Origin of the sequence: Micromonospora sp. NPDC047465, from assembly GCF_040643125.1 — a bacterium.
GTDB lineage: Bacteria > Actinomycetota > Actinomycetes > Mycobacteriales > Micromonosporaceae > Micromonospora.
Window position 1 is genome coordinate 1 of sequence record NZ_JBEYTP010000007.1, and the last position, 115,343, is coordinate 115,343.

A 115,343-nucleotide genomic window follows, 5' to 3' on the forward strand; every position below is an offset into this window, starting at 1 on the left:
TCAGCGCCGCTCCGTGGTCGAGGGCGGCCTGCGGCCTGTCCACGGCGCCCTGGGCCCAGTGCACGCTCATCTCGAACCCGGCGGGCAGCCAGGGCCCGCTCGTAGACGGTGGAGACCGACTCGGTGGCCAGCTGCTCCGTCGGCTCGACGGACCAGATCAGCACGTCCCCGTCAGCGGCCAGGGTGAGCTGGGCCTCACACTCGGTGGTCGGGAGGACCTCGTCGTTGAGTCCGGTGAACGACGGCAGGATCGTCGTGAGGGTAGAGGCGAAGGTGCGGGCGCCGTCCAGCGGCAGCGCCTTGTGCTCGGCGTAGGAGATGCTGCCCTTCAGCGGCTCACCCTTGCCGGTCTCCAGCAGGATGGTGCCGGCGCTGCAGGTGCGCAGCACCTCGGCCACCTTGTCGATCGCCGCGTCGGCGCCGCCGGGGATCTGGAACACGGCGGTCATGAAGTACCGCTGGAGGCTGTCCGGCGCGGCCTCCACCGATCGCTCGCCCGACTGCATGTAGCCCTCGACCCCGCTGAGGTCGCCAAGGGCATCGGTCATGTTCAGGCAGCCCTTGGGCTCGGACGTGAGACCAGGACCGGACTCGAACTGACCGGTCGCCACTGCCTCCTTGATGGTGATGGTGGGCTGGATGGACGCCGACTTCGCGTCCAGACCGTCGGCGGGAAGGAGCTGCCGGAGCTCCGACGATTCGAAGTGCATCGGGGCCGCCGCGGTGTCGCCGGACTCGGCGCTGGCCGCCCCGTTCCCCGCCAGGAACAGCGTGGTGAGGGCCGCCATCGCCACTGCGGCGAGTGCGACGACGGTACGCTTCTTGCGCATGTTTTCTCCATTTTTTCGGGTAACGTTGACCGGTGACCGCCTGAACAGCGGAATTCACCCGAGGCGTTCGGCCGCCCTCCCGATTCTCTCGCCTCTCCACCAGTATGTGGTTCGTCCGGACCGTTTTCCCCTCCCGTATTGCTCACCGGTTAGGGCGTGTGGAGTTCGCGATTCGTGTCGGATTAGTTATTGATTCAGGAGCGTAATCAAGGCGAGCACAAGGGGTGGCATTCCCTCGCGGCGAACCGGTCTCGGGGCCGTCACCACGTCGGTGGCGTGCCTGTCGCAGGGGGGCGTGACCGGAGAAGCTCGTGGAGCGCCTCGGCGAACTCGTACGGGTGGGTGACGTGCCCGAGGTGGCCGCCGGGAAGGTCGACCATCCCGACCTCCAGCAGCCGCGCCAGCTCCTTGTTGGGGCGGTAGGCGTACTGCTCCCGGGAGGTGGTGCCGCCGGCCAGCACCAGCTTGTCGCGGTGTCGGCGCAGCGCCCCCAGGTCGGGCTGGAAGGCTGGGAAGCTGCGGGTCTCGTGCTCGAACCAGAACACCTCGTTGCGGCGGAGCCTGGTGAGCAGTTCCTCGAGTTGCTGCGGCGGAAGCCGGGCGTCCTCGGGTGGCCGGGTCTCACCTTCCAGGCCGACGTGGTCCCGGAAAACCGCCTTGGCGGCGGCGACGCCGGACTCCCGGTAGGTGACGTACAGGCTCTCGTAGAAACTCAACCAGCGCGCGGCATCCGGCAGAACCGACGCCAGGGGTGGTTCGTGGGCGACCAGGGTGCGCAGGCGGTTCGGACGCGTCTGCAGCAGGGCCAGTGCCACGATGCCGCCTGAGCAGGTACCAAACACGTCGGCGGGCTCGTCGGACACGTGGTCGAGCAGCGCAACCGCATCCTGCGCGTCGACGAGAACCCGTCGATCATCCGCCACCGCGTCGAAGACCGGGCTGCGGGAGAAGCCGCGCCGGTCGTAGGTGATGACCGTGCGGTGGGCGGCGAGGGAGTCGGCCAGTGGCCCGAACGGGGTGGCGTCCCCGTTCCCGGTGGGAATGCACAGCAGCGGTGGCCCGTCGCCACGGAGCTCGAAATAGAGGGTGGCGCCGGGAACGTCGATGGTGCCCCGTCGTGGTGGGCGCATGTGAACCTCCTGGGAGGAGTGCTGGGACGCCGACGCGGCTCGCGGCCCTGGCCTGGCGACGCCGGGCGGTCGCCTGCCTCCCCAGGCCGACCGGAGCGTGCCGAAGCGTCGACACCTGGTCGGCCCGGCCGCTGCTCGGCAGTGGCTGCGGGCTCGGCGGAGCGGGCCCGCCGACGGCGTCGGGTCCGGCCGTCGGCCGCCAGTCGACGGTAGGTCCGGCGGTGCGGCTGGACATCTTCGTGAATGCGTGGAGGCCGCGGCGCGCCAGCGTCCGCTGCCCACCGCAGCCGACGGGCTCAGGATCGGGACACCGCCGATGCAACAACGTCCACGTGCCGCGCACATCGACAGCGTTTTCGTAGTTTCCGGTCGAATGACATCATGCTTCACGCCAGCCCTCGGAAGCGGCGTGGAACGGCTCCGAGGCGCCTAAAAAAGCTGTTCCGGGTCACGCCGAACGTGACCCGGAACAGCGTTTGTGCGGCTTGCGATTACTTGAACGAAATTGCGGCGCCGGCGCCCTCGCCGAGGTCGTTGAACATGCCGATGCCGCACGGCACGGCCTTGCAGTCAACGGTGCCCCACGGAATGTTCTCCGGGCCCAGCGTGCCCTGGTAGACCTGCCGGACCGTCAGCTTGGCGCTCAGGTTGCCCGAGCTGGACGAGCTGACGTGAATGGTCTCGGCGCCGTTGCACGGAAGGGTTTCGCCGATGATCGCGCACTGACCGATGTGGTACACGGTGCTCGGCCGGAGGCCGGTGGCGGCAATGGTCACCGCCGTCCCGTCGACCAGGTTGCTCGACGGCGTGATGGTGACCTTGGCGGTGGCGGCGGAGACGCCGTCCTTCGGGGCGCTGACCGCTGGCGCCGAGGCGGCAACGGTGAGACCGAGGGCCGCCACGGCGCTGAGGCCGAGGGCGGACAGGGCGGTACGGTTCCAGTTCCTGACGGTCACGCGAAACTCCAATTCGTGGATGTCGGGCACACTTCTGGCAGGACCGGTCGTTTTGCACCCGAGGGAACGGGTAGGTGATGCGACGCGACGGGACGAACAGTGCACCCGTGTCTTGGCGTATTGACGACCGCCGAGCCGCATCATGAGCGCTCTAACAGTTATGACGACGGGCCGGCCGGCGATTGATCGGTCTGTGGCCAGAAATTTGTGCGGCCGTCTCGCTGCCGCGCCCGGGGGCGGCGGGACCAGGGTGCGACCGGCGGGCCCAGGGCAGGCCGCGCGAGGCTCCGGCGCTACGCAGCCCGCGTCAGGAGCAGCCGCAGCGCCTTCTTGTCCGGTTTTCCGAGCGGGGTGTGCGGCAGGTCGTCCAGGACGACGAGACGCTCCGGCACCTTGAACGTCGCGAGCCCCCGCTCCGTCAGCGCCGCGGCCACCCGGTCCAGGGTCAGCTCGCGTCCCGGATGCAGGCGGACGACGAGGCAGACCCGTTCCCCGACGACGGCGTCGGGCACCGACACGGCCGCAGCCTCGGCGACATCCGGGATGTCCTGCGCCAGCGTCTCGATCTCGGCGGCGGAGATCTTCTCACCTGCCCGGTTGATCACGTCCTTCACCCGGCCACAGACCACAAGGTTTCCTCGCGGGGTGATGCGCACGAGGTCACCGGTGCGGTACCAGCCGTCGGGCGTGTAGGAGACGGCGTTCTGCTCGGGCGCGCGGTAGTAGCCGCGCGGGGTGTACGGGCCTCGGACGAGGAGCTCCCCAACCGCACCGGGCGGCACGGGCCGGCCCGTCATGGGGTGGACCACGAGCAACTCGTCGAACGGGCTGAGCGGGCGCCCCTGCGTCGTGTTCGCGACGGAGCGGGGCGCGTCGACCGGGGTGTAGCAGACCAGACCCTCCGCCATCCCGTAGACCTGTTGCAGCTCGCAGCCGAGGGCCGGGCCGATGGCGCCGGCGACCTCCGGCGAGAGCATCGACCCGCCGACGTGGATGTGCCGCAGGCTGGACAGGTCACGACCGCTGCCGTCCACGGCCTCCATCCATCTGATCGCCACCGCCGGCACCACCGACGTCGCGGTGACCCCTTCCGCCTCGATGGCGGCGAACGCCTGCTCGGGGCGGGGCGACGGCAGCATGACGACCCGCCCGCCGCGGTGCAGGGTCCCCAGCACTCCGGGGTTCGCCAACGGGAAGTTGTGCCCGACCGGCAGCACCGCCAGGTACACCGTCTGGCGGCTGAACCGGCAGACATCGGCGCAGCGCCGGATGTTGTACTCGTAGTCGTCGTGCGTGCGGGCGATGACCTTCGGTACTGCGGTGGTGCCACCGGAGAGCAGGAAGAGCGCCACGTCGGCCGCGGACGGGGCCAGGCCGTCCAGCCGCCGGCGCCGCGCCTCGACGTCACCGCCGCAGCGCATGAGGGACCGTACGTCGACGCTGTGCGGTCGGACGTCGGCGCCGACCACGAGGACGGCCGCGCCGTCCGGCAGGCCGGCTGCCACCTGGTGTGCCAGGGCCTGGTGGTCGTAGCCGCGCCAGGTGTCCGGTACGACCAGCGCCCGAGCCTCGACGTGTCCGGCGATCGCGGTGAGCTCGTGCGCTCGGTGCTGCGGGAGCATCATCACGGGCACCACCCCCGCTCGGAAGCAGGCGAGGGTGACGACGACGAACTCCCAGCAGTTCGGCAGCTGCACCAGGACGCTGTCGCCGCGGCGGAGCCCGTGCTCGATCAGTTGCTCGGCCAGGCCGTCGCTCAGCACAGCGAGTTCCCGGTACGTCAGCCGCCGGTCGCCGTCGACCACGGCCACGTGGTCGCCCCACGCGTCCGCCCAGTCCCACAGATACGCCCCGAGTGGGCGGCCCCGCCAGCAGTCGGCCGTCCGGTACGCGTAGGCGAGATCCTCGGGCCAGGGTACGGTGCCCTCGTCGATCACGGCTTGACTCCTTCCGTAGGGGCGGCCGTCGGCCCCAGCCGGGCGGCCAGGTACGTGGCGATGGCGTCCACGGTGGGTTGGTCCCAGAGCAGGGTCGCGGGCAGCGCGAGCCGGAACTCCCGTTCCAGCGCGTACCGGATCCGTGTGGTCATCACCGAGTCCAGGCCCATCTCGGACAGGGGGCGGTGAGGGTCGACGTCGAGGACGGGCAGCCGGGTCTCGTCGGCGACCTGTTCGCTGATCCGCAGGGACAGGTGCGCGTGCAGCGCGGCGTCGTCCAGGCCGGTCCACGATGGAGCCGTCGTGTCGGCCGCCTCTCCGGCGGGGGAGACGGTCGTCAGCTCGTCGAGCAGGGGTGGGCGCCGCCCGGCCGGGGAGCCCGGCAGAACGCGCAACACGGCCGCCTCGCCGAGGCCGTACCGCTCCACGAGGTCCCAGGAGGCGAACGCCTCGGCCGCACTGATGTCCGCGGTGCCCCGGGCGGCCAGTTCGGCGTCGATCACCTCCGAGGAGGTGGACATGCCGAGCCCACGCCAGGACGTCCAGGCGATGCTTCGCGTTCCGCTGTCGCCCGCTGCGCGTCGGTGTCGCGCGAGACCGTCGAGGAAGGCGTTGCCCGCGGCGTAGCTGCCCTGCCCGGGCAGGCCGAGGAGTTGGCCCGCCGAGGAGAAGAGCACGAAGAAGTCCACGCTGCCGGGCGGGAAGATGTCATGCAGGGCCAGCGCCCCCGCGACCTTCGGCCGTAGCACGTGACGCAGTGACGCCTCGTCGAGTGCGCCGACCGTGCGGTTGTCGATCACCCCTGCGGCGTGCACGACGCCGCGGACGGGAGGCAGCCCGAGCGCGGCCGGCCGCAGCAGTCGCGCGGCGGCGTCCCGGTCGGCGATGTCGACCGGCACCACGGCGACCGTGACACCGGAACGCTCGAGCGCCCGGATGGCCTCGACCGCTGCCCGCTGCCCGGGGTCGGTCAGGTCGTCCCACGCGTCACGCCGGGGCAGGCCACGGCGACCGGCCAGCACGATGCGGCGCGCGCCACGCGTCGCCAGCCAGGACGCCACCTGCAGGCCCAGGGTCCCCAGCCCGCCGGTGACCAGGTACGTGCCGTCCGGCCGGCAGATCGCCGGTGAGGCGTCGGCGGCGCCCTCACCGGTACGCAGGCGTGGCACCGAGACGATCCCGTCCCGGATGACGATGACGTCTTCGCCGTGGCTGTCCCCGATGATCTCCACGAGCGTCGACAGATCGCCCGGCGACGCGCCGACGTCGACGACACCGCCCCAGAGCTCCGGATGCTCACCACCGACGATCCTGCCCAGACCCCAGAGAGCCGCGTGGCCGAGAGCCCCGCTGTCCGTGCAGCCGACCACGCCCTGGGTCACGCACCAGAGGCGTGCGGGCCACGCCGCCCCGGCTCCCGCCAGCCGCTGTGCGGTCCGGGTGAGCAGCCAGGTGTTCTCGTCGACCGACCCGGCCACGTCGTCGGGGCGCGTGCGGGCGGGCACGACGAGGACCGCCGTGCCGTCGGTCAGGTCCGTACCGGCGAGGTGGTCCGGGTCGGAGACGTGCCTCCACGCGATGCCCGTGCCCTCCAGGCGGGCGGCCAGTCCGTCGCTCAGCGATGTGCCCGGGCCGACCAGGACCACCGCCCCCGGGCGGTGCCCGACCAGCCGGGGTGCGGACCGCCAGATGGTCTGGTGCACCAGACCCGTCGGGGTGCCGCCCTGGTGCACGTCGAGGTCGAGTACCCCGTACCGCAGGCCGGTCAGCCGGCCGACCGTCTCGCCGTACGAGTTGACGATCTCCACCTCGACGACGTCGTCGGCTGCTGTGCGCACGACGATCCGCGCCTGGGCGACCGCCGCCGGCGAGAGCGTGACCCGGTGGATGTGCGCGGGCATCCGGAGGGTGGCCGGCCCGGGAAAGACCACCGACGCGATCGACAGCGCAGCGTCGAGCATCGGCGCCCACCCGCGCGGTGTCCCTTCACCGTTCTCGACATCGACGTCCGCGACCATGCCGTCCATGGTTCGGCCGATGCGACGGACGACCCAACGGAAACCCATGGCGGCGACACCGAGCGAGGCCAGCCGGTCGACGACGAAGTCGTCCGGCAACGCCTCGACCACCGTGGTGGGGTGGCTGTCACCGGCGGGTAGGTCCAGGTGTGTGTCGATGGTGGCCACGGTGTGCGTAACCCAGCCCTCGTCCTCGTCGTCGGCGCCGTCAGCGAGGATCCGCGAGCTGAGTCGGAGCGTCTCGCCCTGACGGACCACCTGGACCTCCCGCGGCCGGGTCACGCTGACCGGTACCCGCAGGGCGAGGTCTGCCAGGTCGACCCAGCCCCGATCCGTTGCGGCGGCGAAGAAGGTGTTGAGCAGCACCGCGGCGGGGACGATCTCCACGTCCCGCACCGGATGGTCCCCCGGGTACGGACGGGAGCCGTGGTCGAGGCGGGTGGACCAGAACACGGTCCTCTCGGCCCCACGCACCACCGTGCGCCCACCGAGCAGCGTGTGGCTGCGCGGGTCGTGCCGCCTCGTCACCCCCGGCGTCGGTGCCGGCTCCGGTGCCCAGTGCCGCCTACGCTGCCACGCCTGCGTCGGCAGGTCGGCGAGGTCACCGACGGACCACAGGGCTGACCAGTCAACGGCCGCGCCGTGGCAGTACAACTCGCCCAGGCCCGTCAGCAGGGCCTCATGTGCCGGCCGGCCCCGGCGCAGCGAGTACGCCACCCGGCCGTCGTCGATCCCGAGGCTGTCCAGGGCTTCGCTGATCGAGTGTGCGACGACGGGGTGCGCGGAGATCTCCAGGAAGAGCCGGTGACCGTCCTCGGCAGCGGCGGCGACGGCCTGCGCGAAGCGCACCGAGCCGCGCAGGTTCGCCGCCCAGTAGGCGCCGTCCCGCGCGGCGGTCGAGCGGGGGTCGGAGAGGGCCGTCGTGTAGGTCGGGACCAGTGGCGCCGCAGGTGGAAGGTCGGCGGCGGCGGCCTCCAGCGGGTTCAGGAGCGGATCCATGTGCGGACTGTGGAACGCCACGTCCGACTGGATCGGCCGGACCGTCACCCCGTCTGCGAGCCACCGCTGCGCGACGTCGGCGATGCCCGCGACGTCACCGGAGAGCACCGACCATTCGGGGGACGCGGCGATCGCGACGACCACGTCGTCCCGTTCGCCCAGCCGGCGTACCGCCTCGTCGAATCCGACGTTCACCATGACCATGGCGCCGGCCCCGGCGACCTCCCGCAGGAGCAGCGAGCGGCGGCAGACCAGGCGGGCGCCCTGCTCCAGGGTGAGCATGCCGGCGGTGACCGCGGCGGCGATCTCCCCCACGGAATGACCTATGACGGCGGCGGGACGCAGTCCCATCGCCCGCCACGTCGCCGCCAGCGCGACCTGGACGGCGAAGATCATTGGCTGGATCACGTCCACCGGTTGCGGACGGTCGTCGAGGAGAACGGACCGTGGCGAGAGACCCAGCTCCGCCCTGAACACCGGGTCGAGTTGGTCGAGCACGTCGGCGAACGGGGCGTCGTCGATCAGGTCCCGGGCCATGCCGGTCCACTGTGAGCCGTGTCCCGAGAACACCCAGACGACGCCCCGGTCACCGCCGGCCGGTGCCGCGCCGGTCACGCAGCCCCGACCGGTGGCCGCGTACTCCCGCAGTGCCTCGACCAGGCCGGTCCGGTCGGTGGCGACCACGGCGGCGCGATGGGTGAGATGGCTGCGTCCGAGCGCGAGGGTGTGGCCGACGTCCGTGGCGGTCAGGGCCGGGTCATCCGTGAGTCGCCTGGCGAGCCGGTCGGCGTTCTGCCGGAGGGCGGCAGGGCTGGCCCCCGACAACGGATGGAGGAGGGGACGGGGTGACTCGCCGTCGCCGTCGCCGTCGCCGTCGCCGTCGCCCTCGCCGTTGGCGTTGCGGCGGACCGGCGTATCGGCTCCGTCGATGATGAGGTGGGCGATGGTGCCGCCGTAGCCGTACCCGGAGACCGCTGCGCGCCGGGGCGTGTCCGCCTGCGGCCACGGCGTCGGCTCCGTCACCACCCGGAGCCCCGAGGTCTCCCAGGCGACGGCGGGGTTGGGGCGGTGGAGGTGAAGACTCGGTGGCAGCTCGCCGTGCCGGAGGGCGAGTACCGTCTTGATGACGCCGGCGACGCCGGCACCCGCCTCCAGGTGACCGATGTTCGGCTTGACCGAGCCGATCAGCAGCGGTCGGTCCGGCGGCCTGCCGGCCCCGAACACCGACGCCAGCGCACCCGCCTCCAGGGGGTCGCCCACCGGTGTCCCTGTGCCGTGCGCCTCGACGTACTGGACCGTCCGCGGATCTATGCCGGCGTCCCGGCAGGCGCGACGCATCAACTGCTCCTGTGCGTGCCCGTTCGGCGCCATGATGCCGTTGGTCCGGCCGTCCTGCTGGACCGCGCTGCCCCGGACGACGGCCAGGATCCGGTCGTTGTCCCGGCGGGCGTCGGCGAGCCGCTTGAGCACCACGACGCCACCGCCCTCGCCACGGCCGTAGCCGTCCGCGTCCGCGTCGAAGGACTTGCAGCGCCCGTCCGGGGCGGTGGCGCCGGCGGCGTCGAGGACCAGGGTCAGGCCGGGCGCCGCCATCACCAGCACCCCGCCGGCCAGGGCGACGTCGCATTCCCCTGCCCGCAGGGCCTGTGCCGCCAGGTGGATGGCGACCAGGGACGAGGAGCACGCGGTGTCCACGGTCATGCTGGGACCGTGCAGGTCCAGCGCGTACGACACCCGGTTGGCGACGGCGCAGTAGGCCCCTCCGATCCCGGTCCACGCCTCGATGCGGGGGAGGTCCTCCAGCAGCCGCCGCCCGTAGTCGTCCGTGCCGACGCCCATGAACACGCCGGCGTCGGTGCCGGCGAGTCCCTTCGGCGGGATGCCCGCGTGCTCCAGGGCCTCCCACGCCAGTTCCAGCACGATGCGTTGCTGCGGATCCATCAGCGCCGCTTCCCGCGGTGTGATCTCGAAGAAGTCGGCGTCGAAGCCGGAGACGTCGGCCAGGAAGGATCCCCGCGTGGTCGCCGTCGCCACCGCCGCGGCGTGCTCCGGGCCCTGGCTGGCGTACCAGCTCCAGCGGTCGTCGGGCAGTTCCCCGACGGTGTCCCTGCCGTCACGCAACAACGCCCAGAACTCGTCGGGCGAACTGACGTCTCCGGCGAACCTGCAGGCCATGCCGACGATGGCGATGGGTTCGGTTGAGGTCATGAAGAGGTCTCCTTGACGCGTCGCGAGCGCACGGTTGTCGGAGTCGGTGTGGAGCCGGCGGCGAGCCCTACCGACGGCCCACGACGAGGGCATGGCTGAACCCCATGTCCTCGTACCGCTCGACGTGCGAGAAGCCCGCATCGAGGGCCGCTTGCTCCATGTCGGCGGCGGAATAGGCCATGCCTTCGCCGGAGGCCAGGGTGAGGAAGTACGGGGAAACCAGCCCGGCGCTCATCGAGCCGGTGCCCGCGTCGTCGGAGACGAAGTTGTAGATGAGGCAGATGCCGCCCTCCGGCAGCGCCGCCCGGCACTTGCGCAGCAGTTCGGTGTTACGTTCCCGGGACCAGATCTCGAAGATGTGGAACACGAACACCGCGTCGGCGCCGTCGGGCAGCGGGTCGGCGAGGATGTCACCGGCGTGGAAACGTACCCGTCGCCGCAGATCCGGATCCTCGATCCGGTCCGCGGCCAGGCGGGTGACGCTCTCCTGGTCGAAGACGGTGACCGTGAGGTGCCGGTAGCGTCGGGCGAGTTCGATCGCGTTCGTCCCGTCGCCACCACCCACGTCGACCGCGTGCCGCACGGTGCTGAAGTCGTAGCGCTCCAACAGTTGCGCGAACGCCTTGCGCGACGCGTCGCCCATGTTGGCGTAGAACACCTGCTGCAGCTCGGGGTGCGCGGTGAGCCGCTCGTAGAGGGTGGTCCCCGGGCCCGGCAGATGACGGAGCCCCACGTTGGTGCCGCGACGTACCGATTCCGCCAGGTCGGGCAGGGCTTGGTTGATCACCTTCGCCTGGACGTCGACGAGCGCTCCCAGGAAGCGGGGGCTCGACCGCAGCAGCTTCCCGCGCGTCATGGCGGTGTTGACGTACGCGTCACCGCGCTTCTCGACCAGCCGCAGCGCACAGAGTCCCAGCAGCATGACGCGGGCAGGCTGCGCCTGGATACCGATCGTCGCGGCCAGGCGTGCCGCGTCCATTCCTCCGTTGCTCTCCAGGTGCTCGAAGATCTCGAGTTCCAGGCTGGTGCGCACCAACTCGAACGCGGTCGTGCCGTGGATCAGCAGTCGGAGGTAGTCGGCTTCCGTCAACGCCACGTGCCGATCGGTGCCCATGGTGCTCCTTCCTGCCCTGCGCAGGGGTTCGGGGGGACGATCCGATCGTGGTGGCGGCGTGTCGCCTCCGGCACCTCCCTGGGTGCCGCGTCGTCGGTGCGCCGCCCGCGGCGATCAGACGCGGACCGGATCCGGGGAACGCGGACGCCTCCGCCGCACCGGGGAAGATGCCGCCCCGTGCGATCGGCTGCGACGATCCGAACCGGGCCGGACCGTGCCGCGGCGGAAGGTGGCGCGGTCCGGGCCGTACTTCTGCTCGGAATCGTCGGCGCGACCGCGTACGGCGACGAGGAAGCGGTGAGGGCGGACATGGGTGGCGTGACGCGGCTGGCGATCATCGGAGCCGGTCCCGCCGGTCTCCTCCTGGCACGGCTGATCGGCCGCACGCTGCCCGGGGTGACCGTCGACGTCTACGAGCGCAACCGGCGTGCGGACGTGGCCGGCTTCGGCGTCGCGTTGTCCGACCGGACCATGCGGGAGCTCGCGACCTGGGATCCCGAGGTCGCCGAGCGCCTCGGGTGCGTCGTGCGGCCGCTGTCCGGCATCGAGCTGCGGCTGCCCGGCGAACGCCTCCGCTACGACGGCTTCCCGATCGCCACGGTCGCCCGCGACACGATGCTGGCGCTTCTGTCGGAGGCGGCACGACGGGTCGGCGCCCGGCTCCACTACGGGCATGACGCCCGCGCCGACCAGTTCGACGCGGACGTGACCGTCCTCGCCAACGGTGCCCGCTCGGCGCAGCGGACGGCCCGTGCCGCGGACTTCGGCACCACTGTGCGCACCGGCGCAGCCCGCTACATCTGGTTGGGCTCGGCCGCCGACATCGGCGACGCCGCCACGATGTTCTTCGTGCCCACCGAGCACGGACCGATGGCCGCGCACGCCTATTCGTGCGGGGACGGGTTGAGCACCGTCGTGGTGGAGCTCGACGAGGTGACCTGGCGTCGGGCGGGTCTTGACGTCCGGTGTCGTCCCGACGGCGTACCGGGCGAAATCAGCGGCGACGGGCTGGCACTGCTCGACGACGTCTTCGCCGACCACCTCGGCGCCCCGCTGGTCAGCAACAGGAGCCGGTGGTCGCGTTTCGACGTCGTGACGAACCAGCGGTGGTCCGACGGCAACCTGGTGCTGGTCGGCGACGCCGCCCACACCGCGCATTTCAGCGTCGCGTCCGGCACCACGATGGCGCTCGCGGATGCGGCTGCGCTTGCCGCCGCGCTGCGCGAGCAGGACACCGTCGCCGACGCGTTCGCCGCGTACGAGCGGGCGCGACGGGGGCGGGTGACCCGCGTGCAGCGCCTGGCGGGACCGAGCATGCGGTGGTGGGAGACCTACGGGCGGCGCCTGCACCTGCCGCCGGCGCAGTTCGGCATGCACTTCATCACGCGGAGCACGGCGATCAGTTATCTCGGCCTGCGCCGTCGCTGTCCCGCCCGCGTCGACGAGGCGGAGGCGGCGTACCGCCGTGCCGCCGGCGTCGACCCGGACGGCCCTGCTCGCAACGCCGTCGCCGAACCGCTGACACGCGGTGCGCTGCGTCTGCCGAACCGGCTCGTCAGTCTCGGTGGACCGGCGTCCGGCGGCACCACCGGTCCGACACCCGGCGCGGGGGAGGGGATCGACCCGCGTCCGCGGCCGGTTGCGCAGCTGCACCCGCTTTCGCCCGGATCAGCTCCGGCGGCCGACGGCTGGACGGTGGGCACCGAGGGGCGGCTGCTGGTCCGGGGCGTGCACGCGCTGAGGATCGTGGCACTGGCACCGCCGGACCCGACGGCGTCCGCGCCGGTCGACGGCGACGGACTGGTCGCCGTCGCCGCGCTCCGCGGGCGCGGCGTCGACGGTGTCCTGCTGTTGCCGGACTTCAGCGTCCCCGGCTGGTGGGACCGGACCGTCGAGTTCGGCGGCCGGATCCGGGCGGAGGCCGGCATGGTGGTCGTCGGCTGCGTGCCGATGGACTGGTCGTTCGACCTGTGCCGTGATCCGTCCGTCGACGCGTGGCCGACGCGGATCCACCTGGCGCTGGTGTCGGCCCGTCTGGACCTCGTGGTGCCGTGGCCGTGCTCGGCGACGCGGATGGCTCCGGGCAGCGAGGCGGCGTGACACCAGCTCGTGTTCCTCTGGAACACGTCCGGATCGGCTGTGGGCGAACGGCGGTTCGGACGACGCGGCCGGCCGCCACGCGCCGGTGGGCACGTGACGGCCGGCTGCTGACCTCGTCGGGGCGGACCCCGGCACGGGCCGGACGATCAGGCGACGCAGTTGGCCAGTTCCGGCGACGGCGGGGTGGCCGCCACGCCGGTGAAGAGGTTGACGCAGGAGATGAGGAACTGCGGGTTCTCTTCGGGGATGAAGTGCCCCGAGTTGGGGGCGACGACCTCGCGTACGTCGTCGGCGACCTGCCGGAACGAGGCCGCGACCCCGGGCCCGAACGTCGCCGCCGAGCCCATCGCCAGGACCGGCATGGCCAGCCGCCGCGCCGCGTTGGCCCGGTTGTTCTCCGCGTCCCCGGCGTACGCGCGGTAGTAGTTGAAGCCCGCCGTCCGGTCGGCCGGGTCCCGGTAGTACTGGTAGTAGACCTCCCTGTCGATGGCGTCGCGGTTGACGCTGAAGTCGAAGATCATGCCCAGGTAGGTCGACACGTCCTCGTTGTCGAGGATCCGCTCGGGGATCGGCGAGGGCGCCGCGTTGAACAGGAAGTGGAAGCTGAGGGTGTAGGCGTCCTCCAGGCCGAATCCGGACAGCGTCGAGTCGAGCACCGCGAGTCGCGTGACCTCGGTCGGGAACTCACGGGCGTACGGGTACGCGACCAGCACGCCGACGTCGTGCGCGAGGATCGAGACCTGACGGTGTCCGAGGGCGTGCACCGCCTGACGGATGCGCTGCGCGGTGGTCACCTTGTCGTATCCGCCGGCGAAGGAGCTGGAATCGCCGAGGCCCGGCAGGTCGAACGCGATGACCGTGTGGTTCCGGGCGAGGGCCGGCATGACGTCGTGCCACGCCCACCAGGTCTGCGGCCAGCCGTGCAGGAGCACCAGCGCGGGTCCGGATCCACCCTTGACGTAGTGCAGCTGACCGCCGTCGACCGGCACCATGCCGTGCTGGAAGGACGCGCTGAAACTCGCCTTGCCGATGGTCGGCTCAGCGTAGGTGCCTGCGGCGGAGGAGGACGACGCGCCGACGACGAGCACCGTCGCCGCGACCGCGAGGGACGCGATGCTCCTCCGCCACAGCGATCTCGTCCGGGCGGGTGAGCCAGCGTCGTGCTGCTTTCGCCCACGGCGAAGTGCGGACAATGTCATTGTGCCCCTTTCGGTGTTTGCCGAGCGTCGGGCGCGCCCGAGCCACGACGAGACGCGCTTTTCGGCGCAGAACCGCAGGCTAACGATATGCATAGATGTAGGTCTTAGCCTGACAAGATCCGTCGTTGGCGACGATCTTATGTTTGGCGAAGATAGTCGTCAATTGTCCGTGTGGACCGCCGCCTTTGGCTCACCGGGTCCATGTCGCGATCGCACGGACGAAAAAGCGCCCCGACCGATGACTGGCGGCCGGCGGGCACGTCGGTGGCGCGGCCGCTCCGCGCGTCCGTCGGCGACGGGCCGGCAGGCGACGGGGGATCGGTCCACTCAGGCGGCCGCCCCCGGTGTGGCCGGACCCGCCATCCGCAACACGGTGTCGCGCCTCGGCTGCGTCGGACGTGGCGGAGCCGGGGGTGGTGTCGACACCACCTCCACGACGTACACGACGTCGTTGGTGCCGATGCCGCCAGCTCCGAACCGCTCCAGCCACGAGTCCGCCGTCGCGGGATCGGTCACCTCGGCAAGTGTCTGGACGTGGCCGGTCTCGATGTCGTACAGCCTGATGGCCAGCATCGCGTGCTCCCTTCTCGCGGCGACGGGGCGTGCCCTGGACCGGGCGACGCGGGGCGGGCCGGCCCGGACCCGAGCCCGGCTAGCCGGCGGACCCTGCCTGCCGGATCACCACGTCGGTGAAGGTCCGCAGATCCGGGTCGTCGAAGAGGACGGCGGCGTCGACCTCGATGCCGAGCTCCTCCTCGATCCGGCCGACGATGCGCACAGCGGAGATCGACTGCCCCTGTAGTTCGAGAAAGGTGGCGCCCGGGGACGCCTCGCGGGCGTTGAGGACGTCACGCCAGATGGCGCTGATGCGCCACTCCAGCTCAGCGGGGTCCCGGGGGTTCGGAGCAGTTCCGGGGACGTCGTTCATTCGTCACCTCTTCCAGGTTGCGCGCTCGGCTCTGCGGTCATCCTGGGCGGTGTCGACAGTGGCGCGCATCTCTGCGAATGCGCATTCCGGGAGATCGGCTCCCGACGTACGGCCGGCCGTTCGCCGGTCCCACTTCCACGGCGCATTTCATGAGATGCCGGCCCCGCGGCACCCGCCGAGACTTGCTGCGTGACAACCGACGCTCCAACCACCCCGTCGCGCCTGGCCGCGGCCGCCGCCGACGTGCAGGACGGCATCTGGTACGTCACGCGGCTGCACGCGGACGCCCCCGCCTCGACGGTCCGCCGCGCGTACTGGGTCACCGGCGACATCGACGTCGAGGCCCTGTGCTCGGCCTGGCGGGCGGTGCTCGACCGGCACGAGGCGCTGCGGACGACGGTGGCGACGGTGGACGGCAGGCCCGTCCGGCGTGTCAACCCGGTGCACCGGGAGGCCGTCGAGGTGCGGGACGTGCGCGACGGGGCACCGGCTGTGCTGCCGGGCGACCTCGGTGCCGGGCCGTCCGCCCGGATGACCGTCCTCCGAGTCACCCCGCGGCACCACCGCATCGTGCTCGCCGCCCACCAGGCGGTAGCGGACGACGTGTCGATGTCGCTGGTCGCCGGAGAACTGTCGACCGGGTACGCCGACGCCGTCCGCGCTCCCCGCCCGGCGTCCGCACCGACCCGGCACCACCGCGAGCACCCCCCGCACCGGACGGAAGCAACCATCTGCCGCGAGGCTGCCGACCGGTGGCTCGCCGAGCTGGACCCACCTCCGCCGGCCGCGTCCCTTCCGGTGTACCGGCCCGCCAGCGGAACACCGACGGTGGCCGACGAGGTGACCTTCGACTGGGAACGGGACCTTTACACCTCGGTCCGGGCCCTGGCCCGGGCCGAGGGCACCGCGCCCCTGACGATCGTGTTGGCCGCGCTCCAGGTTGCCCTTGGGCGGTACGGCGGCGACGACACGCTGACGGTGGCGATGCCCGTCTGCCTACGCGGGCCGGGCGAGGAGGGCACGGTCGGTCCGCTGTCGACCCTCGTTCCCGTCGTCGGCAGGCTGACCGCCACCACCACGTTCAGGGAGCACCTGCGCCGTACGGCGCGGCGGCGGCGAAGCGCTGAGACGCACGGACGGCTGCCCTTCCCGCGCCTGGTCCGTGGCGTCAATCCGCCCCGCCCCGTCGACGGGATCCCGCTCTGCGACGCGGTGCTCGCCGAGGGCCGGCACCAGGGCACGTCGCTGCGGCTGGCCGGCGCCGCCGTCCACGAGCTGAGGACCCCCGCCCACACGCTCCTCGCCGATCTGATGCTCACCGTCTCGCCGACTGGTCCGTCCCTCGCCGGAACGCTCGCCTACCGCGCCGACCGGATGGGGCGCTCGACCGCGGAGGGGTTGCTCGCGCACCTGCGCACCCTGCTCACGGCGGCCGTCCGCAACCCCGACGTGGCCATCGCCGATCTCCCGCTGGAGACGTCCCGGCAACTCGCGACGGCGGTACGCGACCTGGATGCCACGGCCGATCCGCCGACACCGGCGCGGCCGGTGCCGGATCTGATCCGCGAATGCGCCGAGCGGTTCCCGGAGGCGGTCGCCGTGCGGTGCGAGGAGGAGAGCCTGACCTACGCCGAACTCGTCACCCGGGCGACGGGCCTGGCGGCCTGGCTGCGGGCCCGGGTCCCGGTCACGGACCGCGCCGTCGCCGTCCGGCTGAACATGGGACCGGCGTTGGTGACGGCCTCCCTGGCCGTGTTGCAGGCCGGCGGGCACGTGGTGTGGATGAGCCCGGACGACACCGGGGAACGGGCCGCGATGGTCCTGACCGACCTGAGGCCGGCCCTCGTGCTGCTCGGCGGCGACCCGGCCGACGACCCGCTGGCCGACTGGTACCGGGCTGAGCGGGGCGGACAGGTCCTCGCGCTGCCGACGGAACCGACCGCGCGGGCGGTGGCGACGCCGTGCGACATCGACCTGGCATCGGCGGCGTACGCCGCGTTCACCTCAGGCTCGACCGGACGACCGAAGGGTGTCGTCCAGACCCACGCGGCGCTCGCGCAGTTCGCCACCTGGCTCGCGCACATCGGCGGACTCGGACCCGGCTCGCGGGTGGCGCAATGGGCCGCCGTCGAGCACGACCCGAGCCTCTGCGAGGTGTTCGCGGCTCTGATCTCAGGTGCGACGCTGGTGCCCGTACCGGGCCGTGTCCGGGCCCACCCCGAGCGGTTCGTGCGCTGGCTCGACCGGGAGGGCGGCACGCTGTTGCAGACCGTGCCGAGCTTCGCCCGCGAGCTGGCGGTCGCGATGGAGCGGGACGGCGCCGTGCCGAATCGCCTGACCCACCTGATCCTGATGGGGGAGGCGCTCGCGGCCAGCCTGGCGAACCAGCTGCGCCGGCTGCTCCCGCACACCCGGCTGTGGAACGTCTACGGGCCGACTGAGACGGTGGCGGCCAGCGCGTACCGGATCGATGCCCTGGTCCACGGCGAGCGGGTGCCGATCGGCCGGCCGATTCCCGGCCGGCAGGTGCTCGTCGTCGACGAGCGGGACCGTCCCTGCCCCACGGGGGTGACCGGGGAGATCGTCGTCCGTAGTCCGTACGCCGTGCCGGGCTACCTGCCCGGCGCGGACGGGCAGGGGCGAGGCGACGGCGCCTTCCGGCCCCTGCGCGGCGCCGATGCGGCCGCCTCCCCGACGGCGGGTTGCTATCGGACCGGCGATCTCGGACGACGCCGCTTCGACGGCACGCTGGAACATGTCGGCCGGCTGGACCACCAGGTCAAGCTAGCCGGACACCGGCTCGAACTCGCGGCGGTGGAGGCCGTCCTCGCCGAACATCCGCTCGTGGCCGACTGCGCCGTGGCCGCCGTGGCCGACCCGGACGGACTGGTGAGCCGGCTGGTCGTCTTCGTGGTGGCCCGTCACCGCGGCGACTGGCAGACGCTGGTGACGTCGCTGCGGACGCACCTGCGTCGTCGGTACGGTCCCGTGATCCACCGCGCCTCCTTCGTCGCCCTCGACGGGGTGCCACGCAACATCGGCGGCAAGGTCGACCGGACCCGGCTCCCGGACCCTGTGCTGGCCGCCGCGTCCGCCGCCGGGCGGGATCCGACCGCGACCGAGCAGGAGATCGGGCGGCTCTGGGCGGAACTGCTGCCGGCCGGGCCGGCGGACGTGCACCACAGCTTCTTCGCCGCGGGCGGCCACTCGCTGCTGCTGGCTCGGCTCGCCCACCGGCTCACCGAGCGCTTCGGTGTGGACGTGTCCGTGGCGGAGCTGATGACGGCCCCGACGGTGGCTGGCATGGCGGCGCTGGTGCAGGCGGCGGCCGCCGGGTGCGGCGACTCGACAGCCGGTGGAGCGTTCGCTGCTGCCGGGCCAACCACGACGATGGGATGAGAGAGCATGGCTCAGTTCGACAGCGCTGCCAGACCGGTGGTTCTCGACGGCGCCGGACTCACGATCGACGGCGTGCGACAGGTGGCCGAACAGGGCGCACCCTGCGTGGTGCCGGCGGAGTCGCTGGCCCGCGCGGCCGGCAGCCGGCAGCGGTTCGAGGACATCGTGCGGCAGGGCATCCCGGTCTACGGCGTGACGACCGGGTACGGCGAGATGATCTACATGCTGGTGGACCAGTCCAAGGAGGTTGAGCTCCAGACCAACCTGGTCCGCAGCCACAGCGCCGGCGTCGGTCCGCACTTCTCGGAGGTGGAGGCCCGGGCGATCGTCGCCACCCGACTCAACGCCCTGGCCAAGGGCTATTCCGCCGTGCGTCCCGAGCTGATCACCCGCCTGGAGCTGTACCTGAACCTCGGCATCACCCCGGCCATCCCGGAGATGGGCTCGCTGGGCGCCAGCGGCGATCTGGCCCCTCTGTCGCACATCGCGAGCACGGTGCTGGGCGAGGGTTACGTGCTGCGCGACGGCCGGCCGGTGCCGGCCGGGGAGGTGCTCCGCGAGCACGACATCACGCCGATGGAGCTGCGGTTCAAGGAAGGCCTCGCGCTCATCAACGGCACCTCCGCGATGACCGGACTCGGTGCCCTGGTGATCGGTCGGGCGACCGAACAGGTCCGCCAGGCCGAGATCGTCGCCGCGTTGGTCATCGAGACCCTGCAGGGATCCACCGGCCCGTTCCTCGCAGAGGGCCACGACCTTGCCAGGCCGCACCCCGGCCAGATCGACTCCGCCGCCAACATGCGTGCGTTGATGAGCGACAGCGGGCTGACCGTCTCGCATGCCAGCCTGCGGCAGCAGCTCGCCGACGAGTGGCAGCCGGACAAGGCGGTGCAGCGGACGAACATCTACATGCAGAAGGCGTACTCCCTGCGAGCGGTGCCGCAGGTGCTGGGCGCGGTGCGGGACACCCTCACCCACGCCCGGTCGACGGTCGAGATCGAGCTGAACTCCGCCAACGACAACCCGCTCTTCTTCGGCAGCGGCGAGGTCTTCCACGGCGCGAACTTCCACGGCCAGCCGGTCGCCTTCGCGATGGACTACGTCACCATCGCCCTGACGCAGCTCGGCGTGCTGTCCGAGCGCCGCACCAACCGCCTGCTGAACCGCCACCTGAACTACGGTCTCCCGGAATTCCTCGTCATGGGCGACCCGGGCCTCAACAGCGGCTTCGCCGGCGCCCAGTACCCGGCCACCGCACTTGTCGCGGAGAACCGCACGATCGGCCCGGCCAGCATCCACAGCATCCCCTCCAACGGCGACAACCAGGACATCGTCAGCATGGGCCTGATCGCCGCCCGCAACGCGCGCCGGGTCCTGGCGAACAACGACACGATCCTGGCCGTGGAACTGCTCGCTGCCGCGCAGGCGGTCGACGTCTCCGGACGGTACGCGCAGCTGAGCCGGGCCGGGCGGGCCGCCTACGAGCTCACCCGATCCATCGCACCCACTCTGCACCGCGACCGCCACATGGCCGACGACATCGCCGCGGTGGCGGCGGCGCTGAGCCGCGCGGACCTCCTCGACGCCGTCCTGCGCGCCGACGTGGTCCTGCGCTGACCGACGAACCCCTGTCCGCGACTCCTGGAGGACATGACGTGAACAACGACGGTTTCGACTACGACCTGATCGTCGTCGGTGGCGGGCCGGGCGGCTCCACGGCTGCCACGCTGGTGGCGATGCAGGGGCACCGGGTCCTGCTGCTGGAGAAGGAGACGTTCCCCCGGTACCAGATCGGGGAGTCACTGCTGCCCGCCACGATCCATGGCATCTGCCGACTGACCGGCGTCACCGACGAACTCGCCCGCGCTGGGTTCCCGGTCAAGCGCGGCGGGACGTTCCGCTGGGGACGCAATCCCGAGCCGTGGACGTTCGCGTTCGCGATCTCGCCCAAGTTCGCCAGCGAGGGTGCCACCGCCTACCAGGTCGAACGCATGAAGTTCGATCAGATCCTGCTCGACAACGCCCGCCGCAAGGGGGTCACCGTCCGTGAGCGGTGCGCCGTGGTGGACGTCCTGGAGGACGGGGACCGGGTCTGCGGCGTCCGGTTCGACGACGAGGACGGCACCCGGCGGGAGGTCCGCAGCCGCTACGTGGTGGACGCCTCCGGCCACCGCAGCCGCATTCACCAGCGGATCGGCGGTGACCGGCACTACCCGGAGTTCTTCCGCAACCTCGCGCTCTTCGGGTACTTCGAGGGCGGCAAGCGGCTTCCGGAGCCGAACAGCGGCAACATCCTCGCCGTCGCCTTCCCCAGCGGCTGGTTCTGGTACATCCCGCTGAGCGACACCCTCACCAGCGTCGGCGCCGTGCTGCGGCCGCAGGCCCTGGACCGGATCCGGGAGGGCGACCGGGAGGCGGTGCTGCGCCAGCTGATCGCCGAGTGCCCGATGATCGCCGACTACCTCGCCGACGCGACCCGGGTCGAGAGCGGCCCGTACGGCGAGGTCCGCGTCCGCAAGGACTACTCCTACATCCACGACACCTTCTCGCGGCCCGGGATGCTCCTGGTCGGCGACGCGGCCTGCTTCATCGACCCGGTCTTCTCCTCCGGGGTGCACCTGGCGACCTTCAGCGCGTTGCTCGCCGCCCGCTCCATCAACAGCTGCCTGGCCGGGGAGCTGGACGAGGAGAGCGTCTTCGAGGAGTTCGAGGCGCGCTACCGCCGCGAGTACAGCCTCTTCCACGACTTCCTGGTCGCCTTCTACGACATGCACCAGGACGAGGAATCGTACTTCTGGACGGCGAAGCAGATCACCGACGACAACGTCGCCGGCGCCGTCGAGGCGTTCGTGCAGCTGGTCGGCGGCGCCGGGTCGCAGGAGCGGGCGTTGGTCGACGCCGAGTCGTACATCCAGCGCCGGGAACCGGCGTTCCGGCAGCTCGCCGAGGTCGTCCAGGGGCCGGTCTCCGAGGCGGGCGAGGACCGCAACCTGCTCGGCGCGTCGATGCTCAGGGAGGTCCTCAAGGAGGGGGTTCGCGTGCAGACCCAGGCAGCTCTGGGCGGCAACGTCGACGATCTGCACCCGCTCCGGCCGGGCGGCCTGATCCCGTCCGCCGACGGCATGCGGTGGCGCCGGCCGGCCGGCGACGAGGCGGCGGCCGGGGGCTCGGCCCATGCCGGCGGATGACCACCGTCCGGCAGCGTCCCTGTGGACGCTGCCGGACGGCGTCGCGCCCGGCGCGCCGGAACACGTCCCGGAGCCGGCATCCGGACCGGACGAGCCGTTCGCGCTCTCCCGGCAGCAGGAGTTCCTCCGCATGGTCGACGGAGGCGACGACGCCGGCCCGTTCGGGCCGCGGTACACCATCGTCGGTGGCTGGCGGATCACCGGACCGCTCGACGTCGCGACACTCCGGGCAGCACTCGCGGACGTGGTCGAGCGGCACGAGTCCCTCCGCACGTCGATCGTCCGGGAGCCGGGCAACGTCCACCAGCGCGTGCGGCCCGCCCGGGCACCCCGCCTCGAGGTCGAGGTCCTCCCCACCGAGCCGGCGGCCCGCGACGAACGGGCGGAGCTTCTGCTCAACGACGTGGAGTCCCGCCCGGTACGGATGGACCAGTGCCCCACGCTGCACGCCCGGCTCGGTCGCTTCGACGACCGTGACGCGGTCCTCGTGCTCGCCGCCCACCACACGGGCGTCGACGGCTGGTCGATCCAGGTGGTGCTGCGGGACCTTGCGCTCTGCTACGCCGCGCGGCGCGCCGGACGGCGACCGGACCTTCCCCCGGTGCGTCAGTACCGCGAGTACGTGCAGTGGCAGCGGCGCGTCGCCGCCTCGCCGACGTTCGCCGCCGCCCGCCGGTACTGGGGGCAGCGGCTGCGCGGGGCGGCGGTGACGCCGGTCCGGATGGACCGACCCCGTGGGGACCAGCGCCCGGACGTCACGTCGTGGTACCGATTCCTCTACGAGGACGATCTGCGCCGCCGGGTGCAGGCCTACGCCACCGCCCGGCGCTGCACCCCGTTCATGGTCATGGCCGCGGCCTACGTGCGGTACCTCGCCGACACCACCGGCCGCGCCGACGTGGTCATGCCGACCTTCACTCCCGGCCGGCGGCCGGCCTGGACGCTCGACATGGTCGGTTCCTTCTTCAACCTGTTGCCGCTGCGGGTACGGACCGACGGCTGCGTCGGCTTCGACGACCTGCTCGACCGGGTTCGGACGGCCTGCCTGGAGGCGTACCGCAACGAGATCCCCTTCGTGGACCTGCTGGGCGTGGCGCCGGAGCTGATGGGCGCCGCCGCCGGTGAGGAGCACGCGGCTTGCGTGTTCCAGCTGGTGCAGTCACCGTTCATGGCCGTCGGCGAGCGTGTCGGCGACCTCACCTACCAGGCGATGCGGCGCCGGTTGCGCTCGCAGCCGGTGGGCTCACAGATCCCGGACGGGGCACTGTGGGCGGTGGAGTTCGACGTCGGAGGCGGCATCGTGGGCAGTGTCGGGTACTGCCGCGGCCAGTTCCGGGCGGAGACGGTGACCGAGCTGGTGGCGGGCTACCGGGACACCCTCGCCCGTGCGCTGCGGACCTAGGCCGGCAGCGGGCAGACCGGAAGATGCCCGCGCAGCCGGGCCGACACGGCGATCAGTACCGGTGCGACGCGACGCCCTGGCGTCGTCGTGCCGGGACGAGAAACCGGAGGTGATGATGCCTGTCGAGGCAGCACGATCCACGTTCTACGACCTTGTCCACGTCGACAGCAGCCGGGACCACGCGGTGGAGGCACAGGCTCTGCTGCGTATCGTCCGGGCCCGTCACCCGGACGCCTCGTCGGTGCTCGACGTGGCGTGCGGCGCGGGCGAACATCTGCGACACCTGATTCCGCACGTCGCCGTCGCCGAGGGCGTCGCCGTCGACGCTCCGATGGCGGCCGCGGCCCGCCAGGCGCTGCCGGGCACCACCATCCACGAGGCGGAGCTGCCGCACCTCGACGTGGGCCGCACGTTCGACGTCGTCACATGCCTGCACGACGCCCTGGCGCGGTTCCCGTTGTCGGGCTACCGGACCGTCCTGCGGGCGCTGGCCCGGCACCTGGCGCCCGGCGGGCTGATGATCCTCGCTCCGATCTGGATGCCGGACCAGGCGACCCGGAGGACCGCCCGCGAGGCGCTGACGCGCGCCGAGGACGGCCGTCCGGTCACGCACATGGCGCGGGGGACACCCCGCGACGGCGCCCATCGCCTCGAGCGGCACTTCCTCGTCGCCGACGGGGACAGCGTCCGGCACGTCGAGGACACCCGGGTGCTGCGGGCGTTCGGCCGCCGTGAGCACCTCAGTGCGCTCGCGGCGGCCGGCTGCGGCGGCGACTTCCTCTCCGCCGGCCTGGCCGGGCGGAGGCTCCTCATCGGTGTGCGGCGCTGAGCGGCGGGATCGTCCCCGTTCCCGGCACCGCACCCCCACATCCTGATTCCGAACGCCCGCGAGGGAGAGACATGCGCGTCCTGTTCGCCATCGACCCGTCGATCGCCCACCTGTACCCCATGGTGCCCACCGCGTGGGCGCTGCAGAACGCTGGCCACGAGGTGCGCCTCGCGTCCTTCGGCGGCTTCGCCGACCGCATCGCCGCCACCGGCCTGACCCCGGTCCCGCTCGGTGACGCGTCGTGGGCCGCCCGAATCTCGGACGATCCGCTGGAGCCGCACGGCCCGGAGGAGGCCCAGCGGTACGCGGAGGCTCTCGGCCTCAACCCGGAGGAGCGCGAGTACTGGTACCTCTTCTACCAGTACCTCCTGACCCCGACCGGGGACTACCTGCGCCCCGACCGGCCCGAGCCCCACGCCCTCATCGAGTTCGCCCGGACGTGGCGTCCCGACCTGATCATCTGGGACCTGACCCAGGCCGCCGGCGCGGTCGCGGCCCGGGTGTGCGGCGCGGCCCACGCCCGGCTCGTGTTCGCGTACGACCCGTCGGGCTGGAGCCTCGACCGCCTGGCCGCCGGTCGGGACGCCCTCGTCGCCGCGGGCCTCGACGAGAACCCGCTCGCCACCCTGGTCCGCCCGCTCGCGGAGAGCTACGGCGTGGAACTCGACGAGGAGTTGCTGGTCGGGCAGTGGACGATCGACACGGCGCCGCCTGGGCTCGGCCTGCCGACCCGCACCCGGAAGGTTCCGCTGCGGTACGTGCCCTACAACGGCGCGGAGCCGGTGCCGGACTGGTTGCGGGAGCCGCCGCGGCGACCCCGGATCTGTCTCACCCTCGGCGAGTCCTACCGGCGCTTCATCCGCGGCGACTGGAACCGGACGCCGATGCTGCTCGACGCCCTCGCCGACCTGGACGTCGAGGTCGTCGCCACGCTCAACGACGTCCAGCTCGACGGGTACACCCCGCCGGCGAACGTGCGGACGGTCGAGTACCTGCCGCTCAACCAGCTCCTGCCGACCTGCTCGGCCGTCATCCACCACGGCGGCCTCGGCACCTTCCAGGCCGCCGTGGCCAGCAGAGTGCCGCAGCTCGTCTGCGACACCCTGGAGTCCATCATGCTGCGGGTGGAGGAGGACGCGCCGGAGGCGGAGCCGGACGACGTCGGGGTCTACCGCTCCGGCGTGGAGTACGGCGTCCGGGAGGCGGAGGCGCGAGAGGAGCCCACGGTCCGTTGGGTGATGCCGGCGAAGAAGCTCGAAGCCACCCCGGTGGCGAACTATGTGGTCTCCCGGGGTGCCGGCGTGCGGCTGGACCACCAGACCCAGTCGGTGGCGGAGCTGCGGGAGGCGATCCTGGCCGTGCTCACCGAGCCGTCCTACCAGCAGGGCGCCGAGGCGATCTATGATGTCTGGCGCGCCATGCCGAGCCCCAACGATGTCGTGCCGGTCCTTGAGAGCCTCGCGTTGGACGCCCGAAATCGCCGATGACAGCTGACCGGGCAGTCGTCTCAGCCCGCCCGGACCCGAGGCCCGCCCTCGCGGGCGGGCTGACGGCCGAGTTGAGGAGGCACCCGCCCGCCATGACCGACACGCAGACCGATCCGTCGCCCGAGGCCCCGGCACCGGTCGTGGACGCCGAGTTCGCCGTACCCTTCCCGGACCGGCCCGCGTACGCCGATGCCGTCGCCGCGGTCCGCGCCGCCGCCGTGGCGTACCACAACGGCAGTGACCTGTTGATGGACGACGCGGCCTATGACGCGTTGCTGGCGCGGGTCGAGGCGACCGAGGCGACGCGGCCGGACTGGACGGCGGCGGACTCGCCGTCCGGGACGGTGGCCGCCGGCGTGGCGGCGCACGGCGACGTGGAGCACAGCGAACCGATGCTCGGCCTGGACAACGTCTTCGGCGAGGAGCAGCTGCGCCGGTGGGCCGACCGCCTGGAGAAACTGCTCGGTCACCCGGTGGCCGCCTTCGTGGTCGAACCGAAGATCGACGGCCTCGCGATCGCGGCCTGGTACGTCGACGGCCGGCTGGTCCGGGTCGCGACCCGCGGCGACGGACGGGCGGGGGAGGACGTGACCGGCCAGGCCCGGCGCGCGGTCGGGCTGCCGGGACAGCTCGCCCGACCGGTCACGATCGAGGTCCGCGGCGAGGTCTTCATGACCGACGAGGACTTCGCGATCGCCAACGAGATGCGCACCGGGCACGGCGAACCTCCCTTCGCCCACCCCCGCAGCGCCGCAGCCGGCACCCTGCGGGCCGAAGGACGGGCCTACGACGCGCCGCTGTCCTTCATCGCCTACGGGATGCGCGGCGCGGTGACCGAGCCGACCGGGGAGGCGTCGCATTCGACCGAAATGACGGCGCTGGCCGACCTGGGCGTGCGGACCACCCTTGCCGCATCCGTGCCGCTGGCGGTCTGCCCCACCCTCGACGAGGTGCTTGCCGCCGTGGAGGCGCTGCGTGCCGCCCGCAGTACGATCGGGTTCGGTGTCGACGGCGCGGTCGTCAAGGTCGACGGCACGCGGGACCGGGAGTTGGCCGGCTCGTCGAGCCGTGCCCCCCGCTGGGGCGTGGCGTACAAGTTCCCCGCGGACACCCGGACCACGAGACTGCTGGGCATCGAGGTGCAGATCGGTCGTACCGGCGTGGTCACCCCCGTGGCGGTGCTCGAGCCCGTGCAGATCAGCGGTGTCACCGTCACGTCGGCGACCCTGCACAACTTCGACGATCTGACCCGGCGCAACGTGCGGGTGGGGGACGTCGTCTTCGTCCGCCGGGCGGGCGACGTCATCCCGGAGATCACCGGCGCCAAGCTCGACGAACGCGACCCGGCCTCGGCGCCGTACGAGCCGCCGGGAAGTTGTCCACGCTGCGGCGGGGAGCTCGACCGGACGCAGAAGCGCTGGCGGTGCGTGCGTGGACGGGCCTGCGGCGCCCACGAGGCGTTGGCCTACTTCGCCACCCGGGACGCGATGGACATCGAGGGTCTCGGCGACAAGATCATCCAGATGATGGTCGCCGCCGGTCTGGTCACCGATCCGGCCGACCTCTACGATCTCGAACCGGCCGCCCTGGTCACCCTCGACAGGATGGGGAGCGTCTCGGCGGCGAAACTCGTCGCGAGCATCCAGGCGTCCAGGCAACGCCCCCTGTCCCGGGTGCTGATCGGTCTCGGTGTGCGCATGACCGGCCGGGCCCTCTCCCGCCGGATAGCCCGGCACTTCGGCTCGATGCGGGCACTGCTCGACGCGAGCGTCGAGGACCTGCAGCGGGTGGAGGGCGTCGGCCCGGACCGGGCCGCCACGATCGCCGCCGACCTCGTCGAACTCACCCCCGTGATCGACAAGCTCGTCGCGCGTGGCGTCAACATGGTCGAGCCAGGAGCGGCGTCCCCGGGCAAGGCGGGTCCCGCCGCCCCCGGGCCGGTCGCGGCGCCGCTACGCCGGCCCGACGGAGCCCCGATGCGGGTCGTCGTGACCGGTGCCGTGCCCGGGCTCAACCGCAACGAGGGCAACGAGGCGGTCGAGCGACTGGGTGGGACCGCCTCGTCGTCGGTCTCCGCCCGGACCGACCTGGTCGTGGTCGGGGAGGGCGCCGGCTCCAAGGCGGACAAGGCGGCAGCGCTGGGCGTACGGGTCATGCCGGCGGCCCGGTTCGCGGCCCTGATCGCGGCTCACGGCGCCGGGGACGCGGAGACGGTCGCCGAGATCATGGCGGGCAGCTGACCCGGGACGAACGGCGCGTGCCGCGCCCGCGGACGGGCGCGGCACGCGCGGTGTGACGGTCGGGGGCGTGCGGGTCAGGGCCCGTCGCGCATCGGCCACGGCCCGTCGTACGACGTCAGGTCCGGGACCCGCCAGCCGTCGAGGTCGTACTCGTCGAGGCACGCGTCGGCGAGCGCCTTGTACCGGTCCAGATCCCCGCCGGCCATGGCGCCGGCCAGCAACTCGATCCGGGTGTTCTCGTGGTTGCCGGCGTAGTTGCGCTCGTACAGCTCGTGCCGGCCGCCGAACTCGGAGCCGACGGCGTCCCACAGCAGCTTCATCACCTTGACCCGGTCGACCGCCTCGACGCCCTGCGAACCGCGCAGGTACCGGTCGAGGTACGGTCGCAGCTCCGGGTTACGGAAGTCCTCCGTGCCGGAGTTGACGTAGATCAGGCCGCTGGCCACGTCCTGCAGGATGATCTCCCGGACCCGGGGGTAGCCGACCTGCATGAACCATCGGTATGCCATGCCGTACCGGGGGTTCGGTAGGACGGCGCCGTCGTGCCAGGGCACCGGCTCGCGAGCGGCCGCCTCGGCCAGCCCGCGGAACAGGTTGCGCCACGCCAGCACCTCGCCCAGCCGGCTCTGCACGCCCCTGAAGTCCGCGGTGCCGGTCGTCTCGAGCGCCTTGGCCAGCAGGCCGGCCAGGAACTCCAGCTTCACCGAGAGCCGGACAGATCCGTGGAAGGTGAACCGCTCGGTGAAGCCCGACCGCCCCGCGAACGTCTGCACCTTGGCCAGGTCGCCGTAGACGAAGACGTTCTCCCACGGGATCAGGACCTGATCGAGGACGAGGATCGTGTCGTTCTCGTCCAGCCGGGACGACAACGGGTAGTCGAACGGGCTTCCCGTCACGTTCGCGGTGGCCGTGTAGGACGGGCGGCAGATCAGCTTGACCCCCGGCGCGTCGGTGGGCACGGCGGCCACCAGCGCGAATTCCCGCTTGGCCACGGGAAGGCCGTAGTGGGCGACGAAGATGTGGTCGGTCAGGGCCGAACCGGTGGCGACCACCTTGGCGCCGCTGACCACCACACCCGCGTCGGTCTCCCGCTCGACGTGCACGAACACGTCCGCCACCTCGTCCGGCCGACGCGATCGGTCCACCGGTGGGTGGACGATGGCGTGGCTCCAGTAGAGCACCTTCTCCTGCGACTGCCGGTACCAGCGTCGCGCGTTGTCGCCGAAGGGCTCGTAGAAGGCGGCGTTGGCGCCCAGGGTGCCGAGGAACGACGCCTTGTAGTCGGGGCTGCGCCCCAGCCAGCCGTAACTCATCCGGGCCCAGGCGGCGATGGCGCCCGCGTCGGCGACCAGGTCCTCCGCGCTGCGTGGGGTCGTGAAGAACCGGTGCGTGTAGCCGTCGCTCCCCGGAGCGTCGCAGGCCGTGGTGAGCACCGGACGGTGCTCCTCGGCGTGCAGCGCGTCGTACAGCCGCGCCGTCATCCGGACCGGGTTGCGGAAGCCGGGATGGACCGTCACGTCACGGATCCGCTCACCGTGGAGGTAGACCGCCCGACCGTCGCGCAGCGACTCGACGTACTCGTCCCCGGTGAGCGGACGTGTCCTGGCGCTCACCGGCCGGCACCGCTGTCGGGCAGGGCCAGCCACCACGGGTTGGCGCGCGCCCACTCCACGGTGCGCGTCAGGCCCTCCCGCAGCCGCGTCTGCGCGCTCCAGCCGAGGAGCGTCCTCGCTCGGGTGGCGTCGGGGATGCGCCGTGGCAGGTCCTGGTACGCGGCGCCGAGCTGCTTCGCCGTGTCGGCGGCGACGGCGCTCTGCGCGGCTCCGCTCACGGCGCCCACGAGAGCGACGGCCTCGGCGATGGTGGTCTCCCGCATGCTGCCGATGTTGAACGCCTCGCCGATGCCCCGGTCGCAGGCTCCGACGAGGATGGTGCCCTCGACGGCGTCGGCGACGTACGTGAAGCTGCGGGTCTGCCGTCCCTGGTCGTAGACGATCGGCGGCCGGCCGTTCAGTGCCCGGTGGACGCTGCGGCTGATCACGTAGGCGGGCCGCTGGCGGGGACCGTAGACGTTGAAGTAGCGGACGACGGACGCGGCGAGGCCGTGCTGCTGCACGAAGCCGAAGGTGAGGTGTTCGGCGAGCCCCTTGCTGGAGGAGTAGCACCACCGCTGGGCGGTGGTCGGGCCGAGGACCCGGTCGGCGTCCTCGCTCCAGGGCACGGCAGGATTCTTGCCGAAGACCTCGCTGGTGCTGGCGACGACGACCCGCGCCCCGACCTCCGTGGCCCGCTCCAGCACCCGCATCGTCCCGACGAAGTTGGTGTCGATCACCTCCAGCGGGTCGCTCAGGTAGGTGTCCACGCCGACCGCCGCGGCGAGGTGGTAGACCAGGTCCACCCCGGGGGCGATCGCCTCCGCCAGCCGGTCCGGGTCGCGGATGTCCCCTCGGACGTGCCGGGTGTGCCGGCGCAGCAGGTCGAGGTGCGGTGCCGGGTCGCCGCCGTCCAGGACGGTCACGTCCGCCCCGGCGGTGACGAGCCGCTCCGCGAGGTGACTGCCGATGAAGCCGTGTCCTCCCGTGACGACGACCCGGGGCGCGCTCATCGGCCCACCCCGCGGTAGGTGTAGCCCAGTCGTTCCAACATGGCGATCTCCTCCTTGGGCAGGTAGGCGCGACCGTCGAGGACGAGGCAGCCTTCGGCGACGGGCAGCTCGGCGAAGTCGAGGGACCTGAACTCCCTATGCATGGCCAGCAGGGCGACGCAGTGCGCGTCGCGCACCGCCTCCTCGACCGTCGCCGTGACGGGTAGCCCGAAGGTCTCGCGTGCGTGGACCGGGTCGACCAACGGATCGTGGATTCGCACCCGCACGCCCGCGGCCGACAGAGCGTCGACCACGCCGCGGGTCGGCGTGGCGCGCAGGTCCCCTGTGTCGTTCTTGAAGGCCAGCCCCAGGATCGCCACCGTCGCCGCCGACGGGGCCACCCCGCGGGCCGCGAGGTCGTCCAGGACCAGCCGGGCGGCGTAGCCGGGCATCTGCTGGTTGACCTCGCGACCCACCCGCGCGGTAGCGATGTCCAGCCCGTGCCGGCGGGCGGACCGCCACACCATCCAGGGATCCTTCGTCAGGCAGGAACCGCCGACGCCGACGCTCGGTCGCAGGATGTTCACGTGTCCGTTCCCCTTCGGGATGGAGTTGGCGGCGCTGATGACGTCCAGCACGTCCACCCCGAACAGGTCGCAGAACATGGCCAGCTCGTTGGCGAGGGCGATGTTGAGGTCGATCCACCAGTTGTCGGCGAGCTTGACGACCTCGGCCGCCTCCAGGGAGTCCTGGGTGAGGACCTTGGTCCCGAGCGCGTGGCCCAGGAAGTCCGCTGCGGCCCGGGTGCTGTCGGGGTCGAGGCCACCGACGACGACCGGCAGGGTCTGCAGCTCGGTCATCGCGGTCCCCTCGGCCAGGCGTTCGGGCGCGAAGGCCAGGGCGAAGTCTGCCCCGGCCCGCAGGCCGCTCGCCTCCAGCAGGGGACGGACGAGGTCCCGGGTCGTTCCCGGAGGGACGGTGCTCTTGAGAATCACCAGTTGTCCCGCGCGCAGGTGCTGGGCCAGTGCCGTGCAGGCGGCGCGTAGGTGGTCGTCGGCCAGCGATCCGTCGGACCGTACCGGCGTGGCGACCGTGAGGAGGACGACGTCGGCCTCCGTCGACGCGCGGTGGTCGGTCGTCGACCGGAGACGGCCGCTGCCGACCCCGGCCTGGATGCGGTCGGCGAGCCCTGGCTCCCGCAGCGGCGTGGTGCCGCTGTTCAGCCGGTCCACGAGGTCGGCGTCGGTGTCGATTCCGATGACGTGGAGACCGCGGTCGGCGAGCGTCGCGGCGACGCACGACCCGACGTAGCCCATGCCGACGACGGCCACGGTGGTTCGCGTACCCACGTCAGGTCCTCTCGGCCCGGGGCGCGGAGGCCCCTGCCGTCGGGCGGTTCGGCGGACCCGGCACGCCGCCCGGTGATGTGGCCCTGGCCATGCGCGTCTCCTCATCCTCGGTACACAAGACCAACTCCCGGTCCGACGCTGTTGCCGCAGCGTCGGACCGGGAGAAACGCCGGGGGGATCGGCAGCCATTGGCCGCAGTCTCTGCAGACGGTGAACTGGGGATACGCTGCGTCCCGCCCGATGCCAACCGATCCTCGTTCCCGGGCCGAGCCGCCGGCATCTTCCCCGTTGCGGTGCCGACCGGTCGGCGACCCCACGGGCGGCCCCGGACCGGGCCCGTCGCCGGCCACCGTCGCGCGGCCTCGGACCGGGCGTGCCGCCGCACATCCCCGGGTCGAGCACCCTGAGAAATGCCGGGAGGTCCGCGGTGCCGCGACGATGGCGGTGCGACGGCGGAAGGGCCGCCTCCCGCACCATCGTCGGCACCTGCTCAGGGCCGCTGCCGACGCCGCGACGCCACCGCCTCTCGGACCGGCGTCGACGTGTGCCGTTGCCGTATCTGGTCATCCGCCGGTTCGGCGGGGCGGCGGCAGGCGCGGGCGACCGACGGTGTGCGACACCGTGAAGGAGCATGACGACGTGAATGGCCGCGAGCTGGTGTCAGCCGCCCCGGCATGCCGACTGTGTGCGGGGCCCGTGCGGGAGTGGGTGGATCTCGGAAGGCAGCCGGTCTCCAACGCCTTCCTCATGCCCGGGGAAGTCGACTCCGAGACCTTCTTCCGGCTGGCGGTGGGCATCTGCGCCGACTGCACGATGGTGCAGCAGCTGGAGCCGATGCCGACGGACAACATGTTCCGGCCGGACTACCCCTACCGGTCGTCCACCTCCGCCGGCCTGTGCAGCCACTTCGAGGAGGTGGCCCACCTGCTGCGGGACACCGAGCTGACCGGCGTCGACGACCTGGTCGTCGAGATCGGCAGCAACGACGGCATCATGCTCCGTAGGCTCAGCGCCGCGGGCGTACGGCATCTCGGGGTCGACCCGTCCGCCGGCGCCGCCGCGGCCGCGGCCGCCAGCGGGGTCAGGGTCAGGGTCGACTTCTTCGACGAGCGCTCCGCCGCTGAGATCCTCGCCACCGATGGTCCCGCGAAGGTCATCTTCTCGGCGAACACGGTCAGCCACGTCGCCGACATCGACACGGTCTTCCGCGGGGTCGACCGGTTGCTCACGGCCGACGGGATCTTCGTTTTCGAGGACCGGTACGTCAGCGACATCGTCGAGTTCGCGTACTTCGACCAGATCTACGACGAGCACTTCTACCTGTTCGCCGTACGGTCGGTGGACGCGATGGTGGCCCGGCTCGGCTTCGAGCTGGTCGACGTGGAGCGCATCCCGATCCACGGCGGGTCGGTGCGCTACACCGTCGCCCGTCCCGGCTCCCGCGAGCGCCGGCCGAGTGTGGCGCGCATGGTCGACGAGGAGGCCCGCTACGGCATCGGAGAGCACGAGACGTACCTCCGCTTCGGCCGACAGATCGAGCGCATCCGTACGGATCTGGTCGCACTCCTGACCGACCTGCGTGACGCGGGCCGGCGGGTGGTCGGCTACGGCGCCACGTCCAAGAGCGCGACCGTCACCAACTACTGCGGAATCGGACCCGACCTGGTGCCGTTCATCTGCGACACCACACCGGAGAAGCAGGGCCGTCTGTCGCCGGGCGCACACATTCCGGTACGTCCCTACGCGGCGTTCTCGGACCCCTATCCCGACTACGCCCTGCTGCTCGCCTGGAACCACGCGGAGGAGATCATGGCCAAGGAGCGCCAGTTCGTCGAGCAGGGTGGCCGGTGGATTCTCTACGTCCCCCACGTCCGCATCGTCTGAGCCAGGTTGCCACACCCGAGCCGGTCCCACCGCCCCGCCTCGGCGCCGATTCCGGGGGACACCACGGACGGAGAGCCGCGTCGGAGGGGAACCAGCCACGCCGTGCGGCGGCCCGGATTCCGGACCGCCGCGCCCGTGCGTACGCGTCGTCCCGGGCGTGGAGGTCGTCGGCCTCGTCGGTCGCGGCCGGCAGACGGCGACGGCCGCGGACCGTGGTCCGCGGCCGTGACCGGACGTGGCTATCGAGACGCCTGCGACGCCGGCGCGGGCTCCCTGCCCTCGATACGCAGCAGCCGGCGCCGCTCCTCCGGTTCGACCCGCACCCGCCGGAGCGTCACCCGCAGCATCGGTGGCGCCATCACCGAGGTCACGATCGCCACGAGGATGACGATGGTGTACATGTCCACGTCGAAGACGCCCAGCCGCAGACCCACCATCGCCACGATCACCTCCACCACGCCGCGGGCGTTCATGCCCGCCCCGACGGCCAGTCCCTCCCAGCTCGTCAGCCCACTGAGCCGCGCACCCAGGTAGGCGCCCGCGAACTTGCCGGCAATGGCCACGGTGACCACCGCCGCCGCAGTCAGCGCGAGGTCGGGGTCGCGCAGTGCCGTCAGGTCCATTCGCAGACCGGCGCTGGCGAGGAAGATCGGCGCGAGCACGGTGAGCACGACCGTCCGTAGCGGCGCGAGCTTCGCCGGATCCGGGACGCGGATGAGCAGGCCCGCGACGAACGCCCCGAGCGCGGCCTCCATGCCCAGCCCGTGGGTCAGCCCCGCACCGATCAGCACGACGACCACGGTGGCGGCGACCGTGGGTCCCGCCTCGTCCGACCGGGCCACGCGCCGCATCACCGCTCGCACCAGGACCCGGCCGACGGTCGACACGAAGATGACGAAGCCGACCAGTGCCGCGACCGACATGGCCACCGAGCCGGCGCTCACGCCGACCGTGGCGGCCGCGACCAGAAGTGAGAGCAGGAACCAGCACACCGCGTCGTCGACGGTGCCCGCCATGAGGATGAGCTGGCCCACGGTGCGGTGCAGAAGGCCCATGTCGGTCAGGGTCTTGGCGATGACAGGCAGCGCGGTCACTCCCATCGCCACGGCGAGGAAGAGCGCGAACAGCACCCGGTCGGCCGTCCCGTCACCCGCCGGCGCGGTCATCAGCAGCCCGAGGCCGGCCCCACCGAGCAGCGGCAGCAGCAGTCCGCACAGGCTCACCACGACCGCGGTACGCCGCTTGCTGCGCAGCATACCCAGGTCGAGGTGGGTGCCGGTGATGCCGACGAGGAGCAGCACGCCGAACTGCCCGACCGCGTCGATCAGGTGCATGTCACCGGCTTCGGTGGGCAACAGGAGCCGGGCCGCCTGCGGGAACAGGTGCCCGAGCAGGGAGGGGCCGAGAAGCACCCCGGCGAGCAGCTCGCCGACGATGGCGGGCATGCCGACCCGGGCGGCCAGCCGTCCGAGGACCCGGGCCGTCAGTAGCAGGACGGTGACGGCGATCAGGAAGACGAGCAGGGTCTCCGGTGCCAGCGGCGGGATGACCTCCAACGTCATCCCCTCCGCTCTCTGGGCGGCACCGCGCCCGGGGCGCCCTGCCACGCGGCCTGTAGCTGCCGCCCGGCGGCCCGGGCCGCCGCCAGGCTGGCCCAGGAGACCAGCTCCAGCAGGCGGCGGTCGTCGCAGCTGCCCAGCCGGGTGCCCGCCACCATGGCGTCGGTGACCCGGTAGGAGAAGAAGGCGGCGGTCAGGGCCAGGCGCCCACCCGCCCGGTCCGACTTCGGCAGGGTCTCGAGCGACGCCTCCAACCCGGCCCGGTCCGTGACCGCGCGCAGGCCCGCCGGGCCGGCCAGGAGGTCCAGCAGAAGCCCCCGAACGGATGCGGGAACGACACGTTCCGCGGCATCGTCGACGGCGGCACTGGCCCGGGCGAAGGCGGTGGTCAGGCTGGCGTTCGGGCGGGCCCAACCGAGATCGGGCGGCAGCGGCGCCGGCGGCAGCAGGTCGAGGTCCGCTCCGGGGGCGACACCCCGGCGAGCGAGCCGGGCCATCGTCACGGCGGCGAGCCAGCGCGCGACCCGGGCCGCGCGCGGAGTCATCGCGACGGGCAGCGGGGACGGGGCCAGGAAGACGTTCACCATGCGATTGAGGTAGTGGAACAGCACCGCGACACCGATGAGTTCCGGTATCTCGGCGGGATCCACCCGTGGCGGGAGCACCGCCCCGGCGGGGGTGCCGTCGTGGCGGAACCACTCGACGATCGCCCGCAGCCGCGGCTCGGTGACCTCGGTGAGCCGGTCGTCGATCAGGGCGCGGGCGTCCGGCCCGCGCAGCAGCCCTCGCAGGGCGCTGCCGTGAACGTCCACGCAGTACGGGCAACGGTTGGCCAGGGACACCGCCGCGGCCACCGCCTCCTTCGTGTCACGCCGGACCAGACCGTCGACCAGCAGTGCCTCCCGCAGCATCAGCCAACAGGCGGCGAGCACGGGGGGAGAGGCGGCGTGCAAGGTCACCGGCGGCGCGAGCAGGCCGAACTCCCGTTCGAGCCGCCGGTAGACGTGCCGGACCGCGGCGGGCGCACCCCGCGCCGGCACGGGGCTCAGGTGCTCGATGTGGCTCTGGGTGATCTCACGGGTCAGCCGGGCGAGCAGGGCGCCCATGGGCACCCCGCCGCCCTGAGTCGAGCCGCCGTTCACCTGAACCGTCGCAGGCTCGGGTCCCCTGCCCGGGTGCCGTCCGGCGACGGCGCGCCGTACGTTACCGCGATGCCGCGCTGCTGCGCGGCACGCACCAGACCCGGCACCGCGCGTTCGGCCAGGGCCGCGATCGTCAGTGCCGGATTGACGGTCAGCGCCGCCGGCACCGCCGACCCGTCGGTGACGAAGATGCCGGGATGGTCGCGGAGCTCGTGCCGGTCGTCGAGGGCCGACGTCGCCGGGTCGTCACCGATGCGGCAGGAGGACAACGGGTGCACGGTGTACGCGCCGACCTGGTCGTTCGTCCACGGCCGCACCCGGGCCAGGCCGTCGCGTTCCAGGATGTCCCGGACGTCGGCGTCGGACTCGGCCCAGCCCCGGAGCGTGTTCTCCGTCGGGTCGTAGCGCAGCGAACCACGTCCGAGCATCTGCTGCGCGATCCGCTCCGCGTTGCCGCGCGCCGGGGGCGCCCCGAAGACGCCCTCGTTGTCGTCCTCCGTCATGGCGAACACCGTCAGCCAGGAGCGCCACTGGCGCAGCATCTCCTTCTTCTCCCGGCCGAACCAGGTCGGCCCGGCGGCGCCAGGCGCCTGGGCGAGGATGGTGCCCAGGCCCGGTGGGAAGTACAGCTGCTCCAGCGAGTAGCGGCTGTACTCGGGCAGCGACCCGTCGAGCTTGTCCCAGGTGGCCACGCACGGGCCCTTCCCGATCTGGTGCGCCTCGTACGCCGTGCCGTCACCGCGGTCCAGACCGAGGACCTCACGGGCCCGTTCGTCGTTCACGACGGCGGTGTTCAGGCGTTCCCCGTTGCCGGAGAAGTAGCGGCCGACCGCCGGTGGCATCGTGCCGAGTTCCGACTCGGAGCGCTGGAGGATGACCGGGGTGGCGCCGGCTCCGGCCGCGAGCACCACCATCTTCGCCTCGATCACCCCGCCGCCGCGGGTGACGCGGTAGTCCTCGTCGTCGATGACGTCGTAGTGGACCCGGTAGCCGCCCTCCGGGGTCCGGGACAGCCGCTGCACCTCGTGCAGCGGCCGGATCTGCGCGCCGTGCGCGAGCGCGGCGGGCAGGTAGTTCAGCAGCAGAGAGCGCTTGGCGTCGAAGCGGCAGCCGGCCATCATCCAGTTGCAGTTGGTGCACCTGGGCTTGTCGATCGCCGACGGGACCGGGTTCGCGGTACGACCGGCGTGGGCGCAGGCGGCGGCGAACAGGCCGCCGGCGAACGGCACGTCGTTCCAGGACTGCTCGGTGACGGGCAGCGCCTCGCTGACGATGTCGTACCACGGGTCCAGGGTGTCGCGGTTGATCGAGGCCGGCCACATCCGCCGCCCGAGGCCGCCGGTGCGTTCGAAGACGAAGCGGGGCGCCCGCGGCATGGTGGCGAAGTAGACGACGCTGCCGCCGCCGACGCAGTTGCCCGCGAGAACGCTCATGCCGTCGCCGACCGTGAAGTCGAAGATCCGGGTGTAGGACGAGCCGAGGAGGAAGTCGTGGTCGAACTCGCTGCTGTCGAGCCATGGACCTCGCTCCAGCACCACGACCCGGGCGCCACCGGCCGCGAGGTGGTACGCCGGGATCGCGCCGCCGAAGCCGCTGCCCACGACGATGACGTCGGTCTGCTCGATGCTGGTCATGCGGGGCTTCCCGTCGCCGTGGTCTGCGGGTGGATGTCGGCGAGCTGCCGCTGGTAGGAGAAGTGCGGGAACCGCCAGAGGCCGTCCTCGTCCGGTTTGCTGAAGCCGAGGACGGACAAGCCGGGGTGCCCCTGGTCGAGGGCCTCCGCGGTGGACAGGTGCGGCGCGCTGTCGAACGCCATCGTGCAGAAGAGGGCAGCGCCGAACCACACCTCGCGTTCGGGGTGGGACGGGTCGGTGAGGTTCTGCACGAGGGCCGTGCGGTCGTCGAATTCGAGGGCGACGAACGCGGGCACCGCCGGGTCCAGGGTGAGTTGTCGGGCCCGAGCGTAGGCCTGCGCGTGCATGTTGAGCAGCCCGGCCATGCCGTCGAGCGCCTCAGCCAGCCCGAGGGCGGGGTGTGCGAGCAGGTCGAGGGCGCCGGCTTCCACGGCGCCGGCGTCGTCCACGACGCCCGCAACGGCCCGATCGCCGGGGAAGCGTTTCGTCCCAGGGATGATCGTGTCGGCGAACGCTTCGAGCGTCGCCGTCCGTACCGGGTCGGGCGTCGGCTGCCCGGCCGTCACGGTTGCCCGTCCAGGGTGTGCGACGGGCCGCCCGCGGTGGCCGCGGGCGGGTCGAACTGACCCGGCCGGCGTCCCGGACCAGCCGGGCCGCGGTAGGCCTGCGCGATGTCCAGCCAGCGGTCGGCGTCGGCACCGACGGCGGTCAGCGCGAGGTCGTCCCGGTGCCGTCGGCGGGTGGCGAGAAGGCAGAGGTCGACGGCGGGGCCGGTGATCAGTTCGGCGTCCTCCGGTCCGTACACCCACAGCGCGCCCGAAGGGGCGGTCAGCTCGTACCGGAATCCCCGCTGGGGTGGGGTCAGGTTGCGGCTCAGGTAGCCGAAGTCCCACGTCTGCACGGCGAAGCCGACGACGTGCCGGATCCGGTCGGTGTGGTCGCGCCGTGTCCCCAGGGTGTCGGCGATGTCCTGACCGTGGCCGAACAGCTCCATCATCCCGGCGGCGGCGAGCACCGGCGCCGGCAACGGGCGGACGAGCCAGGGCACCGGCTGCCCCGCCGGTACGGCGGCGAGCGCCTCGACCGCGTCGGTCCACTCCTCGCGCCACCGTCCGCGCAGCGCCGCGGAGCCGGTGTCGAGGTACCGGGACAGCGCGGCGGTCACGTTGGCGTCGAAGTCGTCGCCGAGTTGCGCCATCAGCGCCTGGAACGCCGGGGCGTCGGATGCCGCGACGGCGGCCATCCGGAAGACCGCGCACAGGTGGGCGACCTGGTGCCGCACCTGCCAGCCGGGCGCCGGTGTCGAACGGGTCCAGTCCTCAGGACCCAGGTCGGCCAGGATCTGATCGAGATCCGCGCAGTCGTCCGCCAGATCAGCGAATACGTTCGCCTTGTCCATTCCGAATTCCTCTACGAGCTTGAGGTGGCCCCTTTTCCGCCGGCCATGGCGTCATTCGGACGACACGGGGACGGGCGCGAGTGGGGGAGGTCGCGAATTTCAGCGTGCCGAGGAGCGCGGGCCGAGTCCTCTTCCGCTGTGCGCTCCTCCCGGTGGCGCGGTTCCCGGATCCACGAGCGCCGACGCCATCGGCGCGTCGCCTGGTCGCGTGGGTCGACTACGCACAGCGGGAGAAGAATCGCGCGTCCTGTTGGCTGACGATGGAACGGCCGTCCAGCGGTGACGGTCGCTCTGCAAATCACGGCAGGAAAGTGGGAACGATGCCCACCATCGTCGGTTCGCTACGTCGGTACGTGTTGGCCCCGTCATTGCGGGAGGTCGGCTTCGCCGCCCGCGGGTTCCCGGGCATCTTGTCGGAGGCGACGCGCCAACTCGAGGCGATTCCCCAGGCGGTGGTGTGCGGCTTCGAGTGGGGTATGGAGTCCCGCGACCTGTGGGAGGTGGAGCGCCGCCTCGCGCTGGTCGACCCGTACCAGCGCGGATTCGCCTATGAAGGCGCGACCATGGCGTTCACCATCCGGGATGCGATGGCGATGAACCGCACCCGTCGGGCGCGGGATCTGCTCGCCGGGCCAGGTCGTCCCCACACCTTCCTCAACTACATCGGCATCGGCTTCGCGATGGCGCGGTTGCCCCGGCCGCTCTGGCGCGGGGTGGTGCCGGACCTGGCCGGAACGCCGTACTACCCGACGATGAGCTGGCTCGCGGTCGACGGATACGGCTTCGACCGCGCCTACTTCGACACGGACCGATGGGTGGGGAGGCTCGAGCGGCCCGCCCCGTACCCGTGGGAGGGCGCGCCCGACTACTTCCTGCGCGCCGTGGACCAGGGGATCGGCCGCGCGCTCTGGTTCATCCACGGCGGCCAGGTCGACGGCGTCGCCGCCGCGGTGGGACGGTTCGCCGCCGGCCGGCGGGCCGATCTGTGGAGCGGCGTCGGACTGGCGGCCACCTTCGCCGGCGGTTGCGACCGCGCCGGGCTGGGAACGTTGCGCCGGCACGCGGGCGCGTACCGGCCGCACCTGGCACAGGGAGCGGTTTTCGCAGCCCGCGCCCGGACGTTCTCGGCCGCGGTGCCGCCGCACACCGAGGACACCGTCGCCGTGCTGACCGGGCTCTCCGTCGCCGCCGCGTCGGCGCTCGCCGACGACGTCGCCGGCAACGGATTCCCGTCCCGCGGGGAGCCGGCGTACGAGGTGTGGCGTCAGCGGGTGCGAGCCCACTTCGACACGGAGCCGTCGGGCACGACGGCGCACTGACTGTGACGCGGCGGGGATCTCCCGCCGCAGGAAGACGTTGCCGCAAGCGAGCCGCGTGGGTACCCGGCCCGCTCGATCGGCGCTGACCACGTAAGGGGTACCAGTGGGTTTCATCGGTTCGCTGCGTCGCATCGTCCTGACGCCGGAGGTGCACAACACGTACGTGAGCGTGCGGGGCTTCCATGTGAAGTCACCGCAGGCGCAGGGACTCCTGGAGACGATCGGTCGGACGTTCCTCGAGGGCTACGGCGACGCGGCCGGGGCAGGGCGGGTGGCCGAGATCGAGCCGGCCCTCGAGCGGATTCCCGAGAGGTTCCGCGGATTCGGCTACGAGGGCGCGGCGATGGCACTGGCCATCCGCGACGCCCTACCGTTCGGCGGCGGGAAACTGGAGGAGTTCCTCGCCGGCCCCGGCGACCGGCACGTCTACATGGCGTACGTCGGCATCGGCTGGGCGATGGCACGACTGCCCCGATTCCGGTGGCCCATGCTGCACACCCCGGACCCGCTGCTGCGCTGGCTCGCCCTCGACGGGTACGGATTCCACCAGGCGTACTTCCGTACCCGGCGGTACGTCTTCGAGCACTTCCAGCCGGAGCGGTTCCCGTGGCCGGTCGACGACGACACGGGCTACGCCAACCGCGCCATCGACCAGGGGATCGGCCGGGCGCTGTGGTTCGTCGGCGGCACCGACGTACTGCAGGTCACCCGACTCGTCGACGGGTTCGCCGAGTCCCGCCGGGCCGACCTGTACAGCGGCGTCGGCCTGGCCGCCACCTACGCCGGCGGCGCGGACGAGACGGAGCTGCGCGAACTCTGGCGCCGCGCCGGGGCATACCGCGCCCACCTGATCCAGGGCTCCGCGTTCGCCGCGGCGGCCCGGGTGCGCGCCGGGCTCGTGGTCCCGCACGTGGAGACCGCCACCCGCCTGTTCTGCGGGCTCCCGCCGGTCGAGGCGGCGGCGGTCACCGACCGCGCACGGCCTGGTCATTCCCTGCCCGGCGAGCCACCGGCGTACGAGATCTGGCGGAGCCGCATCCGGAAGACGCTCGCCATCGGCCGGTACGACCGCGCGTCGGACACCCGCTAGCACTGCGGTCGCGACCGCGACCAGATCGGAGATTCGCTCAACATGACGAGGATCGCCATCGTCGGCATGGCATGCAGGTATCCGGATGCGACCTCCCCGAAGGAGCTGTGGGAGAACTCCGTCGCCGGCCGGCGGGCCTTCCGCCGACTGCCCGACAGCCGGATGAGGCTCGCCGACTACTGGTCGGCCGATCCCGCCGCGCCCGACCGCTTCTACGCCCGCAACGCCGCCCTACTGGAAGGCTGGGAATTCGACCGGATCGCGTTCAAGGTCGCGGGCAGTACGTTCCGCTCCACCGACCTGACGCACTGGCTGGCGCTCGACGTCGCCGCCGCGGCGTTGGCCGACGCCGGATTCCCCATGGGCGCGGGCCTGCCGCACGAACGGACCGGCGTGGTTGTCGGCAACAGCCTCACCGGTGAGTTCTCCCGCGCCAACCAGCTCCGGCTGCGGTGGCCCTATGTCCGCCGGGTGCTCGCCTCCGCGTTGACCGACGCGGACTGGAACGAGCAGCGCCTGGCGGACTTCCTCGACCGTGTCGAGGCCGACTACAAGCGGCCCTTTCCGCCCGTCGACGAGGACACCCTCGCCGGAGCCCTCTCCAACACCATCGCCGGCCGCATCTGCAACCACTTCGACCTCCAGGGTGGCGGCTACACCGTGGACGGCGCCTGCTCCTCCTCACTGCTGTCGGTCATCACCGCCTGCCGTTCCCTGGTCGACGGCGACATCGACGTGGCACTCGCGGGCGGGGTCGACCTCTCGATCGACCCCTTCGAGATCATCGGCTTCGCCAAGACCGGAGCGCTCGCCACCGGCGAGATGCGGGTGTACGACCGCGACTCGAGCGGGTTCTGGCCGGGTGAGGGCTGCGGGATGGTCGTGCTGATGCGGGAGGAGGAGGCACGGCGGGCCGGGCACCGCATCTACGCCACCGTGGCCGGCTGGGGGATCTCCTCCGACGGCAGGGGCGGCATCACCCGACCGGAGGCCGACGGCTACCGACTCGCGTTGCAGCGGGCGTACGCGAGGGCGGGGTTCGGGCTGGACACCGTCGCGTTGTTCGAGGGGCACGGCACCGGGACGAAGGTGGGCGACACGACCGAGCTGTCCGCCCTGTCCCAGGCACGGCGGACGGCCGCCCCGGACGCGGCTCCCGCCGTGATCAGCTCGATCAAGGCGATGATCGGCCACACCAAGGCGGCCGCCGGGCTGGCCGGCCTGATCAAGGCCACCATGGCGGTGCACCATGAGGCGTTGCCTCCGGCGCTCAGCTGCCCGCAACCGCACGAGCTGCTCACCGCGCCCGACCGGGCCCTGCGGGTGCTCTCCGAGGCCGAGCCGTGGCCGGCCGACGCCCCGGTGCGCGCCGGCATCACCGCCATGGGCTTCGGCGGCATCAACACCCACGTGGTGCTGGACAAGCCGGGTGCCCGGCGGCCGCGGCACCTGGACGCGCGGACGGTCGCACTCGCCGCAGGGGCACAGGACGCCGAACTGCTCGTGCTGGACGGCATGTCCTGGACGGCACTGCGGGAGCGCGTGGAGCAGGTCGCCGGGTTCGCCGGAGCCGCGTCGTACGCCCAGCTCACCGATCTGGCCGTGGCATTGCGGAACGACCTGCGTGACCTGCCGTACCGGGCGGCCGTTGTCGTCACCGCCCCCGAGGACGCCGAACACCAGCTCCGCCGCATCCTCGACGCCATCGACGCGGGGGAGACATCCCTGACGTCGGGACTGGACCGCGCGTTCCTCGGTCGGGTCGCTGGTCGTGGCCGGATCGGCTTCCTCTTCCCCGGCCAGGGATCAGGCACCGGCGTCAGCGGTGGAGCGCTGCGGCGCCGGCTCCCGGCCCTGGACGCCGTGTACCGGCTCGCGGCGCTGCCGTCCGGCGGGGACACGATCGCGACCGAGGTCGCGCAGCCCCGCATCGTCACCGGCTCCGTCGCCGGCCTGTCCGCGCTGTCGACGCTCGGCATCGACGCCACCGTGGCGCTCGGCCACAGCCTCGGTGAGCTGACCGCGCTGCACTGGGCCGGCGTCATGGACGAGTCCACCCTGCTGCGCCTGGCCGGAGCGCGGGGCCGTGCCATGGCGCGGCACAGTGCGTCGGGCACGATGGCGGGGATCGCCGCCCCACCGGAGGTCGTCGTCCGGCTCGTCGGCGACCTCCCGGTCGTCGTCAGCGGATACAACGGCCCCGGCCAGACGGTCGTCTCCGGCGGGGTGGCCGCCGTCGAGGACGTCTGCCGCCGAGCCGTGGCCAGCGGCGTCACGGCGGTGCCGCTCGCGGTCTCCCACGCGTTCCACTCGCCGTTGGTCGCGCCGGCCGCCGACGCGTTCGCCGCCGAGCTGATCGGTGTCGAGCTCGGCACCGTCGACCGGCGCGTCGTCTCGACCGTCACGGGTGAGCTGCTGCCCGCGCCGACGGACGTGGTGTCACACCTGCACCGGCAGATCACCGAACCGGTCAGGTTCAGCCAGGCGGTCGCCGCCGCGGCCGAGGAGGTCGACCTCTTCGTGGAGGTCGGGCCCGGCCGGGTGCTCGCCGGTCTCGCCGCCGGCGTCACCGACGTCCCGGCGGTGTCGCTCGACACCGACGACGAGTCGCTGGCGAGCCTGCTGAGAGTGGTCGCCGCGGCGTACGTCCATGGGGCCGCCGAGATCCCCGAGCGGTTGTTCGAGGACCGCCTGGCCCGGCCGATCGACATTGGCGCGCCTGCCGCCGTCCTGAGCAGCCCCTGCGAGGCCGCCCCGCTCACCGACGCCACCGGGGGCCAGGGCGCCACCGTCGTGGAGCCTTCGGGTGCCCCCGCCGCCGCGGCGTGGGCGGTGGACCCGGTGCCGACGGACCCCGCAGCCGCTCCGGCGGAGGCGACGCTGGACCTGCTGCGTCGGATGGCCGCCGCCCGGGCCGAGCTTCCGCTGGAGATGGTGCGTCCGGACAGTCGCCTCCTCGACGACCTGCACCTGAGCTCCATCACCGTCGGGCACGTCGTCAACGAGGCGGCCGAGCGGCTGGGCGTGCCGGCGGCGCGTACCCCGATGAACTTCGCGACCGCGTCGGTCCGTGAACTCGCCGAGACGCTCGACGAGCTGCGGGCGAGCGCGGGGGAGGGCGCTGTGGAGGCGGCCCCGCCGGTGGCCGGAGCGGCCAGCTGGGCCAGGGCCTGGCGCGTCGACCTCGAGCCGGCGCCGGCGCCCGACCCGGTGGAGCCTGTCGGTGCCGGCCCCTGGCGCCGGTACGCCCGAGCGGACCACCCGTTCGCCGCCGCCCTCGCCGAGCGGCTGGAGAACGCCGAGGTGGGCCCCGGGGTGCTGGTCTGCCTGCCAGCGCAGTGCACGCCGGCCGACCTCGAACTCGCTCTGCACGGTGCGCAGGAGGCGCTGGCCGGCGACGCGGGCACGAGGTTCGTGCTCGTGCAGCACGGCCGCGGGGCGGCGGGCCTGGCCAAGACCCTGCGGCTGGAGGCGCCCCACCTGCGGGTGACGATCGTGCACCTGCCGCCCGCCGCCGACGGGGTGGACCACGTCGTCGAGGAGGTCCGCGGCACCGACGGGTACGTCGAGGCGTACTACGACCACGACGGGGTCCGGCGGCTGCCGACGCTGCGCGCCATGCCCGTGCGGCCCGACAGTTCCGACCTGCCCGTCGACGAGTCGGACGTGCTGCTCGTCACCGGCGGCGGCAAGGGGATCACCGCCGAGTGCGCGCTGGCGGTGGCCGTGGACACCGGGGCCCGGGTCGCACTCCTCGGCCGGTCGGATCCGGCGGTGGACGCCGAGTTGGCGGCGAACCTGGAGCGGTTGGCGCACCACGGCGTGACGGCGCACTACGTCCGGGCGGACGTCACCGACCCCGCCCAGGTCCGTGACGCGGTCGACGAGGTCCGCCGGGTGCTCGGTCCGGTGACCGCCGTCCTGCACGGGGCGGGGATCAACGAACCGGCGGCGCTGGGGAACCTCGACGTCGCCGCGCTACAGCGCGCCTTCGCCCCGAAGGTCGACGGGCTGCGGGCCGTGCTGGACGCCGTCGAGGCGCGGAACCTGCGACTGCTGGTCACCCTCGGCAGCATCATCGGCCGCGCCGGCCTGCGGGGCGAGGCGCACTACGCGACGGCGAACGAGTGGTTGGCCGAGCTGACCCGTGCGTTCGGCGCGGAGCATCCCGGTTGCCGCAGCGTGTGTCTCGAATGGTCCGTCTGGTCGGGCGTGGGGATGGGCGAGCGGCTGTCGGTCGTGGAGAGCCTGGCCCGCGAGGGCGTCACGCCGATCACCCCCACGCAGGGGGTCGAGCTGCTGCGTCGCCTGCTCACGGATCCTGCCGTGCCCCCTGTCGTGGTGATCAGCGGACGCACCTCCGGGATCGACACGATCGGCTACGAGCAGGTGCAGCTGCCGCTGCTGCGGTTCCTGGAGCGGTCACTGGTCCACTACCCCGGCGTGGAGCTCGTGACGGAGGTGGAGCTGAGCCCGGGCAGCGACCTGTACCTGCCGGACCACCGTCTCGACGGCAACCTGCTCTTCCCCGCGGTCCTCGGCATGGAGGCGATGGCCCAGGTGGCGTCGGCGCTCACCGGCCGGTCGTCGGTGCCCGTCATCGAGAATGCGGAGTTCCTCCGGCCGATCGTCGTACCGCTCGACGGCACGACCCAGATCCGCGTCGCCGCGGTCGTCACGGACACCGAGGTGGTGGACGTGGTGATCCACAGCAGCGAGACCCGGTTCTCCGCCGAACACTTCCGGGCACGTCTGCGCTACGACGACGGACCTGCGCCCGACGGCCCGCCCGCTCCTGGCCCGGTCGGGCTACCGGCCGTGTCGCTGCGTCCGGCGGAGGACCTCTACGGCGACGTCCTGTTCCAGGGCGAGCGATTCCAACGGGTCCTGCGGTACCACCGGGCGGCGGCCCTCGAGGTCGACGCCGACCTCGCGATGGCGTCGGTGGACTGGTTCGCGCCCTTCCACCCGAGCACGCTGGTGCTCGGTGACCCCGGGATCCGGGACGCGCTCATGCACGGCAACCAGGTCTGCGTGCCGCACGCCACGTTGCTGCCGATCGGCGTCGACCGGATCCACCCCGCCGGCGGGCCGGTCGAGCCGGGCGAGTTCAGGTACTGCGCCATCGAACGCTGGCGTGACGGCGACACGTACGTCTACGACGTGGCGTTGCGGTCCGCGGGCGGGACCGTCGTCGAACGCTGGGAGGGGCTGCGCCTGCGCGCCGTCCGCAAGACGGACGGACAGGGGCCCTGGGCGCCCGCGCTGCTGGGCCCGTACCTGCAGCGCGCTGTCGCCGACGTGACCGGTGCCGGGATGGCTGTCGCCGTCGTGCCCGACGACGAGTCGGCCGGCGGTGACCTCCGGGCGCTGCGCCGGTCGCGTTCGGCCCGGGCGTTGGCGCACGCCGCCGGACGGGTGATCCCGGTGCGGTACCGGAGCGACGGCCGGCCGGAGATCGACGGCGGTCAGGACGTGTCCTTCGCCCACGGGGCGGGGGTGACCGTCTGCGCGTTGGCGCCCTCGGTGGTCGCGTGCGACGTGGAGCCGGTGGCGTTCCGGTCGCCGGTCGAGTGGCGTGGCCTGCTCGGTGCGCACGCCGAGCTGCTGCCGTTGCTGACCGACCCGGAGACGGGTGAGGACCGGGACGTGGCGGCGACCCGTGTGTGGGTGGCGATGGAGTGCCTGCAGAAGGCGGGCGAACCGCCGGTCGCTGCCCTGACCGTCCTGCCGGTCGAGCAGCCCGGCTGGGTCGTCCTCAGTGCCGGGCGGTTTACCGTCGCGACCTTCGTCACGACGCTGCGCGACCGACCGGAACCGGTGGTGTTCGGCCTGTTGAGCAGGGAGGACCGATAGCATGTCGCGCTATTTCGAGTACCGGCACGTGGTCGGATTCGAGGAGACCAACCTTGTCGGCAACGTCTACTACGTCAACTACCTGCGCTGGCAGGGCAGGTGCCGGGAGTTGTTCCTCCGGGAACGGGCGCCCCAGGTGCTGGCCGACCTGCAGGCCGATCTGAAGCTGTTCACCCTGCGGGTCGACTGCGAGTTCTTCGCGGAGCTGGCCCTCTTCGACGAGCTGTCCATCAGGATGCGACTGGTCGACCTCGCGCAGACCCAGGTGGAGTTCGGATTCGACTACGTGCGCCTGGACGCCACGGGCGCCGAGACACTGGTGGCCCGGGGCATGCAGCGGGTCGCCTGTATGCGCGGACCGAACACGCGGACCGTGCCGACGCGGGTGCCGGATCCGCTCGTCCGGGCGCTGACGCCCTTCACGGCCCGGGGGGACGCGTGATGGCCGCGCCGGACGGTGACCGGGGTGGCCTGCCGACGAGGGACGGGACGGACACCCGGCGCGCGCTGCGACGCGTCTTCGGCACCTTCGCCACCGGCGTGACGGTGATGACCGTCGGCGGGGACGAGCCGCACGGGATGACCGCCAACTCGTTCACGTCGGTCTCGCTCGACCCGCCGCTGGTGCTCGTCTGTGTCGACCGGGTCACGATCATGCACCGCTTCCTCGAGACGGCGGCGTACTTCGGCATCTCGGTCCTCGCCGCCGGCCATGCGGGGCTCGCGCGCTACTTCGCCGACTCGCGCCGTCCGGTGGGACCGGCGGAGTTCGCGCGGGTCGCCACGATCGCGGGGGAGCGGACCGGGGTGCCGTTGATCCCGGACGCCCTCGCCTGGTTCGAGTGTGAGCAGTGGCGGCGCTACGACGGGGGAGATCACACGATCGTGGTGGGCCGGCTGCTGTCGACGGCCCTGCCCGGAGAGGACGAGGCCCTGCTGTTCCACCGGGGACGGCTCCGACCTGTCGGCCCCGACCTGGAGGTCCCGTCATGACGCTGCTGCACGACCGGCTGCTGCCCCCGCCCGGTCCGCCCCGACGCGCCGCCCTGCGCATGCTGGCCGTCATGGCACGGGACCGGCTGGGCATGATCAGTGACGCGATCGCACTGTACGGGGACGCGGTCCGGCTGCCCGTGGGGCACAAGAGCCTGCACATCTTCAACCGGCCCGACCACGCGAAGCACGTCCTGGCCGACAGCAGCGACAACTACCGTAAGGGGATCGGCCTGGTCCACGCGCGGCGGGCGCTGGGCGACGGCCTGCTGACCAGCGAGGGCGAGCTGTGGCGCAAGCAGCGCAAGGTGATCCAGCCGGCCTTCCATCCGCGGCGGATGGCGCGGCACGCCGACCTCATCGCCGTCGAGGCCGAGCAGTTGATGGACCGACTCCGGCAGTGGCGCGGCGACGACCCGGTCGACGTGGTGTCCGAGTTCACCGGGCTGACCCTGGGCGTGCTGGGCCGGACCCTGCTCGATGCGGACCTGAGCGCGTTCGGCTCCATCGGGGACGAGTTCGCCGCCGTGCAGGATCAGGCCATGTTCGAGCTCGCCTCGCTCGGATCGGTACCGACCTGGCTACCGCTGCGACGCCAGTTGCGGTTCCGCCGTGCCCGCCGCGAGTTGCAACGGGTGGTCGATCAGTTGGTCGAGCAACGGAAGGGCTGGGGGGACGGACATGACGACGTGCTGTCCCGGCTGGTCGCCTCCACCCGGACGGAGGCGGATCCGCGCGTGGCGCGGCGCCGGCTCCGGGACGAGCTGGTGACGCTGCTCCTCGCCGGGCACGAGACCACGGCGAGCACCCTGGGCTGGACCCTGTACCTCATCGACAACGAGCCCGAGGTGCGGGAGCGGCTCCGTGAGGAGGCGGACCGGGTCCTCGGCGGCCGCCTGCCGACGTACGAGGACCTGCACCATCTCCGGTACAGCACGATGGTGGTCGAGGAGGCGATGCGGCTGTACCCACCGGTGTGGCTGCTGCCGCGCATGTCCGTGGCGGCTGACGTGGTCGGCGGCTACCACGTGCCCGCCGGGTCCGACGTCGTGATCCTGCCGTACACCCTCCACCGGCACCCGGAGTTCTGGACGCGGCCGGAGCGGTTCGACCCGGAGCGGTTCGATCCGGCCCGGGTGCGTGAGCGGCCTCGGTACGCCTACATCCCCTTCGGTGCGGGACCACGCGTCTGCGTCGGCAGCAACCTCGGCATGATGGAGGCCGTGTTCGTGCTGGCCATGATCGCCCGGGAGTTTCGGCTCTCGACGCTGCCCCGTCACCAGGTCGTCCCGGAGCCGATGCTCTCGCTGAGGATCCGGGCCGGGCTGCCGATGCTGGTGAGCGGGGTGGGCGCGGTGGCGTGACGACGCTCCTGTTCCTGGCGCAGCCTCAGCACCGCCTGCGGCGGCAGGTCGAGGAGCGAGAGCAGGGCCGGCGGGTCGAAGTCCCGCGGCGGGCGCACGGTCATCTCCGTCGCCTGGACGCTGCCGCCCCCGGCGATCCGGACCGGTCCGTACCGGGCCACCGCGGTGACCTGACCGATGTGGTCCGGGCCGCTCGCCGCAACGTTGCGGCCCCTCAGGGAGTGCGCGATGAGGTACCACGACCCGGGGGTGACCCCTGAGAGCTGGTACGGGCCGGGACGATCCATGACGGCCCAGCTGGCCGGCCGTCCCTCGGCGATGGCGTCGGGGAACAGTCCGATGAAGATCGGCGCGGCGAAGCCCGGGCAGAACGTCCGTACCTCGCCGGTGATGGTGGCGCCCGTCCTCGCCGGGGTGGTCTGCTCCGTCGGCAGCGGTTGGGGATAGCGGTGGCGCCGGTACGCCGCGGGAGATATGCCGACACTGCGGTGGAACCGCGAGCTGAAGGTGCCGAGGCTGGTGTAGCCGACCGACGTGCTGATTGCCGCCACCGTCAGCGAGGTGCTGATGAGTAGCCGTTTGGCCTCCTGGATGCGGATGGCCGCGAGGAACCGGCCCGGTGATATGCCGGTGAGTCGCCGGAAGAGCCGCGAGAAGTGATATCGGCTGAACATGGCCGCGGTCGCCAGGTCGTCGATCGTCAGGGGCTCGGCGAGCCTTTCTCGCATGGTCCACAACGCACGTCTTACGGCAATCTCGCCTATCAGCATTGCGCCCTCTTCCCAGTGTCGGGGCGCGGTGTTGTCCGACTGCGTCGACAACGCCGCCCGACAGAGTATTTGTATATTAAAAGTGCCTATTAAATTTAGGGTTGTCGTTCTTGATCAAGAACTTGCCGCTAGATGTTATCGCCCGGAAATCGTTCCGGCAACCATGTGTCCGGTTTTCGATCGGCACAGCGTCGACGAATCGTCACCGACAGTGATGGATAGTTGCGCTATCTGCCCCACGAGACTGTTTCCGGTTAGTCGCTGCCAAAAGCGACGGAAGCGGTACGGCTGTGCGGCCCAGGCTGCGGCGTCGGATGCCCGGGTGGCCCGACGGGGTCGAGGGGCCGATACCGGCGGTGAGAATGGCCGTGGCGGCGGGGGAGACTGCTGAGGCGAGGAGGGTGTGCCCACCATGCGGACGCAGCGGGCGAAACAGCGAATACGCGCTCTTCCTATCGAGCTACGCGAAACGGACGCATGGTGTTGATGACGATGAGGATTCGGGAGTTGAGTAGTCGGTCCGGCCTCCCGGTGCCGACCATCAAATTCTATCTGCGGGAGGGGCTTCTTCCGCCAGGCCAGGCGACCGCCGTCGGCCGGCAGCTGTACTACGGCGAGCACCACCTGTCGCGGCTGAGTCTGATCCGCATGCTGACCGTCGTCGGCCGGATGAGTCTGGCCTCGGTCCGGGAGGTCCTCCAGGCGGTCGACAATCGGGGGCTGCCCCTCGCCGGGCTCTACGCGGTGGTCACCGAGGCGCTGTTCGCCGAGGACAGTCTGAACCTGGCCGAGCGGCACGGCGCGGCGGACCGGGTCGACTCCTTCGTGGACGGACTGGGCTGGCGGGTGGCCGACACGTCACCCGGCCGGCAGACGCTGACGCGGGTGCTCACCGCCCTCGAACGGTTGAGCGGTGACGTCGAGGTGGACATCTTCGTTCCGTACGCCGAGGCCGCGGTGCGTCTGGCGGCTCTGGAGGCCGCGTCCATGCCGCGGAGCCTGGACTCGGAGCGGGACGCGGCAACCCTGGTCGCGCGGGCGGTCCTGTTGGAGGCGGCGATGGCGGCGCTGCGCCGAATGGCGCGCGAGCATCTGGTCGGGGTGGCGGGCCGGCTCGGCGCCTGAGCGCGCCGTTGAGCCGGACGGTCGCCGTGCCCGGGCCGCCACCGGCGCTGGCGGCGGTCGGGGACCCGCCGGCGGCGCCGCCGGCCGGCGATGGGGCGCCGCGAGCCACGACGGCATCGTGCGAGAAGACTCTGGTCGGTTTCCTCGGCCATGATGTTGTTGGTTCGGGCCCACTCCGATAATGCGGTTCGCCGATTGTCGGCGCCGCGCCTCTCGTTTCTCCCCTGAGGGAGAACCGTCCCCGGTGGAATAGGTGGACGGCTCGCCGACGATCACCGCCGACAACGCGGCCGACACGCGGAACTGATTTGGTGGCCGTGGCGAAGGTCCTCGTGCGTCGAACGGGGCGGGCGGCGGTGGGCTCGAACCGTCGCAATTCGGCGCAGCGCGCGATGTCGTCGTACCGGCGCTGCCTATTCCGAGGGGGAGCCGTTGGCACCGCAACCGGTTGGCGTTCTGCGCCGACTAATACCCGCGCTCATGGTGCTCGTTCTGTTAGCCGGCTCATATGCCGTCGCCCGCCTGCCCTCAGCGTCGGAGGCGGACCGGGCGAGGCTGGCGTCGCAGTTCGAGTTCACGGAGCTGCCCATCATCCTGCCGCCCGGGCTGCCCGTACGTACTGTCCGCGCCGTCAACCCGCAGTATGACCACATCCGGTCATGGGTCTCCTCCGTCGGCGCCGCCGTCGCGATCAACGACCTGGACGGTGGCGGCGTGGCCAACGACATGTGCCTGGTCGACACCCGCAGCGACAGCGTGATCGTCACGCCCGCGCCCGGTAGCGGGAACATCTACCAGCCCTTCGTTCTCGACCCCGCGCCGCTGCCGGTGCACTCGGCGATGGCGCCGATGGGGTGCGTACCCGGTGACTTCAACGAGGACGGCTGGACCGACCTCCTCGTCTACTACTGGGGCCGGACCCCGGTCCTGTTCATGCACCGCGGTGGACGGGTCGCCCTGAGCCCGGGCAGCTTCCTGCCGACCGAACTCGTCGGCCAGCGTGGCAACGGCAACGGGGAGTACGACGGGCAGCTCTGGAACACCAATGCCGTCTCCGTCGCGGACTTCGACGGGGACGGGCACGTCGACCTCGGGATCTTCAACTACTTCCCCGACTCCGCGGTGCTCGACCCGGAGGGGCTGGCGGGCGTCCAGATGAACCACTCGATGTCACACGCCCGCAATGCGGGCGGCGCCCACATCCTGCGGTGGACCGCCGCCAGCGGGGGGCAGCGACCGTCGGTCACGTACGAGGAACAGAAGGCCCTGGACCCGGCGGTGGCCACCGGCTGGACGCTGGGGGCGGCCTCGGCCGACCTTGACGGCGATCTCCTGCCCGAGCTGTACCTGGCCAACGACTTCGGTAACGACCGCTTCTTCCACAACCGGTCGGTCCCCGGCCGGATCCGGTTCGAGCTCGTCGAGGGTGAGCGTGATCCCTTCACGCCGAAGTCGCTGGTCCTCGGCCACGACTCGTTCAAGGGCATGTCCATCGAGTTCGGTGACCTGGACGGCAGCGGGCGCTTCGATGCTTTCGTCAGCAACATCACGACGTCCTGGGGGCTCGAGGAGAGCACGTTCGTCTGGCGCAACACGGCCGCCAGTCCGCAGGCGGCCGGGTCGATGATGCGCGACGGCAGAGCCCCGTACGAGAACGTGGCAGCCGACCGCAACCTCGCCTGGTCGGGCTGGGGCTGGGACGCGAAGATGGCGGACTTCGACAACAACGGCGCCGTCGAGGTCGTGCAGACCAACGGCTTCGTCAAGGGCAGCCTGAACCGCTGGGCCTGGCTGCAGGAGTTGGCGATGGCCAACGACCTGATGCTGCGGGATCCCGCGATGTGGCCCAACGCCGGACCGGGCGACGACATCGCCGGCTCCCAGCCCGTCGCGTTCTGGGTGCCCGAGGGCAACGGCCGGTACGTCAACGTCGGCAGCGAGCTCGGCATGACGGACGACACCCCGAGCCGCGGCGTCGCCGTCGCGGACGTCGACGGCAACGGCAGCCAGGACTTCGCCGTCGCACGGCAGTGGGGACCTCCCACCTTCTACCGCAACACCACCGGCGATCTCGGCGACTTCATCGGCCTGCGGCTGTACCGGCCCGCCGCCGCCGACGACGCGCTCGGCACTCCCGCCTACGGCGCCCAGGTCCGCGTCCGGACCGCGGACGGCCGGATCCGCCTGGCCCAGCTCGACGGGGGTGGCGGGCACTCCGGGAAACGTAGCTTCGAGATCGTGGTCGGACTCGGCGAGATCGGCGACCAGCCGGTCTCGGTCGAGGTGACGTGGCGAGACCTCGACGGCGTCGTCCACGCCCAGACGCAGGAGATGACCCGCGGCTGGCACAGCCTGATGCTCACGGATCAGGTGCGGGAGGTGAGTGGGCGATGAGCACGCGGTCCATCGACAGGCCCGTCGGCTCGGCGGGCCCGCGACGCACCGGCGGTGACCCGCCGGCGCCGAACCCTCCGACCTCCGCGGTGCCCCGGGATCCGCGCTACATCGCACTACGCAACTTCGCGATCTCGATGACCGTCTTCAACATCCTCGGCTACACCGTCCTCGGCTTCGAACAGCCGTGGACCTGGCCCATCTTCGCGCTCCTGGTCGGCTACTCGGCGGAGATCCTGATCGAGTGGGTCACCGCTGCCGCGCACCGGCGTCGACCGGAGTTCGCCGGTGGCGGGCTGCGGGGAATGTACACGTTCCTGCTGCCGACACACATCACCGCCCTCGCCGCCAACATGCTCCTGTACGCCAACGACCGCTTCTGGCCCATCGCATTCGCGGTCCTCGTCGCGATCGGTCAGAAGGCACTGCTCCGTGCGCCCATCAACGGGCGGATGCGGCACTTCATGAATCCGTCCAACCTCGGCATCTCGGCGGCACTGCTGGTGTTCCCATGGGTGAACGTCGCCCCGCCGTACCACTTCACGGAGCACGTCCCCGACGCGATCAGCATCGTCATCCCGCTCGTCATCATCACCTCCGGCACGGTCCTCAACGCCCTGCTGACCAAGAAGGTGCCGCTCATCCTCGGATGGGTGGGCGGGTTCGTCATTCAAGCGCTGGTCCGGCACTGGACGCTCGACGTGGCGCTGTGGGGCGCGCTGGTGCCGATGACCGGGGTGGCCTTCGTCCTGTTCACCAACTACATGATCACCGATCCCGGCACCACGCCGACCAAGGGCTGGAACCAGTTCGCCTTCGGCTCCGGCGTCGCCGCGGTCTACGGGATCCTGATCGCCTTCAACGTCGTCTACACGCTGTTCTTCGCTGTCACCATCGTCTGTCTCATCCGGGGCGTGATGTGGTGGATCATCTGGCTGCGTCGCCCCGCGGGCAGTCGGACGAGTGCGGCCGGGAGCGTACCGGTGGGTGCGCCTGAGAGGGCGTGACGTGACGGCCGGCGGCGGAGCCCGGCCGGCCCCGTCGCCTTGGCGGCTCGCGAGCGGCCGGCGCCTGACGCCGGCCGCTCGTGGGTTGTCGGCCTGCGAGCTGCCAGTCGGCCTGCGGGCCGCCTGGTGGCCACGCCCGGTCGCCTCGGCGCGGGCGACCGGGCGTGGCCGTGGCGTGCCTGCCTCCTCGCTACGGCAAGGCGGGCTATGGCATTTGCCGCCGGCGTGCTGTCTAATAGGACGTTCGGCCCTCGTCACGATCTGTCATCGAGCTGTGGCTGAACGTCAGTTGCGCTGAGTGGCGAGTCAGTGGCCCGTACACGTCGCGTTAACACTATCCGTCACCAGTTAACAGGCTGCCGCATGCTTCGTCGCCGATTCGACTTTACGGAGCGTCCACGCGGCGCGGCCACTGTCGGTGACGATTCTCGGTCGTGTTGGCCCGCCCATGGCGCATGCGCGGCCCCGCAGTCGAGGGATGCAATTACTCAAGGAATGCGCAACAGGCGTGATTCTGCGCACGGAACCTTTCTTCAAGCGTGCGGGATTGACAGCACTTTTCAAGATGCCGCGCCCTTCCCGTCCCGAGAGGATTACCGCAATCGCAGGTCGAGGACGTGCGGAGTTCGAAGAGGGAGTGAACGTGCCAGATGGTGGTCACATGTCGACATTCGACACCGTCCCCCGGCCTGCTCCGCCTCGTTCTGGGCGGTCGGGTCGGCAGGTGAGACTGTCCGAAGGGTAGTCATCCGCGGGGTTTGCCGGGCGGGCCGGATGTCCCGTTCCCGGTGCACCCGCGGTTGGCCGCCGACGAGGTGCGGCACGTAGCCCTCGGAAACCGGGATCAGTGAATCCCGGGCCATTTCTCGGAATGCGTCCGGGCGTGTTTTCGCGCCCTTTTGATGATGGCGACATCGTGGCGTCGTAGGCCTGGGAGACGTGATGAACAATCATTTCGTTGATGCTGTCGAGCGTTCCATAGTCCTGATGCATGAGAACCTCGGTGAGCAGCTGACGGTGGACGACATGGCGCGTGCCGCCATGTTCAGCAAATTCCACTACACTCGGGTCTTTCAGAGGATCACCGGCGTTTCTCCGGGTCGATTCCTGTCGGCCCTGCGGCTCCAGCGTGCGAAGACGTTGCTGCTGTCGACGTCCATGAACGTGGCCGACATCAGCGTGCACGTCGGATACAACAGCGTGGGCACGTTCAGTTCCCGCTTCACCCGCAGCGTCGGCGTCTCGCCGATCGAGTACCGCCGTTGCGGAGGGGCAGTGCCTCGTCTCGGGGCGACAAAGCCCGAACTCGGCGCCGAATCCGCCGACGGCGTGGTGTCCGGAGTGATCTCGGCCTGCTCGCCGGTGGCGCTCGACGCGATCTTTCTGGGCCTCTTCAAGAGTCGGATACCCGAGGGGCAGCCGACGAGTTGCGCCATGTTGTCGGGGCCGGGGCGGTTCGTGCTCGACAGGGTTCCCGAGGGCACGTGGTATCTGCTCTGCCACGGTGTGGGGCCGGGGCGGGGCGCTGGCGGCGACGATGACGACGTCTCCCAGTTCGGCAGCCACGGCCCCTTCCGGATCGGACCGGAGCAGAAGAGCCTGGATGTCGTCGTACGGCTCGGTCCCGCCCGCCTCTGCGACCCACCGATGCTGCTCGCACTTCCCGACCCCCGCACCATCGCACCGGTCCGCCGATCCGGATGGGGGGCGGCCCTCGGCCGTGCGGCCTGACGGCACAGGCACCCCGCGCCGTCGGTGGCGCGCCCGGTGAGGGTCCCGGAGCGTCGCCGCCGCAACGCGGGAGATGAGGCCGTCCGGCCGGCCGTGCGATGGTGGCGTGACCATGATCGAGACTCCTCGATGACTTCCGCTGCCGCTGCGGACGAGCCGCGGCGGCGCGCACCCCCTGTCCGGCTCTGCGAGCCGAACGTCCACAAGGAGGCATGAGTTGACCAACGACCAACCCGGACGTGCCGAGGTGCTCCGCCGAGCATCCGAGCTCGTCCCGACCCTGCGGAAGTTCTCGACGTGGAACGAGGAGAACCGGCGGGTGCACGACGAGGCCGTCGCCGCCCTGGCCGACGCCGGCATCTTCCGGCTGCGCACGCCGACTCGGTACGGCGGCTACGAGTGCGACACCCGTACGCTCGTCGACGTCGCCGCGACGCTCGCCCGGGGGGACGGATCGACCGCCTGGACGGCCTCGGTCTACTGGATCCCGACCTGGATGGCGTCTCACTTCCCGGACCACGTCCAGGATCAGGTTTTCGCCAGTCCCGACGCGCGCATCTGCGGAACGCTCAGCCCCAGTGCGATGGCCGCTCCGGCGGAGGGTGGGATCGTCGTCAACGGCAAGTGGGGCTTCATCACCGGTGCCCTGCACAGCCGGTGGCAGGTGGTCATCGCGGTGCTGATCGCGCCGGAGGCCGAGCCCATGCCCGTCATCGCGCTGGTGCCCACCGCGGACCTGCACATCGTCGACGACTGGCACACGTCGGGGCTGAAGGGCACCGGCAGCGTCAGCACGGTCGCCCAGGACGTCTTCGTGCCGCAGGACCGCTTCCTGCCGCTGGGCGCGGTGCTGCAGGGACAGGGCGCGTCGCAGGCCAACGCCGCCAGCGGGATCTACCAGGTGCCGCTGCTTCCGGTGGCCTCCGCGTCGTCGGTGGGTGTCGCGCTCGGCCTCGCCAAGTCCGCCATGGACGTGTTCACCCAGCGGCTCGCTGATCGCAAGATCACCTACACCGACTACGCCAGCCAGCGCGAGGCGCCCATCACGCACCTCCAGCTCGCCGAGGCGGCCATGCTGATCGACGAGGCGGAGTTCCACGCGCACCGGCTCGCCGGAACCGTGGACCGGAAGGCGGCCGAGCGGGCGGAGTGGACGATGCCGGAGCGGGTGCTGGCGCGGGCCGACATGGGCGCGGCCGTCCGACGCTCCCAGGAGGCGGTCGAGGTCCTGGCCAACGCCAGCGGCGGCTCCTCCATCTACCTCGACAACCCGATGCAGCGTATCCGCCGGGACATCCAGGCGCTGAGCATGCACGCGCTCATGCACCCCGACACCAACGCGGAACTGTACGGCCGCCTGCTCAGCGGGCTGGGGCCGAACACCCTCTACGTCTGACCAACACGGTCCACAACAGCAGGAGGAGACCACCGTGTCCGCAACCAGCCAGAGTTTCCGTGCCAGCCCGGCCGACCACGCCGCGATCGCGGCACTACCGAGCAGGATCGTGGCGGCGTGGGCCGAGCACGACGCCGAGGCCTTCGGGGCGGTCTTCGTCGAAGACGGCACCATGATCCTGCCGGGCCTGTTCCTGACGGGCCGCGACGCCATCGTGGCCTTCATGCGGGAGGCGTTCGCGGGCCCGTACCAGGGCACGCGAGTCACGGGCCAGCCCATCAACGTCCGCTTCCTCGACGGCGAGGTCGCCATCGTGCTCACCGAGGGTGGTGTGCTCGCGCCCGGCGAGACGACCGTCGCGAAGGAACGCGCCGTCCGCGCGTCCTGGCTGATGGTGAAGCGCGACGGCGCCTGGCTCCTGGCCGCCTATCAGAACAGCCCCAGCGAAGGCGCCTGACGGCGCTCCAGCCACAGCCACCGCGCGCTTCTCGTTCCAGGCCGGGATCCGCGCGGTGGCTGTCCGCTGTGCGTCGGCGTTCGACATCGCGGCGGACCGCAGCGCGGCGTTCGACGCCGGCGCGGGCCACCGCGCCGTACTCCCGGACGGCCGTCCCGACACGCGAAGAGGGGGCGGCTGCCGCCCGCCCCCTCGTGCACCTGCCGACACCAGTCATCTACTGCCGTCAGAGCTATGCCTATTGAAGTGGATCAATCACGTCGGTTCACCTTCCACAGTGCGGGACCCCGGGCCCGTGCCGGGCGGACGCGCGCCGCGGCCGCGGCGTCGACCTCGACCGAGCGCCGAGACCTCCGGGCACGGGGGGAGGTGTCGGCGCCGCGTCGTGATGGCAGGGTCGCCTCAGGCGCGCTGACGGTGCGACGGGCAACGCGGTGGACCAGCCCGAGCCGTCCCACAAGCGCCGCGAGGAGACCTCGGAGGAACGATGGACGCCACGTCACGCAGAGCTGGCTCCGCCGCCTGGCGGGACGCTGACCGGTCCGACGTGACCGGCCCCAGCCGGCGCCGCGCGCGGGCAATCACCGTCCGCCTGGCCGGGCGGACCGGACGTGGGCTCCAGGAGGGCCGGCGGTGACCTCGGCGGCGTACGACGTCGAGCGGGTGCGAGCCGACTTCCCGATACTGGGCCGCCAGGTCAACGGGCGCAAGCTCGTCTATCTGGACTCGGCCAGCAGCTCCCAGGCGCCCAGGCAGGTGCTCGACGCGCTGCATCGGCACCACCGCGGGCACCACGCCAACGTCGGACGCGCCTCGCACACCCTGGCGGCACAGGCCGGCGCCGCCTACGAGGCCGCCCGGGCGAAGGTGGCCGCGTTCGTGGGCGCCCGGACCGAGGAGCTCGTCTTCACCCGGAACGCGACCGAGGCGATCAACCTCGTGGCACACGCCTTCGTCCCCCGCGACTCCCGACAGCCGGGAGACCCCCGGTTCCGGCTGGGACCCGGTGACGAGGTCGTCGTCACCGAGATGGAGCACCACTCGAACCTCGTGCCGTGGCAGCTGCTGTGCCGGCGCACCGGAGCCACCCTGCGGTGGATCCCCCTGACCGGGGACGGGCACCTGGACCTGTCCTGTCTCGAGACGGTGGTCAACGCACGGACGAGGATGGTCTCCTGGGTGCACGTGTCGAACATCCTCGGCACCGTCAACCCGACCCGCGAGATCGTGGACCGGGCTCGCGCGGTCGGCGCGCTGACGCTGCTGGACGGGTCCCAGTCGGTCCCGCACCGCCCCGTCGACGTCGGGGCGCTCGACGTGGACTTCCTCGCCTTCACCGGGCACAAGATGTGCGGGCCGACCGGAATCGGCGCGCTGTGGGGGCGGGGAGAGCTGCTCGACGCCGTACCGCCGCTGCTCGCCGGCGGCGGCATGGTGGCGGGCGTCGAGCTGGCGGAGTCGACCTTCCTGCCGGTCCCGGCGAGGTTCGAGGCGGGCACGCCGCCCATCGTGCAGGCGATCGGGCTCGGCGCGGCGGTGGACTACCTCGGCGCGGTCGGCATGGCAGCCGTACGTCGGCACGAGCGGGACCTCACCGCGTACGCCTTGGGTGTTCTCGACGGGGTGAAGGGCCTGCGGATCCTCGGGCCGGGGAATCCGGCGGACCGTGGGGGAGTCATCTCCTTCGTTCTCGACGGCTTCGAGCCCGCCCAGGTGGGCCGGTACCTGGACCTGCATGGCATCCAGGTGCGCGTCGGCCGGCACTGCGCGGCCCCGGTCTGTCGGCGGTACGGCCTGTCGGGCACGGTCCGTGTGTCGGTTCATCTCTACAACACCCGCGCCGAGATCGACTTCCTGGCGGCCGTCCTGCTGGGCATGGGCAGCGGTCGCTGACCCACCGGGCCCGCCGGCGGTGCCGCCGTGCCCCGCACAGCGAGAGGTGCCGGCAGCCCGATGCCGTCGTGATGATTGATCCACGATGCGGATCCGGATCCGGTGCAGGCACCGGTCCGGCGGCAGAAGGCTGGGGACGCGATGGGCGAGATGTGCCGGATACCGGGTGGTGCGTTCCGGCAGGGGAGTCCGGACTGGGTGATCGACTGGCTCGAGGCGGCCGACCAGCCGCTGCCCCGGCTGTGGTTCGCCGACGAGACACCGCAGGTGACCACCGTCGTCAAGCCGTTCCGCATCGACCGGTTCCCGGTCACCGTCGGCGAATACGCCCGGTTCGTGCGGGACACCGGCTACCGGACCGAGGCGGAGCGGCGGGGCTTCGGCCTGGTCTACACGGAGCAGGGCTGGATCGAGCGCGAAGGGGTCACCTGGTGTGCGCCGGGCGGCCCGGGCACCGGAGGTCCCGACTTCGACGACCATCCCGTCGTCCACGTCTCGTGGCGTGACGCGAACGAGTTCGCCCGCTGGTCCGGTCGGCGGCTGCCCACGGAGGCCGAGTGGGAGTTCGCCGCCCGGGGACCCGACTTCCGGATCTGGCCCTGGGGCGACGAGTGGGACGTCGAAGCCGCCAACACCGCGGAACTGCACGCCGGCCCGCTGCACTCGTTGTCGGCCTGGCAGGAGTGGTGGCGGGCCGAGTGCGAACGGATCGGGCCGGTTCCCCGTACGTCCCCGGTCGGGTCCTTCCGTGGTCGTGGCGACAGCCCTTTCGGCTGTGCGGACATGGCCGGCAACGTCTACGAGTGGACCTCGACGCTGTCGCGCCTCTACGACGACAGCACCCGGTGCGACCCGACGGTGCGGATGGCGATGGGCAGGTACCGCGTCATCCGTGGCGGCTCGTGGATGAACTTCCGCTACCAGGTCAGGTGCAGCGAGCGCATGCACGGGGACCCCGATGGCTGGTCCAGCTTCGCGCACGGCTTCCGCTGCGCCTCCGACGTCTAGATTTCGAGGAGACACATGGTCAGAATCGTGGTGCCCGCCGTCTGGACCCCGCAGGGCCGGACCGACTTCGAGGGCACATCCGGCCCGCTGGACGACGTCGTCCGGGAGTTCGCCGCGCGTCACCCGGAGTTCGGTCGGCGGCTGCTCGACGCGGACGGCGAGCCGCTGCGCTATCTCAACATGTGCGTCGACGACGAGATGATCCCCCGGCACCAGCGGGCCGCCGCCACGGTCGGGCCCGATGCTGTCGTGACCATCATCGCGCCGATGGCGGGTGGCTGATGACGTCGTCCGCGGAAACACCTGGGCCGCCGCGGACGGGCGCGGGCACGGTCCCGCGCCGGGTGGTCATGCAGGCGTACGGCGACCCGGCGGTCCTGACCGTCCGCGATGCCGACCTTCCCCAGGTGTCGGCGGGTGACGTCCTCGTCCGCGTCGCGGCCGCGGGTGTCAACGTCGTGGACCTGTACCAGCGCAGTGGCGTCTACCCGGTGTCCCTGCCGTTCACCCCTGGATTCGAGGGGAGCGGAACGGTGGTCGCGGTCGGCGCGGGCGCCAACGGTGTCGCGGTCGGGGACAGGGTCGCGTGGATGGGGCAGCCGGGTTCGTACGCGACCCACTGCCTGGTACCGGCGGCACGGCTGGTGCCCGTGCCCGACGGGTTGAGCCTCACCGACGCGGTGGCAGCCCTTGTCCACGGCATGACGGCGCATCTACTGACCACGGACGTGTACGCGCCGTCCGAGGGAGCCGTGTGTCTGGTGCACTCGGCCGCCGGCGGCGTCGGCGGGATGCTGTGCCAGTTCGCCGCACGGCGCGGCGCGACCGTCATCGGCACGGTCTCCCGCGACGACAAGGCGTCGGCGGCGCTCGAAGCCGGCGCCCACCATGTGATCAACTACAGTCGCACGTCGTTTCCCGCCCAGGTCCGCGAGCTCACCGCAGGACGGGGCGTCGACGTGGTGTACGACGCCGTCGGACGGGACACCTTCACCGACGGGCTCGCCTGCCTTCGGCCGGGTGGCACGTTCGTGCTCTACGGCCAGGTCAGCGGAGCGGTCGATCCGGTCGACCCGCAGCTGCTCAACTCGTACGGATCGCTGTTCCTCACCAAGGTGTCGCTCAGCCACTACGACCGCACCCCTGAGCAGACGCGCCGCCGCGCCGCGGCGGTGTTCGACGACGTGGTCGCCGGACGGCTGCGCGTACGGGTGCACGCCACCTTCCCGCTCGACGCCGCGGCCGCGGCCCACGACGAGTTGGCGTCGCGTCGTACGCGCGGCAAGATCCTGCTTCTGCCTTGACCTCGGCGTACGGGCAGGCCGGTCCGCCGGCCTGCCCTGACCCGGCCCGGCGTGCGTCGTCCCGTGGCGTCGGGGGCACGGTCCTCGTGCACCACGGCCCCCCCCGCCGGACGACGTCGCCCGAACCGACGGGAGAAATCATGAAGGCTCTGGTGCTGTCCGGCGGCTCGGGTACCCGGCTGCGGCCCATCAGCCACTCGCTGCCCAAACAATTGGTTCCACTGGCGAACCGGCCGTTGCTCGAGCACGTCCTACAGGGGATCCGCGACATCGGGATCACCGAGGTGGGCATGGTGGTCGGCGACCACGGATCGCAGATCAGGCAGGCGCTCGGGGGCGGATCCTGGAACGACGTCGAGATCACCTACCTGACTCAGGAGTCGCCGCGGGGACTCGCGCACGCCGTGCGGGTCGCGCGGGGTTATCTCGGTGACGACGACTTCCTGCTCCACCTCGGCGACAACCTGCTTCCCGACGGCCTCGGCGGCGGTGCCGCGGAGTTCCGACGGGGCGGCGCCGGCGCGCACCTCCTCGTGCAGAAGGTCCCCGACCCGCGGCCCTTCGGAGTGGTCGAGCTCGATCGGGACGGCCGGGTGGTCCGTCTCGTGGAGAAGCCCCAGCGGCCCCGCAGCAACCTCGCACTCATCGGGGCCTGCTTCTTCACCCCGGCGGTCCACGTGGCCGTCGACGCCATCCGGCCCAGCCGCCGCGGCGAGCTCGAGCTCACGGACGCGGTGCAGTGGCTCGTGGACCAGGGTGTCGCCGTACGCGCCAGCGAGTACACCGGCTACTGGAAGGACGTGGCCGACAGCGACGACGTCCTGACGGGCAACCGACGTCTACTGGAGGGCGTCGACGCGCAGCGCGGTGGCGACGTCGATCCGTTCAGCGCCGTGGGTCCCCGGGTGTCCATCGCGGCGGGTGCGCGGATCATTCGCAGCCATGTCGAAGGTCCGACGATAATCGGCGCTGGCTCGGTGATCGAGGATAGCCACGTGGGCCCCTACACCTCGGTCGGCCGTGACTGCCTCATCCGGGGCAGCGAGCTGTCCGGGTCCGTCGTCATGGACGGTGCGAAGATCTCGCAGGTGACCCGGCTGACGGACTCGATCATCGGTCGCGGAACCGAGATCGGCCGCGGTGACCGACACGCCGGCCACCGTGTCGTCAGCGGTGACCACGCGCGCATCGAGGTGCCGTGGTGAGACGTCCGGCAGTCGTGTCGCGACTGCCGGCCGTGTCGCCGTTCCGGGCGGTCGCGTCCCGCCGTGCCGTGCCTGTCGACGGTGCGGCTGATGTCCCGACGACCATGGCCGCGCTGTCAACGTGCGTCGAGACGGCCCTCCGCGACCTCCTCGGCGTCGAGCTGGCCGTCGCGGTGCGACCGGTCGCGGACCCCGCGGCCGGGGTCGCACCCACCGCGGCGAGCGCGTTCGTGTCCACGGGCGGTCCGCTGCGCCGGGGCGCCACGACCACCGTCACGGCGACGGCAGACGGTGTGTCCCTCGAGGTGACTGGCGCCGGCCGGTTGGTTTGTGACGTCGCGGCGGTGCGGACGTCCTCCCCGGCCGAGTGGGACCGGTCGCTGGCCGAGCATGCCGCGCTGGCGCGGGAGGCGGCGGAGCTGGCGGGGGAGAGCCACGACCAGGCCGCGTGCCGTACGGGTGCCGTCCTGCGGTGTCTGCGGCGGCTGCACCTGCCGACGTACGTTCCCCTGACACTCGCTCCGGCGTCGCGGTCGGGTTGGCTGGTCTATGTGTCGGGCACGCTGCGCGTGGCCACGCACGTCGTGCCCGGGCCCCGTGAGCAGCCGGTGGTCCTGGCGGTGCTGACCAACGGCTGGACCTGAGTCGTAGTCACGAGGACGGGGCCGCCCGGCGTGCGCCGGGCGGCCCCGTCCTCGTACCCGTGGGCATGCGCGTGTCGCGCTGGTCAGGAGGTCCGTTCGCCGGCGGCGCCGGGCAGCGGGCCCGTCAGACCCTCCTGCCGGTGGTCCCGCCGCCGCGGCCGGGACCACCGGCGCATGACCGGCTGTTCGACGAGCGCGTAGAGGATGGACGCGAGGACCAGGCAGACCAGGTACGTGGAGATGAGGACGAGGATGCCGGTGCCGAGGTCGAACGTCTTGCGCGTGTACATGCCGACCACGCCGTTCTCTCCGCTGTACGCCGCGTGGACCATGAACATCACGGTGACGTGGATGACGAAGAAGGCGTACATCCGGTCGCCCAGCCAGACCATCAGCTTGCCGTTGGCCAGCGTCCGGTGGCCCCGCACGTCCGCGACCGCGAAGGCGGGGATCAGCAGGGCCATCGGGATGAGCGGCACGAAGGTGTAGCCGTAGAAGACCGGCACGTCGAGGGTCGCCAGGTAGAAGCCGATGGTCAGCAGCGAGGCCGGCAGCGCCCCCAGACCGATCCACCGGCCGGTCAGGACGATGCGGGCCATGATGATCCCGACCACGAATTCCAGTGCCCGAGTCAGCGGGAAGTAGAAGCCGAACCAGTGCTGGGACCAGGAGACCTCCGGCGCCACGAGGGATGGCGGCTGGTCGGGCAGGAAGGCGTTGGCGACTACCGGAACCAGCGCGGACAGGGCGGTCACGCCCACGGCCCAGGCCCACAGGCGGTTCGGTCGGATCTTCTTGACCAGGACGTACAGCAGGGGGAACGCCGCGTAGGCCAGCACGTCGATGTTGGCCGACCACATCGGACCGTTGAGGTTGTTGAACAGGAAGGACTCGGACGGGAACCAGGCGCTGACGAGCAGCAGCCCGGCCAGGGCCTCCACCGCCTTGATCGGCACCCCGGTGGGGATCCACAGGGCGATGATGATGGCGTACACGACGACGTGGTTGGGAAAGAGTTTGAAGAACCGGCGACGCCAGAACTGCCGCGCGCTGTCCTTCGACGACGCCGTCCAGGTCACCACGAAGCCGGTGAGGACGAAGAAGAAGCTCAGGCCGAACATGCCGGCGTTGGCGCCGTAGCGGACGTACTCGACCATCACGGCAGGGTCGGTGAACAGGCCCAGGGCGAGCCCGTGCGTGATGAACACCGACAGGCCGGCGACTGCCCGCAGACCGGTCAGCGACGGCAGGCGGGAACGGGTGCCGGTCCCCGCGGGGGTTTCCGGCCGCGCTCCGGGTTGTGTGATCGTCATGGATGCACCTCCGGGTGCGGGTTGCCCGTCGGCGGTGCCGACAGGATCGGGCGAGGCAACAGGGGATGAGGATGCGAGCGGCGGTGGGCGCCGACCGGGCTGGTCGGCGCCCACCGGCACCGGTGCCGGGCGGGGCGGGCGTGGGGGCGAGGTGCCTCAGGCGGCGGCTTGCGGTTGCGGCCGGGAGCCGCGCAGCACCCGCAGGATCATGCTGGGGCGCATCAGCGCCTCGAGCGGGTCGACCAGGCCGGCAGAGCGCATGAACTGCTCGGTGACGGCGGCGTCGCGGGTGGCGGCGATCTGGACGCGGTACATGTACGCCTGCATCAGCTTGAGCATCGGAGTCCGGTTGCCCTCGACGCCGGGGAAGCTCAGGTTGATCCCTTCGGTCATGTCCCAGGCGGGGTCGATGATCCGGCCGACCTCGCGCATGAAGTCCAGCGAGCTGGGTGGGGCCCCGAGGCGCAGCCGGTCCCGCAACGCCAGAGCCTGCAGGGCGGCGAGGCTCTGCGCCTGGGCGAAGACCGGGTTCGGGGTGCACACCGCGTCGCCGAGCACGATCAGTCGCTCCGGGAACCGGGACATCCGGTCGTAGCGGCGCCGCAGCGTGGTCGGGAATCGGAACAGCACCGGGTCGTCGAGCGGCTCGGCTTCGATGATCGCCTCGTGGATCTCCTTCGCCGCCAGCGTCTTGACGAACGCGTTGAAGCCGTCCGGGTCGGTCGGCGGGTGGTCGCCCAGGAGGCCGTAGGCGGTCAACTCCACCAGGCCGCTGTCGGTCTTGGTGAAGATGGCGCCGCGGGGCAGGGTCGGGTTCGCCACCGCGATGATCGAGTGGTCGGTGCCGAACGGGTCGGTACGCAGCCGGTAGTGCCGGGTCACGTAGCCCAGACCGATTTTCGTGCCCTCCTCCTCGACGCGCGGGTAGCCCAGGGCTTCCAGCCACACCGGCGTGCGGGAGCCGCGGCCGGTGGCGTCGACGACCAGATCCGCCTCCAGCGTCTCCTCCGCGCCGCCGTCACGCCGCTGGACCCGGGCCCCGGTCACCCGGGACCGGTCGGGGCTGGTGGAGAGGCCGGTGATGTCGTAGCGCTCCATGAAGGTCACGTTCCCGAGGGCCTGCACCCGCTCCCGGACGTGCGCCTCCATGATCGGCCGTCGCGCGCCCACGTTGGTGAGGCCGGCGCGGACCTGCTTGAGGGGCTTGCCGTTGAAGTACCACCGCACCGTGCCGGACAGGTCGGTCTGCGGGCACCCGGCGCTGATCATCTGCGCGGTGATCTCGGGGAAGAGCTCCTCCATGGCGCGGGCGCCGCGGGCCAGCAGGCCGTTGATGTGCCGTGCCTGAGGCGCGCCCCGACGCGCCTCGCGCACGCCGAGGAGCTCGTCCCGGTCGACGACGACCACCTCGCGGTAGCTTTCCGACAGGGCGCTGGTGGCGAAGAGCGACGTGATGCTGCCCCCGAGCACCACGGCACGTTCTCCGACGAATTTGCTCATTGACATTCGTCTCCCTTGGGTAATGAACGATTGCGACACGTCGACGGGAAACCGTTTCGGCGTCCGAGCGGCGTCGAATCGCCATCCGGGCCGGCTCTGTGTGGGATCGTTTCAGTCAGGGCGTTCGCCGAGCATCTTCCTGACTGCCCTAGACGCCCGGTGACCTGCTGCTCGTTGCGGGGCGAGCGGCCAGGGTCGAAAATGGTGGACGCGGCACGGAGAAGGGTGCCGGGCCGACGGAAATTGCGCGCTATTTGGCGGTGCCCTGCCGCGGGTCGGAAACTGGGGCGTCCCGTTTCGTTCGCGCGGCGGCAGGCGTCGCGTCCGCGTCGGCGATGATGCCCCCCAGCCATGCCGCCGCCACCTCGAGGGGCCTGGTGTCCAGCCGGCAGGGGCGCCGCTGCGCGTCCTGCCGCCGCCCGACCAGACCCGCCCGCTCGAGCACGCGGAGGTGGCGACTGACTGCGGGCATGCTCATGGCGAACGGGGCGGCCAGCTCCGTGACGCTCGCCTCGCCGGACACGAGCCGGGCGAGGATCGCCCGCCGGGTCGGATCGGCCAGGGCGGCGAGGATGCGGCTGAGATCGTCTGATGCCACAGATGGTGACCTTCCGTCTCTGGGCCGGGCGGCCGAGCCGTATACGGCTGCGCCCGGCCGCGGGCGGCGGACCGCGCCAGCGGGTCGCGTGGGCGCGGGGTGCCGGGCCAGCTGTTGATCATGAGGAGGCGGCCTCGGCGAGGTACCGCGCGATCCGCTCCGGCCGACCTGGCCGGGTTCGCATCCGGGCATGGCGGTCGTGCCCGCCCGCCGGAACGGTGGCGTCGATGCCCAGTTTCGCGGTCACTCCCCCGACGGCGGACGGGTCGAGGCTGCTGCCGGCGGCGCGGGGAATGACGACGACGTCCCGGTCCGCCTGCACCCGCGTCGCCAGGGCCCATCCCACCTGTTCGTCGTCGTGGATGTCCACGTCGTCGTCGACCACCACCGCGTACTTGACCGCGCTGGCCCCGCCGAGGGTGGCGAGCAGGACGTTCACGGCGGATGCGGCAGCGCCGCCGCGTACGGACACCACGGCGTGCAGCCGGCAGGAGCCGGCCTCCGGCAGCCGGACGGCCACCACGTCGGGGTGCGCCTGGCGCAGCATCCGCAGCAGCGCCGCCTCGCGCGGTATCCCGCCGAGGAGGAAGTGCTCGCGGCCACCGGAGAGGATCGTCTGGAAGACGGCCGCGCCGCTGTGCCAGCCGGCGGTCAGCTCGATCACGGGCGCCGGAGCGGTGGGCCCGTACGTGCGGGGGAACTCGCCGAACGGCCCCTCCGGCGCCCGTACGCCGGCACGGAAGCGTCCCGCGAGGACGAATTCAGCGTCGGCCGGCACCGGCAGACCGCTGGTCGGGCAGGCGACGACCGGAAGCGGTGTCGTGCGTAGCGCGCTGGCCACCTCGAGGTCGTCCAAGGCGCGGTCTGCCGCCGGGGCCTGGCTGGCGAGGGCCAGCAGGGGATCGACGCCCACCACGATCGCCACGTCGAGGTCGAGCCCGCGCCGTTCCGTCGCGGTCAGGATCCGGCGCAGGCGTCCCGGCAGGACGAGTGTCCGGAGGGTCCGTTCGCCGACGGCCAGCATGCGGTTGATCGACAGGTTCGTCTTTCCGGTCGCCGGATCTCTGACGACGAGGATCGCCGAGGTCAGGTAGCGGCCACCGTCGTGTTCGTGCTGCACGGTGAGGGGAAGCCGGGACAGCAACGCGTCGCCGTCGAAGCGGTGGGTGAGCACCGCCGCGGCGGTGTCGGGCACCGGCGCGCAGGGCCGTGGTGCGGTCAGCGCGTCGAGGTAGCGGGTGGTCGTCTCGTGGGGGAGGCAGTCCATCGCCTCGGCGAGGTCGGCACGGCTGCGGACGAGGTTGCCGGCGAGGGGGAACGAGGCGCCGGCCACGTCGAGGAAGAGCACCGACCGCTGCCCGTCGAGGCGCTCCAGCACGGCCGAGACCTCCTGGTCCGGGTCCACCTGCGACCGTACCCGGCCGAGGCGGCCGTTCGCGTCGAGCGTCGTCAGCCATGACCGTAGGTTCTGCGCCGCGGGCCAGCCCGGTGGCGTACCGGTCGACGGGGCGGGGATGGTCACGGCCGGCCACCGGGAGCGCGGACGGTGAAGTGGATGTGCTTGAGCTCGGTGAACTGTTCCAGCCCGACGGTTCCGCGGGTGCGGCCGATTCCCGAGGACTTGAAGCCTCCGCTGGGTGTCTCCGGGTACGAGTGGTTGTACCCGTTGACCCAGACGGTGCCGGCCTCGAGGCGACGGGCGATGCGCCACGCGCGGTCGAGGTCCCTAGTCCACACGCTCATCGCGAGGCCGTACGGTGTGGCGTTGGCCCGCCGCACCGCCTCGGCCTCGTCGTCGAACGGCTCGACGGTCACCACCGGGGCGAACAGTTCCCGCTGGACGACCGGCGAGTCCGGCGTCGCCCCCGTGACGACGGCCGGCCGGACGAAGTGCCCCGCCAGGGCGTCGAGGTGGACGCGCTGGCCGCCGTGCACGCCGTGCCGTGTGGCGGCGTCGGCCAGTGTCGCCGCCATTCGGTCCCCGGCGGCCGGGGACACCAGCGGCCCCATCTCCGTCGCGGGGTCGCCGGGGTGACCGACGCGGACGCCGTCGAGACCGGCGGTGACGGCCCGCAGCACGTCCTGGTGGATCGGGCGGGCCACCAGGACACGGGTGCAGGCCATGCACATCTGCCCGCAGGTCACCACGACCGCTTTGACGACTGCGGCGATCGCCGCCTCCAGATCGGCGTCGGCGCAGATGACGGTGGCCGCCTTCCCGCCGAGTTCGAGCAGGTGGCGCTTCATCCCGTCGCCCGCGGTGCGCAGGATCTCCGTACCGACCCGGGTCGAGCCGGTGAACGCGACCGCCCGCACCAGGGGGTGCGCGACGCTGGCCCGACCGACGGCGGGACCGCCGACGACGAGGTGCGCGACGTCGGCGGGGAGCCCGGCCTCGCGGCCGAGCGCCAGCACCCGGCCGGTGACGAGGCTGGTCTGCGGCGCCGGCTTGACCAGCGCGGTGACGCCGGCGGCCAGCGCCGGCGCCAGGTCCCGGATGAGCAGCAGCATCGGCCAGTTCCACGGCACGATGAACGTGGTCACCCCGACCGGTTCCCGGACGACGTGCGCGACCGTGCCGTCGGGCAGGGTGCCGGCGATGCCGCCGAGGTGTCGGGCGAGCCCGGCGTTGTATGTCAACGCGTCGACGCAGGCACAGATCTCCTGGTGGGCCTCGGACCTGGTCTTGCCTGTCTCGGTCACCAGCGCGTCGGCCAGTTCGGTCGCGTGCGCGGCGAGCGCCTCGCCCCACTGGTGGAGTGTGGCGGCCCGGCGTCGTGCGTCGAGCGCCCACGGGCTGCGTAGCGCCCCGTGTGCCCGCGCCGCCGCCTCGTCCAGTTCGGCGCGGGTCGTGACCGCAACCGGCGTCAGCGGCGCGAGGGTCGTCGGATCCACCGGTCGCACGTACGCGTCCGGCTCGGCGGGCGACGGGATGTCGGGGTTCATGAGAAGACCTGCCCGCCGTCGACGATGACGGTCTGTCCGGTCACGAACGCCGAGGCCGGCGAGGCCAGCCAGAGCAGCGGGCCGACGAGGTCGTTGGCCTGCATCGGTCTGGGCAGGGAGCGCGCCCGGGCCGACGCGGTGAGGTACGACTCGGTGTTCAGTGACCGGCTGGCGTCGTTGTCGACCAGGCCGGGGGCGATGGCGTTGACCCTGATGTGCTGTCCGCCGAGTTCCCGGGCCGCGGCACGGGTCAGCCCCTCCACCGCGGCCTTGGAGGCGACGTAGTGGGCGAATCCGACCGCGCCGATCCGCCCGACCACGGAGGACACGTTGACGATGCTGCCGCCGCCGAAATCCGTCATGGTCGGCGCCACGGCTCGGATTCCCAACCACGTGCCCCGGACGTTGACCGCGAAGACGTCGTCCCACTCCTCGACGACGAGGTCGGTCAGAGGGCGCTTCTCGCCGATCTTCCGATAGACGGCCGCGTTGTTGACGAGCACGTCCAGGGCGCCGAATTCGGCGACGGTCCGTTCCACCACGAGCCGCCAGTCGGACTCGGAGGCGACATCGGCGGGGGCGAAGACCGCACGGCCGGGACCGTCGCGCGTCGCGGCCCGGGTCATGGCGAGCGCCTGCCGGGCGGACCGCAGCAGGTCGACGGCGACGACGTTCGCGCCGGTCGCGGTGAACGCCCGCACGTACGCGCTGCCGATCTCGGCGGCCGCGCCGGTCACGATGACCGTGCGGCCGGCGAGGCCGGCGAGGGACGCCGCGCGCATCGGGAGGACACTCATCGTGCTGGCACCTCCGGTCCTCTGGGTGCGTGCGGGCCCGACGCGGTGTCGGCGAGGGCGTCGTACGCGCCGTCGGTGAGCTGCCGACGCAGGATCTTGCCGACGGGGGAGCGCGGAATCCGGTCCACGGCGACAACTCGCTTGGGGCGCTTCAGCGACGGCAAGCCTGATGAGGTCCGGATGAAGTGCTGGACCTCCCGGACGGCTTTCTCGGGGTCGAGCCCCTCGCGGGGTACGACGAACGCCGTCACCGCCTGTCCCCACCGCTCGTCGGGCAGCCCCACCACGACGTTGTCGCCGATGGCAGGGGAGGCGGCCAGCGCGGCCTCGATGTCGGCGGGGTAGATGTTCTCGCCACCCGAGATGATCATGTCGTCGACGCGGCCCTGGTACCACAGGTTTCCCTGCTCGTCGCGGATCGCCAGGTCGCCGGTGTGGTACCACCCGTTGCGGATCGCCGCCTCGTCGGCGTCGCCCCGTGCCCAGTAGCCCGCGAAGGCTTCCGGGGAGTCCATGGACGCGATGACCTGCCCCGGCTCGCCCGGAGCCACCACGTCCTCGGCGTCGGCACCGGCCCGGTTGGCGATGACACGAACACGGGAGAACATCCCGGCGCGGCCCGCGCTGCCCGGCCGTGCCGCCACATCGGGCTCGACCGTGAACGTGTAGATCTCGGTGCTGCCGTAGTGGTTGACGAACGTGCGCGGACGGACCGTGCCGGCCAGGCGGCGCGCGAGGTCAGGGGCCATGGGCGCCCCCGCGTACCCGAGCCGCCGCAGTGACGTCAGCTCGTGCATCCGACCGGTGTTGAGCAGCGACCAGTAGATGGTGGGCACCAGGTACAGCGAGGTGACGCCCTCACGCACGACGAGTTCCGACGACTCGTCGGCGTCGAACCGGCGTTGCGGTACCCAGGTGCCGCCGACCAGCAGGCTGGCGAGGAGGGTGCGGACACCCATCGTGTGGAACAGCGGCATCACTCCGAGCGTGACGTCGCCGCTGCGGTGCCCCGACTGCAGCACGTGCGCCACGGTGGCCGCGTGCTCGGCGGCGTGCGTACGGGGAACCCCCTTGGGACGTCCCGTCGTGCCCGAGGTGTAGAGCAGCACGCTCAGGTCGCCGGAGTCGACGGTGACGGGTATCGGGCCGTCCGGCTGCGCCCCGACGAGCGGAGCCAACGCGGTCTCGCCGGCGGGCGCGTCCAGCGGGTCACCGACGTACACCCGCCTCGGCGCGTCGGGCAGGGCGACCGGGGCGGCCCGGGACTGACCGGAGGTGGTGGCGTCGGTGACGATCAGCACGGGAGCGCAGTCCTGCAGGCAGTGCCCGATCTCCGCGGGGCCGAACCGCGTCGACAGGGGCACCGCCACCGCCCCCAGCTTCTGCACCGCCAGGTAGAGACTGGCCAGTTCCGTGCCGTTGGCCAGGTGGAGCACGACGCGGTCGGCGCGCCGGACGCCGAGGTCCGCCAGCGTGCGGGCGAGCTGGTTGGTGTACGCGTCCCACTGGCGGAACGTCAGCGGCCGCCGTCCACCCACCGCCCGCTGTTCGGGGTGGCGTGCCGCGCCCCACGCCAACATCCGACCGATGTCCATGCGGTCACCCGAGATTCTCGACGGCCTGGCGGATCCGGCTCAGGCCCTCCTCGAGGACGTCGTCCGGGACGGCGTACGTGATGCGCACGTGCCCCTCGCCCCGGTCGCCGAACGCCGTGCCCGCGACCACTCCCACCGAATACCGGTCGATCAGGTGGTCGGTGAACTGTTGGGCGGTCATTCCGGTGCCCCGGATGTCCGGGAAGACGTAGAAGGAGCCGTCGGGGGCCGTGCAGTTGATGCCGGGCATCGCGTCGAGCGCCGCGACCGTCCGGTCGCGCTTGGCCCGCAGGCGGTCGCGGGTGGCGATGACGTGGTCCTGCGGCCCGGTGAGTGCCGCGAGGGCGGCGATCTGGACGAACGCGGGCACGTTGGTCACCGAGTTCTGCTGGAAGATGTCCATGGCGGTGATCAGGTCCCGGTTCGCCACGCACCAGCCGATCCGGAAGCCGGTCATGATGTAGCTCTTGCTGAACGTGTCCACCAGGAGCGTCCGCTCCGCCATGCCGTCGACGGCGGCGATGGTGCGATGTTCGGCGGGCGGGTAGACCATGTGGCTGAAGATCTCGTCCGAGATCACCATGACGTCGTGCCGCTGACACAGCGCGCTGATCTCCGCCAACCGGTCGACGGTCATCCCGTTGGGTCGCTGCGGGGTATTGATGATCAGGACCTTGGTGCGGTCGTTCATCAGGCGGGCCAGTTGATCGATGTCGAAGTGGAAGTCCGGTTCGACCAGCGGGGCGTAGACCACCCGCCCGCCGGCATAGGTGATCCAGAACTCGTCCGGCGGATAGCCGGGGTTGGGGAAGATGACCTCGTCGCCGTTGTCGACCAGCGTGAGCAGGCTCTGCGTCAGCGCGTGCTTGGCGCCCATGGTGACCAGGACCTCCTCGCGGGCGGTCGGGCGTCCCCGACGCGTCGCCTCCTCCGCGATCGCGTCCCGCAGTTCCGGTAGGCCCGGACCGGGCACGTAGCGCACGTGCCCGTCGTGCACCGCCCTGGCGCAGGCCTCGAGGATGTGTGGTGCCGGGCGGAACTCCTCGCCCTGGAAGTCGCCCTTTTCCAGGTGAATGACCCGGTTCCCGGTTTCCCGTTCGAGTTGCTCGGCCCGGCGCATCGACGCCCATTGCTTCGGCAGGACGAAGTGGCTCGTCCGGCTCGAGAGGGGGCTTCTCGCGGTCCGCGCAGGGATGTTCGGCGTGGTCACCGGTAATCACACTCCTCGTGTTCGACAGGGGGAGGGCGCCCATCGGGTGGGCCGATGACGCCGCGGCTCACGATTCCAACTGCCGCCGTACGCCGGCATCTCTGTGCGTGCGCTCGTCGTCGCTGACTGTCGCGGTGTCGTCTCGGCGGTCCGGACTTGTCGGGGTCCGACGCCGGCGGACCGCGATCGTTCCCGCGCCCCGCTGAAGTCCCAGGTGACCGGCCTGCGCCGCATTTCAGGAGATGCGCGGGCCGTCGGCCTGGTGCCACGGTCATGGTCGGCATCGACGGGTTCGTTGCTGTCGGAGCGTCGTTCCGGGGCGTGTGACGAGTGACCGCCGGGCCGTGCTCCGGGTGAGCTGATCGGCGCCACTGACGAGGAGAGGGACAAGTGCAGCCATTCCAGATCAACATCCGGCAGACCGAACTCGACGACCTGCGCCGTCGCCTGGCACAGACCCGATGGTCGCCGGACCTTCCGGAGACGGGCTGGGCGCGCGGCGTGCCGCTGGCGTACCTCAAGGAACTGGTCGCCCACTGGCTGACCAGTTACGACTGGCGCCAGGCCGAGTCGCGGCTCAACCGCCTGCCGCAGTTCACCACGTCCATCGACGGCACCACCGTGCACTTCATGCACGTACGTTCGCCCGAGCCGGACGCACTGCCGTTGATCATGACCCACGGGTGGCCCGGTTCGGTGGCGGAGTTCCTCGACGTGGTGGGCCCGCTGACCAATCCCGCCGCGTACGGCGGCGACCGGTCCGACGCGTTCCACCTGGTCATTCCGTCGATTCCCGGCTTCGGCTTCTCCGGCCCGCTGCCCGCGGCCGGGTGGACCGTCGACCGCATCGCGGCGGCGTGGGTCGAGCTCATGCGTCGCCTCGGCTACGAGCGCTACGGCGCCCAGGGCGGGGACTTCGGTTCACCGATCTCCCTCGCGGTGGGTCGACTCGACCCCGAGCACGTCGTCGGCGTGCACAGCAACATGCTCACCGTGTTCCCCTCCGGTGATCCGGCAGAACTGGAAGGCCTCAGCGAGCAGGACATGGCCCGGTTGGGCCGGCTGGCGCGCTTCGACGCCGACGGCTCCGGATACCGCAAGCTGCTCTCGACCCGTCCGCAGACGGTCTCCTACGCCCTGAACGACTCGCCGGCCGGCCAACTGGCCTGGATCGTCGAGCGGTTCAAGGAGTGGACCGACGCCGAGCTGCCCGACGACGTGATCGACCGTGACCTGCTGCTGACCAACGTGATGATCTACTGGCTGACCAACACGGCGGGATCGTCGGCCCAGTTGTACTGCGAGATCACCGAGCAGCAGCGCAGGGCGACCGAGGACCCGAACGGGGACATGCTGGCCGGCTACCGCGAGCAGCCGCTGACGGTGCCGCTCGGCGTGGCCGTCTTCCCGGAGGACTGCATCGTCCCGATCCGTCGCTTCGCCGACCGGGACTTCTCCACCATCACGCACTGGACCGAGTTCGACCGGGGCGGGCACTTCCCGGCGATGGAGGTGCCGGAGCTGCTGGTCGGTGATGTCCGGACCTTCTTCCGGTCGCTGCGGACCGCAGCCTGACCGGCGGTGTGCTGCTACCGGCCGCCCCGCGCGGAGCGACGTCATCCGTCCCGCACGTACACGTCCACGTCCGATAACGCGATACCGATCGATGGAGGGACAGCAAGGTGACGACAGTTGACATGGGACCCCGGGCGGGCCGCCGCGAATGGCTCGCGCTCGCCGTGCTGTGCCTGCCCACCCTGCTCACCACGGTGGACATCAGCGTCCTGATCCTCGCCCTGCCCCGGCTCGCCACCGATCTCGGGGCCAACAGCGCCCAGCAGTTGTGGGTGACCGACATCTACGGATTCATGATCGCCGGCTTCCTGGTCCTCATGGGCACCCTCGGCGACCGGACCGGCCACCGCAACGTGCTGCTCGGTGGCGCCGCCGGCTTCATGGTCGCGTCACTGCTCGCGGCCTACTCGACCTCGATCGAGATGCTCCTGGTCTCCCGCGCCCTGCTCGGGATCGCGGCGGCGACGGTGATGCCCTCCGTGCTCGCCCTGATCAGCCAGCTCTTTCCGAATCCGATGCAGATGGGCGCCGCGATGGGCATCTGGGGCACCTCCATCATGCTCGGCGTGATCCTCGGCCCGGTGGTCGGTGGCCTCCTGCTCGACTCGTTCTGGTGGGGCTCGATCTTCCTGATGGGCGTTCCCGTCATGGCGCTGCTGCTGGTGGTCGGACCAGGGCTGCTGCCGGGCGCCCGCAACCCGCACCCCGGGCGACTCGATCCGCTCAGCGCGGTGCTCTCGCTCGCCGCGCTCCTGCCGGTCGTCTACGGGCTCAAGGAGATCGCACGGGCCGGTTGGCAGCCGACGCCCATCGGCGCCGTCATCCTCGGGCTCGCCTTCGCGCTGATGTTCGTCGCCCGCCAGCGGCATCTCACCCACCCGATGCTGGACCTCGGGCTCTTCCGCAACCCGGTCGTGAGCACGATCGTGCTGCTCGGCCTCGCGTTCGGCTTCATCACCGCGGGGGCCGGCCTCGTGTCGACCCTCTACATGCAGCTGGTGGAGGGAATGTCTCCACTCAAGGTCGCGCTCTGGATGCTGATTCCGGCCGGCGCGATGATCGTCGGCGGCAACATCGGACCGGCCGTCGCCCGTACCGTGCGGCCGGCCTACGTCCTCGCGGCCGGGATGGTCCTCGCGGCGGTCGGTGCCCTGGTCATCACCCAGGTCAGCGTTTCCGGCGGCCTGGCGACCCTGATCGTCGGCCTGGTCATCATGTACGTGGGTGGCAGCCCGAGCGCCACGCTGGCCAACGCCGTGCTGATGGGCGCGACACCACCGGAGAAGGCGGGAGCCGCCGGCTCGTTGTCCTCCACGGGCGGGGAACTCGGGGTGGCGCTCGGCGTCGCGATCCTCGGCAGCGTCGCCGGGGCTGTCTACGGTTCCGCGGTCGAGGTGCCGTCGGCCGTGCCGCCCGAGGCCGCCATGGCCGCGGGGGAGAGCATCGTCGGCGCCGCGGCCGTCGCGGACACCCTGCCGCAGCCTGTCGCGGCGGAGCTGCTCGACTCCGCCCGGGAGGCGTTCACGCAGGCGCTGCACGGCGCCAGCCTGATCAACCTCGTCCTCTTCCTCGCGGTCGCGGCGCTCCTCGTCGTCCGGCTCCGGGCCGTGCCGCCCACCGGGGCGGGGCATCCCGGCATGCCCCCGGAGGCCGGACAGACCGTTCAGTGATCCCGTCGTGCGGACCGTCGGTGGTCCGCCCAGCGCCCGACCGCAACCGGGCGTCCCTGGTCCCTCATCTCCCAAGAAGGAAGGCGTCATGCCCCGTCGAAGAATCCGCACCGTCGCCGTGGCGGCGGCGGCCGCGCTGGCTGCGCTCGCGCTCGTCGTCGCCCTCACCCCGAATCCCGTCTCGGCCCGCGGTCCGCGGGTGGCGGTCTGTGTCGCACCGACCGTGAAGAGTGGCGTCGAGTTCAACGCCACGGTGCCGAAGAAGGCCGCCGACGTCCTCGTCCGCCGCACCGCCTCGTACCTCGGGGTCTGCGCCTCCTACGGACAGTCGTCGAAAATGGGGAACGGCACGATCCGTGCGTTCTCGCAGTCCCGCAACGGGGTGCCGCACACCATCGGCCTGGTCATGGGCGTGAACGCGCTCGACGGTCTGCCGAACCACCCGCCGACGGCGGGCCTGTGGTGCTACGACGTCAACGGCGACGGCGTGACCGACCAGCACACGGAGTGCACGGGTGGGTACGAGCATCCGCTGCGACTCAGTGACGAGTTCCGCGCGCGGGTGAACACACCGTTCCAGTACGTCCTGATGAACTGGAACCCGGCCGGCCATCTGCCCGAACACATCTACGACCGCCCGCACTTCGACGTGCACTTCTACATGAACTCCAACGAGGAGCGGCTGGCCATCCGCCCGGGGCCGTGCGGGATGCTCGTCAACTGCGACGACTGGGAGGTGGGTCGCCAGCCTGTCCCCGCGCAGTACATGCCTGCCGACTACAGCGACTTCGGGGCCGTCGAGCCGGGTATGGGCAACCACCTGATCGACCTGAACGGGCCTGAGCTGAACGGCCAGCCCTTCACGCACACCTTCATCTACGGCTCCTACGCGGGACGCCTGACGTTCTACGAGCCCATGGTCACCCAGGACTGGTACCAGAAGCTCGCCTCGGGCGCCGTGTCGGACGGCTGCTTCCCGATCAAGCAGCCGCAGGCGTGGCAGACGGCCGGCTGGTACCCGACCAAGTACTGCCTGCGCCACCGCGAGAACAGGTCCGAGATCGTCACCACGCTGGAGGGTTTCGTCCTGCGGTCGGCGGGATAGCCGTTCGCCCACGGGGTGGTGGTGCGACGCCGGCGGTCGCACCACCACCCGCTCGGAGGTCCGGGCCACGTTTTGCCACCGCGAACCGACGCCTGACTTCGGTATGCTCGCCAGGGGTATCGATCTCGGTGCGGAGGCGAAATGGGCAAGGTCGACAACACCGTCAACAAGACTGACGAGGTTGACGCGTTCATGGACAAACTCGACCACCCCTTCAAGGCGGAGGTCGAGATGCTCCGCGAGAGCATCAAGGCCGTCAATCCGAAGATCACCGAGCAGATCAAGTGGAAGGCGCCGTCGTTCTCCTACAAGGGGGAATACCTGGCGACGTTCAACCTGTGGGCCAAGGAGCACGTCCACCTGGTGTTCCACAACCCGCTGGTAGTGGACATCGACAGCAAGCTGCTGGAGGGCAACTACACGGACGGTCGCCGGATGGCCTACTTCCAGGACATGAAGGACGCGCGAGCCAAGAAGACCGAGCTGAAGCGCATCATCAAGGAACTCATCAAGTCGATCGACAAGTGATGATCGTCCTCATCCACACCTCCAAGGTCATGCGGTCGGCGCCCCGCGGCGACGCGGCACTGACCGAGCCGGCACTGCGCGGCAGGGCCGAGGAACTGGCGGCCTATCTGCAGACCCTGTCGGTGGAGCAGTTGGCGACCGTCATGGAGATCTCGCCGGCGCTGGCCGAGAAGACCCATGCGCTCCTCGCGAGCTGGGGCGTCGAGCCGGAGCGGCAGTCTCCGGCAATCGACAGCTTCGCGGGCGACATCTACAGCGGGCTGCGCGCGTGTGACTTCTCGGCGGCCGACCGCGCGTATGCAGACGACCGACTGCGGATCCTTTCCGGTCTGTACGGGATCCTGCGTCCTCACGACGCGGTTCAGCCGTACCGACTCGAGATGGGCTACCGGCTGCCCGATCCGCCCTACTCCAACCTGTACGAATTCTGGGGCGACTCCATCGCCCGGTGTCTGCCGTCCACGGGCGTCATCGTCAATCTCGCCGCAGTGGAGTACAACAAGACCGTCACGGCGTTCCTCGACCGGGACCGGTTCATCAGTCCCCGCTTCATGACGGTGCAGCCGAAGACGGGAGAGCCGCGTTTCGTGGTGGTGCACGCCAAGATCGCGCGCGGCGCCTTCGCTCGATGGCTGCTGACAGCCCGCGTCGAGAATCCGGATGACCTCCTCGATTTCGCCGAGATCGGCTACCGGTACGACCCCGCGCTGAGCAAGCCTCGCCAGCCAGCGTTCGTGTGCGAGGAATTCCAAGGAAAGGGTCTCAGCGTCCGCCTGAACGATCTGGGCTGACGAGCCGTCGCGCCCGTCCTAAGAGTTACCGCACGGCGCTCACCCCTGCAATGGGCGGTCGTCGTCGCGCACTGGATATGGCTCCGCTCAACTCCCGACCGGTGACGGCCGTCGGCGACGGCCCCGCCCAAGCCGTCAACGTCTCCGGACCGCTCGCGGTTGACGGCAGAGACTCCCACCGCGTCGCACTCTCCGTCGGCCGGCCCTGCCGCACCGGTGCGGACCCATGTTGATGCACGTCGCCGGCATCGCACGCGGGGAGATGCCACGGGAGCCGCCGGTGACAACCCTGGCGGTAGCCCCGTAAACGACGCTCAGGCCGGTTCGACCCTTCGAGAACCCCGGCCAGTCCTCGGCCGACCGACGGCCATCGAAAGGCGCCTCCATGCTGACGTCGCACCGCGGCAGGCCGATCGGTCCCGGTTTCCATCAGGAAGGTAAACGTCGATGAGTCATATCGGAGCCCGCGCCGTCGTGCTCGGCGGAAGCATGGGCGGCATCCTCGCGGCCAGGGTCCTGGCCGAATCCTACGCGGACGTCGTCGTCGTGGAGCGTGACAAGGTGCTGGGCGTCAGCACGCCCCGCAAGGGTGCGCCGCACACCGTCCACGCGCACGGCCTGCACGCACGGGGACACCTCATCCTCGAGGAACTGTTCCCCGGGATCACCGACGAACTGCGCGCCAGCGGGGTGCCCACCGGCGATCTGGGGGAGATGCGGTGGTTCTTCAACGGCCGGAAGATACAGCCCGCCCACACCGGGCTCATCTCGGTGACCGCCCCCCGCCCAGTCCTCGAGAACCACGTCCGCAACCGGGTCGCGGCCCTGCCGAACGTCACCTTCATACAGGAGTGTGACGTGCTCGGCCTTGTCGCCACCGACGATCGGGAGCAGATCGTCGGGGTACGGGTGCAGCGGCGGACCGGAAACGCCGACGTCGAGGTGCTGGATGCCGATCTGGTGGTCGACGCAACCGGCCGAGGCTCCCGTACGCCTGCCTGGCTCGAGAGTCTGGGATACCAGCGGCCGGAGGAGGAACGGGTCAAGGTCGGGCTCGCGTACACGACCCGGCACTACCGCACCCGTCCCGAGATGTTCGACGGCGTGCAGTCGATCAACCCGGTCGCTTCCCCGGCCCACCCGCGAGGGGCCTTCTTCGGCCAGGTCGGCCGGGACGTCTGCATTCTCTCGCTGACCGGACTGCTCGGGGACTACCCGCCCACCGACCCCGGGGCGTTCCTCGAATTCGTTCGTTCCCTGCCGGTGCCCGACGTCTACCACGCGGTTCGCGACGCCGAGGCGCTCGATGACCCCGTCTCCTTCCGCTTCCCCGCCAGCGTCCGCCGGCGGTACGAGCGACTGCTCCGCCTCCCCGACCGGTACCTGGTCATCGGCGACGCCTTCTGCAGCTTCAACCCCGTCTACGGCCAAGGCATGAGCGTCGCCGCGATCGAGGCGATGACGCTGCGGCAGCATCTGCGTGAGGGGCGTGCGCCCACACCGCAGCGCTTCTTCGCTGATCTGTCCAGGGTCATCGACACCCCGTGGGACATCGCCGCGGGCGGCGACCTCGACTTCCCGGGCGTGGAGGGCAAGCGCACCCTCAAGGTGCGGATCGGCAACGCCTACATGGCCCGCCTTCAGTACGCCGCCACCCAGGACCCGGAAGTGACGAAGGGGTTCATGCGTGTGGCGGGTCTGATCGATCCCCCTCAGGCGCTCATGCGGCCCGCGATGATGCGCCGGGTGCTACGGCATGCGGTCCTCCGCCCCGCACCCGGCCGGTCATGGACGGACGAGTCCGTGACCGGACGGGCAGGCTCACGCGCGGGCGATCCGCTTCCATGATCGGTGGCCCCCCGGTCGGACTGTCTCCAGGCTCCGACCGGGGCCGTCCACGGTCCACGGCGAAAACCCCTGCCGCTGGTGCGCCCTGACAAGGCTCGGCGTGTCCACCGATCCGACAACGCGACAGCGCCCAGGGTCTTCGCCGTAGCCCCGCCTCCGGTCGGTGACCGGAACCGCGGTGGGTGTCGCCGTGATCCCGGCGACACCCACCGCGGCGGGTCAGCTCGCGCAGACCAGGGCCAGCGAGAGCCCCCACGTCTCGGCGTATCCGTCGGCGTCCTCGTGGGCCCAGGCGTTCGCCGTGCCAGCCGTGCCGTTCAGCCCGGTGAGCAGGGTCTGCGTCCGGTCGTCCTCGTGGATGCTGGAGACCTCGATGCCGGCGCCCACGCTGAGCAGCTTGCCGAGGGTGCAGGAACCGGCGACGTTCCTGAGCGAACCGCTCGTGATCTCCGACGCCGCCCGTACCACCTCGTAGCCGGCGGGCTCGTTGGCGCAGATGGCGAACGTCCGGAGGGCTTCCGTGCCGTGCGCCACCGTGCCCTGGTCCACCGTCCGGGCGACGGCCCAGGTGTAGTTGGTTCCCCCGTTCGGCCACAGGGCGTCGCCGAGGGAAACCCGGTCGAGGACGAAGGCGCTGTTCGAGTTGTAGACCTCTGCGCCCGAGCCGAGGACCTTCGTGGTGCCCGGGCAGGCTGCGGTCTTGGACAACCGGTGGTGGTCGTTCCATCCGGCCTCGACCTCCGACACCACCTGATAGCCGGACGGCCGGTCGGCGCAGAAGGCGAAGTAGGTGAAGCGCCAGTCTCCGGTGTACTTGACCGCGCCGACCTCACGCATCGACACCGTCCAGCTCGTACCGTCGGTGGACGGCGCGGACCTGTCCATCGCCACCCGTCCGGCCGCGTCCGAGGGGCTGGTCAGGTAGCCACCTCCACCGAGGGCGACCTTGCCGGCCGGGCAGGGCACCGTACGGGTTCGGTCCGAGCTGCCGAAGGTCGTCGTCACGGCAACCTTCTCGACCCCGGTTACGACGGGCTTCGCCGGGATCGGATCGAACTCGGCGAAGGCCGGGGCCGCCCAGCCGGCACCCGCCAGCGACGCGGCCAGCACGACGGCTGCCGTAACGGGACCGGTACTGGTGCGGATTCGCATCTGATGACCTCCTGTCGTTTCGAAGCGCCGACCGGTGTGCACGGCACGCCGGTCAGCTCCGCCGGACGTTCGTCGACGGCTGACATGAGCGTCGGAGACCACGCTTGCCGTCGGCTAGCCGACGGCTTGCCACCGCATCGACCACTTAGGATGGTGACCGTCCGGTCACAGGAGCAGGGATGACAATGAGGTGGTGCGTCCTCGGCCCGGTGGAGGTCTCCGTCGCGGGGCGGGCCCTGCCCATCGACCGGCCGCAGCACCGCGCGCTCCTGGCGTTGCTGATGCTCAACGCCGGCCGGCTGGTCTCGCCAGGGCAGCTGATCGAGGCGCTGTGGGCCGCCGACCCGCCGGTGAGCGCGCGGACCCAGGTCCAGGTGTGCGTGTCCCGGATCCGGGCCGCGTTGCGTGCCGCCGACCTCTCCGGGGCGCTCGTCACACACAGCGGCGGCTACCGGTTGCTCGTCGACGACGGCGCACTGGATCTGGCCGAGTTCACCGTCCTGCTGCGACAGGCCCGGGCTGCGGAGGCGGCCGGACAGCTGGCGGAGGCAGCCCGGCTGCTGCGCGCCGGCCTGGCCCTGTGGCGCGGGCCGGCGTTGGCCGGGGCGGCGGGAGCGTTCGTCGAGGCCGCCGCCGCGGGCCTGGACGAGCAGCGGCTGCTCGCCCAGGAGCAGCTGGCCGCGGTGGAGTTGGCGCTCGGCGGGCACGAGACCGTCGCACGCACCCTGCGTCCGCTCGTCGACGCCCATCCGTTGCGGGAGCGGCTGGTCGCGCACTACCTCGTCGCGCTCGCCGGATCCGGGTGCCAGGCGGATGCACTGCGGGTGTACGCCGACACGCGGCGTCGGCTGGTGGAGGACCTGGGCGTGGAACCGGCCGCCGAACTGGCGGAGACGTACCTGCGGGTGCTGCGCCAGGAGGTGACCGGGCCGGAGCCGGCGCGCGGAGGCGGCGTGCCGGCTGGGAAGCCGGCTGAGCCCGGGGTCCGCTCGGCCGGCCCGCCCGTCGGGTCCACACCCGCCCCGGCTCAACTCCCGGCGGACCTGGCCGGGTTCACCGGCCGGGCGGGGGCCCTGCGGGAACTGGACGCCCTGCTGCCGGAAGACGCCGACACCCCGACCGACGCCGGTACGAACCGGACGGTGGTCATCTGCACCATCAGCGGTACCGCCGGGGTCGGGAAGACCACGACGGCCGTGCACTGGGCGCACCGGGTCGCGCACCGCTTCCCGGACGGGCAGTTGTACGTCAACCTGCGTGGTTTCGATCTCGCCGGACGAGCCGTGTCGTCCGGCGAGGCGCTCCGGGGTTTCCTGGAGGCGCTGCACGTGTCCCCGCAGCGCATGCCCAGCGACCCCACCCAGCAGGCGGCCCTGTTCCGGACGACGGTAGCCGGCAGACGGATGCTGGTGCTGCTGGACAACGCCCGGGACGCCGACCAGGTACGACCCCTGCTACCCGGTACGTCGGGCTGCCTGGTGGTGGTGACCAGCCGTAACCAGTTGACGGGGCTGACCGTCACCGACGGCGCCCACCCGGTGTCGCTGGACCTGCTCGCCCCGGACGAGGCGCGGGCGCTGCTGGAGCGCCGGCTCGGCCGGGACCGCTGTCAGGCGGAGCCGGTGGCGGTCGAGGCGATCGTCGGGCGGTGCGCCCGACTGCCACTGGCGTTGGCGATCGTGGCGGCCCGGGCCGCCACCGCCCCCGACCTTCCGCTGGGCACGCTCGCCGCCGAACTCGCCGCGACCCGCGTGGGTGACCTGTCGGCGTTCGACGCCGGTGATCCGGCCACCGACGTACGGCTGGTTTTCTCCTGGTCGTATCAGGCGTTGGACGCCGGGTCCGCGCGGCTGTTCCGGCGGCTGGGCCTGCACCCCGGGCCCGATGTCGGGCAGCCTGCGGCGGCGAGCCTGGCGGGGGTGTCGTTGTCCCAGGTCCGTCCGCTGCTGGCAGGGCTGACCCGGGCGAACCTGCTCACCGAGCGTTCCCCGGGCCGGTACGCCACGCACGACCTGCTGCGCGCCTACGCCGCACAACTGTGCGACGAGGTCGACTCGACGGCGGACCGGGAGGCCGCCCGGCACCGCCTGTTCGACCACTATCTGCACACCACCCACGCCGCCGACGAGCTGTTCTATCCCTACCGCCTGGCCTGCCCGGTGACCCTGCCGCCGGCGCGGGCCGGGGTGACCGTGTCGACCGGGTCGGACCACATCTGGGCGGTCGACTGGTTCACCGGAGAGCACCAGGTGCTGCTGGCCACCGTGGCGCAGGCCGCCGCCGAGGGCTTCGACACCCACGTCTGGTCCCTGGCGACGGTACTCACCACGTATCTCGACCGGCGTGGGCACTGGGACGACCTGAGCGCGGTCCAGCAGACGGCGCTGGCGGCGGCACGGCGCGCGGCCGACCTGTTCGGGCAGGCCCAGGCACATCACGGCCTCGCCATCGCCTACACCTGGTTGGAGCGGCACTCCGACGCCCACCGGCACTACCGGGACACGTTGGCGTTGTACCGGCGGCTGGGCGACGACGCGGGTCAGGCGCACGCTCACCTGGGCATCAGTTGGGTGCTGGCCCGCCAGGGCCGGCACGACGCCGCGCTCGACCCGACCCGGCAGGCACTCGACCTGTACCGCAGTGCCGGGCATCTGCCCGGCCAGGCGAAGGCGTTGAACAATCTCGGCTGGTCGTACGCTCAGCGGGGTGACCACGAGGCGGCGCTGCCGCACCTCCGGGAAGCCCTGCGGCTCAATGAGGAGACCGACGACCGACGCGGCGCTGCCATGATCTGGGACAGCCTGGGTTTCGCCCAGCACGGGCGGGGCGAGCACCTGCGGGCGCTCGACTGTTACCACCGCGCGCTGCGCCTGCACCGGGAACTCGGCGACCGGTACGACGAAGCCGATGTGCTGGACAAGCTCGGCGACACCCATCAGGCGGCCGGTGACCTGGCCGCGGCCCGCACCGCGTGGCGCGACGCGGCGGCGATCTTCGACGAACTGGACCTCCCCGACGCCGAGCGACCCCGTGGCAAGCTGGCCGGCATCGCCGACGGCTGAACATGTGGGGCCGACGGCGCTACCAGCGGGATGGCGCCGAACAGGCTGGACTTGACCCCCCGCCTGCGCCCTTCGCTAGTGGGCGCGGGGGAGCGTGATGGTGAATGTCGTCCCGACACCGACCTCACTCGCGACCGTGATGGTGCCCTGGTGGTCGGTGACGATCTGCCGGGCGATGGCGAGGCCGAGGCCACTGCCTCCGGTACGGCGGCCCCGTGCGGCGTCGGCCCGCCAGAACCGGTCGAACACATGCGGCAGCGCGTCCGCTGCGATTCCCGAGCCGGTGTCGACGACCTGGACGATCGCCTGCGTTTCGGTGCGGCTCGCGACCAGCCGGACACTGCCGCCCGCAGCGGTCGCCCGTAGTGCGTTGGTGACGAGATTGCCCACCACCTGGCGGAGCCGGTCGGGATCGGCGTGTACCGCGACCGGCTCGGCCGCCACGCGCAACGACACCCCGGCTGACTCCGCCCGGGCGTGGTGGGCGGTGCCGCACGTCTCCAGGAGTTCGGCCAGATCCACCGTGACCCGGTGGTACGCCAGGTTGCCGGCCTCAGCCAGGGCCAGGTCCTGCAGGTCGTCGACGATGCGCTGCTGCAGCACCGCCTCTTCGAGCAGCGAGGCGTAGAGCTCCTGGTCCGGCGTGACCACGCCGTCGGAGAGCGCCTCGAGATAGCCGCGCAGGTTGGCCAGCGGGGTGCGCAGTTCGTGTGCGACGTCGGCGACCAACCGGCGTTGCCGCTCCTCCCCGCGCTGCAGGGAGTCGGCCATCCGGTTGAACGACCGGGCCAACTCCGCCAGTTCGTCGTTGCCCCGCACCGGCACCCGTCCGGTGAGGTCGCCCCGGCCGAGCCGATGAGCGGCCGCGGTGAGCGTGTCGATGGGGCGCAGCACCCGCCGGCTCAGCAGCACGGTGCCGACGATCGCGACCGCCGCCACGCCCGCTGCCGCGGCGAGCAGCGGGCCGGCCGCCAGCGCAGACGCCGGATCGCCACGAGCGCCGAGGTAGACCCGGGCGGGTACCGGCGCGACGTCACTGATCTGGTTGGTGAAGACCTGGGCCAGGCAGGAATCCAGTGGCTCCACCGCCATCAGGGAGCCACAGCCCCGCACCCGGTCGGCGGCGGCCGCCCGGTCCCGGTTCGGCCGGGCCGCGATGTCGCGACAGCTGCGGACGATCTCGTCGACGCCCTGGCGACCGCGCACGTCGGTCGTGCTCGGTTCTGCGTCGAACTGCGGAACTCCCGTGCTGGTAGGCGAGGCGACGACAGGAACGGATTCGCGGGTCAGGCAGGCCGCGAACAGCACGCCCGTGCGGTAGGAGGCGATCGCCCCGACCACGCCTTTCTCCCGGCCCGCCGGCTCCGTCGGCAACGCGGCCAGATTCAGCACCGGCCGCGGGTCGACGAACCCGACCATCGTGCCGAGCGGCCGGGCGGTGCGATTCTCCTGGGTGTCCGTGTCGACGATCACCTGGCCCGTATCGGCGACCAGGTGGATCCGCTGACCGGTCTCGGCGCGCAGGTCCTGCACCAGGCCGGGCACGCCCTCCCAGGTGCCGTGCCGGCTGCCGTACGCCTTGAGTCGGGCGACGACCTGGTCGAGCTGCGCCCGGTCGACGGTGGCCGACTCGTTGATCTGTTGCGAGGCCTGCCGCAGGGTCAGCCACGCGGTCGCCGCGGTCGCGCTCACCGCGACGAGGATGACCAGCCAGAGCACCCGTAGCCGAAAACTCACCGGCCGGCTCCGGGCGTCCCCTCGGGCGTCGGCGTCGCCGCCGGTTCCGGCGCCGGTTCGGCGAGCCGGTAGCCGCGGCCGTAGACGGTCTGCACGTACCGCGGCTCGGCAACGTCGGCCTCGATCTTGCGGCGGAGGTTCATCACGTGCGCGTCGACGGTGCGTTCGAGCACGAAATGATCGAATCCGAAGGCACGGTCGATGATCTGCGCCCGGGTGAACACCCGCCCGGGCTCGCCGGCGAGCACCTCGAGGATGCCGAACTCCTTGGCCGTCAGGGCGACCGGCCGGCCGCCGACGCGTACCTCGAACCGGCCGGCGTCCACCTCGATCTCGCCGACGCGCAGCACCGCCCGGTTGTCGGCGCTCACCACCCGGGCCCGGCGCAGCAGCGCCCGTACCCGGGCGGCCAGCTCCCGCGGGCTGTACGGCTTGGTGAGGTAGTCGTCGGCACCGAGATCGAGGCCCAGCAGGACGTCGTCCTCGGTGGTACGGGCGGTCAGCAGCAGGATCGGAATCTCCGATTCGGCGCGCAGGATCCGGCACACGTCGAGGCCGTCGACGACCGGCATCATCACGTCGAGGACCACCAGGTCCGGCCGGCGGGACCGACACTGGTCCAGCGCGGCCCGCCCGTCGCCGACCAGCAGCACGCTGTGCCCCTCGCGTTCGAGATAGACCCGTACCAGGTTGGCCTGCTTGGGGTCGTCCTCGGCGACCAGGATCCGTGCGCTCATGTTTCCCCGTTCCGGCTAGTGGTGGCGGGGGTCAAGTAAAACCGAAACCTGTGAAGAACTGATGCGGACGGCTCCGGAGAGCGGCGAGCGGGATGTCCGCACAGCTGGCCCACGGCTTCTTCAAGGGTTCTTCACCACAGGCTGCCTACCGTGCCGGTCATGTCAGTCAGGAGCCGGACATGATCCTGGAACCAGCACACCCGGGCCGCCGCGGGGAGCGACAGCGGCGGGCGGTCCGGCGGCGGATCCGGGAGACGCTCGCGGTGCGTCGGGCCGCCGCTGTCGGCGGGCACGGGGCCGCCGAACCGCTGGACGAACCGCCCGTCGATCCCAGGGCTGCCGGGTGACGCCGGGTACGCGCGGTCGGCGCGCGGGGACCGGTGTGATCAGTGGGAGTGCCGAGCTGGCCGAGGCCGTGATAGATCTCGCGGCGATCGCGCAGAACATCCGGACGATCGCAGCGATCGCACGGACCGGGTTGATGGCCGTGGTGAAGGCCGACGCGTTCGGGCACGGCGCGGTGCCGGTGGCGCGGGCCGCGTTGGGGGCCGGCGCCGACTGGCTGGGCGTGACCTCGGCGACGGAGGCGGTGGCACTGCGATCGGCGGGCATCGACGCGCCCGTCCTGAGCTGGCTGCACCGCCCGGACGAGGACTTCGCCCGCCTGATCGCCGCGGACGTCGACATCGCGGTGTCGACCCTGACCCATCTGCGCGCGGTCGCCGACGCGGCCACGGGTCTCGGTGTGCCCGCCGCGGTCCAGCTCAAGGCGGACGTCGGTCTGTCCCGCAACGGTGCCAGCGGCGACGAATGGCCCGAGCTGGTCGCCTGGGCTCGCAAGCACGAGGCGGAGGGCAGCATTCGGGTACACGGGGTGTGGTCCCACCTGACCAACGCCGACGTGCCTGGCTGCCCGAGCATCGCGCGGCAGCTGTCAACGTTCCGGGAGGCACTGCGGATCGTCCGAGCTGCCGGGCTTGATCCGGAAGTGGTGCACCTGGCGAATTCGGCGGCGGCACTGGCCGCCCCGGAGACCCGGTTCGATCTCTGTCGGATCGGCCTGGCCATGTACGGCATCGACCCCTTTGGCGCGGCCGGTCCCCGCCGGTTCGGCCTGCGACCCGCCATGACCCTGCGGTCAAGGGTGATCAACCTGAAACGCGTGCCCGCCGGGACCGGCGTCTCGTACGGGCCCGACCACGTGACCGATCGGCCGACCACGCTCGCTCTGCTGCCGCTCGGGTACGCCGATGGTCTGTCGCGCACCGCCGAGGGCCGCGCGTGGGTCTGGCTCGCCGGTCGACGATGCCCGATCGTCGGCCGTATCGCCATGGATCAGTGCGTCGTCGATGTCGGCGAGCTACCGGTGGCGCTCGGCGATCCCGTGGTCGTCTTCGGCCCCGGCGCCGAGCCCGGCTCGCCCGACCCGGCCGAGCCGACGGCCGCCGAGTGGGCGCGGTGGGCCGGCACCATCCCGCACGAAGTCCTGACCGGAATCGGCGCGCGAGTGGCGCGCGCACACCTACACGGGGAAGCGGCAAAATCGTGACTGTTCGTTTGGCGGTGCTGTTCGGTGGGCGCAGCGGGGAGCACGACGTCTCCCGGCGCTCGGCGGAAAGCATCCTGGCCCATCTCGACCGCGACACGTACGACGTGACCGAGGTGCTGATCGAGCGGGACGGCCAGTGGCGGGTGAACGGCGACCGGGCCACGTTCGCGCAGGCGCTGCGGACCCTCGGCGACCAGGACGTGGTGTTCCCGGCGCTGCACGGCCCGTACGGTGAGGACGGCACCGTCCAGTCGATGCTGGAGTGGCTCGGCGTCGCGTTCGTCGGAAACGGTGTTTTCGCCAGCGCCGCCGGGATGGACAAGTCGGTCACGAAGAAGCTTCTCGCCGCCGACGGCCTGCGCGTGGCCGCCGGGGTGACGCTGCGCCCCGACGAGGAGCTGTCGTCGCGGGATCAGGAGCGGCTGGGACTGCCTGTCTTCGTCAAGCCGGCCCGGGCCGGCTCCAGCCTGGGCGTCTCCAAGGTCGAACAATGGGCGCAACTGCCCGCCGCCCTGCGGCTCGCGCGTCAGAGCGACACGAAGGTTCTCGTCGAACGCGCCGTGCGTGGGCGCGAGATCGACGTCGGCGTCCTTCAGCACCCCGACGGTCGCGTCGAGCCCGGGCCGCCGCTGGAGATACGGGTGGCGAACGCCTCCTTCTTCGACTACGACGCCAAGTACGACGGCGGTGCCGTCTTCCACATTCCGGCCCAGCTCGACCCCGGCACCACCCGACTACTGCAGGCCCGGGCCGTGCAGGCGTTCCACGCGCTCGGATGCCGTGGGCTGCTCCGCGTCGACTTCTTCCTCCCGGATCCGCACGCCGACCACGGCACAGGGTGGACCGGAGACGACCGGGAGCCGGTGATCAACGAGGTCAACACCTTCCCCGGATTCACCGCCGCCTCCCAGTACCCGCAGATCTGGCAGCGGGCCGGCGTCGGCTACTCGGCACTGCTCGACATCCTCATCCAGGGCGCACCGCACCGAAGCGACACCGCCTTCCCATGCCCGAGTCCCTGCTGATGGCCGTCTACATCGCGGAACATCTCCGCAGCATCCGCGTCATCGTCACCGGCGGGGGAACGGGCGGGCACACCTACCCGGCGCTGACCACGATCCGTACGCTCCGTGACCGGCTAGCGGCAGCCGGCACCGAACCGGACGTCCGCTGGGTGGGCGTCGCCCACGGACTGGAGGCCAGAATCGCCCGGCAGGAGGGCATTCCCTTCCTGGCGATCACCACCGGCAAACTGCGTCGCTCGCCGAACCTGCACGAGTGGGGCCGCAACCTCGCCGACGCCTTCCGCGTGCCACTCGGCATCGTCCAGGCCATCATGATCGTGGTGCGCACCCGGCCCGAGGTGGTCTTCTCCACCGGCGGATACGTCTCCGTCCCGATCGGGATCGCCGCCTGGATGACCCGGCGCCCGCTGGTCATGCACGAGCAGGTCCTCACGCTCGGGCTGGCGAACCGGATCCTCGCCCGCCTCGCTGATCGAGTCCTGCTGAGCCACGAATCGTCCATCGACCATCTGCCTGCCGGGGCGAGAACCCGCGCGGTGGTCACCGGCAATCCGATCCGGCCCGAGATCCTCACGGGTAGCCGCAACCGGGCGCTCGCCGCATACCACCTGGACCCCCGCCTGCCGCTGGTGTACGTCACCGGCGGCGCCCAGGGCGCCGTCCAGGTCAACAACCTGATCGCCGACATCCTCCCCGGACTCCTGCGGAAATGTCAGGTGCTGCACCAGTGCGGCGACTACTCCCTGGACCGGATGCGGCAGGTGGCGGCCACCCTTCCGGAACACCTGCGCAGCAGGTACCGGGTCGTCGACTACGTCCACGGCGAGCTGCCGGACGTCCTGAGCGCCGCGGACATCGTCGTCGCGCGCAGCGGCGCCGGCACCGTCGCCGAACTCACCGCCCTGGGCAAGGCATGCGTCCTCATCCCGCTCATCCCCACCGGCGGCGACGAACAGCGGCGGACCGCACGACACCTCGCCGACGCCGGTGCCTCCCGCATGCTCGCCGGCCCCGACGCCTCCGCCAACCGCCTCTACGAGGAGATCATGGTGCTGCTCGACCACCCGGAACGACGCCAGGAACTGGCCACCGCCGCCCGTCGACACGGCCGCCCCCACGCGGCCGCAGCCGTGGCCAGCGCAATCATCGACGCCGCCGGCCGGTGCCGGTCATGATCCTGCTGTCTGATCGGCGAATCTCGGCCATCCCGCTGGGCGACAACGGGGAGGCCCTGGTCGACGTGCGCCAGGTTGCGGACCTTCGGGTTGACGATCGCCTGGCCGACGAGGCCGGGGCCTACGCGCACCTTCGTGAGGCAACGGTCCAGCGCCTGCTCGCCGCCCAGCGGACCCTGCCCCGAGGACTGCGGCTGCTGATCATCGAGGGGTACCGGCCGCTCAGCCTGCAGACGACCTACTTCGAGAGCTACAAGGACGAGCTGCGCCGCAGGTACCCGGAGTGGGACTCGGCGCGCCGGCACGTGGAGGCCAGCAAGTACATCTCGCCGCCCGAGGTGGCTCCGCACAGCACCGGCGGGACGGTCGACCTCACCCTCTGCACGGCCGACGGGATCGAACTGGACCTGGGCACGATCGTCAACGCCAGCCCGGTGGACAGCGCCAACGCCTGCTTCACCGGATCACCCCACATCTCCGCGCAGGCCCGCACCAACCGCGACATCCTCGCCCGGGCGCTCTCGTCCGCCGGCATGGTCAACTACCCGACCGAATGGTGGCACTGGTCGTTCGGCGACCGCTACTGGGCGCTGACCACCGGGGCCACCCGGACCCGGTACGGGCCGGTAGACCTTTCGTGACGCGGCTGTACGAGATCGACCTGTTGCTTCTGGTCGTTCACAGCGACCGGGGAGTCTGTCATCACGAACGCCCGGCCGGAAGGTTGTCCATGAAGGAGCTGACGGAGAACACGGCTTGGCCGGGCCCGGCCGGCCCGTATCCGGGCGGGCTGGAGAGGCCGTTGTCTTCCATGGTCGCGCGGTAGACCTCCAACAGCCGGACGTGGTACTCCAGCGGCGCCCCCTCGGGATTGGTGCGGCCGAGCGGCGTGGTCGGCTCGGGGCACCAGGTGGTGAAGCGCGGGGTGATGCCGCGCGACATGAAGTACTGGAGGCCCTCGGCGGTGGACGCGATGGCCTCGTCCACGGTCGTGAAGCCGTGCGGGGCGGCCATCTCGACGCCGGCCACGAAGTTCGGGATCACGTTGCGCGGCCCGAAGATTTCGGCCGAGTCGAGGATGCGACGGTGCCACTCCTCGCGGCCGACGTAGCGCTCCTTGCCGGGGCAGTAGAGCCCGAACAGGCGCTTGTCCCACACCTCGTAGTTGGGGTGGTAGATCTGAATGCCATAGTCCTTGAACCGCTGCACGTCGGTGCGGGGCAGGGCCTGCGCGACCACCTTGCCGAGCCAGCGCCCCGGGAACCGTTCCTCGATCGCCTGGGCGTACCGGCCGTAGAAGTCGGCCTCAGCGCGCCCGTCGACCTTGGAAGTGATACTGCCGCCGGTAAGCGTGTACGCCTGGGACGCGCGCTCGGTGTCGTACCTGTCGATGATCTCCAGGGCCTCGAGGACCTCGTCGACGGGTTTGACCCCGGTGTACGGGCGCCCGGCCGCCTTGTGCTGCCGCCAGTTGTGGTTGATGTCGCAGTACTGGCACTCCTCCTTCGCGCCGAAGTACTGGCAGACCCGGAAGACGGTCAGGTAGATGAGGTAGCCCCACTGGATCGTCGGGGCTACCTCCATCACCGATTTCCCGTTGGCCAGCGTTTGCTGGTAGTACGCCGGCATTGGCGGCAGCCCGACGTCGGCGATCGGCTTGCCGTCCAGGAACAGTCGCGTCCGTCCGTCGTCGCCGGTCCTGACGCGGTACGGCGAGGCAGGATTGGTGCGGACCGACACGATCGTCCGCCGCAGCCCGTACGGCCCGCCGGTGAGCACGATCTCCTCCGGCGGCCGGCGCAGCGCGGCCGTGCCCAGCTCCGGCAGGGTCCGGTGGTCGAAGGAGAAGATGAAGTACGACTTCGGTTTGACGTCGCCGTTTTCGTTGTCCGTCAGCGCCGAGTCGTCGAAGGCGAGCCCGCCGCGTAGCAGGTCCTCCTTGATGACTGCCTCGTGCGGTACCTGTGGGAAACGGCTCATCACATTCTCGACGAGATCGGTGCGAGACGGCATACATCCTCCTGGACGGGTTGCGGGATCGGGTGGCAGGGCGCCACCCGATCACCCACGTGTCAGCTCTGCTTGGTCTCCCAGAAGATCTTCGCGATCTCCTCGATCTTGGCGAGGAGTTGCTCGGCGACGGCCGGGTCGGCGGAGCCCTTCGTGCCGCTGGCACCGGCCAGCTTGGTGGCCTCGTTGAACTGGCCGTGCAACTGCGGGTACTTCTCGAAGTGTGACGCCTTGAAGTAGTCGGTCCACAGCACCCAGAGGTGGTGCTTGACCAGTTCGGCGCGCTGCTCCTTGATGATCAGCGAACGGGCGCGGAACTCCGGGTCGGTGTTGTCCTGGTACTTCTTGCTGATCGCGAGGAGCGACTCGGCCTCGATGCGGGCCTGGGCCGGGTCGTAGACCCCGCAGGGCAGGTCGCAGTGGGCGCTCGCGGTGGTCCGCGGGCGCAGCAGAGATGACAGCTTCATCAGATTCCTTCCGGCAACAACGGTGTAGTGACGAAATCCCTGGCGTGACTGGACCAGCGGACCGTCATCGGCCCGAGGAACACGTGAGCGCAGCAGCCGCGACGAGCGTCGCGGCGCCGACGGGCCCGGTGCATCGGTACGCCGCGTAGGGCACCCGGAGCACTCAGCAGGATCGGTTCCCCGGCCGGCAAGCTGCTCCATCCATGCTCCGGGGCACCCCTCATCAGCTCCCCGACGCCGATTCCTTGATCCACAACAACGACGCTAGACGTTCAACCCGACTTCAGGTCAAGCCGGGGATGTCCTGCTCACACTTCTCGTCGAGGCGTACCGGTCCCTGGCCCTGATGGCGGAGCCGATCCCCGGGATTGCGCATCCCACATGACCGCATGGAGAGGCAGCCGCACCCGATGCAGCCGGTGAGCTGGCGCTCGAGGTTCCCGATGTAGCGCCGCCGGGCTTCCAGCTCGCCTTTCCACATGCGCGACACGCGGTGCCAGTCGTGCTGGCTTGGCGGTTGGCCGGCCGGCAGCGTGGCGAAGAGTGCAGCGACGTCGGCGAGCGGGACGCCGAGCCGCCTGGCGGCGAGGACAAGAGAGATACGGCGCAGCATGTGGCGCCGGTAGAGGCGCTGATTGCCGGGGCTGCGCTCGGCGGCGATCAGCCCTTTGTCCTCGTAGAACCGTAGTGCGGAGGCGGGCAACCCGGTACGAGCAGTGACCTCGCCGACGGTGAGCAGATCATCCGGGCCCGCAGGCTGCTCTGGTGGCACCCGGAGACCCTAAAACTTGAACCCTGGTTGAGTTCAAGCGGTTGAGGTGAAGTGCGGTTGAGGTTCTAGCGTTCACGCCGTGACTTACGTGATCGCGTTGCCCTGGGTGGATCTGAAGGACAAGGCGTGCGTCGACGAATGCCCCGTCGACTGCAACTACGAGGGCGGTCGGATGCTGTCGATCCATGCGTTCGTGGCCGCGCTGCCGCCGCAGGAGACGGAGTGACGATCGAGTTGTCCGTGGCGATCGTCGGCGCCGGCCCGGCCGGTGTCCACGCCGCCGGTGCCTTGAGCGAGCTCGCACCCGGGACGCGGATCGACATCTTCGAGCGGCTGCCCGTCCCGTACGGCCTGGTCCGGCACGGCATCGCCCCGGACCATCCCGCCCGGATCGAGCAGCTCACCAGCGAGCTCCGTGCCGTGCTCGCCGGCAGCGGCGCCCAGCTCTTCTGCGGTGTCGAGATCGGCACCGACGTCACGGTGCGCGACCTGCGCAACCGCTACGACGCGGTCGTCATCGCCACCGGCGCCCGGCGGGACGTCCCCGTCGAGCTGCCCGGCCTCGATCTGCCCGGCTCCTTCGGGGCGGCGGACTTCGTCGCCTGGTACGGCGGCCACCCCGACGCGGCACCGGCGTGGGCGCTGCGAGCGGAGTCCGTCGCCGTGATCGGCGCCGGCAACGTCGCCCTCGACGTGACCCGGATGCTGAGCAAGCCCGCGTACGCCCTCGCCGGCACCGGCCTCCCGTTGCACGTGTTGAACGAGTTCGCCGCCAGCCCGGTCCGCGACATCCATCTGTTCGCGCGCCGCGGCCCGGCCGACACCCGCTTCAGCCCTACAGAGCTGGGCGAGCTCGGTGACCAGGACGACGTCGATGTCATCGTTGACCCTGCAGACCTGGTCCCCGATCTGCACATGGAGCGCATGACCCGGCAATTCGCGCCCACCCGGAAGGTCGTCGACATCCTGCGATCCTGGTCGCGGATCCCCGCTGCCGCACGGACCGCGTCACGGCGCGTCCACCTGCACTTCTACCGGATCCCCGCAGCCCTTCTCGGCGTCGACCGGGTGCAAGGGCTGCGCACCGAACGCGCCCTTCCTGACGGCTACGGGCACATCACCGGTTCCGGTGACTACGAGGACCACAGGGTCCAAGCCGTCTACCGCGCCATCGGCTACGCCGCGTCACCCCTGGCAGGTGTGCCCTTCGACCCCGGTACCCGCACTGTTCCGCATCGCGCCGGGGCGGTGCTCGGCGAGCCGGGGCTCTACGTCACCGGCTGGGCCAAACGCGGCTGCATCGGCCTCGTCGGCGCCACACGCGCCGACACCTTCCAGACCGCAAGAACGCTTCTGCAGGATCACGTACGCAAGTGAGGAACCGACCATGCGAATCCCGCACGGGTCGCCGTCACCGGCGCTGAGACGCCGGCTCCGCGGAGCGCGGCTGCGGTGAGGGCAGGAGGATGCTCCAGAGTGCGATCGAGCAACGCGGATCTTTCGATTCCTGCGCTATTCCCTGGCCATGAGACATGGGGGCGGCGAGATCCACCGCCCCGGGCCTCGACGGCTCCCCGTGGCCGGCCCGGGTGGTGGTGCTGTCGCGAACGAGTGTCGGCCGGGGGCACAGCGCCCGTCAGCCCCCGCCGGCCTTGCGGATGGCCGTGAACCGCTGGCCGACCGCTGCCAGGTGCGTGTACGCGAGCTGCAGGTCGGCGATCGAGGTGACGAACGGCTGACTGTCCCCGGTTTCGAAGGAGCGCGAGCAGTCGCGGCCCGCCCGCGTGGCGTGCTCGACGAAGGACTGCCAGCTCGTCTGCGCCTGCGCGTCGGGGACGGCTGCGTAGCGAGCGGCCTCCGCGGCGATCGTCTCGATGCTCGCGCACAGCGGCCGGATCCGGGCCTCGTCCACCTCGACTTTGCCGTTCGCGCCCGGCTTCCGCGTCTTCAGGTCGCTGATGGCGACGGCGAACTTGCCGTACACGTCGAAGAACCGGGTCGTCAGGCTGCCGCCACCCCGGCTGATCCAGGCCGACACCTCGATGGCCTTCAACCGCGGCGAATCCGGGGAACCGGTCGGCCCGGCCGTGGGCGCGACACCGCCGGTCGGCGGGGCGCTGCCGCTCGGTCCGGGTCGGGCAGCGGTGCCCCCGCTGGTCGGTGGGGACGCCCCGCGCGCGATCGTCAGCGTCATTGCCGTCGAGATGACCACGGTGACGAACGCACCCCGCACCACCATCCGCGCCCGCCCCGGCACGTCGACGGCCGCCGAGCGGTCCCGCCGCCACCGGGCGGTGACGGCCCGCGCGCCGGCGACGAGCCCGGCAGCCGGGATGGCCGCGATCAGCGACAACACCAGAATCCCGCCGAGCAGCCCACGCCACGCCGTCCACGCCTGCCCTGGCTGCCAGCCGCAGGACGTGTGGAACAGCGTCAACGGCCCCACGCAGCCGTCGATGGCGACGAGCGCGAGCACGCCCACCGAACCGCCGAGCACGGTCAGCTGGCCTGCGATCACCGCCGCGACGAGTTGGTAGCGGCCGGCGAGCGTGCTGGCGACGAAGGCGCTCAGCGCCGCCGCACCCAGCAGGGCGAACGTGACCCAGCCCTGGTAGGCGTTGACGAAGATCTGGGCCCGGGTCCCGATCACCGGCAGGGCGAGGTGCATGACCGCCATCGTCGTCGCGACCGCGGCCCAGCACAGCAGAGTACCGGCGAGGGCGGGCAGCACCAGCCGCCGGAATCGGGGCAGCGGCACCGGCCGCGGCGGCATGGCCGGAGCCGGCGTGACGACGACCTCCGCACCCGGCCCCGGCACGGAAGCCAGACCTGGGCTCGGCGCCGGGCGGGGCCGGACCACCCAGGCGGCGAGCGGAATGGCCCACGAAACCGCGACCGCGATCTGGCTGAGCGGCACGGCCTCCAGCACCAGCATGGACGTCAACCAGACGATCGTGACGTAGGCCGGCAGCACCGCCTCGTACGGCAGCAACTGCCCGGGTTCGAGACCACCCGGCGCGAAGATCAGCGCGATGTTGCTCCGCGGTAAGGGTATGCCGTGCGCCAGAACGACACCCGGGCCGCGCCACCACGTCATCCAGCCCACGATCGCGACGAAGCCTGTGATGAACACGATCCACCGCACCGGGCGGAGGGAGCGTCCCGGCCATGCCGACGCCCACAGGTAGCAGCACTGTGTGATCCACCAGGTCACCGCGACGCCGGCGAGGAGCAGCAGGACCAGCAGCAAGGGCTCCTGGGGCAGCCACTCCCAGATCGCGACCCGGCCGGACACGAACTCGGTCACCAGCATGCCCAGCCCCAGCCACAACCCGGCCCGCAGGCCCCGGGGGCCACCGCGACCCGCCTGCCAAGTCGGCACCACCGCCTGCCAGACCAGACTGGAGATCACGCCGGTGGCCAGCAGCGCCACCGCGGCCACCGAGGCGACCGCCGGAGCGACCGCCGAGCCGGCCGCCGAGGCGACCGCCGAAGGGTCAATCCAGAACAGTTGAGCGTCGACCAGGATCAGGGCGGCACCGGTGAGGAACATCGCCAGCGCCGGGATGCGGGACAACATGCCGGGGTCGGCCAGCACCCGCCGGCGGGACTCCCAGTCGGGATGGATCCGCCACAGCCCACCGAAACCGGCCAGCAGCCGCCGACCCCGGCCGACCCGCACCGGCGACGCGGCCGACCAGCCGCGCAGATCCGCGCCCCACCGCGCCGCCGCCAGATCGGCGTGGAACTCCCGGGTCCGGAGCAGGTCCGAACGCGACAGGTAGACCAGCGCCACCAGCAGGGCCGCCGCCAGCAGGTTGCGATGCGTGGGCACCGCACCGGGGGTGAAGGGAGACCTGACGATCAAGTGCAGGTGCGTGGCCACGAACGGCACGAGCGCCACCACGACGAAGGACCGCCACAGCGCAACCGTCGCGTAGGTCAGCGTCACGTCCCGGTTGTCGATGTGCCCCAGCTCGTGCAGTAGCACCGCGCGGACGGCATGCGGCTCGGTGCGCATCCGGGCCAGTAGCCCACCGTGCAGACAGAGTCTGGGGCGTCCGGTCCGGCCGAACACCACCGCGCCGGCCGACAACGCGGTGGGGTCGACCAGCACCGTCGGCACACGCCGCAACCCGGTCTGCACCACCAGTTCCGCGATCATCCGGCCGACCTGCCCATCCCGGTCGACGGCGGCCAGCGGCAGCACCCGCCCGCGTCGGGCCTTCCATCGGGGCAGAACCGCGAACAACACCGCGGCGGCACCGAGCAACAGCAGGGAGGCTGCCGGGATCACCCACCACGGCGGTGTGACGGCCTGCAACTCAACGCAGTCCGTCGGGTCCCAGGTGGCCCGCCGGTCATCTGTCGGGACCATGCCGGCGCAGGTGACGGCGGCCGGCCGGAGCAACCCGAGATTCGCCAGCGTGAACTGAGTCATCGACACGCTGGCGACCAGCAGCAGCGTCAACAACAACACGAAACGCAGCGTCGTGGCGGCGAGCTGCCGTCCGGCACCAGGCACGACCTACCCCTCCGCAGCGCTCTGGTCGAGGGCCAGCCGGGTCACCACGGCATCGGCCACCGCGACCGCCTTCGCCTCGGTCAGGCCCCGCTCGGCGGCGACCTCCAACAGCCGCCGCCGAACCTCACCCAGCTGCTCCTTGGACAACGGAGGCATTACGACCTGGCCGGTGCCCCGCTGGAACACTCGCCGCCAGAGCGCGCCGAACCCCCGCTCTGCCCGGTTGACGGCCGCGCCGGCCGCACGCTGCGCCACCTCGTTCAGCACCAGCCAGACCACCGGGGTAACCAGCACCGCGACGTCGGCCAGGCCGAACCCCAGCGCCTCGCGACGCGCTCCGGAACCCCGCAACCGGCGCGCGACCGCCCGGCCGCCCAGCGCCGCCAGACCCTCCACCACCGGCAGCTCCTCCGGCGCGTGGATAGCGACCACGTCGCGCACCACCCCCGCCATCGTGCCGCGCACCGCCGAATCCATCGCAGCCTCCCCGGGGACAAAGCGCAGGAAGCCACTGTCACATCAGAAACAGGCACATGCCAGTCATCGATGTGACCAAAGCGCTTCAAGGTAGTCAACCGCAGCGCCAGGCGTAGTAGCCACGCCGTTCAGTCAGGCCGGTTGGTGGCATGTCAAGGTGTCGAGGAGCGTGAAGCAGCGCAGCTCCGGTCTAGCCCACGCCCGCGAACGTCATCCGCTGCCCAGCGGCCTCGCCGCTGGCGCGCTCCTCAGCCGGGCGACGGCGCTGCCGCCAGGCGCCACCCGCAGTGGCGGGTGGTGGTCATGCTGGAAGACATGATCCGGTTCGTGCTCAACGTGCTGTGGCTTGTCTTCGGCGGTGGCCTCGTGCTCGCCGCCGGCTACGGTATCGCCGCGCTGATCTGCTTCGTGCTGGTCATCACGATTCCGTTCGGCGTCGCCTCCCTGCGCCTGGCCGTCTATTCCCTGTGGCCCTTCGGCCGCACCGTCGTGCCCAAGCCCGGCGCCGGGATCGCTTCCGGGCTGGCCAACGTCCTGTGGGTGGTGCTCGCCGGCTGGTGGCTGGCCCTGACCCACATCATCGCTGGCATCGCGCTCTGCCTCACGATCATCGGCATCCCGTTCGGCATCGCCAACTTCAAGCTCGTCCCGGCCGCGTTCTGGCCCCTTGGTCGCGAGGTCGTCGACGCACCATAGAAGCGCCGCCTCTGATCCACGGCGTTGGCCGGGACCTGGCAGGGCAAGAGCCCGGCTCGAGCGGTCACGGGGGGAGCCACTCGAGCCGGACGCCGCCAACCTGCACCCACGACCACCCTCGTCGCGCTGCGCGTCGCGCAGTCACGGCGGATCGCGGTCGTCACCGAGGTCGACGGTCGAGTTGTCATCGATCGAGTGCCACTCCAGCAAGACGTCGTGCGGTCACCGTCACCCGCTCGGGTCGTCAGCGGATCATCTGCCGGCGTTTATGCGACAGGTCGGTGTGGTGGTGGGCGCCGGGGTGGCAGTGGGGATCGGTGTGGACGGTGGCGCTGGTGAGTCGGGGTACGGCGTGGGTGAGTTGGTGTTCGGCGTCGGCGGCGATCTCGTGGGCGGCGACGAGGCTGAGGTGGGTGTCCACGACGAGTTCGGCTTCGGCGTGGAGGCGGTGGCCGATCCAGCGGAGCCGGACGGTGGCGACGTCACGGACGCCGTCGACGGCGCGCAGTGTGGTTTCGGCCTGGTCGACCAGCTCAGGGTCGACGGCGTCCATGAGCCGTCGGTAGACCTCGCGGGCGGCGTCCTTGAGGACGACGGTGATGGCGACAGCGATGGCGAGACCGACGACCGGGTCGGCCCAGCGCCAGCCGAGGGCGGCCCCGCCGGCGGCGGCGAGTACGGCGAGGGAGGTGTAGCCGTCGGTGCGGGCGTGCAGGCCGTCGGCGACCAGGGCGGCGGAGCCGATCCGGCGGCCGACGCGGATGCGGTAGCGGGCGACCAACTCGTTGCCGATGAAGCCGACGAGGCCGGCGGCGGCCACCCACGGCAGGTGGGTCACCTCGGCCGGGTGCAGCAGCCGGGTGATGGCGGTCCAGGCGGCGGCGACGGCGGAGGCGGCGATGACCGCGACGATGATGATGCCGGCGATGTCTTCGGCCCGGCCGTAGCCGTAGGTGTAGGCGCGGGTGGCGGCGCGCCTGCCGAGTAGGAAGGCGACCGCGAGGGGTACGGCGGTGAGGGCGTCGGCGACGTTGTGCAGGGTGTCGCCGAGCAGAGCGACCGAGCCGGACAGCACGACGATGACCGCTTGGGCGACGGCGGTGACCCCAAGGCCGACGAGCGAGATCCACAGGGCGCGCAGTCCCTCGCGGGAGGACTCCAACGCCGGGTCGATCTTCGCGCGGGAGTCGTGCGAGTGGGGGACGACCGCGTGGGTCAGCCGGTGCCACCAGGCGGCGAGCCGGCCCCCGTGGTGATGGCCGTGATCGTGCGGGTGGTCGTGGCCCTGGCCCCGGCCGCGCTCGTGACCGCCCGGACGGTCGTGGCCCTGGCCGTGATCGTGGTCGTTCACCGCGTCTCCCAACGTCCCTATCGGCAGGGGAGTTGGTACCCCCGACGGCGGCGATAATATGTGCTCATGTACGCACGCGACAATGATGCAGGTGCCAGTGACCTGCAACAACGCCTCCCTGCCGACAGCCAGGTCGAGGCAGCAACGGAGATGTTGCGGATGCTCGCGGACGGCACGCGGCTGCGGTTGATGTGGCTGCTCGTCGACGGGGAGCACGACGTGACCGCGCTGGTGACGGCGCTGGGAGTGGCGCGGCCGGCGGTGTCGCAGCACCTGGGCAAGCTACGGCTGGCAGGACTGGTCACGGTGCGGCGCGACGGCCGGCGCGCGTTGTACAGCGCCCGGGGAGGTCATGTGCGTCGACTCGTAACCGAGGTCATGCACGCCGCGTCGCACCGGGTGGCCGGCATCCCCGAGCACGACTGACCACCCGGGGACCAGCGCACTGCTTGATCGGCGTGGAGCGGGGGTCGGTGAACCACCCTGGGGTGAAATCGCGGACCGCCTCGACGTCGACGCATTCGCTACAACAGTTGGTTATCTCCGCCGCCTCCGGAAGATGCCTGACGGCGACGGGCGCAGCGGTCACGCTTCGTAGGCCAGATTGATCATCATGCCGGTTTCGGCGTGGTAGATGTTGTGGCAGTGGGTCATCCACTGGCCGGGGTTGTCGGCGTCGAAGTCGACGGTGACGGTCTGGTTCGGGGTGACGATGACGGTGTCCTTGCGGACACCGCCGCCGATGACGGCGAAGGTGTGCCCGTGCAGGTGCATCGGGTGGAACATCGTCGTCTGGTTGGCGAACTCCAGTCGTACCCGTTCACCCTGTCGTACGAGCAGCGGTTCAGACTTGTCGAAGGTCCGCCTGCAGCGTCCCGCTCGCCATGTCCCGGTCGCCACGGCACCCCGCGTTCTTCAGGGAATCTTCATATGGGCGATCCGGCAAGGGGCGGGCGGGCGAGCGCCGCGCGTTCGTCCGGGCCGACGGCCAGGCAGGATGGAGCGCATGAGCGGTCGGGTACTGGTGGTCGACGACGAGCGCAGCCTCGCCAAGGTGGTCGCGAGCTATCGCGAGCGAGCCGGCCATGAGGTGAGCTGCGTCTTCGACGGACGGGCGGCGGTGGCTGCGACCCGCCGGGAATCTCCCGACGTGGTCGTGGCACTCAACGCCCAACTGCTACGCCGGGTCAAGCTCACCCCCGCACAGCACTAACACACACGTATGAACGGCGGCCCGGTCGAGACGATCCGACCGGGCCGCCCCGCACCTGGACAGGCACGTTCAGGACGTCATCGGGCGCGACAAGAGCGGTAAGACCTACCACCGATGGCGCTCGCTGAGCCGGTTGCGACGGAAGCTGGGGGGCCGGGACGGCGAGGTTACGAACCCCGGCTGCCCGTGTGCGGCCGTGGCTCGCATCTTGTTGCCCTCCGGGCTCGTCCAGTCTGACTCGTACAGGTCCCGTTCGAGGTCCTTGAAGGTGTCGTAGAACTCGGTCTTGGGTCAGGGACGGGCCGATCGCCGGTCAGGCCGGTGGCTCGGGGACCAGGATGCCTGGATAGAGTGCCTGCCATGGGTGAGGACACCTTCCGCTCGGTGGAGATCGAGCGCACCAGCGTGGGAAAGTACGTCGTGCGGAATGTCCGCGGCGGATCGATGTCGATGGGCACGGGCGAGGACGGCAGCTTCACGCCGGTGGAACTGCTCCTGGCGGCCATCGGCGGCTGCGCCTCGATAGATGTGGACCGCATCACCAGCCGCCGCGCCGAACCAGCTCAGTTCTGCGTCGAAGTCACTGGCGACAAGATCCGGGACGAGACCGGGGGAAACCGGATGGAGAACCTTACGGTCGCGTTCACCGTGACGTTCCCAGCGGGCGCGGACGGCGACAGGGCGCGCGAGGCGCTGCCCCGGTCGTTGCAGCAGTCGCACGACCGGCTCTGCACCGTCTCCCGTACCGTCGAACTTGGCACTCCCGTCTCGATCGTCGAGGCTGCCGGTTCTGCCGGGGACTGAGGTCTCCGGGCGTCTACGAGATTGGTGAGTCGACGCGCCGCTCGCGTCACAGCAGTCGGCCCCTCAGCTGAGACCGCGGTGAGCGGCCCACAGCGCGCTGGCGCGGTTGGCAGCCTGGTCGACCAGGGCCAGCAGCTCGGGCCTGTCGGGCACGGGGAACGAGACATATGTGCCTCGGCCGCCGCCAGTCGGTCGGCCGTACGCCTTTGCCGCGAGGCTCCCGTCGGGGAGGAGCCGGATGTTGAGTGTGGTCAGCGTGAACTCCTCTCCGCGTCGAGTGTCGGTCCAGCGGAGCCCCTCGGGGATCGTGACGTTGACCGCCAGGGCGCTCACATCGATGGCGAGGTCGCTGCTCATGGACGCATGTTCTCACGCGAGTCGAGGTCCGCTCCTGGTACCCCTCTGTGTCGTCAATGAAGGAGCGGGGCCGGCAAAGGTGGGGTTCGGCGGGTCCGGGAAGTGACTGTTCCGAAGTGCTGGCCCTGGGGTTCGGGGTCGACCGCGCAGGATTGAAGAGTCGCCCCACGTGTCCTCCCGGCGGGTCGGTCTTGCGGCCCTGGCCGGTGTCGAACACCCGGGCCCGCGCGGGCAGTCTCGCCGGCACGTCCACCACGGTTTCGCCGTCGGCGACGAGCCGCTGAGCGATGTGCCGGCCAATGCCGCTGCTGCCGTGAGCCTCTTCGCGCCACGGTGACCGGCAGACGGACATGACGCGAAACTTACCGCGGTGCACGCTGCGGCGGGCGCCACCAGGATCACGGCGTCACTGTCGACGGTGGCGAGGCCTCAGCTGGTTTCGCTGGTGCACACCAACATCTCCCGGCAACCCGATGGTTGCCGGCGACAGGCGTGATCAGGAGCGGACAAGCCGGGCGATGGCGTCGGATGCCTCCCGCAGTCTGGCCTGAGAATCCGGGCCGCCGGCCTTGACGGCCGCGACAACGCAGTGGGCCAGGTGCTCGTCGAGCAGCCCAAGCGCGACGCTCTCCAACGCCTTCGTCGCCGCCGAAACCTGGGTGAGGATCTCGGTGCAGTAGACGTCTTCGTCGACCATCCGCTGCAGTCCGCGGACCTGGCCCTCGATGCGACGAAGCCGCCGCAGGTAATCGCCTTTGTCCTTGATGTAGCCGTGGTCCATGTCCTGCCTACCTCTCTATTATGAAATCAACATACCCAGCGGGGGTATCTACGACAAGTGGGCTGCGTTCCTGCTTTCTCCCAGGGGAATGCGGGTCGAGCCGCTTGACACCTGATACCCATAGGGGGTACACATTCTCCCGTTACCCATACCCCCCAGGGGCTAGAGGAGTGGTGGAGATGTCACGCGGATCCAAGCGGTGGTGGGCCCTAGGGCTCATCGCGCTCGCCCAGTTCATGGTCATCATGGACACGTCGATCATCGGCGTCGCACTGCCGCAGATGCAGGCCGATCTCGGCTTCTCACCGGAGAACCTGTCCTGGGTGTTCAACGCCTACGTCGTGGCGTTCGGCGGCCTGCTGCTGCTCGGCGGTCGTCTGTCCGATCTGTTCGGCGCCCGGCGCATGTTCACCACGGGCTGGCTGATCCTGCTCGTCGGGTCCGTCGTAGCCGGTCTGGCCGACAGCGTGGCGGTCGAACTGGCAGCCCGGGCCGTCCAAGGCGTCGGCGCCGCGCTCATCGCGCCGTCGGCGCTGACGCTGCTGATGATGCTCTTCGGCGCCACGCCGAAGGAGCTGACCAAGGCCCTGGCCCTGTACGGGGCAGCTGCACCGGCAGGCGGCACCGCCGGTGTCTTCCTCGGCGGGCTGATCACCGAGTACGTCAGCTGGCCCTGGGTGTTCTACATCAACATCCCGATCGCCGTGCTCGCCGTCCTCGCCACCCCGGCGCTGATGCCCGCCGGCGGCGCCAGCCGCGGTTCCCTCGACATCGCCGGCGGGCTCACCGTCACCGCCGGCCTGGCCGCCGCCGTCTACGCCATCGTGCAGGCGCCGGAGGTGGGCTGGGCCTCCGCCCAGACCTGGCTGGTGCTCGGCGGCGCGGTGGCGTTGCTCGCGGTGTTCCTGGCCATCCAGGCCGGGCGCCGTGAACCGCTGATGCGGCTTTCCATCTTCCGTACGCCGAACCTCGGTGCCGCGAACCTGGCGCAGGTGCTGCTGGGCGGAGCGTGGATCCCCATGTGGTTCTTCCTCAACCTGTACCTGCAGCAGGTGCTCGGCTACAGCGCCTTCCCCAGCGGCGCCGCGCTGCTGCCGATGACCATCCTGATCATGATCGGCATGATCGTCCTCGCCCCACGGGCGATCGCCCGGTTCGGTCCGAAGGCCATGACGGTCACCGGGCTCGCCGTCCTCGCCGTCGGAATGGGGTGGCTGTCGCTGATCCGCCCCGACGGCAACTTCTGGGTCGACGTCCTGCCCGCCTCCCTCGTCGCGGCGCTGGGCATGTCCCTGGCCTTCATCCCCTCCCTGGGCACGGCGATCTCCAGCGCCCGCCCCGAGGAGGGCGGCCTCGCCTCCGGGATTGTCAACACCAGCTACCAGGTCGGGTCCGCGCTCGGCCTGGCGGCGATGACCGCGGTCGCCGCGTCGTTCGGCGCCGACCAGCTCGGGAACCGGCCCGCTCTCACCGACGGGTTCTCCGCCTCCTTCCTCGGCGCAGCCGCCATCGCCGCGCTGGGCGCGGTGCTCGCCGCGCTCACCCTGCGCACCACCACCCGGCAGGAAACCGCCGCCGAGACCCAGCCAACCCCGATCGGCTGACCGCAGCGAACCAACTCAACACCGCAGCACGTTCGGTCGGCTGGCCACCCTCAGGCCAGCCGACCGAACACGTGCAGGTGCGGGTGCGAACGACACACGAGGATGTGTGAAGGCGTGGTCGCCCAGGCGAAGAGGCCGGGCGACCCGAAGCCTGCCACGACCGGGCGAGGGTCGTGGCCCACCGTCGTCTTGGCGGGACCCGCTGGGCGCGCCGCGCGGCGCGCCCTATCTTCACGTCAAGGCCGGTGTGCGAGCCTTACTTCCCAGCAGGGCCGCGCCGATCTCGGGCTGCGGGCGTGGCGCCTGGCACCCGGGAGCAGACTGGTGTGCAGCGCTTCTCCTGCCTCTTCACTGGACAGCCGGGCTTGCCAGTCGACCTCTTCGCTTGCGATGTGACACCGGATCACGGTCGGAGTTGGTCATGCTGGCGGTGAAGACGGACTTCTCCGTCCCCCGGCGGTCGTGGGCTCGGTTCCGTCCGGAGAGGCCGGTAGCCCTTGTGAGTGCCCGGCGAGCGGCCCTGGTCGCGCTCACTGTCAGCTCCACCGCGCCAGCGGCCGACCGGCTTCCCACATCGGGGACGCCTCGGTCCAGGAACGCGTCCCGGAGTGCCCGCCCGGGGTAGAGGAAGCGGGCTACGTACCGACCATCCCACACTGGTAGTGAGAGACCGGTTCGGGCTTTCTCCCGCCGGGGCAGGTGCCGATCTTCCCGCCCGGCACCCCGGTGAGCGGGAAGCTTGTTCGACGCGGTCCTCTCACCGTGGCCTTCGAAATCCCTCCGGCCGTAAGGATCCGCCCACGACGTAGGCGGCGTCGCACTGGGCGCGCCCTGGCGAGGACGTGAACACTCCATGCCAGCTGCCGGTTCCGCCCGAAAAAGTCCAGCCGGCGTTGACACCGCGGCGTCGACACTCTGGGCATCATCAGCAATACGCCCGCGCCGCTGCCACCTCAGCGGGTGGCAGCGGCGCGGGGCGGTGGTTCTGTCGTTACTGGACGGTGGTGAAGCGGCGCAGTCGTAGGCTGTTGGCGACGACGAAGACCGAGGAGAAGGCCATCGCGGCGCCGGCGATCATGGGGTTGAGTAGCCCGGCTGCCGCCAGTGGCAGGGCGGCGACGTTGTAGGCGAAGGCCCAGAACAAGTTGCTCTTGATGGTTCGCAGGGTGCGGCGGGAGAGCCGGATCGCGTCCACGGCGGCCATCAGGTCGCCCCGGACCAGGGTCAGGTCGGACGCCTCGATCGCCACGTCGGTCCCCGTGCCCATGGCAAGACCGAGGTCGGCCTGGGCCAGGGCAGCGGCGTCGTTGACTCCGTCGCCAACCATTGCCACGACCTTGCCCTCTGCTTGGAGCCGCTTGACCGCGTCGACCTTGTCGGCGGGCAGCACCTCGGCGATGACCTGGTCGATGCCGACCTCGGCGGCCACTGTTCGGGCGACGGTGGTGTTGTCGCCGGTGAGCAGCACGGGGGTCATCCCGAGCGCACGGAGCTTCGCGATCGCCTCCTTGCTGGTGGGTTTGACCACGTCCGCAACGGCCAGCACTCCCCGTGCAGTGCCGTCCCAGCCGACCACGATCGCGGTCCGCCCGGCCGCCTCCGCAGCGGCGGTGGCCCGCTCGATGTCGACCGGCACCTGCCAGCCCTGTTCGCTGAGCAGCCGCAGCCGGCCGACGAGCATGTCGTGACCGTCGACGGTGCCGCGTACGCCGAGGCCTTCCAGGTTGCCGAAGTCGGACACCTGCGGCAGGGTGCCGTGCTGCTCGGTGGCGGCGCGGGCGATTGCCTGCGCGATCGGGTGCTCCGAGGCCGCCTCGACGGCTCCAGCGAGGCGTACCAGTTCGTCGCTGTCCTGCCCGTCCACGGCGATGGCGTCGACGAGGGTCATCTGGCCGGTGGTGACGGTGCCGGTCTTGTCCAGCACCACCGTGTCGATCCTGCGCGTCGACTCCAGCACCTCAGGCCCCTTGATCAGAATGCCGAGCTGGGCGCCGCGGCCGGTGCCGACCAGCAGGGCGGTCGGGGTGGCCAGGCCGAGGGCGCACGGGCAGGCGATGATCAGAACCGCGACCGCGGCGGTGAACGCGGCAGTCAGCCCGGCGCCGGCGCCGATCCACCAGCCCAGGGTGCCCGCCGCGAGGGCGATCACGATCGGCACGAACACGCCGGAGATGCGGTCCGCCAGGCGCTGTACGGCCGCCTTGCCGGTCTGCGCCTGCTCGACCAGCTTGGCCATCTGGGCCAGCTGCGTGTCGGCACCGACCCGGGTTGCCCGTACCACCAGGCGGCCGCCGGCGTTGACCGTCGCCCCGACCACCGCGTCACCAGGGCTGACCTCGACGGGGACGGACTCGCCGGTCAGCATGCTGGCGTCGACCGCAGAGGCGCCTTCCTCGACCACGCCGTCGGTGGCGATCTTCTCTCCTGGACGTACGACGAACCGGTCTCCCACCGTCAGCTCGGCGACCGGCACGCGGGTCTCCACCCCGTCACGAAGCACCGCGACGTCCTTGGCGCCGAGCTCGAGCAGGGCCCGCAGCGCCGCGCCGGCGCGGCGCTTGGACCGGGCCTCGAAGTACCGGCCGGCGAGGATGAACGTCGTGACACCGGCGGCGGCCTCCAGGTAGATGTTGCCCGCCCCGTCGCTGGGGCCGATGTCGAGGCTGAACGGGTGCGTCATGCCCGGCGTGCCGGCGGTGCCGAAGAACAGCGCCCACAGCGACCAGGCGAACGCCGCCAGGGTGCCCATCGAGATCAAGGTGTCCATGGTGGCCGCACCGTGGCGCAGGTTCGTCCACGCGGCCTTGTGGAACGGCAGCGCACCCCACACCACGACGGGTGCGGCGAGGGTCAGGGACAGCCACTGCCAGTTGGTGAACTGCAGCGCTGGCACCATCGCCATCGCGACCACCGGCACCGAAAGCGCCAGCGACACCCACAGCCGGGTCCGTAGCCCGCTCAACTCATCGACCGCGGGTGTCGCCTCGACGGGTCCCTCGCCGGGCGGCTGGGGCGGCGTTGGCAACCGGGCGATGTAGCCGGTCTTCTCCACCGTCGTGATCAGATCGGCCGGCGTCAGGCCGTCGGGGAAGGTCACGCTCGCCTTTTCGGTGGCGTAGTTGACCGTGGCGGTGACCCCGTCCATGCGATTGAGCTTCTTCTCGATGCGAGAGGCGCAGGAGGCACAGGTCATCCCCCCGATCGACAGTTCGATCTGATTCGGCGCCACCTGCAAGCGGTTACCGACGGATGTCATGTCGTTGTCTCCTTACCCGTGGGTGTGGCCCGGCCCGCCGTGGCCGGCGGACGTGGTGGGCGCCGGTGTGGCGGCACTCGACGCAGTTCCGGCCGGGCCGGCCTGTCCGGCCACCGCGGTGAACGCGACGGTGCGGACCTTCCCGCCGTGCTGGAAGTCCAGGAACAACCGGTAGGCGCCGGCGGACGGGACCTCGGTGTGGAAGGTGACCTGCGGCCCGGCCGCCGTACGCCCGTCGCCGGGCGTGCCGTCGGGGTGCACGTGCAGGTACGCCAAGTCACCGTCGCGCAACGCCACCAGGTGCCCGTAGGCGCCGAGGTACGGCTCCAAGTCGGTCACCGGCCGCCCGTCCTTGTTGACCGACAGGGTCAGCGTCGAGGACCCGCCTGGCGTGAGGTCGCCGTCGAGCGTGACGGCGTAACCGTCAACGGTCGCGGTGCGGGCCGGGGTCGGCAGCGACGCCGGACGATAGTCCCCCGGTGCCGGCACGTCCACGCCGAGGGTCAGCCCGTCGGCGTGCCCGTCAGGCTGGAAGTCGGCGAATACCCGGTACTGCCCGGGCGCGGCGACCGCGATCGGCACCGACCAGGTGCCGTCGGCAGCCAGCGTCGGATGCAGGTGCTGGAAGCCGGCCAGGTCCCGGCGCACCACGATCAGGTGCAGATCCTTGTCGTGGCTGGTCACATACCGGGTGACCGGGGCGCCGTCCGCGCCCAGCACTCGGAAGCGGAACTCCTCAGGCGCACCAGTGGCCAGGGTCGCGGACACCGGCGCGAGTCGGTAACCATCCTGGGTCACCTGCAGGCCGGCCGGCAGCTGCCCACCCCCGCCGGCCTCCCCGGCAGCGCTGTGCTCCCCGGCAGCGCTGTGCTCCCCGGCACGAGCGTTGCCGCCGGCGTGAGCGTCGTCGTGTGACGACGGCGCGGCCGGGGCCGTCCCGGCCACATCTCCGGCCCCGAGGGCGGCCGTGAACACCGCCGCCAAACCCAGCGCGTACGCGCCCAGCTTCATCGAAGTTCGCATGACTACCTTCCCAGCTCGTAGCCGGCCTCGTCGACCGCCGCGGCGACCGCCGCGTCGTCCAGCGGCCGATCGCTGGTGACGGTCGCGGTGCCGTTGGTCAGATCCACCTGCACGTCCGTGACGCCGGGGATCTTGCCGATCTCCGACCCGACGGAGTTGACGCAGTGCGAGCACGTCATGCCGATAACGGCGTAGGTCCTGGTCTCCATGACGACCGTCCTTCTATTGGTGTCGATGACACTCGCGGCTCGGCGGCCCGAGCCGCCGTCCGCCCGATGTCGATAGGTTACCCATACCCCCTAGGGGTATCAAGTCCCGGTCTCGGTGATCGGAACCACGTTCGGGTCTGCCCCGTGCGGGTGGCTCACAGCTCCAGTGGGTTGCCCGCCGCGACACCCCGCTTCAGGCGGACGAAGTCTTTTGGCGAGTTCACCGCCACCGCGCCGACCAGCAGGCCGTTGGCGGTGAAGCCGATCGAGAACTGGTCGTCCTCGAAGGTTCCGGTGACCAGCTTCGCCTCCTCGGCCAGATGCGGCAGGCCGGCGATCTGGATCCGTGCGCCGTGCACGTTCGTGGCGAACGAGGGCACATCCGCGAACGGCGTGGCGTGCTCTGGCCCGGCCAGCAGGTTCAGCGCGGCCGCCGCACCCTGGTCATTGGCGTTGGCCCAGTGCTCGACCCGGACCAAGGTGTTGCCGAACAACTGGTGTGGCCAGCGGGCCACGTCCCCGGCGGCCACGATGTCGTCCGCGCCCCGGGCGTGCAGAGTCGGCTCACACACCACGCCGTTCTCGACGGTGAGACCGCTACCGTCCAGCCATTCGGTATTGGGCACCACACCCATGCCGGCGACCACGAGGTCCGCCGGAATCACCTCTCCGTCCGCAAGCCGTACGCCGGCGAGCCGCGTCGTGCCGGGAAAGCCGGTGACACGTACGCCAGAGACAAGGTCCACGCCGTTGCGGCGGTGATGAGCGCCCAGCCAGCGGGCGGCGTCGGCGCCCAGGGTGGCGAGCATGGGGTGCGCCGCGCTGTCGACGACCGTGACCACATGACCGAGGGACCGCGCGGTCGAGGCGAACTCGCCGCCTATGAAGCCGCCGCCGATCACCACGACCCGCCGCTGGCGTTCTGCCAGGGCGGCGCGCAGAGCGAGCGCGTCTTCGAGCGTCCGCAGCGTGTGCACGCCAGCCGGGTGCTCGGCCAGCCGCCGCGGCCGGGCTCCGGTCGCGATGACGAGGCCGTCATAGGGAACCACCGTGCCGTCATCCACGACCACCGCCCTGTCGACGGTGTCCAGACGCACCGCCGTCCTGCCGCGTAGCCAACGCCCGTCGAACTCCTCTGCCCCGGGCAAGACGACATCGTCGTCGCCCCGCAGAACGCTCTTGGACAGCGGCGGCCGGTTGTACGGGTCGTGCGGCTCCGCGCCGATCAGCGTCACTTCACCCGCAAAGCCCTCTCTGCGTAGAGCCTGAACGGCCCGCAGTCCGGCCAGCGACGCCCCGACCACGACAATCTTGTCCACCTCGCACCTCCATGCGTCATACCCCCTCTGGGTAGCCGACAGCATATACACGTAGGGGGGATGGGTATGTGCCGCCGGCAAGCGGCAGGCGACACGTCGCGGCGAACGCCCCTGCCTCGCCGTGGTTGCGAAGACATCTGCCATGACGTACGGTCGGACGCACAGATACCCCTGCCGGGTATGAGTGAGGAGTGCGATCGTGAGTACAACCGTGTACAAGGTCACCGGCATGACCTGCAACAGCTGCGCCAACAAGGTCAAGAACCTGCTCAGTGAGCTGGACGGCGTCGACGCCGTCGAGGTGGACCTGGCCGCCGGCCGCGCCACGCTGCGGGCGGGCCGCGACATCGACGATGCCCGCGTCGTCGAGGCACTCGAAGAAGCCGGGTATGAGGCGGCTCGGGCCTGACCGTGGCCCCGGCCCGGGTCGACGCCGCGCTCCCGCCCCTGTCGGCAGTGCGGCGTCGGCCTGGCTGTCGACCCGATGACCGCCGCCGCGCCGACGGCAAGACTGACTGGGAATACCCCCGGGGGGTTGGCTATAGTTGGCGGATGACCGCCACGCCAACCCCGACCCGGGGATACACCGCCAGCAAGGACCAACTGCTCGCGCGGCTGCGCCGCGTCGAGGGGCAGGTCCGCGGCATCGAGAAGATGGTCGACGACGACCGCTACTGCATCGACGTGCTCACGCAGATCTCCGCGATCCAGGCCGCCCTGGACAAGGTCGCCCTCGGCCTGCTCGACGGGCACGCCCGACACTGCATGCACGAAGGGGCGGCGGAAGGCCGGGCCGACGAGATGGCCACCGAGATGATGGCCGCCGTCGGCCGCCTCATGAAGCGCGGCTGACCGCCACGCAGCAAGCATCAGGGCGCGCGCCGGCGGCATCGCGGATCGGGCGGGTCCCAGGGGTGCGTCCTCGTCGTTGAACGGGGGAGAGCGAGCGGGGTCACGGTGGTGACGACCCGATGCGGTGGGCTGGCCTTGCGCTGGGTGCAGGCCACCGAAGTGGTCACCTCCCGACGTGCTCAACCGGCCAGGCGACGCGCCCGGTGGGCGGCGGTCTGGGACGGGTAGCCGCCGCGGCGCACCCGCTCGGAGTGGCCGAGGAGGTTGGTTGCCGAGCGGTGGAATGCCGGGTGCCGTGGCCGCGCTCGCCCAGCCGTGGGCAGGACTCTCCGACCGCCGACCGCCGACCGCCGACCGCCGACCGCCGACCGCCGACCGCCGAGCCAACCGCCGACCGTTGAGGCTGCGGCATCCACACCGCTCGAAGATCACACCTGATGTCGTCATGCCGGCCACCTCTCTCACCGTCTTGGGCAGGATGAGCGGGCGCCGTGGCCCGGGCCGGCAGGAGCCCGAATCACCCTGATTGCCCGGCCGTCCTACCGGGGCGAAGGCCGCGGCGCCCGGGAGCGCGGCGGCGACGCCGGCGATCCGCAACCACCCCGCCCAGTACCCGCGCCAGGCCGCGCCGCCGCTGGCCGGC

Annotated in this window: 86 protein-coding genes and 3 pseudogenes; 47 read left to right on the forward strand and 42 right to left on the reverse strand. The window is 71.3% G+C overall.

Translation table 11 applies throughout. The features are described 5' to 3' along the window. The 6 genes from ABZ793_RS09195 to ABZ793_RS09220 all read right to left on the reverse strand — a co-directional run. On the reverse strand, window positions 1–830 hold an 830-nt coding region (locus ABZ793_RS09195), incomplete at its 3' end, for a hypothetical protein (protein ID WP_357454290.1). Between the two features lie 260 nt (window positions 831–1,090). Further along, window positions 1,091–1,960, reverse strand: coding sequence for an alpha/beta hydrolase (locus tag ABZ793_RS09200; RefSeq protein WP_357454293.1), 870 nt, complete (start codon window positions 1,958–1,960; stop codon window positions 1,091–1,093). A 491-nt stretch (window positions 1,961–2,451) separates the two neighbouring features. Beyond that, window positions 2,452–2,946 carry an enediyne antibiotic chromoprotein gene (locus tag ABZ793_RS09205; protein WP_357454297.1) on the reverse strand — a complete coding sequence of 165 codons (495 nt, stop codon included), beginning with the start codon at window positions 2,944–2,946 and terminating at the stop codon, window positions 2,452–2,454. Between the two features lie 263 nt (window positions 2,947–3,209). Next, the gene (locus tag ABZ793_RS09210; RefSeq protein WP_357454300.1) at window positions 3,210–4,853 is read right to left on the reverse strand and encodes an AMP-binding protein; all 1,644 of its coding nucleotides are present in this window, start codon (window positions 4,851–4,853) and stop codon (window positions 3,210–3,212) included. After that, window positions 4,850–10,078, reverse strand: a complete 5,229-nt coding sequence (locus ABZ793_RS09215) for a type I polyketide synthase (RefSeq protein WP_357454303.1) — start codon at window positions 10,076–10,078, stop codon at window positions 4,850–4,852. Before ABZ793_RS09215 ends, ABZ793_RS09210 begins: the two co-directional genes overlap by 4 nt. A 67-nt stretch (window positions 10,079–10,145) precedes the next feature. After that, window positions 10,146–11,192, reverse strand: coding sequence for a methyltransferase (locus ABZ793_RS09220; protein ID WP_357454306.1), 1,047 nt, complete (start codon window positions 11,190–11,192; stop codon window positions 10,146–10,148). A 177-nt stretch (window positions 11,193–11,369) separates the two neighbouring features. Between ABZ793_RS09220 and ABZ793_RS09225 the strand changes: the two genes are divergently transcribed. Next, a complete protein-coding gene (locus ABZ793_RS09225; protein ID WP_357454309.1) occupies window positions 11,370–13,292 on the forward strand; it encodes an FAD-dependent monooxygenase in 1,923 nt (640 codons plus the stop codon). Between the two features lie 146 nt (window positions 13,293–13,438). Here ABZ793_RS09225 and ABZ793_RS09230 read toward each other — a convergent pair whose 3' ends face one another. From ABZ793_RS09230 to ABZ793_RS09240, 3 genes are all read right to left on the reverse strand, one after another. Continuing rightward, window positions 13,439–14,380 carry an alpha/beta hydrolase gene (locus ABZ793_RS09230; protein ID WP_357454312.1) on the reverse strand — a complete coding sequence of 314 codons (942 nt, stop codon included), beginning with the start codon at window positions 14,378–14,380 and terminating at the stop codon, window positions 13,439–13,441. 438 nt (window positions 14,381–14,818) lie between these two features. Next, window positions 14,819–15,064, reverse strand: coding sequence for a hypothetical protein (locus tag ABZ793_RS09235; protein WP_357454315.1), 246 nt, complete (start codon window positions 15,062–15,064; stop codon window positions 14,819–14,821). Window positions 15,065–15,143: 79 nt separating this feature from the next. Continuing rightward, window positions 15,144–15,419 (reverse strand): phosphopantetheine-binding protein, encoded by a 276-nt coding sequence (locus ABZ793_RS09240; RefSeq protein WP_357454318.1) that lies wholly within the window; start codon window positions 15,417–15,419, stop codon window positions 15,144–15,146. Between the two features lie 189 nt (window positions 15,420–15,608). Between ABZ793_RS09240 and ABZ793_RS09245 the strand changes: the two genes are divergently transcribed. The 7 genes from ABZ793_RS09245 (at window position 15,609) to ligA (ending at window position 27,964) form a co-directional block, all read left to right on the forward strand. Continuing rightward, complete coding sequence (locus tag ABZ793_RS09245; RefSeq protein WP_357454321.1) at window positions 15,609–18,818, forward strand: AMP-binding protein; 3,210 nt, start codon at window positions 15,609–15,611, stop codon at window positions 18,816–18,818. A 6-nt stretch (window positions 18,819–18,824) separates the two neighbouring features. Next, window positions 18,825–20,435, forward strand: a complete 1,611-nt coding sequence (gene cmdF, locus ABZ793_RS09250) for a tyrosine 2,3-aminomutase (RefSeq protein WP_357454324.1) — start codon at window positions 18,825–18,827, stop codon at window positions 20,433–20,435. A gap of 38 nt (window positions 20,436–20,473) precedes the next feature. Further along, window positions 20,474–22,006: an FAD-dependent oxidoreductase gene (locus ABZ793_RS09255; RefSeq protein WP_357454327.1), complete on the forward strand. Its 1,533-nt coding sequence runs from the start codon at window positions 20,474–20,476 to the stop codon at window positions 22,004–22,006. Further along, entirely contained in the window at window positions 21,993–23,408 is a 1,416-nt protein-coding gene (locus ABZ793_RS09260) for a condensation domain-containing protein (protein ID WP_357454330.1), read from the forward strand. Before ABZ793_RS09255 ends, ABZ793_RS09260 begins: the two co-directional genes overlap by 14 nt. A gap of 115 nt (window positions 23,409–23,523) precedes the next feature. Continuing rightward, complete coding sequence (locus ABZ793_RS09265; RefSeq protein WP_357454333.1) at window positions 23,524–24,237, forward strand: class I SAM-dependent methyltransferase; 714 nt, start codon at window positions 23,524–23,526, stop codon at window positions 24,235–24,237. Between the two features lie 71 nt (window positions 24,238–24,308). Further along, window positions 24,309–25,724, forward strand: coding sequence for a nucleotide disphospho-sugar-binding domain-containing protein (locus tag ABZ793_RS09270; protein ID WP_357454336.1), 1,416 nt, complete (start codon window positions 24,309–24,311; stop codon window positions 25,722–25,724). A gap of 92 nt (window positions 25,725–25,816) precedes the next feature. Then, window positions 25,817–27,964: an NAD-dependent DNA ligase LigA gene (ligA, locus tag ABZ793_RS09275; RefSeq protein ID WP_357454339.1), complete on the forward strand. Its 2,148-nt coding sequence runs from the start codon at window positions 25,817–25,819 to the stop codon at window positions 27,962–27,964. 74 nt (window positions 27,965–28,038) lie between these two features. On the opposite strand, the gene ABZ793_RS09280 is transcribed toward ligA, so the two are convergent. The 3 genes from ABZ793_RS09280 to ABZ793_RS09290 are packed head-to-tail and all read right to left on the reverse strand — an operon-like array spanning window position 28,039 to window position 31,879. Next, window positions 28,039–29,577: a 4-hydroxyphenylacetate 3-hydroxylase N-terminal domain-containing protein gene (locus ABZ793_RS09280; protein WP_357454342.1), complete on the reverse strand. Its 1,539-nt coding sequence runs from the start codon at window positions 29,575–29,577 to the stop codon at window positions 28,039–28,041. Further along, complete coding sequence (locus tag ABZ793_RS09285; RefSeq protein WP_357454345.1) at window positions 29,574–30,569, reverse strand: NAD-dependent epimerase/dehydratase family protein; 996 nt, start codon at window positions 30,567–30,569, stop codon at window positions 29,574–29,576. The genes ABZ793_RS09280 and ABZ793_RS09285 overlap by 4 nt, the downstream gene beginning before the upstream one ends. Beyond that, on the reverse strand, window positions 30,566–31,879 hold the full coding sequence (locus ABZ793_RS09290; protein ID WP_357454740.1) for a nucleotide sugar dehydrogenase: 1,314 nt from the start codon (window positions 31,877–31,879) through the stop codon (window positions 30,566–30,568). Before ABZ793_RS09290 ends, ABZ793_RS09285 begins: the two co-directional genes overlap by 4 nt. 699 nt (window positions 31,880–32,578) lie before the next feature. Between ABZ793_RS09290 and ABZ793_RS09295 the strand changes: the two genes are divergently transcribed. Next, a complete protein-coding gene (locus tag ABZ793_RS09295) occupies window positions 32,579–33,781 on the forward strand; it encodes a class I SAM-dependent methyltransferase (RefSeq protein ID WP_357454743.1) in 1,203 nt (400 codons plus the stop codon). A 239-nt stretch (window positions 33,782–34,020) separates the two neighbouring features. Here ABZ793_RS09295 and ABZ793_RS09300 read toward each other — a convergent pair whose 3' ends face one another. From ABZ793_RS09300 to ABZ793_RS09320, 5 genes are read right to left on the reverse strand one after another with little or no spacing between them, the layout of a single operon-like run. Continuing rightward, the gene (locus tag ABZ793_RS09300; RefSeq protein WP_357454348.1) at window positions 34,021–35,343 is read right to left on the reverse strand and encodes a cation:proton antiporter; all 1,323 of its coding nucleotides are present in this window, start codon (window positions 35,341–35,343) and stop codon (window positions 34,021–34,023) included. Next, window positions 35,340–36,446, reverse strand: coding sequence for a carboxymuconolactone decarboxylase family protein (locus ABZ793_RS09305; protein WP_357454746.1), 1,107 nt, complete (start codon window positions 36,444–36,446; stop codon window positions 35,340–35,342). Before ABZ793_RS09305 ends, ABZ793_RS09300 begins: the two co-directional genes overlap by 4 nt. 32 nt (window positions 36,447–36,478) lie before the next feature. Then, entirely contained in the window at window positions 36,479–38,116 is a 1,638-nt protein-coding gene (locus ABZ793_RS09310) for a GMC family oxidoreductase (protein WP_357454351.1), read from the reverse strand. After that, window positions 38,113–38,682, reverse strand: a complete 570-nt coding sequence (locus ABZ793_RS09315) for a DUF5987 family protein (RefSeq protein WP_357454354.1) — start codon at window positions 38,680–38,682, stop codon at window positions 38,113–38,115. Before ABZ793_RS09315 ends, ABZ793_RS09310 begins: the two co-directional genes overlap by 4 nt. Continuing rightward, a complete protein-coding gene (locus ABZ793_RS09320; RefSeq protein ID WP_357454357.1) occupies window positions 38,679–39,515 on the reverse strand; it encodes a TIGR03084 family metal-binding protein in 837 nt (278 codons plus the stop codon). Before ABZ793_RS09320 ends, ABZ793_RS09315 begins: the two co-directional genes overlap by 4 nt. 320 nt (window positions 39,516–39,835) lie before the next feature. Between ABZ793_RS09320 and ABZ793_RS09325 the strand changes: the two genes are divergently transcribed. The 6 genes from ABZ793_RS09325 (at window position 39,836) to ABZ793_RS09350 (ending at window position 50,137) form a co-directional block, all read left to right on the forward strand. After that, window positions 39,836–40,834, forward strand: coding sequence for a DUF1702 family protein (locus tag ABZ793_RS09325; RefSeq protein WP_357454360.1), 999 nt, complete (start codon window positions 39,836–39,838; stop codon window positions 40,832–40,834). 103 nt (window positions 40,835–40,937) lie between these two features. After that, window positions 40,938–41,924: a DUF1702 family protein gene (locus tag ABZ793_RS09330; protein ID WP_357454363.1), complete on the forward strand. Its 987-nt coding sequence runs from the start codon at window positions 40,938–40,940 to the stop codon at window positions 41,922–41,924. 42 nt (window positions 41,925–41,966) lie between these two features. Then, window positions 41,967–47,780: a type I polyketide synthase gene (locus ABZ793_RS09335; protein ID WP_357454366.1), complete on the forward strand. Its 5,814-nt coding sequence runs from the start codon at window positions 41,967–41,969 to the stop codon at window positions 47,778–47,780. Between the two features lies 1 nt (window position 47,781). Beyond that, the gene (locus tag ABZ793_RS09340; protein ID WP_357454369.1) at window positions 47,782–48,222 is read left to right on the forward strand and encodes an acyl-CoA thioesterase; all 441 of its coding nucleotides are present in this window, start codon (window positions 47,782–47,784) and stop codon (window positions 48,220–48,222) included. Next, entirely contained in the window at window positions 48,222–48,773 is a 552-nt protein-coding gene (locus ABZ793_RS09345) for a flavin reductase family protein (protein WP_357454372.1), read from the forward strand. The genes ABZ793_RS09340 and ABZ793_RS09345 overlap by 1 nt, the downstream gene beginning before the upstream one ends. Then, the gene (locus ABZ793_RS09350; protein WP_357454375.1) at window positions 48,770–50,137 is read left to right on the forward strand and encodes a cytochrome P450; all 1,368 of its coding nucleotides are present in this window, start codon (window positions 48,770–48,772) and stop codon (window positions 50,135–50,137) included. The genes ABZ793_RS09345 and ABZ793_RS09350 overlap by 4 nt, the downstream gene beginning before the upstream one ends. Here ABZ793_RS09350 and ABZ793_RS09355 read toward each other — a convergent pair. Further along, entirely contained in the window at window positions 50,050–50,865 is an 816-nt protein-coding gene (locus ABZ793_RS09355) for a helix-turn-helix transcriptional regulator (RefSeq protein ID WP_357454378.1), read from the reverse strand. The two genes, ABZ793_RS09350 and ABZ793_RS09355, sit on opposite strands and share 88 nt — an antisense overlap. Window positions 50,866–51,399: 534 nt before the next feature. On the opposite strand from ABZ793_RS09355, the gene ABZ793_RS09360 reads away from it, so the two are divergent. From ABZ793_RS09360 to ABZ793_RS09415, 12 genes are all read left to right on the forward strand, one after another. Next, complete coding sequence (locus tag ABZ793_RS09360; RefSeq protein ID WP_357454749.1) at window positions 51,400–52,032, forward strand: MerR family transcriptional regulator; 633 nt, start codon at window positions 51,400–51,402, stop codon at window positions 52,030–52,032. A gap of 480 nt (window positions 52,033–52,512) precedes the next feature. Next, window positions 52,513–54,426, forward strand: coding sequence for a CRTAC1 family protein (locus tag ABZ793_RS09365; protein WP_357454381.1), 1,914 nt, complete (start codon window positions 52,513–52,515; stop codon window positions 54,424–54,426). A gap of 137 nt (window positions 54,427–54,563) precedes the next feature. Beyond that, on the forward strand, window positions 54,564–55,433 hold the full coding sequence (locus ABZ793_RS09370) for an enediyne biosynthesis protein (RefSeq protein WP_357454752.1): 870 nt from the start codon (window positions 54,564–54,566) through the stop codon (window positions 55,431–55,433). Window positions 55,434–56,375: 942 nt separating this feature from the next. Further along, window positions 56,376–57,164: an AraC family transcriptional regulator gene (locus ABZ793_RS09375; protein WP_357454383.1), complete on the forward strand. Its 789-nt coding sequence runs from the start codon at window positions 56,376–56,378 to the stop codon at window positions 57,162–57,164. Between the two features lie 217 nt (window positions 57,165–57,381). Next, the gene (locus tag ABZ793_RS09380) at window positions 57,382–58,560 is read left to right on the forward strand and encodes an acyl-CoA dehydrogenase family protein (RefSeq protein ID WP_357454386.1); all 1,179 of its coding nucleotides are present in this window, start codon (window positions 57,382–57,384) and stop codon (window positions 58,558–58,560) included. Between the two features lie 34 nt (window positions 58,561–58,594). Next, window positions 58,595–59,017, forward strand: coding sequence for an SgcJ/EcaC family oxidoreductase (locus tag ABZ793_RS09385; RefSeq protein WP_357454389.1), 423 nt, complete (start codon window positions 58,595–58,597; stop codon window positions 59,015–59,017). Window positions 59,018–59,650: 633 nt separating this feature from the next. Beyond that, window positions 59,651–60,910: a SufS family cysteine desulfurase gene (locus ABZ793_RS09390; RefSeq protein WP_357454392.1), complete on the forward strand. Its 1,260-nt coding sequence runs from the start codon at window positions 59,651–59,653 to the stop codon at window positions 60,908–60,910. Between the two features lie 141 nt (window positions 60,911–61,051). Continuing rightward, window positions 61,052–61,918 (forward strand): SUMF1/EgtB/PvdO family nonheme iron enzyme, encoded by an 867-nt coding sequence (locus ABZ793_RS09395; protein WP_357454395.1) that lies wholly within the window; start codon window positions 61,052–61,054, stop codon window positions 61,916–61,918. 15 nt (window positions 61,919–61,933) lie between these two features. Then, window positions 61,934–62,200, forward strand: a complete 267-nt coding sequence (locus tag ABZ793_RS09400) for a MoaD/ThiS family protein (protein ID WP_350710450.1) — start codon at window positions 61,934–61,936, stop codon at window positions 62,198–62,200. A gap of 68 nt (window positions 62,201–62,268) precedes the next feature. Next, entirely contained in the window at window positions 62,269–63,222 is a 954-nt protein-coding gene (locus ABZ793_RS09405) for a quinone oxidoreductase (RefSeq protein ID WP_357454755.1), read from the forward strand. A 140-nt stretch (window positions 63,223–63,362) separates the two neighbouring features. Beyond that, window positions 63,363–64,427, forward strand: coding sequence for a glucose-1-phosphate thymidylyltransferase (locus ABZ793_RS09410; protein WP_357454398.1), 1,065 nt, complete (start codon window positions 63,363–63,365; stop codon window positions 64,425–64,427). A gap of 104 nt (window positions 64,428–64,531) precedes the next feature. Beyond that, entirely contained in the window at window positions 64,532–65,071 is a 540-nt protein-coding gene (locus ABZ793_RS09415) for a hypothetical protein (RefSeq protein WP_357454401.1), read from the forward strand. Between the two features lie 83 nt (window positions 65,072–65,154). Here the strand turns inward: ABZ793_RS09415 and ABZ793_RS09420 are convergent, their stop codons facing one another. The 8 genes from ABZ793_RS09420 to ABZ793_RS09455 all read right to left on the reverse strand — a co-directional run bounded on the left by ABZ793_RS09420 (window position 65,155) and on the right by ABZ793_RS09455 (window position 74,940). Continuing rightward, on the reverse strand, window positions 65,155–66,384 hold the full coding sequence (locus tag ABZ793_RS09420) for an acyltransferase (RefSeq protein ID WP_357454404.1): 1,230 nt from the start codon (window positions 66,382–66,384) through the stop codon (window positions 65,155–65,157). A 156-nt stretch (window positions 66,385–66,540) separates the two neighbouring features. Continuing rightward, window positions 66,541–67,884 carry an FAD-binding monooxygenase gene (locus ABZ793_RS09425; protein ID WP_357454407.1) on the reverse strand — a complete coding sequence of 448 codons (1,344 nt, stop codon included), beginning with the start codon at window positions 67,882–67,884 and terminating at the stop codon, window positions 66,541–66,543. A gap of 250 nt (window positions 67,885–68,134) precedes the next feature. After that, a complete protein-coding gene (locus ABZ793_RS09430; protein ID WP_357454410.1) occupies window positions 68,135–68,482 on the reverse strand; it encodes a metalloregulator ArsR/SmtB family transcription factor in 348 nt (115 codons plus the stop codon). A 118-nt stretch (window positions 68,483–68,600) separates the two neighbouring features. Beyond that, on the reverse strand, window positions 68,601–70,004 hold the full coding sequence (locus ABZ793_RS09435) for a UbiD family decarboxylase (RefSeq protein ID WP_357454413.1): 1,404 nt from the start codon (window positions 70,002–70,004) through the stop codon (window positions 68,601–68,603). Beyond that, window positions 70,001–71,428 carry an aldehyde dehydrogenase family protein gene (locus ABZ793_RS09440; RefSeq protein ID WP_357454416.1) on the reverse strand — a complete coding sequence of 476 codons (1,428 nt, stop codon included), beginning with the start codon at window positions 71,426–71,428 and terminating at the stop codon, window positions 70,001–70,003. Before ABZ793_RS09440 ends, ABZ793_RS09435 begins: the two co-directional genes overlap by 4 nt. Beyond that, complete coding sequence (locus tag ABZ793_RS09445; RefSeq protein ID WP_357454419.1) at window positions 71,425–72,225, reverse strand: SDR family NAD(P)-dependent oxidoreductase; 801 nt, start codon at window positions 72,223–72,225, stop codon at window positions 71,425–71,427. Before ABZ793_RS09445 ends, ABZ793_RS09440 begins: the two co-directional genes overlap by 4 nt. After that, the gene (locus ABZ793_RS09450; protein ID WP_357454422.1) at window positions 72,222–73,820 is read right to left on the reverse strand and encodes an AMP-binding protein; all 1,599 of its coding nucleotides are present in this window, start codon (window positions 73,818–73,820) and stop codon (window positions 72,222–72,224) included. Before ABZ793_RS09450 ends, ABZ793_RS09445 begins: the two co-directional genes overlap by 4 nt. 4 nt (window positions 73,821–73,824) lie before the next feature. After that, window positions 73,825–74,940 carry an aminotransferase class I/II-fold pyridoxal phosphate-dependent enzyme gene (locus ABZ793_RS09455; RefSeq protein WP_357454426.1) on the reverse strand — a complete coding sequence of 372 codons (1,116 nt, stop codon included), beginning with the start codon at window positions 74,938–74,940 and terminating at the stop codon, window positions 73,825–73,827. 480 nt (window positions 74,941–75,420) lie between these two features. Between ABZ793_RS09455 and ABZ793_RS09460 the strand changes: the two genes are divergently transcribed. From ABZ793_RS09460 to ABZ793_RS09485, 6 genes are all read left to right on the forward strand, one after another. Then, window positions 75,421–76,605 (forward strand): epoxide hydrolase family protein, encoded by a 1,185-nt coding sequence (locus ABZ793_RS09460; protein ID WP_357454430.1) that lies wholly within the window; start codon window positions 75,421–75,423, stop codon window positions 76,603–76,605. A 107-nt stretch (window positions 76,606–76,712) separates the two neighbouring features. Further along, the gene (locus ABZ793_RS09465) at window positions 76,713–78,275 is read left to right on the forward strand and encodes an MFS transporter (RefSeq protein ID WP_357454433.1); all 1,563 of its coding nucleotides are present in this window, start codon (window positions 76,713–76,715) and stop codon (window positions 78,273–78,275) included. 88 nt (window positions 78,276–78,363) lie between these two features. Continuing rightward, window positions 78,364–79,380 carry a hypothetical protein gene (locus ABZ793_RS09470; protein WP_357454435.1) on the forward strand — a complete coding sequence of 339 codons (1,017 nt, stop codon included), beginning with the start codon at window positions 78,364–78,366 and terminating at the stop codon, window positions 79,378–79,380. 192 nt (window positions 79,381–79,572) lie between these two features. Further along, a complete protein-coding gene (locus tag ABZ793_RS09475) occupies window positions 79,573–79,908 on the forward strand; it encodes a DUF1801 domain-containing protein (RefSeq protein WP_357454438.1) in 336 nt (111 codons plus the stop codon). Continuing rightward, a complete protein-coding gene (locus ABZ793_RS09480) occupies window positions 79,908–80,699 on the forward strand; it encodes a YaaA family protein (RefSeq protein ID WP_357454441.1) in 792 nt (263 codons plus the stop codon). The genes ABZ793_RS09475 and ABZ793_RS09480 overlap by 1 nt, the downstream gene beginning before the upstream one ends. Before the next feature lie 447 nt (window positions 80,700–81,146). Then, a complete protein-coding gene (locus tag ABZ793_RS09485) occupies window positions 81,147–82,547 on the forward strand; it encodes an FAD-dependent oxidoreductase (RefSeq protein WP_357454444.1) in 1,401 nt (466 codons plus the stop codon). Window positions 82,548–82,766: 219 nt separating this feature from the next. On the opposite strand, the gene ABZ793_RS09490 is transcribed toward ABZ793_RS09485, so the two are convergent. Continuing rightward, window positions 82,767–83,699, reverse strand: a complete 933-nt coding sequence (locus tag ABZ793_RS09490; protein ID WP_357454447.1) for a hypothetical protein — start codon at window positions 83,697–83,699, stop codon at window positions 82,767–82,769. 179 nt (window positions 83,700–83,878) lie between these two features. On the opposite strand from ABZ793_RS09490, the gene ABZ793_RS09495 reads away from it, so the two are divergent. Then, complete coding sequence (locus ABZ793_RS09495) at window positions 83,879–86,761, forward strand: BTAD domain-containing putative transcriptional regulator (protein ID WP_357454450.1); 2,883 nt, start codon at window positions 83,879–83,881, stop codon at window positions 86,759–86,761. A 75-nt stretch (window positions 86,762–86,836) separates the two neighbouring features. Here the strand turns inward: ABZ793_RS09495 and ABZ793_RS09500 are convergent, their stop codons facing one another. After that, window positions 86,837–88,498: an ATP-binding protein gene (locus ABZ793_RS09500; protein WP_357454453.1), complete on the reverse strand. Its 1,662-nt coding sequence runs from the start codon at window positions 88,496–88,498 to the stop codon at window positions 86,837–86,839. Further along, window positions 88,495–89,235 carry a response regulator transcription factor gene (locus ABZ793_RS09505; protein ID WP_357454456.1) on the reverse strand — a complete coding sequence of 247 codons (741 nt, stop codon included), beginning with the start codon at window positions 89,233–89,235 and terminating at the stop codon, window positions 88,495–88,497. The genes ABZ793_RS09500 and ABZ793_RS09505 overlap by 4 nt, the downstream gene beginning before the upstream one ends. Before the next feature lie 415 nt (window positions 89,236–89,650). Here ABZ793_RS09505 and alr point away from each other — a divergent pair, with 415 nt between their 5' ends. From alr to ABZ793_RS09525, 4 genes are read left to right on the forward strand one after another with little or no spacing between them, the layout of a single operon-like run. Further along, on the forward strand, window positions 89,651–90,784 hold the full coding sequence (alr, locus tag ABZ793_RS09510) for an alanine racemase (RefSeq protein ID WP_357454758.1): 1,134 nt from the start codon (window positions 89,651–89,653) through the stop codon (window positions 90,782–90,784). Further along, entirely contained in the window at window positions 90,781–91,809 is a 1,029-nt protein-coding gene (locus ABZ793_RS09515; protein ID WP_357454459.1) for a D-alanine--D-alanine ligase family protein, read from the forward strand. Before alr ends, ABZ793_RS09515 begins: the two co-directional genes overlap by 4 nt. Continuing rightward, window positions 91,809–92,984 (forward strand): UDP-N-acetylglucosamine--N-acetylmuramyl-(pentapeptide) pyrophosphoryl-undecaprenol N-acetylglucosamine transferase, encoded by a 1,176-nt coding sequence (locus ABZ793_RS09520; protein WP_357454761.1) that lies wholly within the window; start codon window positions 91,809–91,811, stop codon window positions 92,982–92,984. The genes ABZ793_RS09515 and ABZ793_RS09520 overlap by 1 nt, the downstream gene beginning before the upstream one ends. Further along, complete coding sequence (locus ABZ793_RS09525) at window positions 92,981–93,625, forward strand: M15 family metallopeptidase (RefSeq protein ID WP_357454462.1); 645 nt, start codon at window positions 92,981–92,983, stop codon at window positions 93,623–93,625. Before ABZ793_RS09520 ends, ABZ793_RS09525 begins: the two co-directional genes overlap by 4 nt. A 61-nt stretch (window positions 93,626–93,686) precedes the next feature. Here ABZ793_RS09525 and ABZ793_RS09530 read toward each other — a convergent pair whose 3' ends face one another. From ABZ793_RS09530 to soxR, 3 genes are all read right to left on the reverse strand, one after another. After that, the gene (locus ABZ793_RS09530) at window positions 93,687–94,997 is read right to left on the reverse strand and encodes a radical SAM protein (protein WP_357454465.1); all 1,311 of its coding nucleotides are present in this window, start codon (window positions 94,995–94,997) and stop codon (window positions 93,687–93,689) included. A 59-nt stretch (window positions 94,998–95,056) separates the two neighbouring features. Beyond that, window positions 95,057–95,461 (reverse strand): superoxide dismutase, Ni, encoded by a 405-nt coding sequence (gene sodN / locus ABZ793_RS09535; RefSeq protein WP_357454468.1) that lies wholly within the window; start codon window positions 95,459–95,461, stop codon window positions 95,057–95,059. A gap of 283 nt (window positions 95,462–95,744) precedes the next feature. Beyond that, on the reverse strand, window positions 95,745–96,233 hold the full coding sequence (gene soxR / locus ABZ793_RS09540; RefSeq protein WP_357454471.1) for a redox-sensitive transcriptional activator SoxR: 489 nt from the start codon (window positions 96,231–96,233) through the stop codon (window positions 95,745–95,747). Between the two features lie 79 nt (window positions 96,234–96,312). On the opposite strand from soxR, the pseudogene ABZ793_RS09545 reads away from it, so the two are divergent. Together ABZ793_RS09545 and ABZ793_RS09550 are read left to right on the forward strand one after the other, a co-directional pair. Then, window positions 96,313–96,420, forward strand: a pseudogene (locus tag ABZ793_RS09545) (ferredoxin); the annotation flags it as partial. A 35-nt stretch (window positions 96,421–96,455) separates the two neighbouring features. Then, on the forward strand, window positions 96,456–97,610 hold the full coding sequence (locus ABZ793_RS09550) for an FAD-dependent oxidoreductase (protein WP_357454474.1): 1,155 nt from the start codon (window positions 96,456–96,458) through the stop codon (window positions 97,608–97,610). A gap of 259 nt (window positions 97,611–97,869) precedes the next feature. On the opposite strand, the gene ABZ793_RS09555 is transcribed toward ABZ793_RS09550, so the two are convergent. Together ABZ793_RS09555 and ABZ793_RS09560 are read right to left on the reverse strand one after the other, a co-directional pair. After that, a complete protein-coding gene (locus ABZ793_RS09555) occupies window positions 97,870–100,758 on the reverse strand; it encodes a M48 family metalloprotease (RefSeq protein ID WP_357454477.1) in 2,889 nt (962 codons plus the stop codon). A 3-nt stretch (window positions 100,759–100,761) separates the two neighbouring features. Continuing rightward, window positions 100,762–101,235 carry a hypothetical protein gene (locus tag ABZ793_RS09560; protein ID WP_357454480.1) on the reverse strand — a complete coding sequence of 158 codons (474 nt, stop codon included), beginning with the start codon at window positions 101,233–101,235 and terminating at the stop codon, window positions 100,762–100,764. Between the two features lie 315 nt (window positions 101,236–101,550). Here ABZ793_RS09560 and ABZ793_RS09565 point away from each other — a divergent pair, with 315 nt between their 5' ends. Then, entirely contained in the window at window positions 101,551–101,931 is a 381-nt protein-coding gene (locus ABZ793_RS09565; RefSeq protein WP_357454764.1) for a YccF domain-containing protein, read from the forward strand. A 244-nt stretch (window positions 101,932–102,175) separates the two neighbouring features. On the opposite strand, the gene ABZ793_RS09570 is transcribed toward ABZ793_RS09565, so the two are convergent. After that, window positions 102,176–103,282, reverse strand: coding sequence for a cation diffusion facilitator family transporter (locus tag ABZ793_RS09570; RefSeq protein ID WP_357454483.1), 1,107 nt, complete (start codon window positions 103,280–103,282; stop codon window positions 102,176–102,178). 66 nt (window positions 103,283–103,348) lie between these two features. On the opposite strand from ABZ793_RS09570, the gene ABZ793_RS09575 reads away from it, so the two are divergent. Further along, window positions 103,349–103,708 (forward strand): metalloregulator ArsR/SmtB family transcription factor, encoded by a 360-nt coding sequence (locus tag ABZ793_RS09575; RefSeq protein WP_357454486.1) that lies wholly within the window; start codon window positions 103,349–103,351, stop codon window positions 103,706–103,708. A gap of 159 nt (window positions 103,709–103,867) precedes the next feature. Here ABZ793_RS09575 and ABZ793_RS09580 read toward each other — a convergent pair. Then, window positions 103,868–104,146: pseudogene (locus ABZ793_RS09580) on the reverse strand (multicopper oxidase domain-containing protein); the annotation flags it as partial. 142 nt (window positions 104,147–104,288) lie between these two features. Here ABZ793_RS09580 and ABZ793_RS09585 point away from each other — a divergent pair. Together ABZ793_RS09585 and ABZ793_RS09590 are read left to right on the forward strand one after the other, a co-directional pair. Then, window positions 104,289–104,441: pseudogene (locus tag ABZ793_RS09585) on the forward strand (DNA-binding response regulator); the annotation flags it as partial. A gap of 414 nt (window positions 104,442–104,855) precedes the next feature. Then, window positions 104,856–105,299 (forward strand): OsmC family protein, encoded by a 444-nt coding sequence (locus ABZ793_RS09590; RefSeq protein ID WP_357454489.1) that lies wholly within the window; start codon window positions 104,856–104,858, stop codon window positions 105,297–105,299. 63 nt (window positions 105,300–105,362) lie between these two features. Here ABZ793_RS09590 and ABZ793_RS09595 read toward each other — a convergent pair whose 3' ends face one another. Then, the gene (locus tag ABZ793_RS09595; RefSeq protein ID WP_357454492.1) at window positions 105,363–105,656 is read right to left on the reverse strand and encodes a hypothetical protein; all 294 of its coding nucleotides are present in this window, start codon (window positions 105,654–105,656) and stop codon (window positions 105,363–105,365) included. A gap of 496 nt (window positions 105,657–106,152) precedes the next feature. Continuing rightward, window positions 106,153–106,437 carry a metal-sensitive transcriptional regulator gene (locus ABZ793_RS09600; RefSeq protein WP_357454495.1) on the reverse strand — a complete coding sequence of 95 codons (285 nt, stop codon included), beginning with the start codon at window positions 106,435–106,437 and terminating at the stop codon, window positions 106,153–106,155. Window positions 106,438–106,616: 179 nt separating this feature from the next. Here ABZ793_RS09600 and ABZ793_RS09605 point away from each other — a divergent pair, with 179 nt between their 5' ends. Next, window positions 106,617–108,041, forward strand: a complete 1,425-nt coding sequence (locus tag ABZ793_RS09605; RefSeq protein WP_357454498.1) for an MFS transporter — start codon at window positions 106,617–106,619, stop codon at window positions 108,039–108,041. A 991-nt stretch (window positions 108,042–109,032) separates the two neighbouring features. On the opposite strand, the gene ABZ793_RS09610 is transcribed toward ABZ793_RS09605, so the two are convergent. The 4 genes from ABZ793_RS09610 to ABZ793_RS09625 all read right to left on the reverse strand — a co-directional run bounded on the left by ABZ793_RS09610 (window position 109,033) and on the right by ABZ793_RS09625 (window position 113,848). Beyond that, entirely contained in the window at window positions 109,033–111,297 is a 2,265-nt protein-coding gene (locus ABZ793_RS09610) for a heavy metal translocating P-type ATPase (RefSeq protein WP_357454501.1), read from the reverse strand. Window positions 111,298–111,309: 12 nt separating this feature from the next. Continuing rightward, window positions 111,310–112,320: a hypothetical protein gene (locus ABZ793_RS09615; RefSeq protein ID WP_357454504.1), complete on the reverse strand. Its 1,011-nt coding sequence runs from the start codon at window positions 112,318–112,320 to the stop codon at window positions 111,310–111,312. Between the two features lie 2 nt (window positions 112,321–112,322). Beyond that, entirely contained in the window at window positions 112,323–112,529 is a 207-nt protein-coding gene (locus tag ABZ793_RS09620) for a heavy metal-associated domain-containing protein (protein WP_357454507.1), read from the reverse strand. A gap of 155 nt (window positions 112,530–112,684) precedes the next feature. Further along, a complete protein-coding gene (locus ABZ793_RS09625) occupies window positions 112,685–113,848 on the reverse strand; it encodes an FAD-dependent oxidoreductase (protein WP_357454767.1) in 1,164 nt (387 codons plus the stop codon). A 199-nt stretch (window positions 113,849–114,047) separates the two neighbouring features. Here ABZ793_RS09625 and ABZ793_RS09630 point away from each other — a divergent pair, with 199 nt between their 5' ends. Continuing rightward, window positions 114,048–114,257, forward strand: coding sequence for a heavy-metal-associated domain-containing protein (locus tag ABZ793_RS09630; protein ID WP_357454510.1), 210 nt, complete (start codon window positions 114,048–114,050; stop codon window positions 114,255–114,257). Window positions 114,258–114,400: 143 nt separating this feature from the next. Then, window positions 114,401–114,700, forward strand: coding sequence for a metal-sensitive transcriptional regulator (locus ABZ793_RS09635; protein WP_350712628.1), 300 nt, complete (start codon window positions 114,401–114,403; stop codon window positions 114,698–114,700). Window positions 114,701–115,343 lie beyond the last annotated feature (643 nt).

Coding starts and splice junctions, on each gene's coding strand:
- ABZ793_RS09455 (WP_357454426.1), bottom strand. CDS start 74,940: ATGCGCCGGGCCGAGCAACTCGAACGGGAAACCGGGAACCGGGTCATT.
- ABZ793_RS09520 (WP_357454761.1), top strand. CDS start 91,809: ATGGCCGTCTACATCGCGGAACATCTCCGCAGCATCCGCGTCATCGTC.
- ABZ793_RS09270 (WP_357454336.1), top strand. CDS start 24,309: ATGCGCGTCCTGTTCGCCATCGACCCGTCGATCGCCCACCTGTACCCC.
- ABZ793_RS09220 (WP_357454306.1), bottom strand. CDS start 11,192: ATGGGCACCGATCGGCACGTGGCGTTGACGGAAGCCGACTACCTCCGA.
- ABZ793_RS09400 (WP_350710450.1), top strand. CDS start 61,934: ATGGTCAGAATCGTGGTGCCCGCCGTCTGGACCCCGCAGGGCCGGACC.
- ABZ793_RS09505 (WP_357454456.1), bottom strand. CDS start 89,235: ATGAGCGCACGGATCCTGGTCGCCGAGGACGACCCCAAGCAGGCCAAC.
- ABZ793_RS09605 (WP_357454498.1), top strand. CDS start 106,617: ATGTCACGCGGATCCAAGCGGTGGTGGGCCCTAGGGCTCATCGCGCTC.
- ABZ793_RS09310 (WP_357454351.1), bottom strand. CDS start 38,116: ATGACCAGCATCGAGCAGACCGACGTCATCGTCGTGGGCAGCGGCTTC.
- ABZ793_RS09350 (WP_357454375.1), top strand. CDS start 48,770: ATGACGCTGCTGCACGACCGGCTGCTGCCCCCGCCCGGTCCGCCCCGA.
- ABZ793_RS09615 (WP_357454504.1), bottom strand. CDS start 112,320: ATGCGAACTTCGATGAAGCTGGGCGCGTACGCGCTGGGTTTGGCGGCG.
- ABZ793_RS09305 (WP_357454746.1), bottom strand. CDS start 36,446: ATGGGCGCCCTGCTCGCCCGGCTGACCCGTGAGATCACCCAGAGCCAC.
- ABZ793_RS09495 (WP_357454450.1), top strand. CDS start 83,879: ATGACAATGAGGTGGTGCGTCCTCGGCCCGGTGGAGGTCTCCGTCGCG.
- sodN (WP_357454468.1), bottom strand. CDS start 95,461: ATGAAGCTGTCATCTCTGCTGCGCCCGCGGACCACCGCGAGCGCCCAC.
- ABZ793_RS09635 (WP_350712628.1), top strand. CDS start 114,401: ATGACCGCCACGCCAACCCCGACCCGGGGATACACCGCCAGCAAGGAC.
- ABZ793_RS09265 (WP_357454333.1), top strand. CDS start 23,524: ATGCCTGTCGAGGCAGCACGATCCACGTTCTACGACCTTGTCCACGTC.
- ABZ793_RS09260 (WP_357454330.1), top strand. CDS start 21,993: ATGCCGGCGGATGACCACCGTCCGGCAGCGTCCCTGTGGACGCTGCCG.
- ABZ793_RS09590 (WP_357454489.1), top strand. CDS start 104,856: ATGGGTGAGGACACCTTCCGCTCGGTGGAGATCGAGCGCACCAGCGTG.
- ABZ793_RS09525 (WP_357454462.1), top strand. CDS start 92,981: ATGATCCTGCTGTCTGATCGGCGAATCTCGGCCATCCCGCTGGGCGAC.
- ABZ793_RS09300 (WP_357454348.1), bottom strand. CDS start 35,343: ATGACGTTGGAGGTCATCCCGCCGCTGGCACCGGAGACCCTGCTCGTC.
- ABZ793_RS09240 (WP_357454318.1), bottom strand. CDS start 15,419: ATGAACGACGTCCCCGGAACTGCTCCGAACCCCCGGGACCCCGCTGAG.
- ABZ793_RS09365 (WP_357454381.1), top strand. CDS start 52,513: ATGGTGCTCGTTCTGTTAGCCGGCTCATATGCCGTCGCCCGCCTGCCC.
- ABZ793_RS09450 (WP_357454422.1), bottom strand. CDS start 73,820: ATGGACATCGGTCGGATGTTGGCGTGGGGCGCGGCACGCCACCCCGAA.
- ABZ793_RS09405 (WP_357454755.1), top strand. CDS start 62,269: ATGCAGGCGTACGGCGACCCGGCGGTCCTGACCGTCCGCGATGCCGAC.
- ABZ793_RS09420 (WP_357454404.1), bottom strand. CDS start 66,384: ATGACGATCACACAACCCGGAGCGCGGCCGGAAACCCCCGCGGGGACC.
- ABZ793_RS09395 (WP_357454395.1), top strand. CDS start 61,052: ATGGGCGAGATGTGCCGGATACCGGGTGGTGCGTTCCGGCAGGGGAGT.
- ABZ793_RS09355 (WP_357454378.1), bottom strand. CDS start 50,865: ATGCGAGAAAGGCTCGCCGAGCCCCTGACGATCGACGACCTGGCGACC.
- ABZ793_RS09360 (WP_357454749.1), top strand. CDS start 51,400: ATGAGGATTCGGGAGTTGAGTAGTCGGTCCGGCCTCCCGGTGCCGACC.
- ABZ793_RS09610 (WP_357454501.1), bottom strand. CDS start 111,297: ATGACATCCGTCGGTAACCGCTTGCAGGTGGCGCCGAATCAGATCGAA.
- ABZ793_RS09470 (WP_357454435.1), top strand. CDS start 78,364: ATGCCCCGTCGAAGAATCCGCACCGTCGCCGTGGCGGCGGCGGCCGCG.
- ABZ793_RS09440 (WP_357454416.1), bottom strand. CDS start 71,428: ATGAACCCCGACATCCCGTCGCCCGCCGAGCCGGACGCGTACGTGCGA.
- ABZ793_RS09335 (WP_357454366.1), top strand. CDS start 41,967: ATGACGAGGATCGCCATCGTCGGCATGGCATGCAGGTATCCGGATGCG.
- ABZ793_RS09530 (WP_357454465.1), bottom strand. CDS start 94,997: ATGCCGTCTCGCACCGATCTCGTCGAGAATGTGATGAGCCGTTTCCCA.
- ligA (WP_357454339.1), top strand. CDS start 25,817: ATGACCGACACGCAGACCGATCCGTCGCCCGAGGCCCCGGCACCGGTC.
- ABZ793_RS09565 (WP_357454764.1), top strand. CDS start 101,551: ATGATCCGGTTCGTGCTCAACGTGCTGTGGCTTGTCTTCGGCGGTGGC.
- ABZ793_RS09490 (WP_357454447.1), bottom strand. CDS start 83,699: ATGCGAATCCGCACCAGTACCGGTCCCGTTACGGCAGCCGTCGTGCTG.
- ABZ793_RS09485 (WP_357454444.1), top strand. CDS start 81,147: ATGAGTCATATCGGAGCCCGCGCCGTCGTGCTCGGCGGAAGCATGGGC.
- ABZ793_RS09325 (WP_357454360.1), top strand. CDS start 39,836: ATGCCCACCATCGTCGGTTCGCTACGTCGGTACGTGTTGGCCCCGTCA.
- ABZ793_RS09370 (WP_357454752.1), top strand. CDS start 54,564: ATGACCGTCTTCAACATCCTCGGCTACACCGTCCTCGGCTTCGAACAG.
- ABZ793_RS09425 (WP_357454407.1), bottom strand. CDS start 67,884: ATGAGCAAATTCGTCGGAGAACGTGCCGTGGTGCTCGGGGGCAGCATC.
- ABZ793_RS09620 (WP_357454507.1), bottom strand. CDS start 112,529: ATGGAGACCAGGACCTACGCCGTTATCGGCATGACGTGCTCGCACTGC.
- ABZ793_RS09345 (WP_357454372.1), top strand. CDS start 48,222: ATGGCCGCGCCGGACGGTGACCGGGGTGGCCTGCCGACGAGGGACGGG.
- ABZ793_RS09560 (WP_357454480.1), bottom strand. CDS start 101,235: ATGGATTCGGCGGTGCGCGGCACGATGGCGGGGGTGGTGCGCGACGTG.
- ABZ793_RS09320 (WP_357454357.1), bottom strand. CDS start 39,515: ATGGACAAGGCGAACGTATTCGCTGATCTGGCGGACGACTGCGCGGAT.
- ABZ793_RS09235 (WP_357454315.1), bottom strand. CDS start 15,064: ATGCTGGCCATCAGGCTGTACGACATCGAGACCGGCCACGTCCAGACA.
- cmdF (WP_357454324.1), top strand. CDS start 18,825: ATGGCTCAGTTCGACAGCGCTGCCAGACCGGTGGTTCTCGACGGCGCC.
- ABZ793_RS09600 (WP_357454495.1), bottom strand. CDS start 106,437: ATGGACCACGGCTACATCAAGGACAAAGGCGATTACCTGCGGCGGCTT.
- ABZ793_RS09215 (WP_357454303.1), bottom strand. CDS start 10,078: ATGACCTCAACCGAACCCATCGCCATCGTCGGCATGGCCTGCAGGTTC.
- ABZ793_RS09475 (WP_357454438.1), top strand. CDS start 79,573: ATGGACAAACTCGACCACCCCTTCAAGGCGGAGGTCGAGATGCTCCGC.
- ABZ793_RS09410 (WP_357454398.1), top strand. CDS start 63,363: ATGAAGGCTCTGGTGCTGTCCGGCGGCTCGGGTACCCGGCTGCGGCCC.
- ABZ793_RS09575 (WP_357454486.1), top strand. CDS start 103,349: ATGTACGCACGCGACAATGATGCAGGTGCCAGTGACCTGCAACAACGC.
- ABZ793_RS09415 (WP_357454401.1), top strand. CDS start 64,532: ATGGCCGCGCTGTCAACGTGCGTCGAGACGGCCCTCCGCGACCTCCTC.
- ABZ793_RS09480 (WP_357454441.1), top strand. CDS start 79,908: ATGATCGTCCTCATCCACACCTCCAAGGTCATGCGGTCGGCGCCCCGC.
- ABZ793_RS09285 (WP_357454345.1), bottom strand. CDS start 30,569: ATGAGCGCGCCCCGGGTCGTCGTCACGGGAGGACACGGCTTCATCGGC.
- ABZ793_RS09595 (WP_357454492.1), bottom strand. CDS start 105,656: ATGAGCAGCGACCTCGCCATCGATGTGAGCGCCCTGGCGGTCAACGTC.
- ABZ793_RS09340 (WP_357454369.1), top strand. CDS start 47,782: ATGTCGCGCTATTTCGAGTACCGGCACGTGGTCGGATTCGAGGAGACC.
- ABZ793_RS09375 (WP_357454383.1), top strand. CDS start 56,376: ATGAACAATCATTTCGTTGATGCTGTCGAGCGTTCCATAGTCCTGATG.
- ABZ793_RS09200 (WP_357454293.1), bottom strand. CDS start 1,960: ATGCGCCCACCACGACGGGGCACCATCGACGTTCCCGGCGCCACCCTC.
- ABZ793_RS09445 (WP_357454419.1), bottom strand. CDS start 72,225: ATGAGTGTCCTCCCGATGCGCGCGGCGTCCCTCGCCGGCCTCGCCGGC.